Below are 81168 nucleotides of genomic sequence, written 5' to 3' on the forward strand. Positions count from 1 at the left end.
TTCGGTGGCTGATGCGGTGGTGGAGCTTGAGATTACCGGCGCGCCGGTGGTGGTGTTCCGGCATGCCGGACATGGCCGCATCAGCGTGGTGTATCGGCGTGCCGATGGACATGTCGGCTGGATCGACCCCGCCGCAGACCAGGGCCAGTAACCTCACCACTCATCTCACTGCATATATGAAAACCCTCCGGGCGAGAGCCTTATCCTCTCGCCCGGAGGGCAAAACCGGAATGGCCTGACGGACATGGAGCCGTCCGGGCCGGAACGGCCTCCCCACATGCCTAGTCTGTCGACTGCCTCACCCGTCGACGGCCGCGCCCATCGGTGGCAGGGCGAGGGTGCAGTCGCCGTGCAGCGCGCCTTGCAGGCAGAAGAGCGCAACCCCTCCGCCCACCAGCCGTTTCACCCGCCGCATTCTCGGATTGTCCGGCCGGGCCGCGCAGGGCCCGTTCGTTCAGTGCACGCTGACGGTCACCAGCTCATGCTCCGCCGCATTGGCAAGGGCGGCTTCACGGCTGTCTGTCAGCATCATCGGCGTGCCATCCGCCGCATGAAGCGTGAAAAGGGTGATGCCCGGCGCGATGGCGGGGACCTGCGGAAACATGGCGCGCGCATCTTCCGAACGGATGGTGCGCACATAGGCGATCTCTCCGCCGCCCAGAATGGCCAGCGCCTCGGGGCTGATTGCCTGCTGGATAGTGTGTTGTGCCATGCGAGTTACTCCTGTCTGTGCGGCATGCGGCTCGTTCCCACCTCAGGGTCGGGAAACGATGCTGATCCGCTTGACGCTACGCACCGGCTCCGGTCGAACCAGATCGACCGAAAGCAGGCCATTGCGCAGTTCCGCCCCCAGAACGCTCATGCCTTCCGCCAGCACGAAAGTGCGCTGGAACTGGCGCGCCGCGATACCGCGATGCAGGAAGGTGCGTTCCATATTCTCCTCGGCCTGTCGCCCACGAATGGTGAGCTCCATCTCCTCGAGAGTCACTTCCAGCTGGTCTGGCGAAAAGCCCGCAACAGCCAGCGTGATTCGCAGGCGTGGCGGCTCACCCGGTCCGACATCCAGCCGCTCCACATTATAGGGAGGGTAGCCATCGGCACCTTTGGTGACCCGGTCCAGAACCCGCTCGACTTCGTCGAAACCCAGAAGAAAGGGGTTCGACAGTGAAGAAACCCGCGACATGCCTCAAAGTCCTCGTCAAGCGACTTTGCATTGCCGGGTGCATGCTTTTGCCTGCACCCGCGAAGCCCGGATGGCGCTTCGCATGTTCGCATATGGGCACCCCATGGGACGGGCGCAAGATGAGCAGGCGCACGAGGCCCCTTCCTCTGGGGCACAGCCGCACAGAACTGCGCCGCGCGGGGTGGACATCCGGCAGGGAGTTTGAAAGGTTGTGCCGGTTACGGCCGGATCGCGCCAGAAGGCAGCCTGTCTTCATTCCCGGATGGAGATGGCGTGCTGCAACCGGGCGACAGCATCTGGCCGAATGTGCCGCCTCTTCGCTGCGTTGCGCGCCTTGCGACGCCTTCTTCCGTGTGTCAACAGACCACGCCAGATCCCGTCGGGAAAGTTTCTTCAATGCTGCTGCGCATGCTGCCCCGCATATACGCCCCCTTGTTGCCCTGCCTGATCCTGCTGTTTCTGGCCTTGCCCGGCCCCTCCCCCGTGCTGGCCAATCCCGAGCATCATTCCATCGCGCCGGCAGCTCCGCCGGCATTGCCCATGGTGCCGGGGGCCAGCCCCTCAGGAACAGCGGGGACACCATCGGCAGCAGCACAGAACGGGACGGAGCATCACTCCATCGCGCCCGCCGCGCCGCCGGTCCCGCCGGTCCCACCGCAGCAGCCCGCCGCCACGCCCACGCCCCCATCGCCAGCGGCACAGGATGCGCCCGCACAGCAAACAGAGGCGGTGGCCGAAACGCCCCCGGCCCCGACCACAACACCCGCCACCCCTTCCGCGCCGGTGCTGACCGATCAGCAGCGCACCGAAATCCGCGATCTGCTCAAGACCCTCCAGAACGAAACCACACGCACCGAATTCCTGCGCAATCTGGAAACGCTCATCACGGTTGGCGCGGATGCCCAGGCAACACATGAAAGCGACTGGCTGGAAGACGCCACCCATGCGGTGAGCCACTTCTCCGCCCTCATCCTTGGGCTGGTGGCCGAGATGGGCAAGCTGCCGGAGCAGGCCTGGGAGCTGTTCATCAGCCTGTCGGACTCCAATCTGGCGGAGAATGTGGGCTGGACGGCGCTCATGGCCTCCCTCGTGCTTGTGGCCGCACTGGCCGCGGAATGGGTGGGCCAGCGCCTGCTGAGCCGGCCCCGGAGGGTCGTCGAGGCGCAAAAAAGCCAGCACATGCTGGTACGCGTGAGCTGGCTGGTGCTGCGCACGCTCATGGATATCGCGCCCATCGTCGCCTTCTATGTCGTGGCTTTTGCGGTGCTGGCGGCCATAGACCTGCCCTTCGTGGTGCGGCTGGCGGCCATTACCATCATCCATGCCAATGTGCTGGACCGGATCATCATCGCGGCGGGGCGCGCGGTGTTTTCACCCGGGGCGCCGCGGCTGCGCCTGCTGCCCATGCATGATGAAAGCGCAACCTACTGCTTCCTGTGGGTGCGGCGTTTCTCGCACACCATCATCTATGGCTATTTCCTGCTGCGCGCCGCCTGGATGCTGGGCCTTTCCACCCCGGCCCATGCCATGATGATCGACATTCTGGTATTCATCGTCGCCGGCATGATGATTGTTTTCGTGTTGCAGGTGCACAAGCCCGTGGCGCGGCGGTTGCGCAAGGTGGGGGATTTCTCGGGCCGCCTCCACCGGGTGCGCAACAGGATCGCCGAATTCTGGCACCTGTTCGCCATCGCCTACATCATCGCCGCCTATCTGGTCTGGGCGATGGATGTGGAGGGGGGCATCCTGTTCATTGCCCGCGCCACCTTCCTCTCGGTGATCGCGATACTCATCGCCCGCCTGCTCTCGATTGGCCTGCGCCGCCTGTTCGAGAGCGTGTTCCAGCTCAATGATGATGTACGCACCCAGTTTCCCACCCTGGAAATGCGGGCCAACCGCTATCTGCCGGCCTTGAGCCAGGGCGTGAACATTCTGGTGGCGCTCATCACCCTGCTGAGCCTGATGGAAATATGGGGGATAGGCCCCTTCGAATGGCTGGCGACCCCGGAGGGGCAAAGCCTGCTGGGCCGGGTCATCGCCATCACCATCATGATCGGTGGCACCTTCATCCTGTGGGAGATCGGCGAGGCGTTCGCCAGCAACCTGTTCGAGCGCAACCGCAACTCCACCCGGATGATGACCCTGCTGCCCTTCTTCCAGAACGGCTTCCGCATCATCCTTGTCACCATCTCCAGCCTCATCGTGCTGTCGGAGCTGGGCGTGGACATTGCCCCGCTGCTGGCCGGCGCCGGCGTGCTGGGCCTTGCGGTGGGCTTTGGCGCACAGACCATGGTGAAGGATGTCATCACCGGCGTGTTCATCCTCATGGAGGACACGCTTGCCGTGGGGGACATGGTGGAACTGGGAGATCATACCGGCTTTGTCGAGAAGATCTCGGTCCGCACCGTGCATCTGCGCGACATTGACGGCAACATCCACTCCCTGCCCTTCGGCGAGGTGCAGACCATCAAGAACATGACCAAGCAGTTCGCCTATGCGGTGACCGACATTGCCATTGCCCTGAACGAGAATGCCGATGAAGCCATGGCCGTGATGGAGGAAACCGCCCGCGAGATTGCCGCCGATCCCGCATTTTCCGCCAGCATCACCGGGCCATATGAAATGTTCGGCGTGGACCATATCCGTGAATCCGGCATATGGCTGCGCGGCCGCTTCAAGACCGTGCCGCTGACGCAATGGATGATCCGGCGCGAGTTCAACCGCCGCATCAAGATCGCCTTTGACAAGCACGGCATCCGCATGCCCTTCCCGCACCAGACCATTTTCTTCGGCGTGGACAAGCAGGGCCAGTCCCGGCCGGTGCATGTGGTTCAGGAGATGGCGGCGCAGCCGCAGGAATCGTCCGTTTCCGGGCCGCAGGGCATTGCCGTGGAACAGCAGGCCCGGGAAGAGGACGGGGTGCAGGATGATGCACAGACCCGGCAGGACGGGCCGGAAAAGGACAAGTCCTGACACCCATGCCCGTACCCCGCGCCCATCATGCGCGGGGTACGGGCAGGCCGTGCCGTGAAGCCGGAGCTTGAGGGATGGCGCGAAACGCCCGAGTGACCGGACAGGGCATCCAGACAATGGAGGCGCCCGACAGGATCGGACGCCTCGAAAGCCGGTGACTCAGAACATGACACCCGGCGCGCTCAGGCCAGCAAGAAAGCGGCCACGGCGACACCGCTACATATAGAAGAACAAGACAAATTCCAACCAGATGTAGCGGGTTAGGCAAAAATCAATCGCACTTTGCAAAAGACACTTCGCTTTTCGCAAGCGAAATTCGCAAAATGAGAAAGACCCCGCCCGACATCAGGCTCATGCCGATTTCGCGTGCTCCGCTGCGGAGGCGGAGGGATGACCATCTTCATCCCCCTCCCTTCCCGCAGGAGCCGGAACACAGGCGGACACGGCCGGGGCGGCTGCAACGCCTGCTTCCTTGCCCGGCCCGGCCTTCAGCCATTGGTCCAGAAAAGCGTCCAGCCAGCGGCAAACGGCGGAATCATAACGCGCCCAGCCTTCCAGATGCGCCATGACCGGTTGCGCCCCGGGCCGGGTGAGATGATCCGCCCCGCGCTCGGTCCACAGCTTCATCATGTCCCGGGTCACTTCCGGGTGGAACTGAAGGCCGTAAGCGGTGTTGTCATAGCGAAAGGCCTGGTTCGGAAAGGTTGAGCCCGTCGCCAGAAGCTCCGCCCCGTGCGGCAGGTCAAAGCCTTCCGAATGCCAGTGATAGACATGGCTGGGCCATGGCAGCATGGCGGAGCCGGCCTGTGTGGGGGCGAGCGGATAATAGCCGATCTCGCTCTCGCCCTCATCATGCGGACGCACCTGCGCGCCCAGCGCCCGCGCCATCATCTGCGCCCCGAGGCAGATGCCGAGCAGGGGCTTGCGGGCCGTGAGCGTCTTTTCGATGAGGTTGATTTCGGTGCGGATGAAGGGCAGCGGATCATTCACGCTCATGGGGCCGCCAAACACCGCGACGCCGGCATGATTATCCAGCGTTTCCGGCAGCTTGTCCCCCAGCGCGGGGCGGCGCACATCCAGCTTGTAGCCGCGCTTTTCCAGCCGCTCGCCAATACGGCCAGCGGAGGAATGGGCCTGATGCACGACAACAAGAATATCAGACGACTTGCCGTGCTTCGCCGCCTTGTGCTGCCACTTAGCTTTCCTGCTCACCGCCTGCTTCCGCCTCCTCCCGGATTTCCCGGCGGATCTCCACCCGGTCCCGATCACTGATGTTCAGCAATTCGGAAACGCGCGCGACAAGATTGTCCTCGAACTCCGTCAATCCACCATCGGCAAAGGCAACCTCGAACATCATCTCGACGATGCGCCGGCGCCCCTCCTCATCCAGCGCCCGGTTGAGGGTACTGGTGAAGGCATAAAGATCAACGGCTTCCGCATCCTTGACAATCGCTTCCTGCATCAGCGCCCTGCTCGCGTCCGCATCCAGATCAAAGCGTGTCGCCAGAATGGACTTCACCTTGTCCCGCTCGAGCGGGCTCATCTCACCGTCAATGGAAACCACATGGATCAGCAGTGCGGCAGCAGCGAGGCGATAATCGCTTGAGCTGAAGGCCTGCGCATCGCGCTTCTCGCCGGTAATATCAGAGATGAAACTGGTGAGCGTGCGAAACATGCGTCAATCTCCTGCGGGCCTTCAGCGGGATGGATGGCATGCGCGCATCCGGAATGGATAAAAGGCTGTGCCATGCAGGGCGCGCCCGGGCAAGACCGGAACAGGGCCGAAAGACGAGAAACCGGCCTTTGGCTGGCGCACGACGCCAGAAAACCGGCAGCCCGCACCCCTGATGCGGACAACCGGGCATGAGGATCAGCGGGCAGCGATCATCCCGCGCGCGAGCCGGGCCAGTGCCAGCCCCACCAGCATCGCCCCCACGAAAACCAGCGCCTCCACCTTGCCCAGCCCCAGTGCCGGGATGGAACCACCCGGACAGAAGCCGGCAATGCCCCAGCCAATACCGAACACCGCGGCTCCTCCCACCAAAGGCAGGTCCACCTCACGCTTTGTCGGCAGATGGAAGGAGCTGTCCAGCACAGGTGCCGGGCGCCGCAGCACCAGCCGGTAGCCGATCGCGGTAATGGTGAGCGCCGCACCCATCACCAGCGCCAGAGACGGGTCCCAGTTCCCGGCAAAATCGAAAAAGTTCAGGATCTTGGCGGGGTTCGACATGCCGGAGACGACAATGCCACCGCCAAAAACCAGCCCGACGATCAGGGACGCGAGAATCCGGGCCATCACAGACCTCCCGCCACATGGCGAATGATGAAGACCGTGGCCGCTGTCGTGGCCATGAAGGTGAGCGTGGCCACCACCGAGCGGCGCGAGAAGCGCGCCATGCCACACACCCCATGCCCTGATGTGCAGCCGGAACCGAACCCGGTCCCAAGCCCCACCAGCAGGCCGCCAATCACCAGCCAACCCAGGGGCGTCGGGCTTTGAAAGGGGATATCCACCCCGAATCCACGCACCAGAAGGGCCGGCATCGCAATGGCCCCGGTGGTGAAGGCGGCCCGCCATGCCCAGTCGCGCGCGGGGGGCGGGATGAGACCGGAGAGAATACCGGTCATGCCCACAATCCGCCCATTCAGCGCCATCAGCAGAACCGCGGCGATGCCGATGAGCGCGCCTCCGGCCAGTGCGCTCCAGGGTGTGAACTCCGTCATCTTGCTGGCTCCTTGCAGGAGGAATGAAGGTCAGCGCCAGCCTCCGGCAGCAGGTCTTCCCGCCACCGGAAGGCAGGCCGCGCCCTCAGGCCTCAAACTGGTCATAGGCGCGCAGGGCATCGGCGGCATACATCAGCGCCGGCCCGCCACCCATATAGACACACATGGAGAGCACATCGCACAGCTCCTCACGGCTTGTGCCCAGATCCCGCAATGCCTTCACATGAAAGCCGATGCAGCCATCACAACGCTGCGTGACACCGATGGCGAGGGCGATCAGTTCCTTGGTCTTCTTGTCCAGCGCATTGTCCGCGGTCGCCGCCTTGGCGAGGGCATAGAAACCGTTCATGGTCTCGGGTGCCACTTTCTTCATTTCTGCGGTATATTGAGAAATATCACGGATTATTTTCGTGTAATCCTTGCTCATCATGCCACCTGCATATGTTCGGGGATTAATTCATGCATTTATTATATTATGAATTAATGAACTGTCAAGCGTATGGATGCAAGCCGCGAGAAACCGATGGAACCGGGCGAGATTCAGGATTTCGAAAAGAATGTCGGCAGGGCGGCGGCCTTTCTGGGCGGCCTTGCCAGCCCGCACCGGCTGCGCATCCTGTGCCAGCTTGCGGAAGGTGAGAAGAGCGTTTCCCAGCTGATCGAGGCCACGGGCCTGCCGCAGACCTCCATGTCGCAGCATCTGGGCAAGCTGAAGGATGAAGGCATCGTCACCTTCAGGCGGGAACACCGCACGCTCTATTATTCGATTTCAAACCCCGCCGCGCTGGCCATGCTGAACATTCTGCACGCCCATTATTGCGGATGAGCCGCATGCCGCATCAGGCTGGCGATGCGCCCGCCTGCCGGTGGGCGGAAAGATCCCGAATGGTGGGCGCCTCACCTGTCAGGGGGTTGTCCGGGTCCCAGCCATAGCTCAGCGTCTCGAAGCGCATGGAGCGGGCATCGATCATCAGCAGGCGGCCGACCAGCCCCTCGCCGAAACCGACCAGAACGCGAATCGCCTCCAGTGCGGCAATCGAACCGGCAATGCCGGCCAGGGCACCAATGATGCCGGCCTCCGAACAGGGCGGCACCGTGCCCGGCGGTGGCGGCTCGGGGAAGAGACAGCGATAGGTGGGGTTCAGCCCCCCGTCCGCCCCCCGCTCATGCGCGCGCACGGTGGTGACAGTGGCGTCAAACGTGCCCAGCGCGGCGGCCACCAACGGCTTGCCGGCCAGAACGCAGGCATCGGAAACCAGAAAGCGGGTGGTGAAATTGTCAGATCCGTCCACCACCACATCCACATTGCCGATCAGTTCCATGGCATTGTCGGCAGTGATTCGGGTCTGGTGGGTCACCATCTCCACATGCGGGTTGAGGGCGGCCACGGCATCGCGCGCGCTGTCTGTCTTCGCCCGGCCGATATCCTGCGTGCGATGAATGACCTGCCGCTGGAGATTGGAGAGGGAGACCTCGTCATCCTCCACCAGCTCCAGTCGCCCGACCCCGGCCGCCGCCAGATACAGCAGAACCGGCGCGCCCAGCCCGCCTGCGCCAATAACCAGAACCCGGCCGGCCTTCAGCTTCTGCTGGCCCGGCCCGCCCACATCATGCAGCACGATATGGCGCGCATAGCGTTCGATTTCTTCAGCGGAAAAGAGCATGGCGGCCGCAGCGCTCCCCAGGGCAGGCGGAAAGGATGTCAGCGCACCGTTTCCGGAGCGACAGCAGCGGCATCGCGCGGGGCACCTTCCAGCTTGTCGAGCAAGGGCATCAGCGTGCCCTGCACGGCTTCCGGTGTCAGCGGCCCCACGAATTTGTGGACGATGCGCCCCTCACGATCCAGCACAAAGGTTTCCGGCACACCATAGACGCCCCAGTCGATGGCCGCGCGCCCGCGCGGGTCCACGCCCACGGCCGCGTAGGGCAAGCCATACTGGCCGAGGAAGCGGCGGGCATTTTCCGGCGTGTCCTTGTAGTTCAGACCGACGAGCGTGATGCGCGGGTCTTTCGCCAGCTCCATCAGCAGCGGATGCTCCTGCCGGCAGGGCGCGCACCAGGATGCCCAGATATTCACCAGGGCAGGCTTGCCCTTGAGCGCGGCCACATCCAGCCCCGGAACAGGCTGGCCATGCGCCATCAGCCCCTGAAGAGGCGGCAGGATCACATCCGGGGCAGCACGCCCCACAAGGGCGGAAGGCAGGCGCGAGGGATCCCCGCCCCCGACAAGCTGGCTGAAGAACAGCCCGGCGAGCGCGAGAAACACGACCAGAGGAACCGCCATCACCCACAGGCGGCTGCGCGAGCGGGCCGGCCGGGGCGCAGCGGGGGAAGGGATTTGAGATGTCATGATCCGGCCCTCACACGCTCTTTTCAAGCGCATCGGCCCGCGTGGCCAGAGTGCGCTCGGCCGCCTGCCGGCGACGGCTCTTGCGGCGGGCCTCCAGCTCTTCCAGCACCTTTTTGGTGCCGCGATAATCCAGCACCAGCCAGAGTGTCAGCAGGCCAAGGCCAAGGATGGAGACCCCATAGGACGCGGCGATGAAGGTGAAATGGGTCATGGGCGTCTATCGTTCATCCGGCATGAGGAAAGGGACAATGGCCCGTGATCATGGCGAGGTTCAGGCCGTGGCTTCCGCCGCCGCCCGCGCCTCCAGAGACTGAACGCGCCGCCGCAGGATTTCCGTGCGCATGCCCAGCATCTGCAGGCTGATGAACAGCAGGCTGAAGCCCACGGCACAGGTCAGCAGCGGCCAGAGCAGGCTCGGGTCGATGGTCGGCCCGTCCATGCGGATCACCGAGGCGGGCTGGTGCAGCGTGTTCCACCAGTCCACCGAGAATTTCACGATCGGCACATTGATGAAGCCCACAAGGGTGAGCACGGCGGCCGCGCGCCCGGCCCGGTTCGGGTCCTCGATCGCGGCGCGCAGCGCCATCAGGCCGAGATAAAGCAGCAGAAGCACCAGCATGGAGGTGAGACGGGCATCCCACACCCAGTAGGTGCCCCACATGGGCCGGCCCCACAGCGCGCCGGTAATCAGGCACAGGGTCGCGAAGGTGGCGCCCACCGGCGCCGTTGCCTTGTGCGCCACATCGGCCAGCGGATGCCGCCAGACCAGAAGGCCAATGGCCGAACAGGCCATGAGCGTGTAGCCGAACATGGACAGCCACGCGAAAGGCACGTGGATATACATGATCTTCACGGTATCCCCCTGCTGGTAATCAGCCGGGGCGCGGAAGGCCAGGAAAAAGCCGACAGCCAGCACCACCACCGTCGCCACCGCCAGAATGGGCAGCAGCCGGTTGGAGAGCGTCATGAAGCGGACGGGATTGGCAAGATCAAGTAACGCCATGGAGCGGTTCTAGTTCGGTGTGTGCGTGGAGGGAAGACGGAAAACCCCGTAAGGGGACGGATTCCTGCGCATGAACAGGGCTTGCGGGTGCGACAGAAGCGCCCGCCTGCCCGTTTTGTCGGGGCTTTCGGCGGTGCACACTGCCCTAACGGCACTCAGCCATCCACCATCGGCCCCCGTGACATGATCCGGCGGGCGCGATTCAGGCGCGCGCCACACGCAGTGCACCGGCGGCCGCCACCGGCCCCAGCACCAGCGCAAACAGGGTCAGCCCCACCAGCACCCGGAAGGGCGTGCCGAACGGCACCGGGCCGGTGACAGCGGAAGTGGTGGCGGAAACCGCGAAGATCAGCACCGGAACGGTCAGGGGAATCACCAGCACGGCAATGAGCAGCCCGCCGCGGCGGAAAGCGCCGGCAAAAGCGGCCCCCACCAGCCCCAGAAAGGTGACGGCAGGCGTGCCCACCAGCAAGGTGAGCGTGACAGCGCCAATGGCGGCGGGCTCCAGGTTGAGCATCAGCGCCAGCACCGGGGCGGCGATCACCAGCGGCAGGCCGGTGGCCAGCCAGTGGGCCAGCCCCTTGGCGGCGGCGGTCAGCTCCAGCGGCAGGACCGACAGGCTCATCGCATCCAGCGAGCCATCCTCCACATCCGCCGCGAACAGCCGCTCCAGCCCGATGAGACAGGCCAGCAGCGCCCCGATCCACAGGATCGCCGGACCGATTCGCGAAAGCAGCACCAGATCGGGCCCCACGGCGAAGGGCACGACCGTGATGACACACAGAAAGAACACGACGCCAAGCCCGGCCCCGCCCCCCGCGCCGAGGGACAGCGCCAGATCGCGCCGCACCACGGCAAGAAAAGCCCCGATCATGAATCATCCTTCATGGTGCGCCTGTTCATGTCGCGCCTTTATAGGCGCGCAGGTCGCCCCGTCCATTGGCCATATCAAGTCTTGTACGCGCACATTCACAACTTGCCGCCAAGACGCAGCTCATCGGTCTCGCCAAGATCCAGCGGCGCATGGGTGGCGGCGATGATCAGCCCCCCCTCGGCCAGATGGGCGCGACCGAATGACGCGAACCAGGCCTGCGCCTTCACATCCAGCGCCGTGGTCGGCTCATCAAGCACCCAGATGGGGCGACGCGACACCAGAAGCCGGGCAATGGCCAGACGCCGCTTCTGCCCGGCGGAAAGCACGGAAGCCCGCAGCCGGCCAAGCCCGCCCAACCCCACCTGCTCCAGCGCCTCTTCCACGCCAAGCCCGTTCGGCCCGAGAATCCTGCGCCAGAAATCCAGATTTTCCGCCACCCGCAGCGCACCCTTCACCGCGTCATCATGGCCGAGATAGTGAATCTGTTCGCGAAAAAGCCGCTCCTCATCCCCGCCATCCAGCCGGATCCGCCCGCTGGTGGGCGAAAGATAACCGGAAATAATGCGCAGCAACGAGGACTTTCCGGCCCCGTTCGGCCCCAGAACGAGCAGGGCGCGGCCCGGACGGGCCTCAAAATTGAGGTGTTCAAACAAGAGCTTGAAGCCTCTTCGGCAACTCAACCCCTCGCCATGAAGCGCCGTTATGTGTAGAGGGCTCATCCGTACTGCTTTCGTTGCATTTGCATCTTTTGCTGTCTTATCGCATGACCGCGACTTGAAATGGCTCTATAAAGCGGCCCAACCGCACCGACCAAGGTGGGGGGTATTTCTCCCGCACCTCAGGTCCTGGCGCCAGTCGTTCACTGAACCGGAGAGAACGCCGTGACTTCACTTGACAGCTTCAAGTGCCGTACCACCCTTCAGGTGGATGGCCAGGAATACGTTTATTACAACCTTGAGGCTGCGGAAAAGAACGGGTTGGAAGGCGTTTCCCGCCTGCCGTTCTCGATGAAGGTGCTGCTGGAAAACCTGCTGCGCTATGAAGATGGCCGCACCGTCACCAAGCAGGACGTCATTTCTGTCGCCGAATGGCTCAACGACAAGGGCAAGGCCGGCCGCGAGATCGCCTATCGCCCCGCCCGCGTGCTGATGCAGGACTTTACCGGCGTGCCCGCCGTGGTGGATCTGGCCGCGATGCGCGACGCCATGGTGGCCATGGGTGGCGAACCCTCCAAGATCAACCCGCTGGTTCCCGTGGATCTCGTCATCGACCACTCGGTGATCGTGAACTTCTTCGGCTCCAACACCGCCCTCGGCCGCAATGTCGAGGAAGAGTACAAGCAGAATCAGGAGCGTTACCGCTTCCTCAAATGGGGCCAGAGCGCGTTCGACAATTTCCGCGTCGTCCCCCCCGGCACCGGCATCTGCCACCAGGTGAACCTCGAATATCTCGCCCAGACCGTATGGACCCGCAAGGAAAACCTGAACGGCAAGGAAGTTGAGGTTGCCTATCCCGACACGCTGGTCGGCACCGACTCCCACACCACCATGGTCAATGGCCTTGGCGTTCTGGGCTGGGGCGTGGGCGGCATCGAGGCCGAGGCCGCCATGCTTGGCCAGCCGATCTCCATGCTCATTCCCGAAGTCATCGGCTTCAAGCTGGATGGCGAGCTGAAGGAAGGCATCACCGCCACCGATCTCGTGCTCACCGTCACCCAGATGCTCCGCAAGAAGGGCGTGGTCGGCAAGTTCGTGGAATTCTACGGCCCCGGCCTTGAGCACCTCTCCCTCGCCGACCGCGCGACCATCGCCAACATGGCCCCGGAATATGGCGCGACCTGCGGCTTCTTCCCGGTCGACAGCGAGACCATCGCCTATCTCGACGAGACCGGCCGCACGGATGCCCGCGTCAAGCTCGTGGAAGCGTATTCCAAGGCCCAGGGCATGTGGCGCACCAAGGAAACCCCGGACCCGGTCTTCACCGATACGCTTGAGCTGGACATCGGCTCGGTGCAGCCCTCTCTCGCCGGCCCCAAGCGCCCGCAGGACCGCGTGCTGCTGGCCGACACCAAGGCCGGCTTCATCTCCGCGCTGGAAGGCGAGTTCAAGAAGGCTGGTGAAGTCGAGAAGCGCGTGCCTGTCGCCGGCACCGACCACACGCTCGGCCATGGTGACGTGGTGATCGCCGCCATCACCTCCTGCACCAACACCTCCAATCCCTCCGTGCTGATCGCCGCCGGCCTGCTGGCGCGCAATGCCGTGAAGAAGGGCCTGACCTCCAAGCCGTGGGTCAAGACCTCCCTGGCGCCCGGATCGCAGGTCGTGGAAGGCTATCTGGCGTCCTCCGGCCTCCAGACCGACCTCGACAAGCTGGGCTTCAACCTGGTCGGCTTCGGCTGCACCACCTGCATCGGCAACTCCGGCCCGCTGCCGGAGGCCATCTCCGAGGCCATCAACAAGAATGACCTCGTAGCGGGCGCCGTCATCTCCGGCAACCGCAACTTCGAAGGCCGCGTGAACCCGGACGTGAAGGCGAACTATCTCGCTTCCCCGCCGCTGGTTGTCGCCTATGCCATTGCCGGTTCGCTGCAGATCGACCTCACCACCGAGCCGCTCGGCACCGACAGCGAAGGCAAGCCGGTCTATCTCAAGGACATCTGGCCCTCCAACAAGGAAGTGGCCCAGTATATCCGCGAGAACGTCACCAAGAAGATGTTCACGGAGAAGTACTCCGACGTGTTCAAGGGTGACGAGCACTGGCAGGCCATCACCGTGCCGTCGGGCCAGACCTATGCGTGGGACGACAAGTCCACCTATGTCCGCAACCCGCCCTATTTCGTGGGCATGGGCAAGACCCCGGCTCCGGTGAAGGATATCGAGAACGCCCGCATTCTCGGCCTGTTCCTCGACTCCATCACCACCGACCACATCTCCCCGGCCGGCTCCATCAAGAAGGACTCGCCCGCGGGCAAGTATCTGATCGAGAACGGTGTCGATCCGGTCAACTTCAACCAGTACGGCACCCGCCGCGGCAATCACGAAGTGATGATGCGCGGCACCTTCGCCAATATCCGCATCAAGAACCAGATGGTTCCGGGCGTGGAAGGCGGCGTGACCGTGCACTATCCGGACGGCAAGCAGGAAGCCATCTACGACGCCGCCATGACCTACAAGGCAGAGGGCGTTCCGCTGGTGGTCTTCGCCGGCAAGGAATATGGCACCGGCTCCTCGCGTGACTGGGCGGCCAAGGGCACCAACCTGCTCGGCGTGCGCGCGGTTGTCTCCCAGTCCTTCGAGCGTATCCACCGCTCGAACCTGGTCGGCATGGGCATTGTCCCGCTGGTGTTCAAGGAAGGCGAGAGCTGGCAGACGCTGGGCCTGAAGGGTGACGAACAGGTCACCATCAAGGGCATCGAGGGCGACCTGAAGCCCCGCCAGTTCCTGACGGCCGAGATCAAGTTCGCTGACGGCACCGTCAAGAATGTGGAACTGATCTGCCGCATCGATACGCTCGATGAGCTGGACTACTTCCGCAATGGCGGCATCCTGCCCTACGTGCTGCGTTCGCTGAACGCCTGATCTGGCATCTCGCCCAGAACATGACGCCGGCCTGCTTTCACCAGCAGGCCGGCGTCATCATGTCATGGCGTGACATGAATGACATCAGCACACCGGATTGTGACCGGGCACACCCTATTGTGACTGGTGCCAGATCACCTCCTCCGATATTGCGGTTTCATGGAATGACATGATCCTTACAAAATGGTCGCTGCGAGCATGATCCTGCGCAACATCATCTTCTCGCTTGCCCTTGCGCTTTTATACGCGCCCGGCGCGCCTGCCATGGCGCAGGAAAAAACCACCACCGTCATCGAGCTGTTCACCAGCCAGGCCTGCGCCACCTGCCCCCAGGCGGATGAAGCGCTGATCCACCTTTCCAGGCAGCCCGGCATCATCGCCCTCACCCTGCCGGTGGATTACTGGAACTATACCGGCTGGAGAGACACGCTGGCGCTGGGTGAGCATACGGCGCGACAAAGGCGTTATGCCGACCGCAGCGGCAAGCGCAGCATTTTCACCCCCCAGTTCATGGTCAATGGCGTGCATGATGTGAAAGGCACGAGTGACAAGACCCTGCTGGACAATATGGCGTATCTGCCACCGCACCCTTCGGCCCTCTCGGTTCCCCTCTCCGCCCGCCTGCTGGATGAAAGCATCGAGCTGACCCTGCCGGACACAAAACTGGAGACGGATACGGTCGAGATCTGGATCTGCCCCGTCAGCTATCTGCGCGAGGTTCGGGTCGAGGGGGGCGACAATAACGGCCAGACCCTCAGATATGGCAATGTGGTCCGGGGATGGATCAAGGCGGCAGATTGGGACGGCAAGGCCGGGCCGCTTCTGTTCCCTCTCGCCAATCTCAAGCATGATGGCGCCGACATGGTGGTCGTGCTGGTTCAGTCGGGCGACGTGAAGGCTCCGGCCCCCATACTGGGCGCAACCTCCCTGCCCCTGCCGGAAAAGATGCGGCGCGCAAATCTGCCAGAGGCCACTATCAGCGTCCGCTGAAGCGCGCTCATGCATTGTGCGGACGGGAAGCAAATAGGAAGCTGCGAAGGAAAAAACCACCGGAACGGGCTCGGTCAGGAAGACTGACCGTAACCCGTTCCGGGGAAAGATGCAGAAACATCTTCTTTCTGAACGGACCAAAAGATCCAGATTCAGACCAGCAGAGACCGGCCCGGAAGCACCACGGGGGGCTTGGGGGGGCTGGGATAGACCGAAGCGCCTCACGAACCGGCCCTGCTATGGTTGTGAAGATGCCGTTCGCAATGGGCGGCCTATTGACCAAATCAGGGCGAGACTGTGTCTGCCCCTAACATTGGCGTGATCTTACCTCCCGCCCACCGGCACAAGCGCCTTGCAAGCCCTCGCGGCCGGGGCAATCATGGCCGGATGCCCGCCCGCACCACCCGGACCTGAAGACAGGCCCGGAAAACAGGGCTGGCCCCTTGCCACCTTGAGGAGGCACCATGGCAGACGATCCCCCCGTTCATCTGTCCCCCCTGCCGCATGCCGCGGGGAGCGCCAGCCTGGCGCATCGCCCGGCCCAGCCCGCAACACCGCCCGCACAGGTGACCTTCAACCGGCAGGAGCTGGACCGCATTCTGGGCCTGTACGGGCGCATGGTGGCGGCCGGGGAGTGGCGGGACTACGCCATCGACTTCACCCGCGAGAAGGCCATCTTCTCCATCTTTCGCCGCACGGCGGATGTGCCCATCTATCGCATCGAGAAAGACCCGCGTCTGGCCCGCAAGCAGGGGGCCTATGCTGTCGTCTCGCAGACCGGCCTCATCCTCAAGCGCGGCCATGAACTGCCGCGCGTGCTGGCCGTGCTGGAAAAGCCATTGCGCGCGGTCTGATCCGTTTCTGGATCAGGCCCGCACATGTCCCCTGCCATGGCCCTGCCTCAAGCCCTGCGCCGCACATTCTGCCGGCGCGGCGTGACGGAGCGGGAGACCAGCAGCTTGTCTATACGCCGGCCATCCATATCGACGATTTCAAAGCGCCAGCCCGAATCCGTGAAGACATCCCCCTCCTGCGGCATCGACTTCAGCCGCGCCAGGGCAAAGCCGGCCACGGTGTGGAAATGCTCATCCTCGGGAAAATCGACCCGCAGCAGCTCGCGCAGCTCATCCATGGGGGCATCGCCCGCTACCAGATAGCTGCCATCCTGCCGGCGCACCACATAGCGCTCGCCCTCCACCGCGCCCTCCTGACGGGGAGAGGCGGGATCATGCTCATGGGCCAGCGCATCCTCATGCATGGTGCCGGTGATGGCGAGAAGCAGGTCATAGCCGGTGACAACGCCGGCCATGTCTCCATACTCGTCCACCACAATGCCCATGGGCACCTCGGCGCTGCGCAGAATGCGCATGGCATCCAGCGCGCCAAGGGTTTCCACCAGATAGGGCGCATTCTGCACATGGTCCCGCGGGTCCGGGTTTTCACCGCGCAGCCAGGCATCCAGAACGCGCTTGGCCTGAATGACGCCGATCGCCTCCTGCGATGAGCCCTCGCAGGCCGGCAGGCGCGAATGGGGAGAGGCCAGAAGCTGGGCGCGGGCCTTTTCCGGCCCCTGTGTAATATCCACCCACTCCACTTCCGTGCGCGGGGTCATGATCGCCTCGACCGGCCGGTCCGCCAGACGCATCACGCCGGAAATCATCCGCCGCTCATCCGGGCGGATCACCCCGGCGCTTTCCGCATCGGTGATCATGGCGCGGATTTCCTCATCGGTCACCGCATCGCTGTTGTCTTCCCGCACCCCCAGCAGGCGCAGCACCGTGCGGGTGGAGGCATCCAGCAGCCACACCATGGGCGCGGAGATGCGCGAGAGCGCCACCATGAGCGGAGCCAGCATGCAGGCCAGCGGCTCGGGATTGCGCAAGGCCAGGCGCTTTGGAATCAGCTCGCCGATCACAAGGGAAACATAAGTGATGGCCGCCACCACCGCGATATAGCCCAGCGGCCCGGCCATGCCCGAAGGCACGCCAATCTCGCGCAGCAGCGTGCTGAGCTGGGCGCCAAGGCTGGCGCCGGAAAAGGCACCCGCCAGAATGCCGATGAGCGTGATGCCGGCCTGCACGGTGGACAGAAACCGGCCCGGCTCCGCGGCCAGCGCCAGTGCGGTCTGCGCGCCGGATCGTCCCTTGGCGGCCATGGACCGCAGCCGCGCGGGGCGGGAGGAGACGATGGAAAGCTCCGCCGCCGCGAGAACCGCGTTCAGCAGCACCAGCACCAGAACAATGAGGATTTCAAGAAAAGGCATGGGAAAAACGAATGCTCCTGCCAGCTCTCATAACACAGCCCCGCCCTGCCCGGCGACGGGATTGATGGCATGGGAGCCGTGCACAGTTCGCGGCTTTCCACGCCAGACATTCCCATTCTGCCCAAGCTCGTCTATTCAGCAGGAGCAGCAAGGCAGGTCTCGATATGTCATTCAACAGTTTCGGCCATCTTTTCCGCGTCACCACCTTTGGCGAGAGCCATGGCACGGCCATTGGCTGCGTGGTGGATGGCTGCCCGCCACAACTGCGCTTCACACTGGAAGAGGTGCAGGCCGCGCTGGACCGCCGCCGCCCCGGCCAGTCACGCTTCACCACCCAGCGCCGCGAGCCGGATGAGGTGAAGGTGCTGTCCGGCGTGATGGAACATCCGGAGGGCGGCCTCGTCACCACCGGCACACCCATTGCCCTGCTGATCGAGAATGTGGACCAGCGCTCGAAGGACTATGCCGCCATAGCGGGGGCCTATCGTCCCGGCCATGCCGATTTCACCTATGACATCAAATATGGCATCCGCGACCATCGCGGCGGCGGTCGCTCCTCCGCGCGCGAAACCGCAACCCGTGTGGCGGCCGGGGCCATTGCGGCCAAGGTTCTGCCCGGCGTCACCGTGCGTGGCGCGCTGGTGCAGATTGGCGATATCGAGATCAACCGTGCCCGCTGGGACTGGGATGAGGTGAACAACAATCCCTTCTTCTGCCCCGACCCGTGCACGGTCCCTGTGTGGACCGAATATCTCGACGGCATCCGCAAGGCCGGCTCCTCCATCGGGGCGGTGATCGAGCTGGTGGCGGAGGGCGTGCCCCCCGGTCTTGGCGCACCCCTTTATGGCAAGCTGGATGCGGACCTTGCCGGCGCGCTCATGGGCATCAATGCCGTGAAGGGCGTGGAGATCGGCGACGGCTTCCGGGCCGCCCGTCTCACCGGTGAGGCCAATGCCGATGAAATGCGCCGCGGCAATGAGGGCCACCCGCATTTTCTCGCCAACCATGCCGGCGGCATTCTCGGGGGCATTTCCACCGGCGCGCCGATTGTCGCCCGGTTCGCGGTCAAGCCCACCTCCTCCATCCTCACACCGCGCCAGACCGTGGACCGCAAGGGCGAGGAAACCGAACTCTTCACCAAGGGGCGGCATGACCCCTGTGTCGGCATCCGCGCCGTGCCCGTGGGCGAGGCGATGATGTGGTGTGTGCTGGCAGATCACCTGCTGCGCCATCGCGGACAGGTGGGAGAAACCCCGCACTGGCCCTTCGCGGACTGAGGCGGGACGAATCAGCTATCTCAGGCAGTGTGATCTGCAAGGGCCGGAACAGCGCCGCCCGGCAGATGCGCCGATCTCGGCCAAGGAGCGATGACGATGAATTTCCGGGGACCAGCCACAGCCGCCGCCCTGTTCTGCCTTGGTCTGGCGGGGATCACCTCCGCCGCCGCCCAGAACACGCCCGCCGCCCAGCCCTTCGGCACATGGTTCTGCACCCCCCTCACACAGGATGGGCTGAATGCGCTCTCCTTTGCCTTTGAGGGCATGAGCGTGAACAATTTCACGCTGCAGGAGGGGCAGGAAATCGTCACCAATGCGCCGGTTCTCAACTTCTCGGCCTCGGCCCTCAACGGTTCCGGCAAGATGGCCGCGCTCTCCATCGAGGTTCTGGGCGAGGCGAAGGGGCAGCCGGCCTTCACCTTCTCCACCCATACGCAGGATGGCGCGCTGGCCATTGGCGGCAACCAGACCATGAAGACCTATGTTTTCGCGCCGCAGGGCACGCTTGCACAGGCAGACAGGATCTGCATCCGGGTTTCCGGCGTTTCCACCTGGAACTGACCCCCCCCCGCACGGGCAGAAACTGGAGCAGGAGCCGGGGCACCCCCCGGGGCGGAGGGCGGCCCGCGACACTGGTTTTCAGTGATGCTGAAAAATTCTCTTTTTCATTGTCACTGAAAACGATGCTGCTATGATCCTGCCATGAAGCTCGCGGAATGGCTGAAAGCCACAGGAACAACTCGAAGCGCCTTTGCACGGCAGGTGGGCCTTTCCCCGGCCAGCATCACAGCCCTGTGCAATGACGAACGCGCCTGGATTTCCCGCGAAACCGCCGAGCGGATCGCCGAGGTTACGGGTCACGATGTGACGCCGAATGACTTTCTCGGCCTGGCCCCATCTCCTGCCCGAGGTTCCAGCGTGACCGAAAACTCCATTCAGGACCGTGTTGAAGCGGCTGTCGAAGCCTTTGCCCGTGGCGAAATCGTTGTGGTGACGGACGATGATGACCGCGAGAATGAGGGCGACCTCATCATGGCCGCATCTCTGGCGACACCAGAGAAGATGGCCTTCATCATCCGCAACACCTCCGGCATCGTCTGCACGCCCCTGCCGCCTTCCGAGGCGCGCCGGCTGCGGCTGGACCCGATGGTCTCGGTGAATGATGCGCCCCTGAGCACGGCCTTCACCATTTCCATCGATGTGCGCCACGGCACCACCACCGGCATTTCCGCCGAGGAGCGCACCAATACCGTGCGCGCCTTGGCCAACCCGAACATGGGCGCCGCTGATTTCGTGCGCCCCGGCCATATCTTCCCCCTCATCGCCCGGGAAGGCGGCGTGCTCATGCGCTCGGGCCATACCGAGGCGGCGGTGGATCTGTGCCGGCTGGCCAATGTGCCCCCCGTCGGGGTCATTTCCGAGCTGGTGAATGATGATGGCACCGTGCAGCGCGGCCCGCAGGTTGCAGCCTTTGCGGAAAAGCATGGCCTGCTGCGTATTTCGGTGGCCGATCTCATCTCCTATCGTCAGGCGCGTGAAAAGCTGGTGGTGCGTGCGGCGGAATTCCCCGTAGCGACAGCCATCGGTGAGCTGCAGGGCTATTCCTACACCACCCCCTTCGACCCGGTGAACCATCTTGCGCTGGTGAAGGGCCGCATTGGTGATGGCCGCAACATTCTCGTGCGCCTCCATCGCGCGGACCCGATCGAGGACGCTTTCACCGGTGGCAAGACCATTGCCAGCGCACTGGAGCGCATTGATGCGGAAGGCCGCGGCGTCCTCATCTATCTGCGCGATGGCACGGCAGGCGTGCCCGCCACTTCCATGGGCCAGCCGGAAAGCAGCGCCGCCGAACGCGACCGGGACTGGCGTGAAATTGGTCTGGGCGCACAGATCCTGCGGGATCTCGGCATCTCCTCCATCCGCCTGCTCTCCTCCACCCCGCGCACCTATGTCGGCCTTGACGGGTTTGGCATCGAGATCGTGGAAACGGACACGGGCAGCGAAGAAGGCTGAGCCTGCATCAGGCGGAGCACAACGCGCCCCAATAATGCGGACATGAAAAGACCCGGCCAGGTGCCGGGTCTTTTCATGTCAGGCCCGTTGCAGCGCCAGACACAGGCATGGCCCAACAAGAAACCCTCTCCCCATGCGGGAAGAGGGTTTCTTCATGTCGCACAGCCAGAGCGGAACAGGCGCCCGCTCCGGACCGCCGGATCAGCGCTCGGCGCAGGCCTCGATCACATCATCAAAGGTCCGCAGGCCGGGGCGCGGGGCATTCACCAGAACCGCCATATTGCCCGGCGCATGCTGGTTCGCCAGCATCTTGCCATGCGCCTCGGGAATGCGCTCCCACGAGAACACCTCGGACATGCACGGGTCCACGCGCCGGTCAATGATGAACTGGTTGGCGGCGGAGGCCTGCTTGAGATGGGCGAAATGCGAGCCCTGAATGCGCTTCTGGCGCATCCACACATAGCGGGCATCGAAGGTGATGTTGAAGCCGGTGGTGCCGGCGCAGAACACGATCATGCCACCGCGCTTGCCCACAAGGGTGGACACCGGGAAGGTGCTCTCGCCGGGATGCTCGAACACGATGTCCACATCGCGCTTGCCGGTGATGTCCCAGATCGCCTTGCCGAACTTGCGCGCTTCCTTCAGCCATTCGGCATATTCAGGCGAATTGACCTTGGGCAGCTGGCCCCAGCAGTTGAAATCCCGGCGGTTGATGACGCCCTTGGCGCCGAGCCCCAGCACATAATCGCGCTTGGTCTCATCCGAGATGACGCCGATGACATGCGCGCCCGAAGCCGCGGCGAGCTGGACGCCGAACACGCCAAGACCGCCAGAGGCCCCCCAGACCAGCACATAGTCACCCGGCTTCACGGTGTGCGGCGCATGGCCGAAGAGCATGCGGTAGGCGGTGGCCATGGTCAGCGTGTAGCAGGCGCTTTCCTCCCAGGTCAGGTGCCGGGGACGCGGCATGAGCTGGCGGGCCTGCACGCGGCAGAACTGGGCGAAGGAACCATCCGGCGTCTCATAGCCCCAGATGCGCTGGGAGGGCGAGAACATCGGATCGCCGCCATTGCATTCCTCGTCGTCGCCATCGTCCTGGTTACAGTGAACGACGACCTCGTCGCCCACCTTCCAGCGCTTCACCTTGGAGCCGACAGCCCACACGATGCCGGAGGCATCGGAACCCGCGATATGGTAGGGCACCTTGTGCACGTCGAAGACGGAGATCGGCTCGCCTAGGCCGGCCCAGATGCCGTTATAGTTGACGCCCGCGGCCATCACGAACACCAGCACGTCATGCTCACCCAGCTCCCAGGTGGGCACCACTTCGAGCTGGAAGGACTGCTCGGGCGGGCCGTGACGCTCACGGCGGATGGCCCAGGCATACATTTTCGAGGGCACATGGCCGAGCGGGGGAATCTCGCCCATCTCGTACAGATCTTTAAGCTGGCCCTCGGTCGTATCCTTCGCGGCATTCTGGCCCATAGCGCTTCGTCCTCTTCCTAGCGTGAACCCTGTGGTTCTTTTTTGAAATGTTATCGCAATGCAGCGTATCAGAGATGATCGGCTCGGCAATAGGGGCTTTGCGCTCCTCCACGTCCCTCTTTTGGCTTAGACGGGGGGCTGACAATCCGGTTCACGGAGCGGCCCGGGGGCATTAAAGTGTGAGGGAAGGGGCGAACGGCCTCTTGAGCGTCACAAGGGAATGCAGCCTGATGGCACTTATCTGGACCCTCATCGTCGGTGTGGTCGCGGGCTTTCTCGCGGGCCAGATTTTCCGGGGCTCCGGCTTCGGAATCGTTGGAAACGTTGCCGTTGGCGTGGTTGGCGCACTGATTGGCGGCTTCCTTTTCGGCAATGTCTTCGTGGTTGGCGGGCTGATCGGGCGCATCATCTGCGCCACCATTGGCGCCATCATCCTGCTGTTCGTCATCTCGCTGGTGAACCGCAAGGCCTGACGCCCGGCCGCGACCTTCTGCCCCGACACGAGATGCGGCGGCGGGCGATCTGGAATTTTTCCATCGACGCCCGCCGCATTGCAGCGCACAATAAGCTGGCTCGGTTCTCCGGAATCGCGCTGGGAGGTGGTCCCTCTCCCCGGACACATGCAGACAAAATGCATGCAAGGGCAGAGGCGGCTTGCAACAACCAATGGATAATGGGGGCAGACGAATGGTCGTCCGCGACAAACCCTGGCTCTTCCGCACCTATGCCGGCCATTCCACGGCAGCGGAATCCAACAAGCTTTACCGTTCAAACCTCGCCAAGGGTCAGACGGGCCTCTCGGTCGCCTTCGATCTGCCGACCCAGACCGGCTATGACAGCGACCATCCCCTCGCCCGCGGCGAAGTGGGCAAGGTGGGTGTGCCGATCTCGCATCTGGGTGACATGCGCACCCTGTTCGACGGCATTCCGCTGGCCGAGATGAACACCTCCATGACCATCAATGCCTGCGCGGCATGGCTGCTCTCGCTCTATATCGCGGTGGCGGATGAGCAGGGGGCGGACCGCACGCGGCTTCAGGGCACCACGCAGAACGACATCATCAAGGAATATCTCTCGCGCGGCACCTATGTGTTCCCGCCCGCGCCCTCCATGCGGCTGACGAAGGACACCATCATCTTCACCACGCAGCATCTGCCGCGCTGGAACCCGATGAATGTGTGCTCCTACCATCTGCAGGAAGCCGGCGCGACGCCGGTGCAGGAACTGGCCTTCGCGCTGGCCGATGCCATTGCCATCCTCGATACGGTGAAGGCCTCGGGCGAGGCGGAAGGCCCCATTTTCGGCGAGGTTGTCGGCCGCATCTCCTTCTTCGTGAATGCGGGCATGCGCTTCATCACCGAGATGTGCAAGATGCGCGCCTTCGTGGATCTGTGGGACGAGATCTGCGTCAACCGCTATGGCGTGACTGACCCCAAGCAGAAGCTGTTCCGCTATGGCGTGCAGGTGAACTCGCTGGGGCTGACCGAGCAGCAGCCGGAAAACAATGTCTACCGCATTCTCATCGAGGCGCTGGCGGTGACCCTTTCCAAGAAGGCGCGCGCGCGCGCCGTGCAGCTTCCGGCATGGAACGAGGCGCTGGGCCTGCCGCGCTCGTTCGACCAGCAATGGTCGCTGCGCATGCAGCAGGTGCTGGCCTATGAAACCGACCTGCTGGAATATGGCGACATCTTCGATGGCTCCACCGTCATCAACCAGAAGGTGGAAGAGCTGAAGGAAGAGGCGCGCGCCGAGCTTGCCCGCATCGAGGGCATGGGCGGGGCGGTTGCCGCCATTGAAAACTCCTACATGAAGCAGGCGCTGGTGGAATCCAACACCCGCCGCCTGGAGGCCATCGAGCAGGGCGATCAGGTGGTGGTTGGCGTGAACCGCTGGACCGAGACCGAGCCCTCCCCGCTCACCACCGGGGAAGGCGCGATTCTCACCGTGCCGGAAGGGGTGGAGGCCGAGCAGGTCGCCCGCCTTCAGGCCTGGCGCGAGGCGCGCGACAACACCGCCGTGGAGAAGGCGCTGGCCGAGCTGAAAAGCGCGGCGCAGGAAGGCCGCAACATCATGGAGCCTTCCATCGCCTGCGCCAAGGTTGGCGTCACCACCGGCGAATGGGGCACCTGCCTGCGTGCCATTTTCGGCGAGTATCGCGCCCCCACCGGGGTCGGCCGGGCGGCGCGCATAGATACGCAGGGGCTCGATGATGTGCGCCGGGCGGTGGATGATGTCTCCGCCCGCATTGGCCGCCGCATCAAGTTCCTGGTGGGCAAGCCGGGGCTGGATGGCCACTCCAATGGCGCCGAGCAGATTGCCGTGCGCGCCCGCGATTGCGGCATGGAGGTGGTGTATGAAGGCATCCGCCTGACGCCCGCCGAGATCGTGAATGCCGCGCTGGAAGAAAGCGTGCATGTGGTGGGCCTGTCCATCCTCTCCGGCTCGCATGTGCCGCTGGTGCGCGATGTGATGGAGCGGATGCGGCAGGAAGGGCTGGATGATGTGCCGGTGGTGGTTGGTGGCATCATTCCGGCGGAAGATGAAACCGCCTTGCTCAGCTTCGGAGTCGCGGCGGTCTATACGCCGAAGAATTTCGAGCTGAACCGGATCATGGCGGACATCGTTTCCATCGTCGACAGGCAGAGCCAGAAAGCGGCCTGACCGCTTCCGCAAACAGTACCCGTGACACCGGAAAGCGGCGGCCAGACTGCCGCTTTCCCTTTTTCAGGAGCGCCGGCTTTTTTCAGGATGGCCGGCTTGCCGCACGGCGCATGCCCATCGCAAAAGCGACGGGCGCGCAAGAGGGGCGGTTCCAGCGACGGGCGCGCACTTGTCCCATGCGCGCACCTGCCCCATGGCCCTTCATGCTCCCCCTCCTTTCCGATCATTCCTTCTGATCGTTCCTTACCTTGGGAGATGGTTGAATATCTCCACCAAGACGGCATTATCGCCCAACCTTGCCCGGTGATGGCGATCTTCGGGCTTGCGCCGGAAACGCTTTCACATCCAACCCACTTCTGCCCGCCGGCTGTTGGGCCGGTTCCGGTGGCTCTCCCTTCCGGGAGCGTCATTCATGGAGAAAGCATGTCTGCTCCACCTGCAAACCGCCCCATGCAGGGATTGTTCAATGCCCCCTATCTTCTGCTCACCCTGACAGCCCTGCTCTGGGCCGGAAATATGGTTCTGGGCCGCTATATTGCCGGGCATGTCCCCCCCGTGACGCTGGCAGCCATGCGCTGGATCGGCGCAACCGCGATCATCCTGCCCTTTGCCTGGGGCCAGATCCAGCGCGACCTGCCCCTCATCCGCCGTTCGTTCTGGATGCTCGTGCTGCTGGCCGCGACCGGCATCTCCAGCTTCAACGCCATGAGCTATCATGGCCTGCAATATACCCAGGCGGTGAATGGCCTGCTGCTGCAATCCACGGCGCCGCTTCTGGTCGGCCTGTGGAGCTTCCTGCTGTTTCGGGACCGGCTGTCCCCGGGACAGATCGCCGGCATCCTCACCTCCCTGTCCGGGGTGGTGGTCATCATCAGTCAGGGGAGCATGGATACGCTGCTCCATCTCACGCCCAATATCGGCGACATGTGGATTCTGGTGGCGCTGATGATCTATGCTTTCTACACGACCATGCTGCGCAAACGCCCCCAGCTTGGCCCGCTCTCCTTTCTGGCCACCATCATGGCCATCGGTGCGGTATTGCTCACGCCCATCGCCCTGTATGAGCTGCTGAATGGCGGAAAGGTGCATTTCGATGCACCCACAATACTCACCCTCGCCTATGTGATGGTCGCGCCATCCCTGCTCGCCTATCTGTCCTTCAACCGGGCGGTGGAACTGGTGGGAGCGAACCGCTCCGCGCCCTTCCTGCACCTCATGCCGGTGTTCGGAACAGCGCTGGCCATCATCTTTCTGGGCGAGGAGCTGGCCTGGTATCACTTTGCCGGATACGCGCTAGTGATCTGCGGGATTTTCCTCGCCACACGCTCCGGCGGCAAGCCGCCCACGGGCACCGGCGCCCCCTTGGCCTGAGCGATCGGCAGCCTGAGAGATCAACACACCCAGCCCCGGCCGCACATGAAAATGGCCCGTGTCCCTGATCAGGGACACGGGCCATCTGCTTTCAGTTCCAGGCGGCAGCGCCCATGCGCGCCGCCCGGCCATCACATCTTCAGAACTCGACCAGCTTGGCCTGCTTCACATGCGGCAGGGCCTGGATCTTCTGCAGCACCTCGGCAGGCACGAGCCCGTCGACGGATACCAGCGCGATCGCCTCGCCGCCCTCATTGTGGCGCCCCAGCGAGAAGGTGGCGATGTTCACGCCTGCCTCGCCCAGCAGGCTCGCGAAGCGGCCAATGAAGCCCGGCTTGTCCTCATTGGTGACATAGATCATGCGCGGGGCGAACTCGGCATCCACCTTGATGCCCTTGATGTTCACCATGCGCGGATGGCCATCGGCAAACACCGTGCCGGTGACCGAACGCTCGAACTTGTCCGTCACCACCGTGATGGTGATGAGGTTGTCATAATCGCCAGCGGCGGCGCGGGTGGTTTCCTCCACCACAATGCCGCGCTCCTTCGCCACTGAAGGCGCGGAGACGACATTGATGTCCTGAAGCGCGGGGCGCAGCAGGCCGGCAACCGCCGAGGAAGTCAGTGCCTTCACCTTCAGATTGGCAACACTGCCCTCATAGGTGATGCGCACGGTCTTGATGTCGGTATCGGTCAGCTGGCCCGCGAAGGAGCCGAGCTTTTCCGCCAGCTCGATGAAGGGCTTCAGCTTGGGGGCTTCCTCCGCCGTGATGGAGGGGAAGTTGACCGCATTGGAGATGGCGCCGGTGAGCAGGTAATCGCTCATCTGCTCGGCCACCTGCAGGGCCACATTCTCCTGCGCCTCGGTGGTGGCAGCGCCCAGATGCGGGGTGCAGACGACATTGGGATGGCCGAACAGCGGGTTGGTTTCCGCCGGCTCCACCGTGAACACGTCAAAGGCCGCGCCTGCCACATGGCCGGAATCAAGCGCCGCACGCAGGGCTTCCTCATCCACCAGGCCGCCACGGGCGCAGTTGATGATGCGCACGCCCTTCTTGGTCTTGGCGAGGTTCTCGGCCGAAAGGATGTTGCGGGTCTTGTCGGTGAGCGGGGTGTGCAGGGTGATGAAGTCGGCACGGGCGAGCAGGTCTTCCAGCTCCACCTTCTCCACGCCCAGATCCAGCGCGCGCTCGGCCGAGAGGAAGGGATCGAACGCAATCACCTTCATGCGCAGGCCCACGCCACGCTCGGCCACGATGGAGCCGATATTGCCGCAGCCGATGATGCCGAAGGTCTTGCCCGTCAGCTCCACACCCATGAAGCGGTTCTTCTCCCACTTGCCGGCCTGGGTTGAGGCATCGGCGGCGGGAATTTCGCGGGCCAGAGCGAACATCATCGCAATGGCGTGCTCCGCCGTGGTGATTGAGTTGCCGAACGGCGTGTTCATCACGATCACGCCCTTGGCGGAGGCCGCCGGCAGATCGACATTGTCCACACCGATACCGGCGCGGCCGACGACCTTCAGCCGGTTGGCGTTTTCCAGAATCTTCGGGGTGACCTTGGTGGCCGAGCGGATGGCAAGGCCATCATAATTGCCGATGATCTCCGCCAGCTTGTCCTTGTCCTTGCCAAGGTCCGGCTGGAAATCGACCTCGATGCCACGATCCTTGAAGATCTGGACGGCGGCGGCGGACAGCTTGTCGGAAATCAGAACGCGGGGTGCCATGGTGGGCTCCGTCATGTTGAGGTGACGCGAACCGGCGCGCCTTCGGGCGACCTGCCGGCGTGAGGGCTTCCCCGCTTGCGGGAAAGCTGCGAAATGTCAGGAATATGCCTGCCCGCATGGCCCCACCTTAAAGGAGGCGGATGACCGGGCGGCGACAGGACTGAACGAACGGGGAGCGGCATGGCCTCTCCCCGTGGATTCAGTCATCAGGCCGGCAGAGCTGCCTTGGCCTCGTTGAAGGCCCAGTCCAGCCAGTGGGTCAGGGCTTCCACGTCAGCGCGCTCAACGGTCGCGCCACACCAGATGCGCAGGCCGGGAGGGGCATCGCGATAGGCGCCGATGTCATAGGCCACGCCGCCCTTTTCCAGGCCGGACGCAATGGCCTTGGCAAAGGCCGCCTGCGCCTCGACAGGCAGGGCGGTGACGGCGGGATCGACCACCTTCAGGCACACGGAAGTATTGGAGCGGGTGACCGGATCATTGGCCAGGAAATCCACCCATGCGGTGCGGGCCACCCACTGGGCGATCGCCTCGAAATTGCGGTTGGAACGCTCCTGCAGGGCCTTCAGCCCGCCAACTTCCTTCGCCCACTTCAGTGCATCGATATAGTCCTCGACGCACAGCATGGACGGGGTATTGATGGTCTCGCCAACGAAGATGCCCTCATTGATCTTGCCGTTCTTGGTGAGACGGAAGATCTTCGGCATCGGCCATGCGGGCTTGTAGCTTTCAAGCCGCTCCACGGCGCGGGGCGAGAGAATGAGAATGCCGTGCGCGCCTTCGCCGCCCAGCACCTTCTGCCAGGAGAAGGTGACCACATCGAGCTTGGCGAAATCAAGCGGCTGGGCAAAGGCCGCGGACGTGGCGTCACAGATGGTGAGGCCTTCGCGCTCTGCCGGAATCCACTTCCCGTCGGGAACCATGACACCGGAGGTGGTGCCGTTCCAGGTGAAGACCACATCGTGGCTGAAATCGACCTGTGTCAGATCCGGCAGATCGCCATAGGCGGCCTTGAACACGCGGGCATCCGCCAGCTTGAGCTGCTTGGCCACATCGGTCACCCAGCCTTCACCGAAGCTTTCCCAGGCGAGCATGTCCACCGGGCGCGCACCGAGCAGAGACCACAGGGCCATCTCCATCGCGCCGGTATCAGACGCGGGGACGATGCCGATGCGGTAGTCCGCGGGCACTTCCAGAACTTCACGGGTGAGGTCGATCGCCTCCTTGAGCTTCACCTTGCCAACCTTCGCGCGGTGCGAACGGCCGAGGGGTGCATCAATGAGGGCTTCAAGCGTCCAGCCGGGACGCTTGGCGCAGGGGCCGGAGGAGAAATTGGGATTCTCCGGACGAACGGCCGGTGCAGGATTCGCAGTCATGTAACCATCCTTACAGATGGGCGCCTCCCGTTGGGGGGAGGTGTCCCGCACACAGCGTTACGACGCCGCCGATCCCGCGTCAAGCACTCATCTGGAAGATGCGTTCATCCCGCCCTGCCCTGCTGCGCCAGCAGCCGCCACGCATCAAGCCGCACCTTCATGAAAGCCAGAAGGAACACGCCTGTGAGCACCAGAACAATGGTCGGCGCGGGTGCGCTGTCGAGGAAGAAGGAGAGATAGACACCAGCCAGCGCGCTGCCCACCGCCACCAGAACGGAGGCCAGCAGCATGGCCCCGAATCGGCGCGTGAGAAGAAAGGCCACGGCGCCCGGTCCAATCAGCAGCGCCACGGCCAGAATCAGCCCCACCGCTTTCAGCGCCCCCACAATGGTGAGGGAGAGCATGGCCAGAAAGCCGTAATGCATCAGCCCCACCGGCAGGCCGATCGCGCGCGCCTGCGCCGGATCGAACGCATGCAGCAGCAGATCCCGCCACTTCATGGCGATGATGGCGCTCACCAGAACAGTAATCACCGCGCTTTCGACAATATCGTCGAAGCTGGTGCCCAGCACATCCCCGAACAGGATGTGATCGAGATGCACATCCGGCCTTGCCGCCGTGTAGAGCACGATGCCCAGCCCGAACATGCCGGAAAACACCACGCCCATCACCGTGTCTTCCTTCACCCGGCTGTTGGCGCGCAGATATCCCGTGCCCAGCGCACAGACCATGCCGGCGCAGAACGCCCCGACCGCCAGCGGAAGGCCCGCCATATAGGCCAGCACCACCCCCGGCAGCACGCCATGGGAGACCGCATCGCCCATCAGCGCCCAGCCGCGCAGCACCAGATAACAGGAGAGCAGTGCCATTGGCACCGCCACCAGCGCCGCGATAACCAGCGCCGAAACCATGAAGTCGAACTCGAACGGCAGCAGAAGGGTCGTCATCAGGTTGCTCATGCCCCCTCCTCCTGTGCCAGCGCCTCTGCCGCACGCCGGCGGGCGGCAAGAATGCCGTGGGTGGGGGCGAACACAAAGGCCAGCAGGAAGATCAGCGTCTGCAACACCACGATGATGCCACCCGTTGCGCCATCCAGAAAATAGGAGAGATAGGCGCCGAAAAAGCTGGTGCCCGCCCCCAGCAGCACGGCAAGCGTGATGAGGCGGGGGAAACGGTCTGTCAGCAGATAGGCGGTCGCGCCCGGCGTGACCACCATGGCAATGACGAGAAAGGCGCCCACGGTCTGCATCGCCGCCACGGTGGAGGCGGACAGCAGGGTGAAGAAGATGACCTTCAGAAGCCGCGTGCGCAGGCCGATGGTGCGCGCATGGGTCTCATCGAAGAAAGTGACCATCAGATCCTTCCAGATGACCAGAAGAATGGCCAGGGACACCACGCCGATAATCACAAGCTGAAGTGTATCCTCCGGAGAGATGGCGAGAATATTGCCCATGACGATGGTCTTGACATCCACCGACATGGGCGAAAGCGAAACCATGAACAGGCCGAGCCCGAAAAACGAGGTGAAGATGAGGCCGATGACGGCATCTTCCTTCAGCTTGGTGCGCTCCTGCAGGAACAGGATGGCCGCCGCCGCCAGACCGCCGGAAAAGAAGGCGCCGATGGAAAAGGGCAGCCCCAGCAGCCATGCGCCGGCAACACCGGGAACGATGGAATGGGACAGTGCATCACCGATCAGCGACCAGCCCTTGAGCATGAGGAAAGCGGAGAGAAAGGCGCACACCGCCCCCACTAGCGCGCTCACCCACATGGCGTTGGTCATGTAGTCATAGGTGAAAGGCTCCAGCAGCAGGCTCATGAAGGCCGCTCCTGCAAAGCCCGCTCCTGCGCGGCCTTCTCCCGCTCCGTCTGCCCGCTTGCGGCGGGGCGGTCCTGCACCAGCACCAGCGGGCGCTCATCATCCGTCAGCACCCCGACCATGCCGGCAGAAGAGCCATGGCTCTCATCCAGAACAAAGTGACGCAGGACACCGCCGAAAGCCTTTTCCAGATTGGCCTGGGTGAAGATTTCATCGGTCGGGCCATAGGCCAGCACCGTGCCCTTCAGCAGCACCGTGCGGTCACAGAATTCCGGCACGCTGCCCAGATTATGGGTGGACACCAGCATCACCCGCCCTTCATCGCGCAGCGATTTCAGCAGGGCGATGATGGCGTCTTCCGTTTTCACATCCACGCCGGTGAAGGGCTCATCCAGCAGGATGACGCGGGCATCCTGCGCCAGAGCGCGGGCCAGAAAGACCCGCTTCTTCTGGCCGCCGGAAAGCTCGCCGATCTGCCGGGTGCGGAACTCACTCATGTTCACGCGGGCCAGCGCCGCATCCACCATTTCACGGTCTTTGGCGCGGGGAATGCGCAGCATGTTCATGTGGCCATAGCGGCCCATCATCACCACATCTTCCACCAGCACGGGGAAGGTCCAGTCCACTTCCTCGGACTGGGGCACATAGGCGACGATATTGCGCCCGAGCGCCTCGCGCACGCTCATGCCCAGAATGGACACACTGCCCCGCGCGCTTTGCTGGAACCCCATGATGGTCTTGAACAAGGTGGACTTGCCCGAACCGTTCACGCCCACCAGCGCCGTGATGGTGCCGGTGGGAATCTCGAAACTCGCATTGCGCAGCGCGGTGTGGCCATTGCGATAGGCAACGGTCACATCGCGCACGCTCAGCCCGGCGCCGGGCGATCCGGAGGGGCCTGGAAGCCCCCCTGGCTGAAGCGCCATGTTCATTGCGCATTCTCCCTGGCGGCATCCGCCTTTTCCGGCGCAAGACCATCGGCGATGGTGTCCGAGGTGACGCGCAGCAGGTCGAGATAGGTGGGCACCGGCCCGTCCGCCTCGCTCAGCGAGTCCACATAAAGAACACCGCCATATCGCGCACCGGTTTCCCGCGCCACCTGCTTGGCCGGACGATCGGAAATGGTGCTTTCGGAGAAGATGACGCCGATATTGTTTGCCTTCATCTCATCGATGACCTTGCGCACCTGCTGCGGGGTGCCCTGTTGATCGGCATTGATCGGCCACAGATACAGCTGCTTGAGACCATAATCCCGCGCAAGATAGCTGAAAGCCCCCTCGCTCGTCACCAGCCAGCGCTGATTTTCCGGGATCTGCGCCAGCCTTTCGCGGATCGGGGCAACAGCATCCCTGATCTTCTGCTTGTAGGCCTCGGCATTGGCCTTGTAGACTTCGGCATTCTTCGGGTCGTGCTTGGCGAAGGCATCGCGAATATTGTCGACATAGATCAGCGCGGCTTCGGCGGACATCCATGCATGCGGGTTCGGCTTGCCCTCATAGGGCCCCTCATCGATGCTCATCGGCTCAATCCCCTCGGTGACCACGACACCGGGAACATCCTTGAGCCGGGCGAAGAATTTCTCGAACCACATCTCAAGATTCAGCCCGTTCCACAGCACGAGCTGGGCATCGCGCGCCTTCATCAGGTCACCCGGGGTGGGCTGGTAATTGTGGATTTCCGCGCCCGGGCGGGTGATGGATTCAACGATGGCAGCATCACCCGCCACATTGCGCGCCATATCGGCGATGACGGTGAAGGTGGTGATGGCCTTGAACTTCTGCTCCGGCGCATCCTCGGCATGGGCGGCGCCCGAAAAGGCCAGCGCCGCGCCAGACATGAACATGCCGGCAAGCAGCGCTCTCACGCCTCGTCCGCCAGCCACGCCCATGCGCGCCAGCCCTGCTTCCAGAAGCCCCCTGCATCCCGTCATCACCTGTCCTCCTCGATTCGATATCGGCTAGATTACAGGCCATTATCGCAATTGCAAATCAATTGCATTACGAACTGAGTCACACTTACAGTCCTGCGTGAGCCTTGTCGCGGGGGCAGATATGCCATTTATTCCAATGCGTTGCGTTCGGGGCAAAGAAAAAGCGCCCCAGAGGGGCGCTTCCTGCACATCTCGAAACCTGAAACGGAGGCCCGGCCTCACAGCCAGGGGCGTTCAGATGCCTTGGCGGTTTCATAGGCATTGATAGAGGAGGCCTTTTCCAGCGTCAGGCCGATATCGTCCAGCCCCTCAAGCAGGCAGCGCTTGCGGAAGGGGTCGATCTCGAAACGGACCTTGCCGCCATCCGGCCCACGGATTTCCTGTGCCGGCAGATCGATGGTGAGCGTGGCATTCGCGCCGCGGTCCGCATCCTCGAACAGCTTGTCCAGGTTTTCCTGGGAGACGATGATCGGCAGAATGCCGTTCTTGAAGCAGTTGTTGTAGAAGATGTCCGCGAACGAGGTCGAGATCACGCAACGGATGCCGAAATCCAGCAGCGCCCAGGGGGCATGCTCGCGCGAGGAGCCGCAGCCGAAATTGTCACCCGCGACAAGGATCTGGGCATTCTTGTAGGCCGGCTGGTTCAGCACGAAATCCGGATTGTCCGAACCATCCTCATTATAGCGCATCTCGGAGAACAGGCCCTTGCCGAGGCCGGTGCGCTTGATGGTCTTCAGATACTGCTTGGGGATGATCATGTCCGTATCGACATTGACCAGCTTCAGCGGGGCGGCGACCCCTTCAAGAACCGTGAACTTGTCCATGGAGACCTGCAAGCCTTCCTGTTGAAACATGGGCAGGCGCGATGATGGCAGCCGGAGGGCGCATCATCCAACCCGGATGGCCCTTTCATTAACAGGCGCGGGCGGCCTTGCCCAGCGCCGCGAGAAGAGGAATGGACGGAAGCCCGGCCCCGCCGGGTCCCTGCCCTCTCCAGCCTCACTCCTGCACTTCCATCACCGGCTGGCGGCCGATCAGCCGTGCAAGCTGGCGCACGCGGTTGCGCATGCGCTCATTCACCAGCGGCACCAGCTCCTGCGGAACGGTCAGCACCAGCTGCTCGTCACGCACCCGCAGGGGCACACGCGGCAGAATGCCCGGCATGGCGGCCGAAAGCAGATAGGCCACGCGCATGGCGCCGCCCAGAATGCGGGCCCGGTCCAGCGTGCCGGTGGAAACCAGTTCCAGAATCCGGCTGCCAAGATCATCCGCCCCCAGTCCCTCATAGCGGAAATAGACCGCAAGGGCGAGGAAGGCCCGCTCCTGATGATCCACCCCGACAAAGGTCGCGCGGGAGATGGAGTTCATGCTCTGCTCGCCGCGATAATCGGGATGCGCGCGCCAGCTGATGTCGGACAGCAGGCAGGCTGCCCGGCGCAGGCGGGTCTCGTCACGGGATTCCTCAAGCGCCGCGGAAGAGGCGAAGAAGGCATCGGTCCAGGCCACCAGCTCGCCCCCATGCCGGGGAGAGCGCGAGCGCAGCTGGTTCACCTCCGCCGCGCTCAGCAGCAGCGGATCTTCCGCCTGCTGTTCCGCGCTCAGCAGTGAATAGAGCAGCCCCTCCCGCACACCGAGCGCGGAAATCACCACCTGCGAGGCGCGGCCCTGCCGCACCACATGCTCCAGCACCATGGCCCCATAGGCCAGAAGCGGCCGGCGGGCGGAGGGCACCGCCTCGATATGCGCCAGGGTTTCCGTATCACCGCGATAGATGATGCGGGAGAATTCCAGCGCCTCGCGGGCGGGAATGGCATAGCCATGCATCACATGCAGCGGATAGCCCTTCTGGAACATGTGCAGCCGGGCCAGCGCGCGCCATGTGCCACCCACCGCATAGAAGGTGCGCCCGGCCAGACCGTCCAGCACGCCTTCTTCCGGCACGGTGTCACGAATGATCTTTTCCGCCTTGCGCAGGGAGCGCGAGGAACGGTCCTGCAAGGCAAGGCCGCCCAGCGGCAGGGTGATGCCGGTGCCGAGCGTGCGGCCCTTCACATCCACCAGCTCCAGAGAGCTGCCGCCCAGATCCCCCACCACGCCATCAGGATCATGCACGCCGGAAAGAATGCCGGAGGCGGCAAGCTCTGCCTCGCGCCTGCCGGAGAGGATCTCGATCTTCACCCCGCATATATCCTCGCAGGCGGCGATGAAGTCCGGCCCGTTCTGCGCATCGCGCGCGGCGGCCGTGGCCAGAGCGTGAACCCGGCCCACCTGCATGGCATCGCACAAGGCGCGAAAGCGGCGCAGCGTGGAAAAGGCCCGCTCCACCGCATCGTCCTGCAGGCGACCAGTGGAAACCACCTCGCGCCCCAGACCGCAGAGCACCTTCTCGTTGAACAGGGGCGTCAGCGCCCGCTCAAGGCCCTCATAAACGACAAGACGAACCGAGTTGGACCCGATGTCGATCACGGCAATGGGTGCGCCGGCCCCCATGCGCGCCGGCGCGTTTCGCGGATCATCCACCGCCTCAGCGCCGGACAAGGAGGCTGCGCGGTGAAGAATGTTTGAGAGACTTTCCACGTCCAGACAAGCTCGGGTTCGTCATGAAATATTGATGGGCGTTGAACGGTTCCTCGCCCGGGGCGGGGACTATGCGTTCAGAAGAACCATCGGGCAAGACCCGCCAGCTCTGTTGATTATCAATGAGATTGGCCACCATGATCTGCTCCAGCACCTGCTCATGCACGGTGGGATTGGTGATGGGGCACAATGTTTCCACGCGCCTGTCCAGATTTCTCTGCATCAGATCTGCGGAGGAAATATAGACTATTGCATTGGGGCTGGGCAGGCCGTGGCCCGCGCCGAAGCAATAGATGCGGGAATGCTCCAGAAAGCGCCCGACGATGGATTTCACACGGATATTGTCAGACAGGCCGGGAATACCGGGGCGCAGGCAGCAAATGCCGCGAATCACGCAATCCACCTGCACGCCGGCCTGACTGGCCTCGTACAGCGCATCGATGATTTCCGGGTCCACCAGCGAGTTGCACTTCAGCCAGATCGCCGCCGGGCGGCGGGCGCGGGCATGGGCGATTTCCTCGGCAATGTGGCGCAGCAGGCGCGGCTTGAGGGTGGTGGGCGAAACCGCCATCTCCTCCAGCTCGCCCGGCTCGGCATAGCCGGTGATGAAGTTGAAGATGCGCGCCACGTCCTGCGCGATCACGGGGTCCGTGGTGAAGAAGCTCAGATCGGTATAGATGCGCGCGGTGATGGGGTGATAATTGCCCGTGCCCACATGCACATAGGTGGTGAGGCCGCCGCCCTCGCGGCGCACCGCCATGGACAGCTTGCCATGGGTCTTCAGCTCGATGAAGCCGAACACCACCTGCACGCCGGCCCGCTCCAGATCACGCGCCCAGCGGATATTGGCCTCTTCATCGAAACGCGCCTTCAGCTCCACCAGCGCGGTGACGGACTTGCCGGCCTCCGCCGCCTCGGCCAGCGCCTTCACGATGGGGCTGTCGGAGGAGGTGCGATAGAGGGTCTGCTTGATGGCGACGACATTGGGGTCGCGGGCGGCCTGACGGAGAAACTGAACCACCACATCAAAGGATTCATAAGGGTGGTGAACAAGAATGTCCTTCTCGCGAATTGCGAGAAAGCAGTCTCCGCCATGGTCACGGATGCGCTCGGGAAATCGCGCATTATAGGCCTTGAACTTCAGGTCCGGCCGGTCCACCCCCACGAGCTGGGAAAACTCGTTCAGCGCCAGCACGCCATTGACGACGAAGATCTCGTCATCGGCCACGCCCAGTTCACGGGCCACGAAATTGCGCAGCTCCTCCGGCATGGCGGCATCCGCCTCCATGCGGATCACCTCGCCATAGCGGCGCTGCTTGAGCGCGGTCTCGAACAGGCGGACCAGATCTTCCGCCTCTTCCTCGATTTCCAGATCACTGTCACGAACGACACGGAAGACGCCCTGACCCTTCACCTCATATCCGGGGAAGAGCGAGGAGATGAACAGGCCGATCATCTGCTCCAGCGTGATGAAGCGCTGGCCGGCCACATCCGGCAGGTCCGGCAGGCGGATGAAACGGTCCACCTTGGCGGGAATGCGGATCAGGGCATTCATGCCCCGCCCGTCGCCCTTGCGCGCCAGTTGCAGCGCCAGCGAGAAGCCGAGATTGGGAATGAAGGGGAAGGGATGGGCCGGGTCGATCGCCAGCGGGGTCAGCACCGGGAACACGCGATTGAGGAAATATTCCTCCAGCGCCTCGATATCGGCTTCCGTCACATCCCCGCCGGACACAAGGGTGATGCCGACGCCGGCCAGATCCGTGCGCAGCTCCAGCCAGCGCTCCTGCTGGTCTGAAATGAGCTGGGCCGCGGTGGAAAGAATGACATTGAGCTGCTCGGAGGGCGTGCGTCCATCCGGGCTCTGGGTCTGCACCCCTTCGCGCACCTGCTCCTTCAGGCCGGCGACGCGCACCATGAAGAATTCGTCGAGATTGTTGGCCGAGATGGACAGGAAGCGCAGCTGCTCCAGCAATGGATGATTGCGGTTGGACGCCTCTTCCAGCACACGCCGGTTGAAATGCAGCCAGGACAGCTCACGATTGATGAAACGCTCCGGCGAGGAGGCCAGCTCCAGCACCTCCGCGGCTTCATCGGCAAGGGCGTTGATGGGGCTGGCGTTGATGTTGCTGGTAGGGTTCATGTCCGCCTCGTTCACGTCCGTATCGCTCCCCTGCGTCAGGGCCGCGGCTTTCACCGGGCCCATCACCATAACCCCATGCAGTCGCGCGGAAGATGGTGATGTTGGATGACACTTCTATGACGAAACGCACCTGTTCGGACATGACACACATCATGTCCGCTCATTATGACATGTCGTCATCCGGTTCGTCGTCATCTTCCCTGTCATCCGGGCCGGTTGCAAGATCCGGATTCTCCCGCAGGACCTGTGCGGCAAGGGTGCGGGTGAGCGGACGTTTCTGCGCCAGGGCGGCCTCATCCAGCGCCTCGACGATGCGCCGTGCCCCGGCAACCGAGCGCTGCATGCGCAGCAGGATGTAATTCACCGTCGCCTCGTCCACGGTGAGCTGGCGATCGGCGAACAGCTTGACCAGAACCGCGCCGAGCAGGGTGTCATCCGCCGGCTCGATCATGAAGACCGGAACCGCGCGCAGGCGCGAGGCCAGATCCGCCGTGGCCAGCCTGAAGGTGGAAGGCGGCGTGCGGGCTGTCATCAGCACGAAGGCATGCTGCTCTCGCGCCAGATTGAGCAGGTGGAACAGGGCGGCCTCATCGAACCCGCCGGGCTCCAGATCCTCCAGCGCAAGGGCGCCGTTTTCCAGCGCCCGCGGCACCCCGGCGCGGGTCAGCTCCCCCGCCGCCAGCACGCTCCCTCCGGCCTGTTCGGCGAAGATATGGGCCAGATGGCTCTTGCCTGCCCCCTCCGGGCCCACGAGGCACACCACGCGCGATGACCAGTGCGGGAATGCATCGATCAGCGCCAGTGCGGCCGCATTGCCGGGCGCGCCCAGAAAATCCTCGCGGCGCAGGGCCGGTGCAGTGGAAAGAGCCAGCGGAAGCTGGCGGGGAGAAGAGGTGGTCATGTATCAGATCTCAGCCCGCATCCACCGCCGAGGGCGGATCTTCACCTGTCCCCATATAGAGGCGCGATGCCCGGTAGCGGGTGATGGCAAAGCCCACCAGCACACCGGCAACCGCCGTCAGCGGCACCGCCAGCAGCAGGCCGACAAAGCCGAACAGATAGCCAAAGGCGAACAGCGCGAACATCAGCCATACCGGATGCACGCCGATACTGTCACCCACAAGCTTGGGCGCCAGCACATAGCCTTCGAGAACCTGCCCGAAAATGAAAATGCTGAAAATCACGCTGATCATCGACCAGTCCGGAAAGAACTGGACGATGGCCACGCCAATCGCCAGCACGAAGCCGGTGAGCGAGCCCACATAGGGAATGAAGGTGATGGCTCCGGACACGATGCCGATGAGCAGCCCGAAATTCAGACCGGACAGGGACAGGCTGATGGCATAGAAACTGCCCAGCAGCAGGCACACCATGGCCTGCCCGCGCACGAAGCCGGCCACCGCGCTGTCCATGGCGCGGGCCAGCTCACGCACCACCGGGCGGTGCGGCACCGGCACCAGACGGTCGACAAAGGCCACCATCTTGTCCCAGTCGCACAGGATGTAGAACATCACCACCGGCGTCACCACGATGAGGGCGAACATGGCCACCAGCGCCTGCCCCCCGGACCAGACCGAGGACAGCAGCCCCAGAAGATAGGTCACGCCCTGGGTCATCAGCTCGGAGATGGAACGCTGCATGTCGGGCAGGCGGTCGCCCACGATATGGCTCAGCCATTCGCGGTTCTCCTCGGTGAACAGGCCCTGCAGGCGGGCGACATAGGCCGGCAGGCGCTGCATGAACTCCATGAGCTGGGTGGTGAGGAGGGGCAGCAGCACCAGAAAGAAGATCACCACCGCCAGCAGCATGATCACCACCACCACCAGCGAGGCGGGCGTGCGCCCGATGCCGATGCGGCGCATGCGCACCACGACAGGATTGAGGAAATAGGCCAGCACGATACCCATGACGAAGGGCAGCAGGATGCCGCTCAGCAACCACAGGCTGAGCACCACCACGGCAAGCGCGCCGACCCAGAAGCGCCATTCGATGCGCATCGGCCCGGCTCCGCTGCGCCGGGCAGCAACCAGCGCCCGCATCGCGCTCTGTGCCGTGCGCCTCTTGCCTCGCCGCGCGAGGGACCGTGCCTGCCGGTTCTTCAGTTCGCCATGTGGCGTATCCATTCCGCGAGATAGGCAGCGGCGGAAAGGCACGTCAAGACCCCGACAGCCACCAGCCCGACATTGAACGCGCCGGGCAGATGAATATCAAACCCCGAAACAGCCAGAACAAAGGCCGCAAAGGCGATCTGCGCCGCCGTGTTGATTTTTGAAACCAGCAGCGGGCGGATCACCACCGGCCGGGCCATGACCAGGGAGAGCACCACCGCGCCGATGATCATCACATCCCGCGAGACGACGGCAATCGCCAGCCAGCGCGGAATCAGCTCCACCACCGCCAGCCCCACATAGATGGACACGAGCAGCGCCTTGTCCGCCACCGGGTCCAGATAGGCGCCAAGCTCGGTCTGCATGTTGAAGCGCTTGGCGATGAAACCGTCCAGCGCATCGGACACGCCGGCCACGAGGAACAGCCAGAAGGCGAGCTGCACCTCCTGCGCCGCGATGGCCCACACGATCGTGGGCACAAGAACGATCCGGAACAGGGTGATGAGGTTGGGCAGGCTGATGCCGCCTCCCGCGGGAGAGAACAGACCCTTCATGCCAGCGGCTCACCCGGCGCAAGTCCGGCACGGGTTCTCGACACACTCTGCTGCACCACCCAACCTCATGGTTCGACCTCTCCTGCCGGATCAGCGCTGCCCGCGTTTCACCGAGAAGGGCGAGAAGCCCTGCTGGCCGGCCATGGCCTGAATGCGCGTGATGTTGACATGCCGCGCCACGGTGCAGGCGAAGAAGACCTGCTCGGCAATGTCCGCGCCGGTCATCGGGGCCATGTCGGCATAGACGTTTCCGGCCGCACCGGCATCGCCCCGGAAGCGCACGACAGAGAATTCCGTCTCCACCATGCCGGGCTCGATATTGGTGACGCGCACGCCGGTTCCGGCGGTATCGGCCCACACATTCAGGGCGAACTGCTTCACGAAGGCCTTGGTGCCGCCATACACATTGCCGCCGGGATAGGGATAGTCACCCGCCACGGAGCCGGTGAACACCAGATGCCCCTCGCCCTGCCCGACCATCTGCGGCAGGGTGGCCGCAACCGTGTTGAGCATGCCGCGGATATTGGTGTCCACCATGGTGGCCCAGTCTTCGTCCCTGGCCTCCCATGTGGGCTCCAGCCCCATGGCCAGACCCGCATTGGCAAACACCACATTGAAGCGCGAGAAGCCCTCGGGAAGCCCCGCGACCAGCGCGCGGGTGGCCTCCAGATCACGCACATCCAGCTCCGCGGTGTGGATCAGATCCCCGAATTCCGCCTTCAGCGCCTCCAGCCTGTCCTTGCGGCGGGCCAGCGCGATCACGCGCGCACCGGCGGAGGCAAAGCGCCGCGCCGTCGCCGCGCCAATGCCGGACGATGCGCCGGTGATCAGCACGGTGAGGGTCCTGGGGTCCAGAAAAGTGGGGGCAGACTGGGTCATCGGGTCAGCTCCTGAATGTGTCCTGAATAAGAACGGGCCGCTTCGGAGAATGCCTCGCGCCCCAACCGCAGAAAAGAGGAACATAGAGTAGGGACGCAGCAGGCAGATACCCTTCATTGCCCATCGCGTCCACTTTCACGGCACGCAATGGCTGCATCGGCTTGGCCGACCTGCCCCACCGGGAACTTTATTTAAACCGAAATGATAATCGGCAACGCTTTTTGATCTGGCCCGCTTGCGATGCAGCGGAAACGCCGCATATGGTGACGCCGTGCCGCCATTTGGTCAGGATCAGCTGACACACTGGCGCAATAGGGGCATGTAGTGCACCGCCATTCCGGGTGCGGAGAAATTTGATGCAGGTGGTCCGACGTTCCGCAACCCTGACAGCCTTTCTGGCCCTTTCGGGCCTCACACTGGCCGGGTGCAGCACGGAACTCAGCGGATTCGGCTCCAAGCCTTCTGCGGTGGCCGGCAATTCGGTGCTCAGCGCACCTTCGGGCACGGTGGAAAGCAGCGCCCTGCCGCCTCCTGTAACCACGACCGGCAGCGTCAACACCGCCTCTGCCGCCGAGACGAAGCTTCCCGCCCGCACCACCACGGCCGCCAGCGCCATCAAGCCCAGCTCGGTGGCCAGCAATGTGCCCCTCACCCCGCCGACCGCGAATCCGGGGGCCACGGCCTATGCGCCTTCCGCCGCCAGCGAGCAGCTTGCGGGGGCATGGCAGTTCAAGTGGGATGACGGTCGCAATTCCTGCCCCCTCAGCCTTTCCGCAGAGCGCGGCGTCAGCAGCCTTGCCGCACAGGCCGACATCTCCTGCCCCGGCGAGATCTTCATGACCAAGGGCTGGACCATGATGGGGCCGGACATCATTCTGCAGAACCATCAGGGCAAGGTCACCGCCCGCCTCGCGCCGGACGGGCCGAACCACTATGTGGGTGAACTGGCCGACGGCAGCCAGAAGGTCGCCCTCGTCCGCTGACGGCGGCGCACGTTTCCCTCAGCCCCTGACCCATCCGCCCCTTGGAAAACGGGCTGCGGCAACCGGCCTGAAGGATGGCCAGCCGCCTCGGGCCTGTACGGGAATCACGGATACCCCGGCCCTCTGCCCGCGCCTTCCGGCCTGCCGGGGACGATCGTGGTGATTCCAAAAATGATCAGGAAAAAACCCGCATGGGCAGCCGCCGCCCTATGCGCCGGCTCGCCTGTGGAAGGGCCGGCCCATTCAGGACAGCACGGGACGGCAGACCGGCGCGCGGGGAACAAGATGCCTTGAGCACACGGGCCTTCACGGCCACACCCGCCCGCACACGGCCTTCAGCCGAAAATGACGGCCGCAGCGATCACACCATAGGAAACAAGGAAGAGGAGGCTATCCCTCATGATACGGCCCCTGGATGTCGTCATAACCTAATTCCACTTTATCCATGACCATTATGATATAAAAGTGATTATTGTAAAATAACAAATTTAAATGTGAATTAATCCGAAAATCCCATGAAATTCATATCCTTATAACCACATCGAGTTTGCGCGAAATAGGTTCCAACCCTATTTTCACGCATAATTTTAGTTGAATTTTATATATTGCGCAAATTTGAACGTTATTTTACCTTATACGCATTACATACACGCATTGAAGGCCCCTCCCCCACCGGCGAAGGGCAGTTATCTCAGGACGGAACCATGGCCTCGCCCCTGCAACGCAAGCTGAAAATCACCGGCCCCACCGTGGTGACCGCGAACCGCCTGCGCGATGGCGTGGTGGTGTGGCTGAAGGCGGATGGCGGATGGAGCGAGGCTCTGGCCGAGGCCGCCGTGGGCACCACATCGGACGAGGTGCTGGACCTTCTGGACATCGCCCAGTCGGATGAGAGCATCGCTGTCGGCCCCTATGCGGCGCGCATCGATCTGGACACGGACGGGCGGCCTGTTCCGGGCAATCTGCGCGAGCGCATTCGCTGTCAGGGCCCCACCATTGCCTATGGCGATGCCGCGGGCGCGCACTGAACCGGCAGCCCGCACCCAAGCCCCTTCATTTCCGGCCCCCGGGCCGACGGCATGAAAGACGGATCACCCCATGTATGTTTATGACGAGTTCGATCGCAGCTTCCTTCAGGAGCGCGTCGTCGAGTTTCGTGATCAGGTGGCCCGGCGCCTTTCCGGCGCGCTGAACGAGGAAGAGTTCAAGCCCCTGCGCCTGATGAACGGCGTCTATCTGCAACTGCATGCCTATATGCTGCGGGTGTGCATTCCTTATGGCACGCTCTCGGCCGGCCAGTTGCACAAGCTGGCCCATGTGGCCCGGCGCTATGACCGGGACTATGGCCACTTCACCACGCGCCAGAACATCCAGTTCAACTGGATCAAGCTGGCCGAGCTGCCGGATGCGATGGCGGATCTGGCCGAGGCCGGCCTGCATGGCATCCAGACCTCCGGCAACTGCATCCGCAACACCACCACGGACCCGTGGGCAGGCGCGACCCCGGAAGAGATCGAGGACCCGCGCATCTATGCGGAGGTGATCCGCCAGTGGTCCACCAACCACCCGGAATTCACCTTCCTGCCGCGCAAGTTCAAGATCGCCATCACCGCCGCCAGGCGCGACCGCGCCGCCATCCGCGTGCATGATGTGGGCCTGCGCCTGCATGAGCGCGACGGGCAGGTCGGCTTCGAGGTGATGGTGGGCGGCGGCCTTGGCCGCACCCCCTATATCGGCAAGACCATCCGCGAGTTCCTGCCGAAGGAACATCTGCTCTCCTATCTGGAGGCGATCCTGCGCACCTATAATCTGGGTGGGCGGCGCGACAATATCTACAAGGCGCGCATCAAGATCCAGGTCCACGAGATGGGCGCGGAAGAGTTTGCCCGCCGCGTGGAGGCCGAATGGGAAGCCACGCGCGATGGCGCGCTGCTGCTGGATGAGGCAACCCTTGCCGATATCCGCTCGCGCTTTGTCACGCCCGATTTCGAGGTGCTGGCCGACAATCCGCCGGAACTCACCGCAGAACAGGATCCGGCCTTCCTGAGCTGGCGGCAGAATTCCGTGGCGGCGCACAAGGCGCCCGGCCATGCCATCGTCTCGGTCTCGCTCAAGCCCATCGGCCTGCCGCCGGGGGATGCGACGGCAGACCAGATGGATGTCATCGCCGACCTTGCCGAGCGCTATGGCTATGGCGAGGTGCGCGTGGCGCACGAGCAGAACCTCATCCTGCCGCATGTGCGCCAGAAGGACCTGCCCGCCATCTGGAAGGCGCTGAAGGATATTGGCCTTGCGGTTCCGAACATGGGGCTGGTGACGGACATCATCGCCTGCCCCGGGCTGGATTACTGCTCGCTCGCCAACACCCGCTCCATTCCGGTGGCCCAGCGCATTTCCGAGCGCTTCGCCGATGCCGAACGGCAGAAGGAAATCGGCCTGCTGCACCTGAACATTTCAGGCTGCATCAATGCCTGCGGCCATCACCATATCGGCCATATCGGCCTGCTGGGGGTGGAGAAGAAGGACGAGGAGTTCTTCCAGATCACGCTCGGCGGCAAGGGCAATTCCAAGGCCCGCCTTGGCACCCTGCTCGGCCCGGCGGTGGCGGAGAGCGAAGTGGTGGATGTGGTGGAGCGTCTGGTGGAGACCTATCTGGCGCTGCGCACCTCCCCGCAGGAAAGCTTCATCGCCGCGGTCGAGCGCCTCGGCATCGAACCCTTCAAGGAGAGCGCCTATGCCCCTCGTTGAAACCGGCACGCCCTCTCCCGCCCCCTATATCCGCGTGGCGGATGACGAGACCCTGCCCGATGGCGCGGTGATCGTCACCGCCGAACGGCTGCTGGCGGAGGGCGAAAGCCTGCGCCAGCGCAATGGTGATCTGGGTGTTCTCTGGCCGAATGACCGCGACGTCTCTGAGCTGGAGCCCTTCCTGCCGCGTCTCAACCTGATCGCGCTGGACTTTCCGAAGTTCCGCGATGGCCGGGCCTACAGCCAGGCCCGCCTGCTGCGGGAGCGCTATGGCTTCAAGGGCCAGCTGCGGGCCACCGGCAATGTGCTGCGCGACCAGTTCCTGCACATGGCCCGCTCCGGCTTCGATGCCTTCGAGGTCGAGAAGGACGCTGACGCGGCGGACTTCGAGCAGGCCCTGAAAACCTATTCGACCTTCTACCAGCCCACGGGAGATGGCCGTCCCACGGTGCGCAGCCTGCGCGCCGGCATCAAGGGGAGAGAAGGCGCATGACCGCAACCATCAGTCTCATCCGCGATATCCCTGCCCCGCCCGCACCGCAGTCCATCGCCCGCACCGCCGGCACCCCGCCCCCGCTCGACATCGCAGCGCTGGATGCAAGGCTGCGGGAAGCCGAGCCGGCGGACATCATCGCGGCGGGGCTTGAGGCCTTTCCGGACCGGATCACCGCCGTTTCATCCTTCGGCACCGAATCCGTGGTGCTGCTGCATGTGCTGGCGCAGGTGGACCCCAATGTGCCGGTGCTGTTCCTCGATACCGGCCACCTCTTTCCCGAGACGCTGGCCTATCGCGATGAACTGGCGGCGCTGCTTGGCCTCACCGCCGTGCGCACCTTCCATCCCGATGCCGCGGCCCTTGCGGCGCGGGACCCGGAAACAGACCTGTGGTCCACCAATCCGGATGCCTGCTGCGACGTGCGCAAGGTGGAGCCCCTGGCCGAGGCGCTGCGCCCGTTCGAGGCGTGGATCAATGGCCGCAAGCGCTACCAGTCCGAAACGCGCGCCTCCATTCCGGTGGTGGAGCGGGACGGGTTGCGGGTGAAGTTCAACCCGCTCGCCTCCATGGGGCGGGAGGAGATCACCGCCTATATGGACCGGTACAACCTGCCCCATCACCCGCTGGAAAAGCACGGCTTCGCCTCCATTGGCTGCATGCCCTGCACCAGCCGCGTGAAGCCGGGAGAAGATCCGCGGGCCGGCCGCTGGCGCGGACGCGCCAAGACCGAGTGCGGCATCCACTGCGGCGATGGTATATAGTCTTAATTCTATAGATTTAATAGAATTAATCTTGACCTTGCGTGCATGTGGTGTCATCGTTCCAACATGAAAGAAGATCTGCCCGGCAGATCTCATGACCGGAGGCTTTCACCGCATGCGCCATTACCTGAATTTCTCTGCCGGCTCATTGACCCGCCAGAGCTCCACACGCGCTTCTGCTTCGCGTCGTCTGTCCTCGCGCATCAGTGGCGCCGTGCTGGCGCTGGCGCTTTCGGCAGGTTCCGTACTGGCCGCGGACACCACCTTGCTGAATGTCTCCTATGATCCCACCCGCGAGCTTTACACGGATGTGAACGCCGCCTTCATCGAGAAGCAGAAGCAGGCCAATCCGGGCGACAATCTCACCATCCGCCAGTCCCATGGCGGCTCGGGCAAGCAGGCCCGCTCGGTGATTGACGGCCTTCAGGCCGATGTGGTGACGCTGGCACTGGCCTATGACATCGACGCCATCGCCGAACGCGGCCTGCTGGACAAGGACTGGCAGAAGCGCCTGCCGGACAACTCCGCCCCCTACACCTCGACCATCGTGTTCCTGGTGCGCAAGGGCAACCCCAAGAATATCAAGGACTGGGACGATCTGGTGAAGCCGGGCGTCCAGGTCATCACCCCCAACCCCAAGACCTCCGGCGGCGCGCGCTGGAACTATCTGGCGGCATGGGGCTATGCGCTTCAGCAGTCCGGCGGGGATGAGGCAAAGGCGAAGGAATTCGTCAAGGCCCTGCTCAAGAACGCCCCGGTGCTGGATACCGGCGCGCGCGGCTCCACCGTCACCTTCGTGGAGCGCGGGCTGGGCGATGTGCTGCTGGCCTGGGAGAACGAGGCCTATCTCGCCGTGAACGAGCTGGGCCCGGACAAGTTCGATATCGTCACCCCCTCCGTCTCCATTCTGGCCGAGCCGCCTGTCGCGGTGGTGGACAAGGTGGTGGACAAGAAGGGCACGCGCGAACTGGCCCAGTCCTATCTTGAGTTCCTGTATACGCCGGAAGGTCAGGAGCTTGCCGCCAAGCATTATTACCGCCCGCGCAACAAGGAAATAGCTGAAAAGTACAAGGATACTTTCGCCCCGGTGAAGCTCTTCACCATCGATGAGGTGTTCGGCGGCTGGCAGAAGGCCCAGAAGGAGCATTTCGGAGATGGCGGGGTGTTCGACCAGATCTATTCGAACTGACCCTGCACCCGTTCGGGCTGGCGATTGCCATGCCGGCTTTTGCCAGCCCGCCCCGCGACACACACAGCCAGAAAGACGTGGGGATGCGAACCGCCCTGGAACCGCTTCAGGCTTGCACGCATGGCAGGCTTGGGGCACCGAAGGAGGCGGCGATGTTTCCCGATCCGTGCCCTGCCCATCGCAGGGGCTGCCCGCAACGGATTGAACATGCAACAGGATGGCCTGCAACAGGACGACCTGAAACCGTGGACGGCTGATCCATTTCCACCCGTCTTCGGCCTTCATGCTGGCGCAAGCTGGTCCTTTTTTCCCGTCGCAGGTTCAGAACCGCCGGCGTAACATGTAAAATCCCCTCATGAGCACATCAGCCAAAAGCTTGTCTGGCAAAAGCCTGTTTGGTCAGCCCCGCAGCGTGGTGCCCGGTTTCGGCATCACCCTGGGCCTGACGCTGACATGGTTGTCCCTCATCGTTCTGCTGCCGCTCTCGGCCCTGTTCATCAAGACCAGCGAGATCAGCTTCGAGCGCTTCATCGCCATCGTCACAAGCGAGCGGACCCTGCATGCCTTGCAGATCTCCTTCGGTCTTTCGCTGGTGGCGGCGCTGGTGAACATGGTGTTCGGCCTCATCGTGGTGTGGGTGCTGGTGCGTTATGATTTCCCGTTCAAGAAGGTGGTGGATGCGCTGATCGACATCCCCTTCGCCTTGCCGACCGCTGTGGCGGGCATCGCGCTCACCGCCATGTATGCGGAAAACGGGTGGATCGGCTCGCTGCTGGCGCCGCTGGGCATTCGTGTCGCCTTCACCCCGCTCGGCATTCTCGTGGCGCTCATCTTCATCGGCCTGCCCTTTGTGGTGCGCACGGTGCAGCCGGTTCTGGCGGATCTGGACAAGGAGCTGGAAGATGCCTCCGCCAGCCTTGGCGCAAGCCGGAGCCAGACCATCTGGCGGGTGATCGTGCCTTCCATCTGGCCGGCGCTGCTCACCGGCTTTGCCCTCGCCTTCGCCCGTGCCGTGGGGGAATATGGCTCGGTCATCTTCATTGCCGGCAACCTGCCCGGCATCTCGGAGATCGCCCCCCTGCTCATCGTCATCCGGCTTGAGGAGTTCCGCTATGCGGATGCAACCGCCATCGCCACGGTGATGCTGCTGGCCTCCTTCTTCATGCTGTTCGTCATCAACCGCCTGCAACACTGGGCCGAACGCCGGGGAGCGCGCTGACATGACCAATTCCGCCTCCGAAACCGCGCTCATCACCTCTGAAGGGCTGCCCCGGGGCACATATGAGGCCCGCGCCTATGCGCACCCCTACAAGCCGGTGCGGACCGAGCCTCTGGCGGTGCGCCTTGTGCTCACCCTGATCGCGCTTGTGTTTCTCGGGCTGTTCATCGGCCTTCCGCTGGTCATCGTGTTCGTCGAGGCGTTCAAGCGCGGCTGGCTGGCCTATGCCAGCGCACTGGTGGAGCCCGATGCCCTCGCCTCCATCCGCCTCACCCTCATCGTTGCGGCCATCTCGGTGGTGGCCAATCTCATCTTCGGCCTTGTGGCGGCATGGGCCATCGCCAAGTTCGAGTTCCCCGGCCGCAGCCTGCTCATCACGCTGATAGACCTGCCCTTCTCGGTTTCTCCGGTGGTGGCGGGCCTTGTCTTCGTGCTGCTGTTCGGCTCGCAGGGCCTTTTCGCCTCCCAGCTTCAGGCGTGGGATATACAGATCATCTTCGCCCTGCCCGGCATTGTGCTGGCCACCATCTTCGTCACCTTCCCCTTTGTGGCGCGCGAGCTGATTCCCCTCATGCAGCAGCAGGGAACGGCGGAGGAGGAGGCGGCTGTCTCGCTGGGTGCGGGCGGGCTGTCCACCTTCTTCCGGGTGACGCTGCCGAATGTGAAATGGGCGCTGCTGTATGGCGTGCTGCTCTGCAATGCGCGGGCCATGGGCGAATTCGGCGCGGTTTCGGTTGTGTCCGGCCATATTCGCGGCCTCACCAACACCATGCCGCTTCATATCGAGATCCTGTATAACGAGTACCAGTTCGTCGCCTCCTTCGCGGTGGCATCCCTTCTGGCCATGCTCGCCCTCGTGACGCTCATCGCCAAGACCGTTCTGGAACACCGCCTCGCAGAGGAAGACAAATGAGTATCGAAGTCGTCGGCGTCACCAAGCGCTTCAAATCCTTCACCGCCCTCGACAATGTGAGCCTGACCATCAACAGCGGCGAACTGGTCGCCCTGCTGGGTCCGTCCGGCTCGGGCAAGACCACGCTGCTGCGCATCATTGCGGGTCTGGAATGGCCGGACTCGGGCGAGGTGCGGTTCGATGGGCAGGATGCCCTCTCCCGCTCGGTGCGGGAGCGCAATGTGGGCTTCGTGTTCCAGCACTATGCCCTGTTCCGCCATATGAGCGTGTTCGAGAATGTCGCCTTCGGCCTGCGGGTGCGCAAGGGCAAGGACAAGCTGCCGGAAGCCTCCATCCAGGCCAAGGTGAACGAGCTGCTGAAGCTGGTGCAGATCGACTGGCTGGCCGACCGCTACCCCGCCCAGCTTTCCGGCGGCCAGCGCCAGCGTGTGGCGCTCGCCCGCGCGCTCGCCATCTCGCCCCAGGTTCTGCTGCTGGATGAGCCCTTCGGCGCGCTCGATGCCAAGGTGCGCAAGGAACTGCGCCGCTGGCTGCGCCAGTTGCATGAAGAGCTGCCGGTGACCTCCGTTCTGGTGACGCACGATCAGGAAGAGGCGCTGGAACTGGCCGACCGCGTGGTGGTGATGGGCCATGGCCGCATCGAGCAGGTGGGCACGCCCGGCGAGGTTTATGACAACCCCGCCACGCCTTTCGTCCATGACTTCATCGGCGAAACCATTGCCCTGCCCGGCGAGGCGCGCGGAGGCGGGCTGTATCTGAACGAAAAGGCGCTGGGACTGGATGCGCAGGGCCTGGCTGACGGGCCGGCCCGCATCTTTGCCCGTCCGCATGATGTGGAACTGGCTGGCCCGGACGATACCCCCTTCCGTGGCCGCGTTCTGGCCGTGCGCACCTTCGGCCCCACCCGCCGGGCGGATGTGGAGCTGAAGGGCGAGAGCGGCCCTGTGGTGGTTGAAGCCGCCGTGCCGCTGGACCGGACCTTGAACATTGGCGAGGAAGTCGGCCTGCTTCCCCGCCGCTACAAGGTGTTCCCGGCTGCGACACGCTGACCCATCCGCACATTTTCACCCCCTCCCCGCGGAGGGGGCGAAAGGCCGAGACACGCGCCCGGCTGTGGAGAAACTGCCCGGCCCAGAACGGGCACGGCACGGCAGAACTGTTGCCGGCTCTGGCTTCACATCGCCCACACCCGCCCTGAAGCCTGGTCTGGAACAACTCCGATCTGGCTGACTATTTTTCGCCACGCCTTCATGCGACATCAGGTTGTGTTCTATACTGGTGCGCAAGCCGATCATGGCTGACCGGAAGATGTCGCGGTATGATCATGCCGAACATTGTCTGGTATCAGATGATTCCATCTGAATGGCTTGCGCGTTTGCGCGCACCTCGCTTGTGGGGTGCAGATCATGGAGGAGGTCACGTGCGCCCGTTCCTCATCGTGGCTCTTGGTGCCCTTGGCGCTGCGGCCCTTGCAAAAATGCTGGCGGCGGAAAGCCGTCGTGTGAATGACGCCCTCAAGCGCCAGACTGCGGCGGAAACCGGCGAGATCAAAACCATCTCGCTGGAAAGAGACCCCAAGACCGGGGACTACCGTCCGCGAAACGGCTGATATTCAGGCCGCCTGCCCCATCCGGTGTAGGCGGCTTTTTTCATCTCGAGCCGGGGTGCATCATTTCCCGCCCCTCCCGCCGGCACAGCGGGCCGACCGGATGACAGGCCCGGCACCGGATGAACGGAATGAAAAAAGGGCCGGCGCACATATCGCCAGCCCCTGTTCGTCAAACGGCCCTGCCCTGTCAGTCCCTGGGAGGATTGGCCACGGCGGCTGAAGCAAGCCCCGCCCCGGCACAGCCGCTCTCCATGGTTTGCCGCTCCGCCCGGCTGCGCACCCGCTCCCGGTGGATGACATAGAGACCTGATCCCACCACAAGCACCATGCCGATGCTGGTCCATGGGTCCAGCGTATCGCCAAACACGAAGGTGCCATAGGTCAGCGCCCCGAACACGATCACATAGCGCAGCGGGGAGATGGACGAGATCGGCGCATTGCGGAAGGCGTAGACGATCAGCAATGTGCCCAGGGCGAAGGAGAAGGCGGCGCCCACCACAAAGATGAACTCACGGGTGGTAGGCATGCGCCACACCTCCCACATGCCCATGCCGAGCCCGCCGAGAACCAGCACGGCCGCGGCCGAGAAGGCCACCACCCCGCCGGGAATTTCCATGCTGATATTGCGCGTGGAAATATCACGCACCGCGCCAAAGAAGGCCGCCAGCATGGGCAGCAGGGCGATGGCGGTGAATGTATCCGGGTCCGGCTTGGTGACGATGATGGCGCCGGCAAAGCCCACCAGCACCGCACACCAGCTGCGCCAGCCCACCTTTTCCCCCAGCAGCGGCACGGCCAGCGCCATGGTGATGAGCGGGGCAGCCAGATAGATGGTGCTGGAGGCGGCAATCGGCATCACCGCCAGCGCCCCCACATAGGTGAGGGTGGTGACGGTATCCAGCCCCGAGCGCAGCAGCACGGTGGGCCGGACCGCAAGGACCAGCGCCGGAAGATCCCCCGCCCGGGCGACCACCAGCAGCAGAAGCGCCGAGGCAATGATGGTGCGGATGAACAGTGTCTCGCCAATCGGCAGTTCCTGCACGGCCAGCTTGACGAAAGTGTCATTGGTGACGAACAGCCACATCGCCACAAGCATGGCGATGACCCCGCGCACGCCCGCAGATGCCGGCAGCAGGCGGCTGGCCAGGCTGCGGGACTTCACGACCCCACGCATATCACCACCTCCCGCCATGCCGTCTCCAGCCCGCCTCCATGGGGGCGAGCGGCGGCCATGGGCTGCATCACGGATGCAGCCGCCAAAGAACGAATGGATGCAAACGCGCTCCCGCGCGCAAAACACGCCACCGGATGCCTCTTGTGAAAAGAAATGAAGAAGAATGGCCCGGCCGAAGTCCGGCAGGACCATAGATCCTTAGTCTAGCTCAAATATCGGGAATGAGAGCGCGCTCTTTTCAGGGGGCTCCACGCGGGGCCTTGCGCTGGACGCATGGCCCCGCCACGTCTTTGCCGCAATGGGTCGGGTTCGGCCAAGTGCCGCAGGGTCAGCCCCCGGTGGTGCTCATATGGCGCTTGACGGCCGGGGCCTGTCCCAGACGGTCGATCAGGAAATCGTGACCTTTCGGCTTGCGCAGCATGGCCTGATCCAGCGCCCGATGGAGCGCGGCATCATCACCCGTGCTGTTGCGCAGGGCGGCGCGCAGGTCCACGGCATCATCCTGCCCCAGACACATATAGAGTGTGCCCGTGCAGGTGACGCGCACACGGTTGCAACTCTCGCAGAAATTATGGGTCAGCGGGGTGATGAAGCCCAGCCGACCGCCGGTCTCCGCCACATTCACATAACGCGCCGGCCCACCCGTAACAAAGGAACTGGAGGTGAGCGTGTACCGCTCCTCCAGCCGCGTCCGCACCTGGGTGAGGGGCAGATACTGGTCCAGCCGCTCCTCATCCACATCCCCCAGCGGCATGACCTCGATCAGGCACAGATCATGCCCCTCGCCATGCGCCCACTCCATGAGGGGGGCGATTTCATCCTCATTGAAGCCCTTGAGCGCCACCGTATTGATCTTCACATGGATTCCGGCCGCCCGCGCCGCCTCCACCCCGGCCAGCACCTTGCCCAGATCTCCGCGACGGGTGATGGCGCGGAACTTGTCCGCATCCAGCGTATCGATAGACACATTGATACGGCGCACGCCGCAATCGGCCAGCTCATCGGCGAACAGGGCCAGCCGCGATCCGTTTGTCGTCAGGGTCAGTTCATCCAGCCGCCCGCTTTCACGGTGGCGGGAAAGGGCGCGGAAGAGGCTCATGACATTGCGCCGCACCAGCGGCTCGCCACCTGTCAGGCGCAGCTTGCGCACACCGCGCATGATGAAGGCGCTGCACAGCCGGTCCAGTTCCTCCAGCGTCAGCAGTTCCTCGCGGGGCAGAAAGGTCATGTGCTCGGACATGCAATAGGTGCAGCGGAAATCGCACCGGTCCGTGAGCGACACACGCAGATAGGTGACATGGCGGCCAAAGCCATCCACCAATGCCCTGTTTTCCTGTGTGACGACATGGCTGGAACGATCCGCCACATCCTGAACAGGACCTGGAACCGGCCCGAGACCGGGAAAGGCGCTCCTCACCACACATTCACTCCCTGGCCGATGCCGGGTTCACGCCCGGTGACCATATGCGCCTTCAGGCGAGCCCATTGCACCCACCTGCGCCGCATGTTCTCTCCGGCATGGGCCATGCAAACACACGACTTTATGCCTACTCCCCTTATAGCTTAAAAAGAATATCGGCGACAGGGAGGCAGAATGCGCGCAAACAATGCCTGGCCCTGCCCGGCGGAAGGACAAAACGCCATGGAAAAGACCCGGCCCGCCACGAGCTGGCCCACCGAGATCCGCCTGCTGGAAGACCGCAGCGCCCTTCGAATCAGCTTCGAGGATGGCGCAGGCTTCACCCTTTCTGCTGAACTCCTGCGGGTGGAAAGCCCCTCTGCGGAGGTTCAGGGCCATGCCCGGCATGAGAAGAAGCTCGTTTCAGGCAAGCGCCATGTGACGATTTCCGCCGTGGAGCCGGTGGGCAATTATGCCATCCGCATCCTCTTCAGCGATGGGCATGACACCGGCATCTATCCCTGGCCCACCCTCTACCGTTACGGGCAGGAGCAGGAGCGGATGATGGCGGATTATGTGAAAGCGCTGGAGGAAAAGGGGCTCTCGCGCGGATAGGCGCGCGGATAGGGCAGAACGCGGGCATCTCACACCCGTGCCGCGGGCAGGCGCTCGCGCTCAGGAGAATGGCGGCAGGCCCGCACACCGTCACGGAAAGCGGCGGCGTGCGGAACATGCAGGGGATGGCTGAAAGCGGACCCTGCCGCCTTCAGCTCAGCCCGCCGATGAACCCGTCCGGGGTCACGAAGATATTGTGCGCGGCCGGCACCGAGGGCAGGCCCGGCATGGTCATGATATCGCCTGTCAGCACCACCACGAACCCTGCGCCGGCGGAAAGGCGCACATCGCGCACCGGCAGCACATGGCCTTCCGGCGCATTGCGGGCCTTGGGGTCTGCGGAGAAGGAATATTGCGTCTTGGCGATGCACACCGGCAGATGGCCAAAGCCCTCGGCCTCATAATCGCGCAGCTTGTTGAGCGCAGTGGTGGAGAAATCCACCCGCCCGGCATGATAGATCTCCCGGGCGATGGTCTCGATCTTCCCGGCCAGCGGCATCTCATCCCCATAGAGCGGATGGAAGCTGGAGGGGGCATCGGTCAGGGCCATCACCTTGCGGGCCAGGGTTTCAGCCCCCGCGCCACCTTCCGCCCAGTGATTGCACAGCTCGACCTCGACACCAAGACGTGCCATCTCGGCCCGCACGGCTTCCACCTCCGCATCGGTATCGGATGTGAAGCGGTTGAGCGCCACCACGACGGGCAGGCCGAACTTGCCCATATTCTCCACATGCCGGCGCAGATTGCCGGTGCCTTCCAGCACCGCCGTCACATTCTCCGGACCCAGATCCTTCACGCCCACGCCGCCATGCATCTTCAGCGCCCGGATGGTGGCCACAACCACCACCGCATCAGGCGCAAGGCCAGCCTGGCGGCACTTGATATCGAGGAACTTCTCGGCGCCCAGATCCGCGCCAAAGCCGGCTTCCGTCACCACATAATCGGCCAGCGCCAGCGCACTCTTCGTGGCGACAACGCTGTTGCAGCCATGGGCGATATTGGCAAACGGGCCGCCATGCACCAATGCGGGCGTGCCTTCCAGGGTCTGGACGATATTGGGCTGGAACGCATCGCGCAGCAGCGCCACCATGGAGCCGATGCCTTCCAGCTCATGCGCCTGCACCATGCGGCGGCTGCGCGTCTGGCCAATCACCATGCGCGAGAGGCGGGCTTCAAGATCGGCCAGATTTTCCGCCAGACAGAAAATCGCCATCACCTCGCTTGCCACCGTGATGTCGAAGCCATCCTCGCGCGGGAAGCCGTTGGCCGGGCCGCCAAGCCCCACCGTGACCGAGCGCAGCGCACGGTCATTCAGGTCCATCACCCGCCGCCAGCTGATGCGCCGGGCATCCAGATCCAGCCTGTTGCCCCAGTGAATGTGATTGTCGATCAGCGCCGAGAGCAGATTGTGCGCGGCAGTGATGGCGTGCAGATCCCCGGTCAGATGCAGGTTGATGTCCTGCATGGGAATGACCTGCGCATGGCCCCCTCCCGTCGCGCCACCCTTTGCGCCGAAGACCGGGCCGAGGGAGGGCTCGCGCAGGGCGATGGCCGTGCGCGCGCCAAGGCGGGTGAGCGCGTCACCAAGGCCGATGGTGGTTGTGGTCTTGCCCTCGCCGGCGGGCGTTGGGCTGATGGCCGTGACCAGAATGAGCTTGCCGCGCTTCTTCTGCGCGCCTTCCGCTTCCAGCCCCGCGGTAAATTCCAGCGCCAGCTTGGCCTTGTGCGGGCCATGGCGATACAGCGCCTGGGCGGGAATGGAAAGCCGCGCCGCCACCTCCTCGATGGGCCGGGGCGTCACGCGCGCCGCAATGGCCACATCGGAATTCGGATCGATCGGTCGGGCAGTCTTCTGGTTCATGCGGCTCATCCCCTCTGGCGCGGACGCGGCGGCTGACCGCGCGACTCTGCGCCTCACACGCAGAGGCTTTAGAAGGGCAGAGCGGGCAAGGGAAGCCCGCCAGTTATGCAAAGTGCCACTCCTGCCACGCAAAGGCATGCTCATGCGGCATGGCACGGGGAGGTTGAGGCAGCCATCGCCTCATCCTCCCCCATTGCCCCCTGTTCCGATTCGCGACAGCACGCCATGCGGGAGGAAAAGCGCGCCCCGAGGGTGAGCCAGGCCCTGAATCACAGGCGCATGGTGCACAACTTTGGCAGGAGACCCCTCATTGTGTCCGGATCTGCAATATGGGGGCCATTGATCGCAGTGTAGAAACGCGGAACATATGATATTGCGCTTGATGTCCGGGCGAAGCAGACGCCCTCTCCCGGACAGTCATGCCATCCATCGTCCTGAATTCCAGAATGAATGTGACGAGGCCACCGGGTGCAAACGGCACCCGCACCCTCGCCTGATTGCGGGAGAGAACGTCATCACCACCGACCGTGAGCCCGATCAGAGGCCCGATCGCAAGCGCCTGTCGGCCTTCCTGTCCCGCTTCCGCGGATCTGCGCGGCGTGACCTGCGCATGACCATGATCTTCTCCGTGGTGACAGGCCTTTTCATCATCGTGCAGGCCTTTCTGGTCGCGCGCATTCTCAATGGCGTGATTTTCCAGCAGCAGCCGCTTTCCGCCCACGGGCCGGAGATTGGCGCGCTGGTGGCCATCATTGTCCTGCGCTTCGGCTCCGCCTGGGCAACCGAGCGTTTCGGCTTTGCCGCCGCCGCGCGGGTGATGCGCGCCATGCGCAATGATTTGATCGACCGGGTCGAGAAGATCGGCCCTGTCGGCATGGCCGAAACCCGCACCGGCGAAACCGTGACCGCGCTGGCCGAGGGCGTGCGGGCGGTGGAGCCCTATTATTCGCGCTATATTCCCGCATCGGTTCTGGCGGTGGTTCTGCCTGTCGCCATTCTCGTCGTGGTCTTCCCGCTGGACTGGATTTCGGGCGTCACCTTTCTCGTCACCGCCCCGCTCATCCCCATCTTCATGATCGTCATCGGCAAGGGGGCCGAGGCGATGAACCAGAAGCAGTGGCGCCGGCGCACCCGCATGGCCGGGCATCTGCTGGATGCGGTGCAGGGGCTGGCCACGCTCAAGGTGTTCAATGCGGCCGGACGCATGGCGCGCGAAGTGGCCAGCGCCGCCGACGGCTATCGCCGGGACACGATGGCGGTGCTGCGCATCGCCTTTCTCTCCTCCATGGTGCTGGAATTCTTCTCCTCCGTCGCCATCGCCATGGTGGCGGTGTTCATCGGCTTCCGCCTCCTGTGGGGGGAGATGAGCTATTTCGATGGCCTGTTCATCCTGCTGCTGGCCCCGGAATTCTATGCCCCGCTGCGCGCCATGGGCACCGCCTATCATGCCCGCATGGAGGCCATCGGCGCGGCAGAGCGCATGGTGGTTCTGGAAGATGCGCCACAACTGGCCGAGGCCGGCGGCACAACGCCCCTGCCCTCGCCCGATGCCATCGAGATCACATTCGAGGATGTGCACCTCACCTTCCCGGATGGACGCACGGCGCTGAACGGCATCAGCTTCACGGTTCCGGCGGGCCAGAATTTCGCCCTTGTCGGCCCCTCGGGGGCAGGCAAGTCCTCCCTGCTCAATCTGGTCATGGGCTTTGTAAAGCCCAGCTCCGGGCGCGTGCTGGTGAATGGCGTGCCGCTGAGCGAACTGGACATCCGCCAATGGCGGGCGCGGATCGGCTATGTGCCCCAGCGCCCGCGCCTCATTGTCGGCACGCTGGCCACCAATATCGCGCCGGGCGATGAACACCCGGTTCCCGTGCGGCTGGAGCATGCGGTGCGGCAGGCGCATCTGAGCGATGTCGTCGCGCGCCTGCCCGGCGGGTTTGAGGGGCGTGTGGGTGAAGGCGGCTCCGGCCTTTCGGGTGGTGAGGCGCATCGCCTTGCCGTTGCCCGCGCCTTCTACCGCGATGCCGCGATGATCGTGCTGGATGAACCCACCGCCCATCTCGACCATGAGAGCGCGGCACAGATTCATGATGCCCTGGAACGCCTCCTGCCGGGCCGCACCGGCCTCACCGCCGCCCACCGGCTGGCGGGCATCGTGCATGCAGACCGCATCATGGTGCTCAAGGGCGGCCGGATTGTCGAAAGCGGAGACCATGAGAGCCTGATGGCGCAGGGCGGCCTTTATGCCGACCTTGTGCGCACAGGCGCAACGCCGGACTGGGAGGACGCGCAATGAAGGACTTCCTGCGTCTTCTGTCGCTCATGCGCCCCCAGATGTGGTGGATGGCGCTGGCGGTCATCGTATCCGCCCTTGCCACCATGGCGCATGTGGCGCTGCTGGCCACCTCCGGCTGGTTCATCACCGCCATGGCGGCGGCCGGCATGGCGGGGGTACTGATCGATTATTTCACCCCCGGCGCGATGATCCGCGGCTTTGCCATTGCCCGCACGGTGGGGCGCTATATCGAACGGGTGGTGGGCCATGAGGCCACCCTGAAATTCGTCGCCAGCCTGCGCCCATGGTTCTTCAACCGCCTGACCCCGCTGGCCCCCGCCGCGCTGGAGGACCAGCGCAGCGGAGATCTCCTCGCCCGGCTGAAGACCGATATCGACCGGCTGGAATTCGCCTTCCTGCGCATTCTCTCCCCGGCCTTCTCCGGCCTTCTGGTGCTCGTTACCGGTGTGGCGGTGGTGGCGCTCTATGATGGCGCCATCGCGATTGCACTGGTCATTGCAGCACTCATCGCCGGCATCGGCCTGCCCGTGCTCGTCCACCGCCTCGGCGCGGATGCCTCCCGGCGGGTCACCGCCCGCTCGGCCGAGCTGAACGCTTTGCTGGTCGACCATATCGAGGCGCGGGCCGAGCTGGACATCTATGACCCGGATCACCGCCACCGCCGCGCTGTCGATCACACCTCCGATGTGATGATGGACGATGAAAGCCGGCTGGCCAGCCTCGGCGGCTTTGCCATTGCCGGCGTGGGGCTGGCGGCACAGGTGATGCTGGTGGTGGTGCTGGTTCTGGGTGCGCCGCGCGTGCTGGCCGGCACATTGCCGGGGCCGGACCTGCCCATGCTGGCGCTGATGGTGCTTGCGCTGTTCGAGGCCGTGGCCCCCCTGCCGCTGGCCTGCCAGACCCTGCCTGGCACGCTGGCCTCCGCCCGGCGCATCTTCTCGCTGGTGGAGCGTCCGGTTCCCGTGCCCGTGCCTGCTGATCCCAAGCCGGTGCCGGAAAGCGGGGCTCTGGTCTTCAGCCAGACCGGATTCAGCTATCCCGGCGCGGACCGCCCCGCCCTGAGCGGTGTGGACCTTGCCCTGGAACCGGGCAAGCGCATCGGCCTCATCGGCCCCAGCGGTTCGGGCAAATCCTCCATCGTCTCGCTGGCCCTGCGCTTCCGCGCGCCGGATGGGGGCGAGATCAGCTATGCCGGCGCATCCGTCGCCGGTTATGACCCGGATGCCCTGCGCCCGCGCATGGCCGTGCTGACCCAGCATGACCATCTCTTCTCCGCCACCATCCGCCACAATCTGCTGATGGCGGACCCGGATGCCACACAGGAAAAGCTGGAGGATGCTTGCGCCCGCGCCGGTATCCTGTCCTTCATCCAGGCGCAGCCGGAGGGGTTCGAGACCTTTGTGGGCGTGCACGGGGCGAAGATCTCCGGTGGCGAGGCCCGCCGTCTCGGCCTTGCCCGGGTGCTGCTGAAGGATGCCCCGGTCCTCATCCTCGACGAACCGACCGAGGGGCTGGATGCGGACAATGAAAGACGGGTTCTGGATGCGATTCTGGCCGATACCGGCTCACGCGCGCTTCTGCTCATCACCCATCGCCCGGCCGGCCTTGAGCAGATGGACGAGGTGGTGCTGATCGAGGATGGCCACATCGTTGCACGCGGCGCTCCCGCGCAGATGATGCGCTATATGAACCGGCCTCTCCCGGCCCGGGATCTGGAGCCGGGCGCGCCCGACCTTTCCGGCCTCTGAGCCAGTCATCAGGCCGGCCCGCATCTATCCTCCCCTGGAGACAAGATGCGGGCCGGCTTTTTTGTGCCCTGTTGCATGGAGAAGCCGGCCGCACCCATCTGCGACCGGGGAGAGGCGATTCACCACCCGCCCTTTGTATCGCCCCTGCCTGCCCGGGCCCTGCCCCCCCTCCTGCCTGCCACCATCCACCCTCCGGCTTGCCTGCTGGCCACTCGCTTTCTGCCCGCCGGCCTTCCGCCGCCCGGCCTGCGGGCAAAAACGTGGCCTCCCTGCCCATATGCCGCATCCCGCCCGGAAGGGTTCAGGACATGAAAAAGGCCGGGCGCACAAGCACCCGGCCTTCTCCAGTCCATTGTCTTTCAGCTCCGGCTCACTGGAACAGCAGAACCGTCTTCTGCAGGGTGATCCACACGCCCCACAGCAGCGGCACACCCACCACCAGCCAGGCAAAGGCAATGACGACAGACGGGGTCGTCGCGGTTTCGGCTGTAGCACCGGGCCGGTAGGGGGTGCCGGGAATGGGGCCATCCTTGCCCTCCTCCTCGACATCCTCGAAGTCCGCGATGACCTCATCCTCCTCCTTCACCTGCTTGCCGGCCTTCTTCAGCTCTTCATCGGTCATGAAAAGCTTCTCGGCCACGGGGCGCACCAGAAGGTTGCAGATGAAGCCCAGAACCAGAAGCCCTGCCATGATGTACATGGTCTGGTTATAGGAATCCGCGCGCGCCACACCGGAGGCAATCTGGTATTCGCGGATATAGTTCACCAAGACCGGCCCCAGCACGCCGGCTGTCGCCCATGCGGTGAGCAGGCGGCCATGGATCGCGCCCACCATATGGGTGCCGAACAGGTCTGCCAGATAGGCCGGAATGGTCGCAAAGCCGCCGCCATACATCGACAGGATGATGCAGAAGGCCAGCACGAACAGCACAACCGAGCCCATGGAGGCGGCGGTCGGCACGGTGGCATAGAGAATGAAGCCCAGCACGAAGAAGACGGCATAGGTCATCTTGCGCCCGAGCTTGTCGGAGAAGGAGGCCCAGAAGAAGCGGCCACCGATATTGCAGAGGCTGAGCAGGCCTGTGAAGCCGGCGGCGATGGCGGCGATCTGCGCCGTCTGGGCGGCATCCAGCTGGCTGAAGGTCAGGTCGAGACCGAGCAAGCGGCCGCCGAACACTTCCTGCAGCATGGGCGAGGCCACACCCAGAACGCCGATGCCCGCTGTCACGTTCAGGCAGAGCACCAGCCACAGCAGGGCGAACTGCGGGGTCTTCCACGCCTTCGACAGATGTACATGGCGATGGGTGACCATGGCGTTGGCGCTGGGCGGGGGCGGGGTCCAGCCGGCCGGCAGCCAGCCTTCCGCCGGCACGCGATAGGTGAGCGCACCGGCCACCATGAAAACGAAATAGATGGCGGCCATCACAAGGAAGGTCTGCCACACGCCGACATCCGTGGGGGTCGCGAAATAGCGCATCAGGATGTCTGCCAGCGGCGCGCCGATCATCGCACCACCGCCAAAGCCCATGATGGCCATGCCGGTGGCCATGCCGCGCTTGTCCGGGAACCATTTGATGAGGGTGGAGACCGGCGAGATATAGCCAAGCCCCAGACCGATGCCGCCAATCACGCCGGAGCCGATCCACAGCATCCAGATCTGGTGGAAATAGACGCCGATGGCGGAGATGACGAGGCCACCGCACCAGCAGAAGGCGGAGACAAGGCCGGCCTTGCGCGGGCCGGCATGTTCCAGCCAGCCACCCCACAGCGCCGCCGAGGACCCCAGCAGCACGAAGAACAGGGTGTACATCCAGCCGAGCTGGGAGATCTGCCAGTCGCAATCCGTGGCGAAGAGGGAGGCGAAGAAGCCCATATCCGCCGGGCATGCAACCGCGGCGGTGATGCCGACAGCGCGCGAGAGCGGCAGCCAGAACACGCTGAAACCATAAGCCATGCCAATGCACAGATGGATGGCGAGGGCAGCCGGCGGCACCAGCCAGCGGCTGAAGCCCGGCCTGGCGATGGTGCGCTCACGGCTCAGAAACGGGGGTGGGGCTACGGTGGCGAGGGACATGCTTCCTCCTGACTGTTCTTTTTATGGCACGTCATCCGGTGCGAGCCGGGGTGCTGGCCTTCTTCCATTGCAAGGGAGGGGCCACAGTCCGGAAAGGCGCATGAATGCAAGATTTCGCCACAATTGACGCTGGCAGACAGGGACAAATTGTCCATATCCGCCCGCAGATCGCGATGCGGATATGGACAGAATGTCGCAACACGCGCTCAGCGTTGCAGGTGAAGCTGCTCCAGAAAAGCGGTCAGATCCGTGGTCACATGGTCCACATAACGGGCTTCGCGCCCTTCCAGTTCCCAGCTTTCCCGCACCGCCTCGCCCTCACCCGGCGCGGTGACGAGCACGGTGACCATGCCCAGCTCGTGCGGCACCTCAAGATTGCGGGCCAGATCCTCGAACATCGCCGCACGCCCGGCATTCACCTCGTGGGAGGCAAGAAAGCGCTGATAGGCCTCGGCCGTGGGCTTGGGATGGAAGGCGCCGGCGACGATATCATGCACCGCATCGAACTGCCCCTCCATGCCCAGACGGGCCAGCACATTGCGGGCATGCCGCTCCGAGCCATTGGTGTAGACCAGCTTGCGCCCGGGCAAGGCATCGATCATCTGCGCCAGCCGCGGTTCCTGATCCAGCGTGGACAGATCGACATCATGCACATGATCGAGAAAGGCATCGGCATCGATGCCGTGCTCGATCATCAGGCCGCGCAGGGAAGTGCCATAGCGGCGGTAATAGTCCTTCTGGATGACGAAGGCATCTTCCGGCGCAATGCCCAGCAGGGCGGAGATATAGCCCTTCATCCGCATGTCGATCTGCTGCCACAGATCGTGATGGGCGGGATAGAGCGTGTTGTCGAGGTCAAACACCCAGGTGTCGATATGGTCGAAACCGCGTGAGGCCATCGCCCCCATAATCACCTCTCCACGCCCTGCCGGCGTGCTGAAACGGCCGGAAAACGCCTGCCTTCATGCGCGCCGGTGGCGGCCCGCGCGAAGCTGCGTCTCATCCGGACCTGAATGGACAATGCCCCCATGCCGCACACATGTGAGGATCACAGGATGCAAGGTCAATAAGGCCCCCGGCTGTATATCGCCTTCAGCCCCTGTTCAAGGGTGGCGATGCGCCGCGCATAAGCCCCGTTCAGGCAGGCGACATCCGCCCCGCAGGCCGCCCGCGTCCTGAGCCAGTCCTGCTGCTCATCGTGCAAGGCACCACGCGCGCCCATGCCCAGAAGATGGGAGAGCACCTCATAGAGGGTCGCCATCCGCACATCCTGATCATTCAGGCCGGGCGTGGCGCAGATGGCCTGCTCATCGGCGCGGCTGGCGGCGGCGCAGTCGAAACTCGCCGCCTGCCCTGCCCCAGCACCGAAAGCCAGCAGGCAGGCGCAGGGCAGCAGCCGGGTCAGGCCGCGGAAAAAGCCGCGCCACAATGGCATGCGCGGGGCAGAGCCCCGGCGCCCCGCAACAGGTAGGCCCGCGCGCCCCCTCATGCGCTCTCAGCCGGCTGAATCGAGGCCGCTATGGAAACCCCGATAGCCCTCCGCACGCAGCAGGCAGGCCGGGCATTTCCCGCAACCATAGCCCCACTCATGTCTCTCTCCCCGCTCGCCCAGATAACAGGTGTGGGTGTGCTCGATGATGACATCCACCAGCCGGGGGCCACCCAGGGACTGCGCCAGCCGCCAGGTCTGCGCCTTGTCGATCCACATCAGCGGCGTATGCAGCACGAAATTGGTGTCCATGCCCAGATTGAGCGCCACCTGCATGGCCTTCACGCTGTCATCGCGGCAATCGGGATAGCCGGAAAAATCGGTCTCGCACATGCCGCCAATGATGTGGCGCAGCCCGCGCCGATAGGCCAGCGCAGCGGCAAAGGTCAGGAAGATGAGGTTGCGCCCCGGCACGAATGTGTTGGGCAGGCCGCCCTTTTCCATCTGTATGGCGGTGGAGCGGGTGAGCGAGGTCTCCGAGATCTGCCCGAGCGCCTCAAGGGTGATGAGGTGATCCTCCCCCAGCCGCGCGCCCCAGCCGGGACGCAGCTGAGCTATCGCCTCGCGCACGCGGGGCCGGCAGTCCATCTCGATGTCGTGACGCTGGCCATAATGAAAGCCCAGCGTCTCCACCCGGCGAAACCGGTCCAGCGCATAGGCAAGGCATGTGGTGGAATCCTGCCCGCCGGAAAAGAGCACCAGCGCGCCATCCACGGCGGTTTCATCGTCCTTCATTGCAAATTCAGCCCGCCGGGCAAGGCGGCTTCCCTGTGAGTCGCGATAGATCGTCATTCGCCGGGAGCCTTTGCCTCGATCGCAAGGGCGTGCAGGCCACGCTCTATCTCATCCTGCAACAGCGCATTCACCAGCCGGTGACGCTCCACCCGGTTCTTGCCGGCGAACAGCTCGGAGACCACCCGCACACGCATGTGCGTGATTCCCCCGTCACTGCGCCCGCGCGCGCCGGCATGGCCGGCATGCAGGTGGCTCTCATCCTCCACAACCAGCACAAGGGGCCGCAAACCCGCTTCAAGAACGGCGCGGATCGGGGCAAGGGCTGCATCGGACATCATATCCACCTGTCTGGTACTGGAGGCTTGGGGGATGGCCCATTTAAGGCCGGGAAAAGGGGCGGGAAAAGGGGTAATCGGGAAATGTCGGGCCCGTACAGTGCAACAGTGGATATAATCCCCCCTCGTGGTCCTTGGCGCACACCCGCCAAACGTCTTATAAAGGGGCGACGCGGAAGGATGTCTTCAGGCCGGCAGGCCTGCCTCCGGAGCACCCGTCCGCGCCAGCCCCAGGATCGTCCACCCCTTGTCCATCTCTCGCCCGTAACATGCCCGCCATGTGGTCCCTCACCTTGCCGCGAAGGACCGCCGGGCCCATAATCCGTGTACCATGAAACTGGACTCTCCACTCTTCGATCGCATTCGCGTCAAACCCGGTGAAGACCGCGCGCGCCGGCCGGCGGAAACCTGCTGCCAATGGCCCGGCTGCACCGCGCCGGCGACGCATCGCGCCCCGAAGGGCCGGAACATGGAGGGACAATACTGGCAGTACTGTGTGGACCATGTGAAGCAGTACAACCAGTCCTACAACTATTTCGCGGGCATGAGCGATGATGCCGTCCACGCCTATCAGAAGGATGCGCTGACCGGGCACCGGCCCACATGGCGCATGGGCGCGCGGCGCGGCACCCGCGAGGATGACATGGCCGACAGCCGGGCCGAGGCGGATGTGCATGACCCCTTCGGGTTCGGCGACGAGATGGGCACCGGCTTCCGCAAGCCGCGCACGGAATCCCCCGCGCGCCAGCGTGGCATCCGCAATGCCGAGCGACAGGCCTTCGAGGTGATGGGACTCGACATTTCCGTCACCGCGGACGACATCAAGGCCCGATACAAGGAACTGGTGAAACTGCACCATCCGGACGTCAATGGAGGAGACCGCTCCTCCGAGGACCGGCTGCGCAGCGTCATCCAGGCTTACACCACGCTGAAACAGGCGGGTCTGTGCTGACCCGCCTGCCCCACCAAACGGACCCTTTGCCGCATTCTGGACAGCAGATGCATCAGGGGGTTCCAACCAGAGCCGGTTGCCTTCGGGCTGGACGCACCGCGCCCAGCCGGATGAACAGTCCGTCTCTCATCATGAAGTCAGAGGGCGATTTTTCCCGCCTGTTGCGCCATCATTGCGGGCAATATGGCAGATCGTGATCTGGAACAAAGGGACGCCGCGCGCGTCCGCGGAGGAGTTATGAGCGGCACCGAGACCCTGGCCCCCACCCCTGACGTGACCCTTTCGGTGCGCGAGACCTTCGGCATCGACCTGGACATGCAGGTGCCGGCCTACTCCGAGCCTAACGAGCACGTGCCCGACCTTGACCCGGACTATCTGTTCGACAAGCCCACCACCATGGCCATTCTGGCCGGCTTTGCGCGCAATCGCCGGGTGATGGTGAACGGCTATCACGGCACCGGCAAGTCGACCCATATCGAGCAGGTGGCCGCGCGCCTCAACTGGCCGTGCGTGCGCGTGAACCTCGACAGCCACATCTCGCGTATCGATCTCATCGGCAAGGATGCGATCGTCGTGAAGGACGGCGTGCAGGTCACCGAGTTCCGTGATGGCATCCTGCCCTGGGCCTACCAGAACAATATCGCCCTTGTGTTTGACGAATATGACGCCGGCCGCCCGGATGTGATGTTCGTCATCCAGCGCGTTCTGGAATCCTCCGGCCGGCTCACCCTGCTGGACCAGAGCCGCGTGCTGCGCCCGCACCCCTCCTTCCGCCTGTTCGCCACCGCCAACACCATCGGCCTTGGCGACACCACCGGCCTGTATCACGGCACGCAGCAGATCAACCAGGCGCAGATGGACCGCTGGTCCATCGTCACCACGCTCAACTATCTGCCGCATGACCATGAGGTCGGCATCATCCTGGCCAAGGCCCGGCACTTCCAGAATGATGAGGGCCGCGACACGGTGGGCCGCATGGTGCGCCTGGCCGACATGACCCGCCAGGCCTTCATCAATGGCGACCTGTCCACCGTGATGAGCCCGCGCACGGTCATCACCTGGGCCGAGAATGCCGAGATCTTCGGAGATCTGGCCTTTGCCCTGCGCGTCACCTTCCTCAACAAGTGTGATGAGCTGGAGCGTCCGCTCGTTGCGGAATTCTATCAGCGCTGCTTCGGCAAGGAACTGGCCGAGAGCACGGTGAACCTCTCCCTCTCCTGAGGCTCCGGCGCGGCTTGTGCCCGCCCATCACCATGAGACCCGCGCCAGCCTGTTCCGGCGCGGGGTTCCCCCGGCCCGCGCCGCACCGGGAAGCTGCGCGCAGATCTGAAGAGGCCCATCATGGCCCCCACCAACCGCACCCCTGGCAAACCGCAGGCAGAAGCCCCTTCCGAGCCCTTCAAGCGGGCGCTCGCCGGCTGCTTCAAGGCGATTGCCGGTGTCAGCGAGTTCGAGGTGACCTTCGGTGCGGAGCGTCCGGGCCTCATTCCCGGCCGGGTGCGCCTGCCGGAACCGCCGCGCCGGGTGACCCCGCAGGATGCCGCCATCATTCGCGGGCATGCTGACTCCCTCGCCCTGCGGCAGGCCTGCCATGACAGCCGGCTGCACAAGCGCATGCAACCCGGCGGGGAACAGGCCCGCGCCATTTTCGAGGCGGTGGAACAGACCCGCGTGGAGGCCATTGGCGCCAACCGCCTGCCGGGGACGCGCACCAATCTGAAGGCGATGCTCCATGAGCGGTATCGCCGCGGCAATTACGCCAATATCTCGGAACGCTCGGAGGCCCCGATCGAGGAGGCCATCGCCCTGCTGGTGCGCGAGCGGCTGACCGGCGAGGCCCCGCCGCGCGAGGCCCACCGGGTGGTGGAGCTGTGGCGCGACTATGTGGAAAGCCGTGCGGGCGACACCCTCGCCCGGCTGACGCAGAATGTGGACAACCAGCAGGCCTTCAGCCAGCTCACCCGCGACATCCTCACCGCGCTCGACATGGGCGAGGAGGGCGGCAGCTCCGACGACCAGCAGGAAGGCACCGAGGAAAAGGACGGCGGGGAAGACGAGCAGGGCGGCGAGGACAGCCAGACCCAGGAGAGCGAGGAGCAGCCCACCGCCACCGATGCGGAGAGCGAGCTTTCCGACGAGGACCTGCCCGATGGCGAAATGGAGAGCGACAGCGCCCCCGCTGACACGCCCCCCGATGGCGAGGAGGCCGCCGACCTCGACGAGCCGGGTGAGGCGATGCACCAGCGCCCCCCGACCATGCAGGACATGCGCGGGCCGGAATATCATGCCTACACCACCCGTTTCGATGAGGAGGTGCATGCCGAGGAGCTGTGCGACACCGAGGAACTGACCCGCCTGCGCGCCCATCTCGACAAGCAGCTCTCCCACCTTCAGGGCGTCGTCGCGCGTCTGGCCAACCGCCTGCAGCGCCGCCTTCTGGCCCAGCAGAACCGGGCCTGGGAGTTCGATCTGGAAGAAGGCGTGCTGGACCCTGCCCGCCTCTCCCGCGTGGTGACCGACCCGACCGCCTCGCTCTCCTTCAAGCGCGAGCGCGACACCGATTTCCGCGACACGGTGGTGACGCTGCTGATCGACAATTCCGGCTCCATGCGCGGGCGCCCCATCACCGTTGCCGCCACCTGCGCCGATATTCTGGCCCGCACGCTGGAGCGCTGCGGCGTGAAGGTCGAGGTGCTCGGCTTCACCACCCGCGCCTGGAAGGGCGGCCAATCCCGCGAGGCATGGCTGGCCGATGGCAAGCCGCCCAATCCCGGCCGGCTGAATGACCTGCGCCACATCATCTACAAGGCCGCCGATGCGCCATGGCGGCGCGCGCGGCGCTCTCTGGGCCTGATGATGCGCGAGGGGCTGCTGAAGGAAAACATTGATGGCGAGGCGCTGGACTGGGCGCACAAGCGCCTGCTGGCGCGCACCGAGTCCCGCCGCATCCTGATGATGATTTCAGACGGCGCGCCGGTGGATGACTCCACCCTCTCCGTGAACCCCGGCAATTATCTGGAACGGCATCTGCGCCACATCATCGCGCAGATCGAGACCCGCTCGCCGGTGGAGCTGATCGCCGTCGGCATCGGCCATGATGTCACCCGCTATTATCGCCGCGCCGTCACCATCGTGGATGCCGAGGAGCTGGGCGGGGTGATGACCGAGAAACTGGCGGAGCTGTTCGAGGATACGAACAGGCAATCCCAGCGCGGCCGGCGGGGGCACTGACCCCGGCCATGACGGGCAGGGGCAAAGGCCGCTGGCGCACAATGCGGGCCCTGGCTCTCGGGCTGGGGCTCTGGTGCGGTGCGGGCGCTGGCCTGCCTGTGGACATGGCGATGGTTTCCGCCGCGCAGGCAAAGCCTCCCGTCCCGCCTGTCCGCCCCCGCGCCATCGCGGTATATGCCTCGCCCATCACCGCCTTTCTGCCGGGCAGTGACGAGACACGCTTTGGCCCCCTCACATTTCTGGGCGGGCTGGTGCTGAAATCCCCCGAACCGGCCTTTGGTGGCCTCTCCGGCTTTGTGCTCTCGCAGGATGACAACAGCTTTCTGGCGGTGACAGATGCCGGCGCCATGCTCTCCGGCACGCTGGAGGTGGAGGGTGAGCGCCCCGTCGGCCTGTCCAATGTCAGGATCGCCGCCCTGCTGGATGACAAGGGCCGGCCCCTTGCAAAGCGCGGGCGACGCGATGCGGAATCCCTGACCCTTTCGCCGGATGCCGCCTATGTCGGCCTCGAAACCATCAATGAAATCTGGCGCTATCCCCGCCCGCCCATGGGCCGCAATGGCCAGCGTGTCCCCGTCCCGCCGGATGTGCGCAAGCTGCGGCGCAACCGGGGACTGGAAACCCTCGTTCATGTCCCCAATGGCCCGCTCAGGGGCGCTCTTCTCGGCATTGGCGAAGCGGGCCTGAAGGAGGGCGAGGACCTGCCGGGCTTCATTATCGGCGGGCCAAGGCCGGGGCGCTTCACCATCCGCACAAGCGGCGGCTTCAATGCCACGGACACCACCCTCGCCCCGGACGGGACGTTCTATCTGCTGGAGCGCCATTTCTCGTGGTTCACCGGGGTGAAAATGCAGATCCGCCGCTTTGCGCTGGCAGACATCCGCCCCGGCGCGATCCTGTCCGGCGAGGTTCTGGGCACATTCAGCTATCGCTACGAAATCGACAATATGGAAGGGATCAGCGCCACCACGGCCGCGGATGGACGCACGCTGCTGACCCTCGTCTCCGATGACAATTTCAGCGGCCTCCAGCGCACATTGCTGCTGCGTTTCGCAGTCGAGACGCCCTGAGGCGCGCAGCCCGTTCCGCTCATCTGCGGCGAGACGCCATCGGCCCCCGCCGTTCCGGGCAAGATCTTGCACCGCGATATTTTCGCACGGACACAGCAGAATCAAGAGTATGGCGCACAATGTAATGCTATGGTCAGGCCCGGATCATGGCAAATCCCGCTCAGAGGAGAGCTTCGTTTGACTCACAAGACATCTGGCAAGAACCAGCACGGTGATGAGCGCGACGATATTTACGCCTCGCCGGAACTACGCCACAGCCTGCCCAAGCACCATTTTCCCAAACATGCCCGCGACCCGCGCCACATCTTTGCGGCCGTGCGCGATGAACTGATGCTGGACGGAAACTCCCGCCAGAACCTGGCCACCTTCTGCCAGACCTGGGTCGAGGATGAAATCCGCGAGCTGATGGACCTGTCGATCGACAAGAACATGATCGACAAGGACGAATACCCCCAGACCGCCGCGATCGAGGAACGCTGCGTGCGCATGCTGGCGGACCTGTGGAACTCCCCCGCCCCCCTCACCACGCTGGGCTGCTCCACCACCGGCTCCTCGGAGGCCGCCATGCTGGGCGGGCTGGCGCTGAAGTGGCGCTGGCGCAAGAAGCGGCAGGCCGCCGGAAAGCCCACAGACAAGCCCAACCTCATCTGTGGCCCTGTGCAGATCTGCTGGCACAAGTTTGCCCGCTATTTTGATGTCGAGCTGCGCGAAATCCCGCTGGAGGGAGATCGCCTCATCATGAATGCTGAAGAAGTGCTCAAGCGGGTGGATGAAAACACCATTGGCGTGGTGCCCACCCTCGGCGTCACCTTCACCTGCCAGTATGAGCCGGTCAAGGAGGTGCATGATGCGCTCGACCGGCTGCAGCAGGAAACCGGCCTTGATATTCCCATCCATGTCGATGGCGCCTCCGGCGGCTTTCTCGCCCCCTTCTGCGCGCCCGATCTGGAATGGGACTTCCGCCTGCCGCGCGTGAAATCCATCAATTCCTCCGGCCACAAGTTCGGCCTTGCCCCGCTGGGCGTGGGCTGGGTTGTCTGGCGCGAGGCGGAAGACCTGCCGGAAGAACTGGTGTTCAATGTGAACTATCTGGGCGGCAATATGCCCACATTCGCACTGAACTTCTCCCGCCCCGGCGGACAGATCATCGCGCAATACTATAATTTCCTGCGCCTTGGCCGCGAAGGTTATGCCGAGGTGCAGGGCGGTTGCTATGATACGGCGGAATATCTGGCCGAAAAGATCGCGAAGCTCGGCCCGTTCGAGATGCTTTTCAGCGGAGACCGCAAGGCCGGCATTCCCGCCCTTGCCTGGAAGCTGAAGGACAATGCGGCCATTGGCGGCTACACGCTTTATGATCTGGCAGACCGGCTGCGCAGCCGGGGCTGGCAGGTGCCTGCCTATTCCATGCCCGCCCATCGGGAGGATCTGGTCATCCAGCGCATTCTGGTGCGCCATGGCGTGACCCATGACCTCGCCAGCCTGCTGCTGGAAGACCTGAAGCGCGCCCTTGCGCATTTCGAGAAGCACCCCGTGGCCAACCCGCTGACGGCCTCTGAGGCCAGCGGCTTCAACCACAACTGATCCCCTTCAGCCCCGGCACACACACCTGCCGGGGCTGCTCCCCACTGCCGAAGAAGAAAACTGTGGCGCTGTCCACATGCTATGACTTGTGGAGCGGCCTCAGCTCCGCTAGAAGCGCAGAACCACATGGTCGATTCTCTCGACCCGCCCTTTCTGGAGAGGTGGCAGAGTGGTTGAATGCACCGCACTCGAAATGCGGCATGGGTGCAAGCCCATCGGGGGTTCGAATCCCCCCCTCTCCGCCATTCAACCCCATTAAGTCGTTGGAATTAAATCGAAATTCGCGACGGTGATTTTCCATATCCCCCACTGCATCCCCCATTATGTTCGGGAAGGGGGCGGATATGGGCGGAATATCCCGGCACATTGTCCCCGGCCATTTGGGCTTCCACGACTCGCGGTGGTGATGCGGCCCAGTGCACAGCGCGGCAAAGCGGGATAGCAAGATCGGTTTTTCAGAAGCTGTGCCTGCCCATTATCCGGGGCTGCGCTCGCGTATGGCTGGGCACCACCGCATGAACGGTCCCTGTATCAGGGGGTATGGGGTGCGGGTTAAAGATGGCATGGGCTGGGGGTCGGACCGCATAGGGGGTCAATTCTCGCGGCTACAGGCCAGAAAAAATTGGCGAGCGGAACAGCAACCGGCGGCAGTTTGCAGGCAGGTTCGCAGGCCCAACGCGCGCATGTGACCGCGAACAAGCCTTCACAGCCTATCGCCTCCCTAGTGGCGGGCGCGCTACTGGGGGCATGGGAGGGGGTATCGGAAAGTGTAGGGCATCAGGGGCCGGGACCGGTGGGGTCGGCACTTTCCTGCCCGTGCATAATTCAGGACATTTTTGCCGGGCCGGTTTTAATCCCATTTGAGCCGCAGTGCGCGCGAACCTCCCCCACCGGTCCCATGCGCAGCCGCAGAAAGTTTGGAACCACCCCCCGGCTGGGTGGCTGGCATGGGCATGACGCCCACACCTCACCACCGCAGGGCAGATCAAATGGAGCGTGCCCGGCGCATGGCCCATTCGGACAGATCCGCGAACCGGGAAGCCAGCCGGCTGGAAACATCAGCCACCAGCCAGAGGAAGCGCCAGCGCCATAGCCGCCACCGGGCCATGAGAAGCCGGGTTATCATGCGCGGCCACCCTTGATCGGCACGACATTGCCGGGCTTGTCCCCAACCACTTCCGATGGCGGGGCGAAGCCATATGCCCGTGAACTGATAAGGCGATAACTGGCACAGGCCACGCCGACCATGTGCGCCGCCTCGGGCTCGCTGGCCCGCACGATAGCCGTGTATACAGCGGCCTTGCACGCCTCATATCCATCAGCATATTCCGCAATCTCATCCGGGTTTTTCGGCGGGTCGTAGTAACCCACCTGCACTTCGCCATAGTCTCGCTCTGCCAGATCGCGCCCCATAATGGCGACGCCAGCCAGCACCCGCGCCCATCCATTCGGAAAGTCTGTCATTTCACGTCCTCCAGTTCTTCAAGCCATGCGTCCTCAAGCTCATCAGCCGCCTGCCATGCCTTCGTGATGGCCCACTTCATGAGCTTGTCCCGCCATTCATCGCTGATATCGGCCAGCTCTCCGGCGGCAAGCGTTCCAGCCAGCCATGCGGCGCACTGCACGTTGCGGATGGGGGCTTCAAGTTCCATCAGGCTGGCGCGTACCAGCGGATTGGCCGCTTTCATCGCGCGCCCTCCCATGCCTTGGCTTCCTGTTCGGCCCATTGGCGCACCTGATCGATGCGCACGCCCGCGAAGGACATGATCCCGGTAGCGCGCCCGGAAGGCTGGGCAATGTCCTGCCAATCCCTCCCATGCGGGAAATGGAACAGGTTCGCCTCGGTGCGGGGGATGAAGCGTTCATCTATGCCCAGTTCGTGGCACAGCAGGCGGCGCTCCATGAACAGCCATTCGGAATAGGCCATCAGCATCCAGAAGCGCGGATCGTGGCTGTGGTGGTGGGTATCAGGCAAGCCGGTGGCGGCTGCCGGAACGGGTGTGTTCGGCATTGAATTGCTCCGAGAGCGCGTTAATGATAGAAAAACTATTAATCAGCCATCATGAGGCGGTCAATAGAAATTCTATCAATGAGGTTCCCGTGATATCCGTTCGGCAGGTTAAAGCGGCTCGAGCAATGCTCGCATGGTCTCAAAGTGATTTGGCGGCAGCGTCTGGGGTGTCAGAGCCAACAATCGCGCGGCTGGAATCAGTCGATGGTCCAATAGGTGGCCGGGCCGATACTGTCTTAAAAATCGTTCAGGCTCTTGAAACCGCAGGCGTGATCTTCGTGCCGGAGAATGGTGAGGGGCCGGGTGTGAGACTTAAAAAAAAGCCACCGTCCTCATCAGGAGAAAGCTTCTCGCATAATTGAGGCTGCGAGTGAATGAGGCGGGACTTAAGGGACATGGAGACTTAAATGATCGCTATCGACGAGACAGAAGTGTTCGTGCGTGGAGAAGCGCTTGGCGATATTTGGTGGCGTGGAAAGCAATGGGCAGTGACGGACAGAGGCATTGAATGTTTGGATGGAACTTATTTCATCGATAAGAAACGACTTATGGAAGAAAATGACGGATGGCACTGGGTGCGCCAATTGGCGGAGAAGTCTTGGTGCGATGCAAATGAGTTTGCTACAGCTTATATGGTCGGTCTGGTTTTACACGGCTACTCCGAAGAGGATCCAGATTCATTAAGGCACCATCTTTCTAAGATGGGCAGTGATGATTGACGTCTTTCTTATGAATGCAAAGCGGTAGATGGCTCGGCTCGGGGTCTACCCGGGCCTATTTTAGGCCCCGCTGCCCCTAAATCAGCGCCCGTTTTGTCAGGCCCCTGTCAGGGGGCAAGGGTGTCGGTTGAACTGACGCCCTTTGCCTGTTGGAGAATGTTGGAGCATTGCCATGGTGGCAATCACCCCTTCATCTTCATGAGCCGGTAGTGAACCGACTGCGGGGCCATGCCCAGTGTGCGGGCTATCAGGGGCGCACTTTCCCCGGCATCCATCATTTCACGGAACAGGGCTTCACCCTCCGCCGTCAGCTTCCGGCCCTTGCCCTCACCAGTGGAAAGGGTGATGGCCGCTGCACGGGCCTGCCAGTCGGTTGCCGGGCTATCCGCGAACATGGGCAGGGTATCCGGGCAGTTCTGGTGCACGGTGGTGGCGGGCTTATTGCCGGATTTCCCGGTATTTGAGGCAGGGGCCGTGTTCTTCAGCACCACCGCTTCCAGCGCCTCGATACGGGCGGCCATATCTGCCTGCCATGACGGTTCTGGCCCATCACCGGCACCACCGCTCAGGAAGGTTTCCAGCTTCACCGTGAAGGAAGGATCGGCCCGCATCAGGGCAGCGGCTTTCAGCAGCACCGGGCGGCTATCTTCCGGCACGCGGGCGTTGGCCTGTATCAGCTTCACCGTGCTATCGCCTGCTATCATTTGCTAGCCCCCTCGATCCGTTCCGCCTTCCAGCATGAGACATGCCATGTCCGGCCATCTGCCGTGCGCATGGCAACCTTCCAGTCAGCCTTGCCGCATCCGGCACAGGTGGCGGGGTGCGTTGGCAGGCCCGGCCCGCGTGCAAGGTGGATCACCACCGCGCCGGATGGGGCGGGCTTGGCGGCCTGTGGCATTTCTGGTTTCGGGGGTTGCTGCGTGCTAATCCGCAAATTCTGCGAATTTGCCCGTGTTTCACCCCTCCGATTAGCGACATTAGCGGGATTAGCGTTAGCAGCCTCATCATTCAGGATTTCTGCCAGCGCGGCTTTTACATCAAGCAACATGGCCGGGCCTCACGATCCGATAGGCTTCCCTGCGGGCTTTACCGCGCACCATGGTTCCGGCAGGCAGGAGAATAAGCCAGCCCGCCTTTACCAAAGCCGCTAATGGCTCATTCAGCTTCGCCCGTTCCCTCAGTGCATTCGGCCCCATCGTCAGGATTTCAGATGTTGCCACCTCATCATGAGGCCAGCTTTCCAGAAGCCATTTGCGCAGGGCTTCGGCCTTCGCGGTTCCTTCTGACACGGCCCCTGCATCTGCCAGCCTGCGGGCCTCATCCAGATAGAATTGCGCCAGCGTCACGCCCCAGCCCATGGCCTCGGGTGTCACCTCCCGCACATCCAGATTTTCCCACAGGGACAGAACGCCAGCGATGCGGCACGCCTGTTCGGCTGATTTGGAGGCATAGGGCTTCACATGCTCCATAGGTCCGCCCGGTCCCTGTGCCGCTTCTGCCGCCGTATAAAAGCGCCACAACAACTCTTTTGCCCCCTTTGATAGGGGCAGGCGCACCGGGGCCAGTTCCTGGGGGTTCTCATCGGTCGGCAATGGCGTTTCCAGAATGGTGCGCAGGCGGGCCGCGAAGGCAGAAACCGCCCGCTCGCTTTCAGGGGCGTGCCCACGCCGCAACCGTGTGCCGATGGCAGAAGGCGGTTCGGTCACAAGGAAGCGGGCCAGAAAGCCTTGCCCGGAAGCCTGCGGGTCTGCCATCAGGGGCCGTGCCGCAACGGGCTGGGCCATCAGGTGCGCAGCAAACCGCCGTCCGTAAAGCGTCGCGTTGCCATCCCCGGCACGGTTGCGGCTGAAAGGGTCGCCATCCCATAGTTTTGACAGGCCCGCTATCGTTTTCAGCCGGTTATCTGCACCCATCGCGTGGCCGCCAATGAAGCCCCCAGCCTCATCACTGAACAAGCCGAGGGAAGGCCGCCCGATAAGAAGCAGCTTCACCACCCCTTCAAGCGTCGGCTCCTGCACCAGAAGCGCAGGCAGAAGGGGGGCGGCAGGTTCCGGCCCCATGGCCCGCATATCAGCCTCGGCAGTCATAGCCTTGATCGGGTCTTTGCCGGCAACCTCGCCCATCAGCCGCTTGCGCTTGGCCTCCCATAGCTCTTTCGCGGTGAGGTATTCAGCCAATGCCGGTTTATAGATCCGGTCCTGCTCATGCTCATATTCGCGTGCGCCGCGCATCAGTAGCCGGTCACAGGTCGATTTACGCTCCCCGCTTTCAGCAATGGTGAGGCAGAACAGCGAGCAAGGTGCATCGCCTCCCAGCGTCTCGACATTGGCAAAGCCCTGCACGGCAAGGCTGGCCACGGACAAGGCAGACTGGGCCGCAATCGCTATAGGGGCTTGGGAGATGTCATGCACAGCCACCACCGCCTCTTGCAATGCGCCCAGCGCCTCAGCCGGATAGGACTGGCCAAGTGGGATTTCCCGCAAGAGCGGCTGGGGGCCTTCCTGTGCCGTGAAAGGGATAGGCTCCACCATCATGCCTCCCCTCCCATCCGCGCCGCGCCCATCGTGAGAATGTCGTTCCAGTCCTGCCCATCCGGTGCGGGGAGCAGGCTCACAGCCCAGCCCATGGCCTGCGCCCGTTCGGCCAGCAGGTTGCCCACAGCCTTGCCCGGTGCATCCCCATCGGTTGCGACAATCAGGCGGTGAGGCTTGCCCAGTGGCAGGCCCAGCGCACTCATGCCGGAGGTGGAAAGCGCGGCCCATATCGTGGCAGGCCCAGTCACCAGCCCGGATGCGAGAGACAGCGCCGTTTCAATGCCTTCCGCCACTACCAGCGGGCCTTCATCGGCAAAAGCCAATTCAACATGTCCGCCTGCGGTGGTGCCCAGCATGGCCTTGCGTGGCTCTGCATCGGCCTTCCCACTGCCATCAGGGCGAAGGTAGGTGCGGTGCAGGGCAAAGCGTTCTGCCCCTTCCACCATCGCCAGCATGACAGGCAGTGTCACGCCGGAAGGGTGCCAGCATGAGGGATGATAGCGCAGGCTATCAGGCAGATAGCATGTGATAGCACGGCCCCGCAGATAGGTTTCAGCAGGGGTGCCGGTGATGGGCTGGGCCTCCTTCCAGAGGCGAAGCGCCTGCTTTTCCCGCTTCACGGCCTTTCGTTCTGCCTCGGCATGGGCGCGGGCAATCTCGGCAGGGTCCGGTTCAGGCATCCGGCCATTGCCTTCCACAATGCCCTGCCAGCGCAGCGCGTCCAGCACATCCCCGAACAGGCAACCGGCCTTGCAGTGGAGAAGCAGCCGCCCGGATGGGCCATCTGCAATGGTAAGGCTGGGCTGGGTGTCCGCATGGGCTGGGCAGCAGGCCGCGCCATAGCGCCCGTACCAGCGACCCTTCAATGCGGTGGTGATGCGGCGCGCCTCGCTCATTGCGCGACCTTCGCACGGGAGGCCAGCCATTCAGCGATGGCGGTTTCTGGCCAGCCCACGACCTTGCTGGTCAGCTTTACCGGGCGGGGGAACAGCCCCTTGCCCATCATGTCATAAATGGTCGAACGGCTCAGGCCGGTGATTTCCTCAACAGCCTTGCGGCGAAGGTGTTTCGTCGCGAACTGTGCAACCCCTGCCATATCGGCAACTCCCTGTACGTTGTGAACGTAACCGGAACATTGCGGATTATGTGCAGGGCTGGAATGGGTGCAAAAACAGCAAAACTCCATCGTCTAGTTTTGCTGTTTTTGTCAGGCTTTTTGATCGGGTTTTGATCGGGATTTTGACTCTTATGCAATATCATCAGCCGACTTAAGGGCGCGCTTGATAGTCACCTCGCTTACATTAACTCCGTCTGCGCGAAGGGCTGATGCGACCTCTTTCCATGTTCGTCCCTCATGCCCATCCGGGAAAATCCCGCTGTATGACTTCAAAATTTCCAGCCGTTTCGACGGTCGCCCGCCTCTCCCCATAGCTTCCTGAAAATCATCATTATCTTCACCACTTGAACTATCATCATCTTGCATCGGCAGTTCAAGCATCATTCTGATGGTAAGCTCATCGGGGGCATCATCTGATCTTATGAAAACTGAATAACCTTGGAAGTCTAGCATACTCCTAAGTGCAGGCTCTAAATCAGATAGCCTAGATAGGAATGTATGAGTGGACTTATTCAAATAAATTCTACCGCTATTATTCAAAATTAATCTCGCAGCCCTTACAACCTCCAGTTCAGACAAAATATCAATGCACATGAATCTATCTGATAAATATAAATAATTTTTTTGACCTTCAATCGGAACTGAAAATATAGCCTTTGTTACAGGCTTTACATCACCAGATGGGTCTATCAAAAAGAATGAATTCAAGCTTTGAACGAAACTGCTGAATGCGCCTTCACAGTACCTCGATGCCCGGCTTTCAAGGAACTCATCATGCTCCCAAGGCAGCCTATCTTCACCCGGCTCATGACTCTCATATCTCGACATGATGTGTCGCTGATCTGTAAAACGCAGATTTGAAAATCTGTATTTTCTTTTTACTTCATAAAGGCTTACATATCCATCAACCTGAAACATTAGCCAATCCTCACCACTTTCGCGGGTGTATCAGCCAGATAGGCTGCCCATGCTTCCATCATTTTCCTGCGCTTCGCGAACACATCGGATCGCGCATAGGCCCGTTCCACCGCATCACCGGACAGATGCGCTAGTGCAGCCTCGGCAACCTCGCGGGGATAGTTGGTGCGCTCCTGCGCCCATGTCCTGAAACTGGTACGGAAGCCGTGAACATCGGCGATGAAGCCCAGTTCCTTAATCAGCTTCGATAGCGTCATGTCCGATAGGGGGCGGCTCTGCTTTGTGCCGGGAAAGATCAGCCCCGATCCATCATCCAGCCCCTTGGCAGCATCCAGAATGGACAGGGCGCGGGGTGACAGCGGCACACGATGCGGGCGCTTCATCTTCATGCGCTCGGCAGGAATGGCCCAGACCTTCGCAGCCATATCCACCTCATCCCACCGCGCTTCCCGTACCTCACCAGAACGGGCAGCGGTCAGCACAAGGAACTCGATGGCCAGCTTTGTGGCCTGCCCGGCGCGTGAGGCCTTCACCGTATCGAGGCAGGCCGCAACCTCGTCATGGCCTATCGCCTTCCTGTGCTCTTTCTCGGCTGCCACCTTCGGCAGGGCCTGCCCAATGTTTTCCGCTGGGTTATCCTGCCGCCATCCCTGCGCAATGGCCCATTTCATCACTGTGCCGATGCGCTGGCGCACACGCCGGGCGGTTTCCTGCTTCTCGGTCCATATGGGCGTGAGGGCTGCCAGCACATCAGCGGTGGTGATGTCCTGCACCTTCAGCTTGCCCAGCCGGGGGAAGGCATAGGTTTCCAGTGTGGTGATGAACTGGGCCGCGTGCTTCGGGTTCTTCCATGTCGGTTTGTGCAGCTCATGCACCTTGCGGGCAGCTTCCGCGAAGGTGAGAACGGCCAGTGCTTCCCGCCTTGCCTGCAATGGATCGCCGCCACTGCGGGCCAGCCTGCGGTTATCAAGGGCAGCCGCTCGCGCTTCTGCCAGCGTCACCAGCGACACGCTGCCCAGCCCGATCTCGCACCGCTTGCCGCGAATGACGATACGCTGCACCCATTGCTTCGCACCCCGCACATCAATGCGGAGATAGAGGCCGTGACCGTCAAAATACTTGCCGGGTGCGGTGGCATTTTTCACTGCCTGCGCAGTGAGCGCCTTTTCCGGCCTGCGGGTCAGATGCTCGCTCACCATACCCCCCATACTATCCCCCATTATATTCGGGAACATGCCGAACAGATGCGGAACACTCTGGACGAATAAAAATGAAAGAGTCAGGAATAGCAAGGGGTATATGGAACTAGCCGGAACATGTCAGTATGGCGGATGGCAGACCCCCTCTCCGCCACTTCAGTCCCTGAGTGGGCACTGAGTTTACGCCACTTCCCGCCACAAGCGTCTGTAGCAGACGGGACTTCGATCCCATGATACGAACCTCGCCCTCTGCGACCTCGACGCGCTGTGCCAGCGCGCGCAGGTGGTCGCGGCGATAGCCTCCACCTTCAAGCCGGATGCGTTCGCGGGCG

General features: G+C 63.6%; 78 protein-coding genes and 1 tRNA gene. 33 read left to right on the plus strand and 46 right to left on the minus strand.

The features are described from left to right. Positions 1-151, plus strand: a 151-nt coding sequence (locus ACT6QG_RS01790; RefSeq protein WP_444975949.1) for a sigma 54 modulation/S30EA ribosomal C-terminal domain-containing protein, incomplete at its 5' end; no start/stop codon positions are given. A gap of 303 nt (positions 152-454) precedes the next feature. Here the strand turns inward: ACT6QG_RS01790 and ACT6QG_RS01795 are convergent. After that, on the minus strand, positions 455-712 hold the full coding sequence (locus tag ACT6QG_RS01795; RefSeq protein WP_444975883.1) for a BQ00720 family protein: 258 nt from the start codon (positions 710-712) through the stop codon (positions 455-457). 42 nt (positions 713-754) lie between these two features. Continuing rightward, positions 755-1183 (minus strand): Hsp20 family protein, encoded by a 429-nt coding sequence (locus ACT6QG_RS01800; RefSeq protein ID WP_444975884.1) that lies wholly within the window; start codon positions 1181-1183, stop codon positions 755-757. Positions 1184-1579: 396 nt separating this feature from the next. Here ACT6QG_RS01800 and ACT6QG_RS01805 point away from each other — a divergent pair, with 396 nt between their 5' ends. Beyond that, positions 1580-4156, plus strand: coding sequence for a mechanosensitive ion channel domain-containing protein (locus tag ACT6QG_RS01805; protein WP_444975885.1), 2577 nt, complete (start codon positions 1580-1582; stop codon positions 4154-4156). Between the two features lie 351 nt (positions 4157-4507). Here the strand turns inward: ACT6QG_RS01805 and ACT6QG_RS01810 are convergent, their stop codons facing one another. The 5 genes from ACT6QG_RS01810 to ACT6QG_RS01830 all read right to left on the minus strand — a co-directional run bounded on the left by ACT6QG_RS01810 (position 4508) and on the right by ACT6QG_RS01830 (position 7307). Beyond that, positions 4508-5368 carry a glutamine amidotransferase gene (locus ACT6QG_RS01810; RefSeq protein WP_444975886.1) on the minus strand — a complete coding sequence of 287 codons (861 nt, stop codon included), beginning with the start codon at positions 5366-5368 and terminating at the stop codon, positions 4508-4510. Continuing rightward, the gene (locus ACT6QG_RS01815) at positions 5352-5831 is read right to left on the minus strand and encodes a tellurite resistance TerB family protein (protein ID WP_444975887.1); all 480 of its coding nucleotides are present in this window, start codon (positions 5829-5831) and stop codon (positions 5352-5354) included. Before ACT6QG_RS01815 ends, ACT6QG_RS01810 begins: the two co-directional genes overlap by 17 nt. Before the next feature lie 195 nt (positions 5832-6026). Further along, positions 6027-6452: a DUF6691 family protein gene (locus tag ACT6QG_RS01820; protein WP_444975888.1), complete on the minus strand. Its 426-nt coding sequence runs from the start codon at positions 6450-6452 to the stop codon at positions 6027-6029. After that, complete coding sequence (locus tag ACT6QG_RS01825) at positions 6452-6880, minus strand: YeeE/YedE family protein (RefSeq protein WP_444975889.1); 429 nt, start codon at positions 6878-6880, stop codon at positions 6452-6454. The genes ACT6QG_RS01820 and ACT6QG_RS01825 overlap by 1 nt, the downstream gene beginning before the upstream one ends. 85 nt (positions 6881-6965) lie before the next feature. After that, positions 6966-7307, minus strand: a complete 342-nt coding sequence (locus ACT6QG_RS01830; protein WP_444975950.1) for a carboxymuconolactone decarboxylase family protein — start codon at positions 7305-7307, stop codon at positions 6966-6968. A 96-nt stretch (positions 7308-7403) separates the two neighbouring features. Between ACT6QG_RS01830 and ACT6QG_RS01835 the strand changes: the two genes are divergently transcribed. Beyond that, positions 7404-7706 (plus strand): ArsR/SmtB family transcription factor, encoded by a 303-nt coding sequence (locus ACT6QG_RS01835; RefSeq protein ID WP_444975890.1) that lies wholly within the window; start codon positions 7404-7406, stop codon positions 7704-7706. Between the two features lie 13 nt (positions 7707-7719). Here the strand turns inward: ACT6QG_RS01835 and ACT6QG_RS01840 are convergent, their stop codons facing one another. The 6 genes from ACT6QG_RS01840 to ccmA form a co-directional block, all read right to left on the minus strand. Then, complete coding sequence (locus ACT6QG_RS01840) at positions 7720-8544, minus strand: HesA/MoeB/ThiF family protein (RefSeq protein WP_444975891.1); 825 nt, start codon at positions 8542-8544, stop codon at positions 7720-7722. A gap of 38 nt (positions 8545-8582) precedes the next feature. Next, positions 8583-9230: a DsbE family thiol:disulfide interchange protein gene (locus tag ACT6QG_RS01845; RefSeq protein ID WP_444975892.1), complete on the minus strand. Its 648-nt coding sequence runs from the start codon at positions 9228-9230 to the stop codon at positions 8583-8585. 10 nt (positions 9231-9240) lie between these two features. Further along, positions 9241-9441: a heme exporter protein CcmD gene (gene ccmD, locus ACT6QG_RS01850; RefSeq protein WP_444975893.1), complete on the minus strand. Its 201-nt coding sequence runs from the start codon at positions 9439-9441 to the stop codon at positions 9241-9243. 60 nt (positions 9442-9501) lie between these two features. Beyond that, on the minus strand, positions 9502-10233 hold the full coding sequence (locus ACT6QG_RS01855) for a heme ABC transporter permease (protein ID WP_444975894.1): 732 nt from the start codon (positions 10231-10233) through the stop codon (positions 9502-9504). A gap of 202 nt (positions 10234-10435) precedes the next feature. Further along, positions 10436-11104, minus strand: coding sequence for a heme exporter protein CcmB (gene ccmB, locus ACT6QG_RS01860; RefSeq protein ID WP_444975951.1), 669 nt, complete (start codon positions 11102-11104; stop codon positions 10436-10438). Positions 11105-11202: 98 nt separating this feature from the next. Continuing rightward, positions 11203-11826 (minus strand): heme ABC exporter ATP-binding protein CcmA, encoded by a 624-nt coding sequence (gene ccmA, locus ACT6QG_RS01865; protein WP_444975895.1) that lies wholly within the window; start codon positions 11824-11826, stop codon positions 11203-11205. Between the two features lie 162 nt (positions 11827-11988). On the opposite strand from ccmA, the gene acnA reads away from it, so the two are divergent. The 3 genes from acnA (at position 11989) to ACT6QG_RS01880 (ending at position 16529) form a co-directional block, all read left to right on the plus strand. Beyond that, the gene (gene acnA / locus ACT6QG_RS01870) at positions 11989-14685 is read left to right on the plus strand and encodes an aconitate hydratase AcnA (RefSeq protein ID WP_444975896.1); all 2697 of its coding nucleotides are present in this window, start codon (positions 11989-11991) and stop codon (positions 14683-14685) included. 183 nt (positions 14686-14868) lie between these two features. Beyond that, entirely contained in the window at positions 14869-15675 is an 807-nt protein-coding gene (locus ACT6QG_RS01875) for a DUF1223 domain-containing protein (RefSeq protein ID WP_444975897.1), read from the plus strand. A 464-nt stretch (positions 15676-16139) separates the two neighbouring features. Then, positions 16140-16529 (plus strand): DUF2794 domain-containing protein, encoded by a 390-nt coding sequence (locus ACT6QG_RS01880; RefSeq protein WP_444975898.1) that lies wholly within the window; start codon positions 16140-16142, stop codon positions 16527-16529. Between the two features lie 47 nt (positions 16530-16576). Here ACT6QG_RS01880 and ACT6QG_RS01885 read toward each other — a convergent pair whose 3' ends face one another. After that, on the minus strand, positions 16577-17938 hold the full coding sequence (locus ACT6QG_RS01885; RefSeq protein ID WP_444975899.1) for a hemolysin family protein: 1362 nt from the start codon (positions 17936-17938) through the stop codon (positions 16577-16579). A gap of 164 nt (positions 17939-18102) precedes the next feature. Here ACT6QG_RS01885 and aroC point away from each other — a divergent pair, with 164 nt between their 5' ends. The 3 genes from aroC (at position 18103) to ribB (ending at position 21231) form a co-directional block, all read left to right on the plus strand. Next, positions 18103-19215, plus strand: coding sequence for a chorismate synthase (gene aroC / locus ACT6QG_RS01890; RefSeq protein ID WP_444975900.1), 1113 nt, complete (start codon positions 18103-18105; stop codon positions 19213-19215). Positions 19216-19305: 90 nt separating this feature from the next. Continuing rightward, positions 19306-19776, plus strand: coding sequence for a hypothetical protein (locus ACT6QG_RS01895; protein WP_444975901.1), 471 nt, complete (start codon positions 19306-19308; stop codon positions 19774-19776). A 141-nt stretch (positions 19777-19917) separates the two neighbouring features. Continuing rightward, complete coding sequence (ribB, locus tag ACT6QG_RS01900) at positions 19918-21231, plus strand: 3,4-dihydroxy-2-butanone-4-phosphate synthase (protein ID WP_444975902.1); 1314 nt, start codon at positions 19918-19920, stop codon at positions 21229-21231. A 201-nt stretch (positions 21232-21432) separates the two neighbouring features. Here ribB and ccrA read toward each other — a convergent pair whose 3' ends face one another. Next, positions 21433-22716, minus strand: a complete 1284-nt coding sequence (gene ccrA / locus ACT6QG_RS01905) for a crotonyl-CoA carboxylase/reductase (RefSeq protein WP_444975903.1) — start codon at positions 22714-22716, stop codon at positions 21433-21435. A 230-nt stretch (positions 22717-22946) separates the two neighbouring features. Here ccrA and ACT6QG_RS01910 point away from each other — a divergent pair, with 230 nt between their 5' ends. From ACT6QG_RS01910 to ACT6QG_RS01920, 3 genes are all read left to right on the plus strand, one after another. Further along, positions 22947-23189, plus strand: a complete 243-nt coding sequence (locus ACT6QG_RS01910) for a GlsB/YeaQ/YmgE family stress response membrane protein (protein WP_444975904.1) — start codon at positions 22947-22949, stop codon at positions 23187-23189. 193 nt (positions 23190-23382) lie between these two features. Further along, positions 23383-25377, plus strand: coding sequence for a methylmalonyl-CoA mutase family protein (locus tag ACT6QG_RS01915; RefSeq protein WP_444975952.1), 1995 nt, complete (start codon positions 23383-23385; stop codon positions 25375-25377). A 423-nt stretch (positions 25378-25800) separates the two neighbouring features. Next, positions 25801-26748, plus strand: coding sequence for a DMT family transporter (locus ACT6QG_RS01920; protein ID WP_444975905.1), 948 nt, complete (start codon positions 25801-25803; stop codon positions 26746-26748). Between the two features lie 139 nt (positions 26749-26887). Here the strand turns inward: ACT6QG_RS01920 and serA are convergent, their stop codons facing one another. The 13 genes from serA to ACT6QG_RS01985 form a co-directional block, all read right to left on the minus strand. Beyond that, positions 26888-28474: a phosphoglycerate dehydrogenase gene (serA, locus tag ACT6QG_RS01925; RefSeq protein WP_444975906.1), complete on the minus strand. Its 1587-nt coding sequence runs from the start codon at positions 28472-28474 to the stop codon at positions 26888-26890. Positions 28475-28680: 206 nt separating this feature from the next. Then, positions 28681-29850 carry a phosphoserine transaminase gene (locus ACT6QG_RS01930; protein ID WP_444975907.1) on the minus strand — a complete coding sequence of 390 codons (1170 nt, stop codon included), beginning with the start codon at positions 29848-29850 and terminating at the stop codon, positions 28681-28683. A gap of 104 nt (positions 29851-29954) precedes the next feature. After that, positions 29955-30809: a metal ABC transporter permease gene (locus ACT6QG_RS01935; protein WP_444975908.1), complete on the minus strand. Its 855-nt coding sequence runs from the start codon at positions 30807-30809 to the stop codon at positions 29955-29957. Next, on the minus strand, positions 30806-31669 hold the full coding sequence (locus tag ACT6QG_RS01940) for a metal ABC transporter permease (RefSeq protein ID WP_444975909.1): 864 nt from the start codon (positions 31667-31669) through the stop codon (positions 30806-30808). The genes ACT6QG_RS01935 and ACT6QG_RS01940 overlap by 4 nt, the downstream gene beginning before the upstream one ends. Next, positions 31666-32595 (minus strand): manganese/iron ABC transporter ATP-binding protein, encoded by a 930-nt coding sequence (locus ACT6QG_RS01945; RefSeq protein WP_444975910.1) that lies wholly within the window; start codon positions 32593-32595, stop codon positions 31666-31668. Before ACT6QG_RS01945 ends, ACT6QG_RS01940 begins: the two co-directional genes overlap by 4 nt. 2 nt (positions 32596-32597) lie before the next feature. Further along, entirely contained in the window at positions 32598-33506 is a 909-nt protein-coding gene (locus tag ACT6QG_RS01950) for a metal ABC transporter substrate-binding protein (RefSeq protein ID WP_444975953.1), read from the minus strand. Positions 33507-33817: 311 nt separating this feature from the next. After that, entirely contained in the window at positions 33818-34423 is a 606-nt protein-coding gene (gene leuD, locus ACT6QG_RS01955; protein WP_444975911.1) for a 3-isopropylmalate dehydratase small subunit, read from the minus strand. Positions 34424-34598: 175 nt separating this feature from the next. Further along, on the minus strand, positions 34599-36089 hold the full coding sequence (ppx, locus tag ACT6QG_RS01960) for an exopolyphosphatase (RefSeq protein WP_444975954.1): 1491 nt from the start codon (positions 36087-36089) through the stop codon (positions 34599-34601). Positions 36090-36123: 34 nt separating this feature from the next. Beyond that, a complete protein-coding gene (locus tag ACT6QG_RS01965; RefSeq protein ID WP_444975955.1) occupies positions 36124-38316 on the minus strand; it encodes an RNA degradosome polyphosphate kinase in 2193 nt (730 codons plus the stop codon). Between the two features lie 163 nt (positions 38317-38479). Then, the gene (locus ACT6QG_RS01970; RefSeq protein WP_444975912.1) at positions 38480-39217 is read right to left on the minus strand and encodes an HdaA/DnaA family protein; all 738 of its coding nucleotides are present in this window, start codon (positions 39215-39217) and stop codon (positions 38480-38482) included. A 10-nt stretch (positions 39218-39227) separates the two neighbouring features. Then, positions 39228-40313: an AI-2E family transporter gene (locus ACT6QG_RS01975; RefSeq protein WP_444975913.1), complete on the minus strand. Its 1086-nt coding sequence runs from the start codon at positions 40311-40313 to the stop codon at positions 39228-39230. Positions 40314-40414: 101 nt separating this feature from the next. Further along, complete coding sequence (locus ACT6QG_RS01980) at positions 40415-40945, minus strand: CDP-alcohol phosphatidyltransferase family protein (RefSeq protein WP_444975956.1); 531 nt, start codon at positions 40943-40945, stop codon at positions 40415-40417. 123 nt (positions 40946-41068) lie between these two features. Continuing rightward, positions 41069-41857 carry an SDR family NAD(P)-dependent oxidoreductase gene (locus ACT6QG_RS01985; RefSeq protein ID WP_444975914.1) on the minus strand — a complete coding sequence of 263 codons (789 nt, stop codon included), beginning with the start codon at positions 41855-41857 and terminating at the stop codon, positions 41069-41071. 356 nt (positions 41858-42213) lie between these two features. On the opposite strand from ACT6QG_RS01985, the gene ACT6QG_RS01990 reads away from it, so the two are divergent. The 10 genes from ACT6QG_RS01990 to ACT6QG_RS02035 all read left to right on the plus strand — a co-directional run bounded on the left by ACT6QG_RS01990 (position 42214) and on the right by ACT6QG_RS02035 (position 51775). After that, a complete protein-coding gene (locus ACT6QG_RS01990; protein WP_444975915.1) occupies positions 42214-42840 on the plus strand; it encodes a protease inhibitor Inh/omp19 family protein in 627 nt (208 codons plus the stop codon). A 704-nt stretch (positions 42841-43544) separates the two neighbouring features. After that, positions 43545-43868 carry a DUF2849 domain-containing protein gene (locus ACT6QG_RS01995; protein ID WP_444975916.1) on the plus strand — a complete coding sequence of 108 codons (324 nt, stop codon included), beginning with the start codon at positions 43545-43547 and terminating at the stop codon, positions 43866-43868. A 70-nt stretch (positions 43869-43938) separates the two neighbouring features. Beyond that, positions 43939-45588, plus strand: coding sequence for a nitrite/sulfite reductase (locus ACT6QG_RS02000; RefSeq protein ID WP_444975917.1), 1650 nt, complete (start codon positions 43939-43941; stop codon positions 45586-45588). Then, entirely contained in the window at positions 45575-46081 is a 507-nt protein-coding gene (locus ACT6QG_RS02005; RefSeq protein ID WP_444975918.1) for a DUF934 domain-containing protein, read from the plus strand. The genes ACT6QG_RS02000 and ACT6QG_RS02005 overlap by 14 nt, the downstream gene beginning before the upstream one ends. Next, positions 46078-46845, plus strand: coding sequence for a phosphoadenylyl-sulfate reductase (locus ACT6QG_RS02010; protein ID WP_444975919.1), 768 nt, complete (start codon positions 46078-46080; stop codon positions 46843-46845). The genes ACT6QG_RS02005 and ACT6QG_RS02010 overlap by 4 nt, the downstream gene beginning before the upstream one ends. 115 nt (positions 46846-46960) lie before the next feature. Beyond that, entirely contained in the window at positions 46961-48034 is a 1074-nt protein-coding gene (locus ACT6QG_RS02015) for a sulfate ABC transporter substrate-binding protein (protein ID WP_444975920.1), read from the plus strand. A gap of 355 nt (positions 48035-48389) precedes the next feature. Then, on the plus strand, positions 48390-49253 hold the full coding sequence (cysT, locus tag ACT6QG_RS02020; protein WP_444975921.1) for a sulfate ABC transporter permease subunit CysT: 864 nt from the start codon (positions 48390-48392) through the stop codon (positions 49251-49253). A 1-nt stretch (position 49254) separates the two neighbouring features. Beyond that, the gene (gene cysW / locus ACT6QG_RS02025) at positions 49255-50166 is read left to right on the plus strand and encodes a sulfate ABC transporter permease subunit CysW (protein WP_444975922.1); all 912 of its coding nucleotides are present in this window, start codon (positions 49255-49257) and stop codon (positions 50164-50166) included. Beyond that, positions 50163-51215: a sulfate/molybdate ABC transporter ATP-binding protein gene (locus ACT6QG_RS02030; protein WP_444975923.1), complete on the plus strand. Its 1053-nt coding sequence runs from the start codon at positions 50163-50165 to the stop codon at positions 51213-51215. Before cysW ends, ACT6QG_RS02030 begins: the two co-directional genes overlap by 4 nt. Positions 51216-51586: 371 nt before the next feature. Further along, complete coding sequence (locus ACT6QG_RS02035) at positions 51587-51775, plus strand: hypothetical protein (protein ID WP_444975924.1); 189 nt, start codon at positions 51587-51589, stop codon at positions 51773-51775. 187 nt (positions 51776-51962) lie between these two features. Here the strand turns inward: ACT6QG_RS02035 and ACT6QG_RS02040 are convergent, their stop codons facing one another. Both ACT6QG_RS02040 and moaA read right to left on the minus strand, forming a co-directional pair. After that, positions 51963-52967, minus strand: a complete 1005-nt coding sequence (locus ACT6QG_RS02040; RefSeq protein WP_444975925.1) for a DMT family transporter — start codon at positions 52965-52967, stop codon at positions 51963-51965. Positions 52968-53277: 310 nt separating this feature from the next. Further along, positions 53278-54315, minus strand: a complete 1038-nt coding sequence (moaA, locus tag ACT6QG_RS02045; protein ID WP_444975957.1) for a GTP 3',8-cyclase MoaA — start codon at positions 54313-54315, stop codon at positions 53278-53280. Positions 54316-54591: 276 nt separating this feature from the next. Here moaA and ACT6QG_RS02050 point away from each other — a divergent pair, with 276 nt between their 5' ends. Next, complete coding sequence (locus ACT6QG_RS02050) at positions 54592-54963, plus strand: gamma-butyrobetaine hydroxylase family protein (protein WP_444975926.1); 372 nt, start codon at positions 54592-54594, stop codon at positions 54961-54963. Between the two features lie 151 nt (positions 54964-55114). Here ACT6QG_RS02050 and ACT6QG_RS02055 read toward each other — a convergent pair whose 3' ends face one another. Continuing rightward, positions 55115-56824 carry a formate--tetrahydrofolate ligase gene (locus ACT6QG_RS02055; RefSeq protein ID WP_444975927.1) on the minus strand — a complete coding sequence of 570 codons (1710 nt, stop codon included), beginning with the start codon at positions 56822-56824 and terminating at the stop codon, positions 55115-55117. A 571-nt stretch (positions 56825-57395) separates the two neighbouring features. Between ACT6QG_RS02055 and cydD the strand changes: the two genes are divergently transcribed. Continuing rightward, positions 57396-59120: a thiol reductant ABC exporter subunit CydD gene (gene cydD, locus ACT6QG_RS02060; RefSeq protein WP_444975958.1), complete on the plus strand. Its 1725-nt coding sequence runs from the start codon at positions 57396-57398 to the stop codon at positions 59118-59120. Beyond that, positions 59117-60868, plus strand: a complete 1752-nt coding sequence (gene cydC, locus ACT6QG_RS02065; protein ID WP_444975928.1) for a thiol reductant ABC exporter subunit CydC — start codon at positions 59117-59119, stop codon at positions 60866-60868. The genes cydD and cydC overlap by 4 nt, the downstream gene beginning before the upstream one ends. A 370-nt stretch (positions 60869-61238) precedes the next feature. On the opposite strand, the gene ACT6QG_RS02070 is transcribed toward cydC, so the two are convergent. The 5 genes from ACT6QG_RS02070 to ACT6QG_RS02090 all read right to left on the minus strand — a co-directional run bounded on the left by ACT6QG_RS02070 (position 61239) and on the right by ACT6QG_RS02090 (position 65501). Then, positions 61239-62942: an OFA family MFS transporter gene (locus tag ACT6QG_RS02070; protein WP_444975929.1), complete on the minus strand. Its 1704-nt coding sequence runs from the start codon at positions 62940-62942 to the stop codon at positions 61239-61241. A gap of 206 nt (positions 62943-63148) precedes the next feature. Then, positions 63149-63850, minus strand: coding sequence for a pyrimidine 5'-nucleotidase (locus ACT6QG_RS02075; protein ID WP_444975930.1), 702 nt, complete (start codon positions 63848-63850; stop codon positions 63149-63151). Positions 63851-64005: 155 nt separating this feature from the next. Further along, positions 64006-64377 (minus strand): lysozyme inhibitor LprI family protein, encoded by a 372-nt coding sequence (locus ACT6QG_RS02080; RefSeq protein WP_444975931.1) that lies wholly within the window; start codon positions 64375-64377, stop codon positions 64006-64008. A gap of 60 nt (positions 64378-64437) precedes the next feature. Beyond that, entirely contained in the window at positions 64438-65166 is a 729-nt protein-coding gene (gene queC / locus ACT6QG_RS02085) for a 7-cyano-7-deazaguanine synthase QueC (protein ID WP_444975959.1), read from the minus strand. Between the two features lie 53 nt (positions 65167-65219). Continuing rightward, positions 65220-65501, minus strand: coding sequence for a BolA family protein (locus ACT6QG_RS02090; protein ID WP_444975960.1), 282 nt, complete (start codon positions 65499-65501; stop codon positions 65220-65222). Positions 65502-65832: 331 nt separating this feature from the next. Between ACT6QG_RS02090 and ACT6QG_RS02095 the strand changes: the two genes are divergently transcribed. From ACT6QG_RS02095 to ACT6QG_RS02120, 6 genes are all read left to right on the plus strand, one after another. Beyond that, the gene (locus tag ACT6QG_RS02095; RefSeq protein WP_444975932.1) at positions 65833-66453 is read left to right on the plus strand and encodes a J domain-containing protein; all 621 of its coding nucleotides are present in this window, start codon (positions 65833-65835) and stop codon (positions 66451-66453) included. Positions 66454-66690: 237 nt separating this feature from the next. Further along, on the plus strand, positions 66691-67674 hold the full coding sequence (gene cobS / locus ACT6QG_RS02100) for a cobaltochelatase subunit CobS (protein ID WP_444975933.1): 984 nt from the start codon (positions 66691-66693) through the stop codon (positions 67672-67674). A 120-nt stretch (positions 67675-67794) separates the two neighbouring features. After that, positions 67795-69684, plus strand: a complete 1890-nt coding sequence (gene cobT / locus ACT6QG_RS02105) for a cobaltochelatase subunit CobT (protein WP_444975934.1) — start codon at positions 67795-67797, stop codon at positions 69682-69684. 41 nt (positions 69685-69725) lie between these two features. Further along, positions 69726-70754, plus strand: a complete 1029-nt coding sequence (locus tag ACT6QG_RS02110) for an esterase-like activity of phytase family protein (RefSeq protein ID WP_444975935.1) — start codon at positions 69726-69728, stop codon at positions 70752-70754. A gap of 177 nt (positions 70755-70931) precedes the next feature. Beyond that, entirely contained in the window at positions 70932-72338 is a 1407-nt protein-coding gene (gad, locus tag ACT6QG_RS02115; RefSeq protein WP_444975936.1) for a glutamate decarboxylase, read from the plus strand. A gap of 155 nt (positions 72339-72493) precedes the next feature. Beyond that, positions 72494-72583, plus strand: a tRNA-Ser gene (locus tag ACT6QG_RS02120). A gap of 877 nt (positions 72584-73460) precedes the next feature. Here ACT6QG_RS02120 and ACT6QG_RS02125 read toward each other — a convergent pair. Genes ACT6QG_RS02125 through ACT6QG_RS02135 form a run of 3 tightly spaced genes read right to left on the minus strand, consistent with a single transcriptional unit; the run spans position 73461 to position 74349 of the window. Next, positions 73461-73802, minus strand: a complete 342-nt coding sequence (locus ACT6QG_RS02125) for a hypothetical protein (protein WP_444975937.1) — start codon at positions 73800-73802, stop codon at positions 73461-73463. Further along, complete coding sequence (locus ACT6QG_RS02130; protein WP_444975938.1) at positions 73799-74026, minus strand: hypothetical protein; 228 nt, start codon at positions 74024-74026, stop codon at positions 73799-73801. The genes ACT6QG_RS02125 and ACT6QG_RS02130 overlap by 4 nt, the downstream gene beginning before the upstream one ends. Continuing rightward, positions 74023-74349, minus strand: coding sequence for a hypothetical protein (locus tag ACT6QG_RS02135; RefSeq protein WP_444975939.1), 327 nt, complete (start codon positions 74347-74349; stop codon positions 74023-74025). Before ACT6QG_RS02135 ends, ACT6QG_RS02130 begins: the two co-directional genes overlap by 4 nt. 23 nt (positions 74350-74372) lie before the next feature. Here ACT6QG_RS02135 and ACT6QG_RS02140 point away from each other — a divergent pair, with 23 nt between their 5' ends. Next, complete coding sequence (locus ACT6QG_RS02140) at positions 74373-74711, plus strand: helix-turn-helix domain-containing protein (RefSeq protein WP_444975940.1); 339 nt, start codon at positions 74373-74375, stop codon at positions 74709-74711. Between the two features lie 45 nt (positions 74712-74756). Then, positions 74757-75068, plus strand: a complete 312-nt coding sequence (locus tag ACT6QG_RS02145; RefSeq protein ID WP_444975941.1) for a hypothetical protein — start codon at positions 74757-74759, stop codon at positions 75066-75068. Positions 75069-75250: 182 nt separating this feature from the next. Here the strand turns inward: ACT6QG_RS02145 and ACT6QG_RS02150 are convergent, their stop codons facing one another. The 7 genes from ACT6QG_RS02150 to ACT6QG_RS02180 all read right to left on the minus strand — a co-directional run bounded on the left by ACT6QG_RS02150 (position 75251) and on the right by ACT6QG_RS02180 (position 80836). Continuing rightward, positions 75251-75772 (minus strand): hypothetical protein, encoded by a 522-nt coding sequence (locus ACT6QG_RS02150; protein ID WP_444975942.1) that lies wholly within the window; start codon positions 75770-75772, stop codon positions 75251-75253. Continuing rightward, positions 75769-76116: an LIM domain-containing protein gene (locus tag ACT6QG_RS02155; protein WP_444975943.1), complete on the minus strand. Its 348-nt coding sequence runs from the start codon at positions 76114-76116 to the stop codon at positions 75769-75771. Before ACT6QG_RS02155 ends, ACT6QG_RS02150 begins: the two co-directional genes overlap by 4 nt. Further along, positions 76106-77602 (minus strand): YfjI family protein, encoded by a 1497-nt coding sequence (locus tag ACT6QG_RS02160; protein ID WP_444975944.1) that lies wholly within the window; start codon positions 77600-77602, stop codon positions 76106-76108. The genes ACT6QG_RS02155 and ACT6QG_RS02160 overlap by 11 nt, the downstream gene beginning before the upstream one ends. Next, positions 77599-78498 (minus strand): DUF7146 domain-containing protein, encoded by a 900-nt coding sequence (locus tag ACT6QG_RS02165; RefSeq protein ID WP_444975945.1) that lies wholly within the window; start codon positions 78496-78498, stop codon positions 77599-77601. Before ACT6QG_RS02165 ends, ACT6QG_RS02160 begins: the two co-directional genes overlap by 4 nt. Beyond that, positions 78495-78698, minus strand: a complete 204-nt coding sequence (locus tag ACT6QG_RS02170) for a helix-turn-helix transcriptional regulator (RefSeq protein ID WP_444975946.1) — start codon at positions 78696-78698, stop codon at positions 78495-78497. The genes ACT6QG_RS02165 and ACT6QG_RS02170 overlap by 4 nt, the downstream gene beginning before the upstream one ends. A 150-nt stretch (positions 78699-78848) precedes the next feature. Next, on the minus strand, positions 78849-79637 hold the full coding sequence (locus ACT6QG_RS02175) for a hypothetical protein (RefSeq protein WP_444975947.1): 789 nt from the start codon (positions 79635-79637) through the stop codon (positions 78849-78851). After that, the gene (locus ACT6QG_RS02180; RefSeq protein ID WP_444975948.1) at positions 79637-80836 is read right to left on the minus strand and encodes a tyrosine-type recombinase/integrase; all 1200 of its coding nucleotides are present in this window, start codon (positions 80834-80836) and stop codon (positions 79637-79639) included. The genes ACT6QG_RS02175 and ACT6QG_RS02180 overlap by 1 nt, the downstream gene beginning before the upstream one ends. Positions 80837-81168: the final 332 nt, after the last annotated feature.

The organism is Haloleucobacter ellipsoideus (assembly GCF_052491725.1).

What these genes read in the sequence shown, in the direction of transcription:
- ACT6QG_RS01945 (WP_444975910.1), bottom strand. Translation starts at nt 32,595, where the DNA reads ATGGCGCTTCAGCCAGGGGGGCTTCCAGGCCCCTCCGGATCGCCCGGC.
- ACT6QG_RS02180 (WP_444975948.1), bottom strand. Translation starts at nt 80,836, where the DNA reads ATGGTGAGCGAGCATCTGACCCGCAGGCCGGAAAAGGCGCTCACTGCG.
- cobT (WP_444975934.1), top strand. Translation starts at nt 67,795, where the DNA reads ATGGCCCCCACCAACCGCACCCCTGGCAAACCGCAGGCAGAAGCCCCT.
- ACT6QG_RS02140 (WP_444975940.1), top strand. Translation starts at nt 74,373, where the DNA reads ATGATAGAAAAACTATTAATCAGCCATCATGAGGCGGTCAATAGAAAT.
- serA (WP_444975906.1), bottom strand. Translation starts at nt 28,474, where the DNA reads ATGGCACCCCGCGTTCTGATTTCCGACAAGCTGTCCGCCGCCGCCGTC.
- ACT6QG_RS01840 (WP_444975891.1), bottom strand. Translation starts at nt 8,544, where the DNA reads ATGCTCTTTTCCGCTGAAGAAATCGAACGCTATGCGCGCCATATCGTG.
- ACT6QG_RS02055 (WP_444975927.1), bottom strand. Translation starts at nt 56,824, where the DNA reads ATGAACCAGAAGACTGCCCGACCGATCGATCCGAATTCCGATGTGGCC.
- ACT6QG_RS01835 (WP_444975890.1), top strand. Translation starts at nt 7,404, where the DNA reads ATGGAACCGGGCGAGATTCAGGATTTCGAAAAGAATGTCGGCAGGGCG.
- ACT6QG_RS01805 (WP_444975885.1), top strand. Translation starts at nt 1,580, where the DNA reads ATGCTGCTGCGCATGCTGCCCCGCATATACGCCCCCTTGTTGCCCTGC.
- ACT6QG_RS01820 (WP_444975888.1), bottom strand. Translation starts at nt 6,452, where the DNA reads ATGGCCCGGATTCTCGCGTCCCTGATCGTCGGGCTGGTTTTTGGCGGT.
- ACT6QG_RS02165 (WP_444975945.1), bottom strand. Translation starts at nt 78,498, where the DNA reads ATGAGCGAGGCGCGCCGCATCACCACCGCATTGAAGGGTCGCTGGTAC.
- ACT6QG_RS02030 (WP_444975923.1), top strand. Translation starts at nt 50,163, where the DNA reads ATGAGTATCGAAGTCGTCGGCGTCACCAAGCGCTTCAAATCCTTCACC.
- cobS (WP_444975933.1), top strand. Translation starts at nt 66,691, where the DNA reads ATGAGCGGCACCGAGACCCTGGCCCCCACCCCTGACGTGACCCTTTCG.
- ACT6QG_RS02015 (WP_444975920.1), top strand. Translation starts at nt 46,961, where the DNA reads ATGCGCCATTACCTGAATTTCTCTGCCGGCTCATTGACCCGCCAGAGC.
- ACT6QG_RS02135 (WP_444975939.1), bottom strand. Translation starts at nt 74,349, where the DNA reads ATGCCGAACACACCCGTTCCGGCAGCCGCCACCGGCTTGCCTGATACC.
- ACT6QG_RS02000 (WP_444975917.1), top strand. Translation starts at nt 43,939, where the DNA reads ATGTATGTTTATGACGAGTTCGATCGCAGCTTCCTTCAGGAGCGCGTC.
- ACT6QG_RS02130 (WP_444975938.1), bottom strand. Translation starts at nt 74,026, where the DNA reads ATGAAAGCGGCCAATCCGCTGGTACGCGCCAGCCTGATGGAACTTGAA.
- ACT6QG_RS01855 (WP_444975894.1), bottom strand. Translation starts at nt 10,233, where the DNA reads ATGGCGTTACTTGATCTTGCCAATCCCGTCCGCTTCATGACGCTCTCC.
- ACT6QG_RS01970 (WP_444975912.1), bottom strand. Translation starts at nt 39,217, where the DNA reads ATGACCACCTCTTCTCCCCGCCAGCTTCCGCTGGCTCTTTCCACTGCA.
- ACT6QG_RS01825 (WP_444975889.1), bottom strand. Translation starts at nt 6,880, where the DNA reads ATGACGGAGTTCACACCCTGGAGCGCACTGGCCGGAGGCGCGCTCATC.
- ACT6QG_RS02075 (WP_444975930.1), bottom strand. Translation starts at nt 63,850, where the DNA reads ATGGGGGCGATGGCCTCACGCGGTTTCGACCATATCGACACCTGGGTG.
- ccmD (WP_444975893.1), bottom strand. Translation starts at nt 9,441, where the DNA reads ATGACCCATTTCACCTTCATCGCCGCGTCCTATGGGGTCTCCATCCTT.
- ACT6QG_RS01830 (WP_444975950.1), bottom strand. Translation starts at nt 7,307, where the DNA reads ATGAGCAAGGATTACACGAAAATAATCCGTGATATTTCTCAATATACC.
- ACT6QG_RS01895 (WP_444975901.1), top strand. Translation starts at nt 19,306, where the DNA reads ATGACGATGAATTTCCGGGGACCAGCCACAGCCGCCGCCCTGTTCTGC.
- ACT6QG_RS01800 (WP_444975884.1), bottom strand. Translation starts at nt 1,183, where the DNA reads ATGTCGCGGGTTTCTTCACTGTCGAACCCCTTTCTTCTGGGTTTCGAC.
- ACT6QG_RS02080 (WP_444975931.1), bottom strand. Translation starts at nt 64,377, where the DNA reads ATGCCATTGTGGCGCGGCTTTTTCCGCGGCCTGACCCGGCTGCTGCCC.
- ACT6QG_RS02005 (WP_444975918.1), top strand. Translation starts at nt 45,575, where the DNA reads ATGCCCCTCGTTGAAACCGGCACGCCCTCTCCCGCCCCCTATATCCGC.
- ACT6QG_RS01915 (WP_444975952.1), top strand. Translation starts at nt 23,383, where the DNA reads ATGGATAATGGGGGCAGACGAATGGTCGTCCGCGACAAACCCTGGCTC.
- ACT6QG_RS01795 (WP_444975883.1), bottom strand. Translation starts at nt 712, where the DNA reads ATGGCACAACACACTATCCAGCAGGCAATCAGCCCCGAGGCGCTGGCC.
- ACT6QG_RS02170 (WP_444975946.1), bottom strand. Translation starts at nt 78,698, where the DNA reads ATGGCAGGGGTTGCACAGTTCGCGACGAAACACCTTCGCCGCAAGGCT.
- ACT6QG_RS02175 (WP_444975947.1), bottom strand. Translation starts at nt 79,637, where the DNA reads ATGTTTCAGGTTGATGGATATGTAAGCCTTTATGAAGTAAAAAGAAAA.
- ccmA (WP_444975895.1), bottom strand. Translation starts at nt 11,826, where the DNA reads ATGAGCCCTCTACACATAACGGCGCTTCATGGCGAGGGGTTGAGTTGC.
- ACT6QG_RS02010 (WP_444975919.1), top strand. Translation starts at nt 46,078, where the DNA reads ATGACCGCAACCATCAGTCTCATCCGCGATATCCCTGCCCCGCCCGCA.
- ACT6QG_RS02145 (WP_444975941.1), top strand. Translation starts at nt 74,757, where the DNA reads ATGATCGCTATCGACGAGACAGAAGTGTTCGTGCGTGGAGAAGCGCTT.
- ACT6QG_RS01975 (WP_444975913.1), bottom strand. Translation starts at nt 40,313, where the DNA reads ATGCGCATCGAATGGCGCTTCTGGGTCGGCGCGCTTGCCGTGGTGGTG.
- ACT6QG_RS02110 (WP_444975935.1), top strand. Translation starts at nt 69,726, where the DNA reads ATGCGGGCCCTGGCTCTCGGGCTGGGGCTCTGGTGCGGTGCGGGCGCT.
- ACT6QG_RS01985 (WP_444975914.1), bottom strand. Translation starts at nt 41,857, where the DNA reads ATGACCCAGTCTGCCCCCACTTTTCTGGACCCCAGGACCCTCACCGTG.
- ACT6QG_RS01940 (WP_444975909.1), bottom strand. Translation starts at nt 31,669, where the DNA reads ATGAGCCTGCTGCTGGAGCCTTTCACCTATGACTACATGACCAACGCC.
- ACT6QG_RS02155 (WP_444975943.1), bottom strand. Translation starts at nt 76,116, where the DNA reads ATGTTGCTTGATGTAAAAGCCGCGCTGGCAGAAATCCTGAATGATGAG.
- cydC (WP_444975928.1), top strand. Translation starts at nt 59,117, where the DNA reads ATGAAGGACTTCCTGCGTCTTCTGTCGCTCATGCGCCCCCAGATGTGG.
- ACT6QG_RS02050 (WP_444975926.1), top strand. Translation starts at nt 54,592, where the DNA reads ATGGAAAAGACCCGGCCCGCCACGAGCTGGCCCACCGAGATCCGCCTG.
- ACT6QG_RS01845 (WP_444975892.1), bottom strand. Translation starts at nt 9,230, where the DNA reads ATGACATCTCAAATCCCTTCCCCCGCTGCGCCCCGGCCGGCCCGCTCG.
- ACT6QG_RS01995 (WP_444975916.1), top strand. Translation starts at nt 43,545, where the DNA reads ATGGCCTCGCCCCTGCAACGCAAGCTGAAAATCACCGGCCCCACCGTG.
- ACT6QG_RS01935 (WP_444975908.1), bottom strand. Translation starts at nt 30,809, where the DNA reads ATGAGCAACCTGATGACGACCCTTCTGCTGCCGTTCGAGTTCGACTTC.
- ACT6QG_RS01950 (WP_444975953.1), bottom strand. Translation starts at nt 33,506, where the DNA reads ATGTCTGGCGCGGCGCTGGCCTTTTCGGGCGCCGCCCATGCCGAGGAT.
- ACT6QG_RS02150 (WP_444975942.1), bottom strand. Translation starts at nt 75,772, where the DNA reads ATGATAGCAGGCGATAGCACGGTGAAGCTGATACAGGCCAACGCCCGC.
- cysT (WP_444975921.1), top strand. Translation starts at nt 48,390, where the DNA reads ATGAGCACATCAGCCAAAAGCTTGTCTGGCAAAAGCCTGTTTGGTCAG.
- ccrA (WP_444975903.1), bottom strand. Translation starts at nt 22,716, where the DNA reads ATGGGCCAGAATGCCGCGAAGGATACGACCGAGGGCCAGCTTAAAGAT.
- ACT6QG_RS02125 (WP_444975937.1), bottom strand. Translation starts at nt 73,802, where the DNA reads ATGACAGACTTTCCGAATGGATGGGCGCGGGTGCTGGCTGGCGTCGCC.
- aroC (WP_444975900.1), top strand. Translation starts at nt 18,103, where the DNA reads ATGTCATTCAACAGTTTCGGCCATCTTTTCCGCGTCACCACCTTTGGC.
- ACT6QG_RS01930 (WP_444975907.1), bottom strand. Translation starts at nt 29,850, where the DNA reads ATGACTGCGAATCCTGCACCGGCCGTTCGTCCGGAGAATCCCAATTTC.
- ACT6QG_RS01880 (WP_444975898.1), top strand. Translation starts at nt 16,140, where the DNA reads ATGGCAGACGATCCCCCCGTTCATCTGTCCCCCCTGCCGCATGCCGCG.
- ACT6QG_RS02040 (WP_444975925.1), bottom strand. Translation starts at nt 52,967, where the DNA reads ATGGCGGGAGGTGGTGATATGCGTGGGGTCGTGAAGTCCCGCAGCCTG.
- ACT6QG_RS01920 (WP_444975905.1), top strand. Translation starts at nt 25,801, where the DNA reads ATGTCTGCTCCACCTGCAAACCGCCCCATGCAGGGATTGTTCAATGCC.
- ACT6QG_RS02090 (WP_444975960.1), bottom strand. Translation starts at nt 65,501, where the DNA reads ATGTCCGATGCAGCCCTTGCCCCGATCCGCGCCGTTCTTGAAGCGGGT.
- cysW (WP_444975922.1), top strand. Translation starts at nt 49,255, where the DNA reads ATGACCAATTCCGCCTCCGAAACCGCGCTCATCACCTCTGAAGGGCTG.
- ACT6QG_RS01815 (WP_444975887.1), bottom strand. Translation starts at nt 5,831, where the DNA reads ATGTTTCGCACGCTCACCAGTTTCATCTCTGATATTACCGGCGAGAAG.
- ribB (WP_444975902.1), top strand. Translation starts at nt 19,918, where the DNA reads ATGAAGCTCGCGGAATGGCTGAAAGCCACAGGAACAACTCGAAGCGCC.
- ACT6QG_RS01990 (WP_444975915.1), top strand. Translation starts at nt 42,214, where the DNA reads ATGCAGGTGGTCCGACGTTCCGCAACCCTGACAGCCTTTCTGGCCCTT.
- ACT6QG_RS01885 (WP_444975899.1), bottom strand. Translation starts at nt 17,938, where the DNA reads ATGCCTTTTCTTGAAATCCTCATTGTTCTGGTGCTGGTGCTGCTGAAC.
- leuD (WP_444975911.1), bottom strand. Translation starts at nt 34,423, where the DNA reads ATGGACAAGTTCACGGTTCTTGAAGGGGTCGCCGCCCCGCTGAAGCTG.
- ACT6QG_RS01965 (WP_444975955.1), bottom strand. Translation starts at nt 38,316, where the DNA reads ATGAACCCTACCAGCAACATCAACGCCAGCCCCATCAACGCCCTTGCC.
- queC (WP_444975959.1), bottom strand. Translation starts at nt 65,166, where the DNA reads ATGAAGGACGATGAAACCGCCGTGGATGGCGCGCTGGTGCTCTTTTCC.
- ACT6QG_RS02070 (WP_444975929.1), bottom strand. Translation starts at nt 62,942, where the DNA reads ATGTCCCTCGCCACCGTAGCCCCACCCCCGTTTCTGAGCCGTGAGCGC.
- ACT6QG_RS02095 (WP_444975932.1), top strand. Translation starts at nt 65,833, where the DNA reads ATGAAACTGGACTCTCCACTCTTCGATCGCATTCGCGTCAAACCCGGT.
- ACT6QG_RS02160 (WP_444975944.1), bottom strand. Translation starts at nt 77,602, where the DNA reads ATGATGGTGGAGCCTATCCCTTTCACGGCACAGGAAGGCCCCCAGCCG.
- ACT6QG_RS01910 (WP_444975904.1), top strand. Translation starts at nt 22,947, where the DNA reads ATGGCACTTATCTGGACCCTCATCGTCGGTGTGGTCGCGGGCTTTCTC.
- ppx (WP_444975954.1), bottom strand. Translation starts at nt 36,089, where the DNA reads ATGGGGGCCGGCGCACCCATTGCCGTGATCGACATCGGGTCCAACTCG.
- ACT6QG_RS01875 (WP_444975897.1), top strand. Translation starts at nt 14,869, where the DNA reads ATGGTCGCTGCGAGCATGATCCTGCGCAACATCATCTTCTCGCTTGCC.